Source organism: Kitasatospora sp. NPDC041917, from assembly GCF_055589745.1.
Genome location: NZ_JBVJBI010000017.1, coordinates 1 through 110882 on the forward strand (window position 1 = coordinate 1; position 110882 = coordinate 110882).

General features: G+C 73.2%; 105 protein-coding genes and 1 tRNA gene (1 of these 106 running past the window's edge). 40 read left to right on the forward strand and 66 right to left on the reverse strand.

Translation table 11 applies throughout. From position 1 onward, the window contains the following. On the forward strand, nucleotides 1-336 hold a 336-nt coding region (locus tag ACZ6EM_RS21335), incomplete at its 5' end, for an ABC transporter permease (protein ID WP_465773008.1). Nucleotides 337-346: 10 nt separating this feature from the next. Beyond that, nucleotides 347-1084 carry a sirohydrochlorin chelatase gene (locus ACZ6EM_RS21340; RefSeq protein ID WP_465773009.1) on the forward strand — a complete coding sequence of 246 codons (738 nt, stop codon included), beginning with the start codon at nucleotides 347-349 and terminating at the stop codon, nucleotides 1082-1084. Between the two features lie 3 nt (nucleotides 1085-1087). Here ACZ6EM_RS21340 and ACZ6EM_RS21345 read toward each other — a convergent pair whose 3' ends face one another. Continuing rightward, nucleotides 1088-1399: a hypothetical protein gene (locus ACZ6EM_RS21345; protein WP_387693326.1), complete on the reverse strand. Its 312-nt coding sequence runs from the start codon at nucleotides 1397-1399 to the stop codon at nucleotides 1088-1090. Between the two features lie 412 nt (nucleotides 1400-1811). Next, nucleotides 1812-2828 carry a hypothetical protein gene (locus ACZ6EM_RS21350; RefSeq protein ID WP_452178610.1) on the reverse strand — a complete coding sequence of 339 codons (1017 nt, stop codon included), beginning with the start codon at nucleotides 2826-2828 and terminating at the stop codon, nucleotides 1812-1814. 116 nt (nucleotides 2829-2944) lie between these two features. On the opposite strand from ACZ6EM_RS21350, the gene ACZ6EM_RS21355 reads away from it, so the two are divergent. After that, complete coding sequence (locus tag ACZ6EM_RS21355; protein WP_465773010.1) at nucleotides 2945-3868, forward strand: helix-turn-helix transcriptional regulator; 924 nt, start codon at nucleotides 2945-2947, stop codon at nucleotides 3866-3868. 72 nt (nucleotides 3869-3940) lie between these two features. Here ACZ6EM_RS21355 and ACZ6EM_RS21360 read toward each other — a convergent pair whose 3' ends face one another. The 4 genes from ACZ6EM_RS21360 to ACZ6EM_RS21375 all read right to left on the reverse strand — a co-directional run bounded on the left by ACZ6EM_RS21360 (nucleotide 3941) and on the right by ACZ6EM_RS21375 (nucleotide 9533). Continuing rightward, the gene (locus ACZ6EM_RS21360; RefSeq protein WP_359909667.1) at nucleotides 3941-4654 is read right to left on the reverse strand and encodes a ricin-type beta-trefoil lectin domain protein; all 714 of its coding nucleotides are present in this window, start codon (nucleotides 4652-4654) and stop codon (nucleotides 3941-3943) included. A gap of 331 nt (nucleotides 4655-4985) precedes the next feature. After that, on the reverse strand, nucleotides 4986-6752 hold the full coding sequence (locus ACZ6EM_RS21365; RefSeq protein ID WP_401054274.1) for a DEAD/DEAH box helicase: 1767 nt from the start codon (nucleotides 6750-6752) through the stop codon (nucleotides 4986-4988). A 70-nt stretch (nucleotides 6753-6822) separates the two neighbouring features. After that, the gene (locus ACZ6EM_RS21370; RefSeq protein WP_030060364.1) at nucleotides 6823-7029 is read right to left on the reverse strand and encodes a cold-shock protein; all 207 of its coding nucleotides are present in this window, start codon (nucleotides 7027-7029) and stop codon (nucleotides 6823-6825) included. Nucleotides 7030-7343: 314 nt separating this feature from the next. Beyond that, complete coding sequence (locus ACZ6EM_RS21375) at nucleotides 7344-9533, reverse strand: MMPL family transporter (RefSeq protein WP_401054892.1); 2190 nt, start codon at nucleotides 9531-9533, stop codon at nucleotides 7344-7346. Nucleotides 9534-10104: 571 nt separating this feature from the next. Here ACZ6EM_RS21375 and ACZ6EM_RS21380 point away from each other — a divergent pair. From ACZ6EM_RS21380 to ACZ6EM_RS21390, 3 genes are all read left to right on the forward strand, one after another. Further along, nucleotides 10105-12342, forward strand: a complete 2238-nt coding sequence (locus ACZ6EM_RS21380) for an MMPL family transporter (protein ID WP_452178637.1) — start codon at nucleotides 10105-10107, stop codon at nucleotides 12340-12342. Nucleotides 12343-12528: 186 nt separating this feature from the next. Next, the gene (locus ACZ6EM_RS21385; protein ID WP_452178614.1) at nucleotides 12529-13422 is read left to right on the forward strand and encodes a phosphotransferase enzyme family protein; all 894 of its coding nucleotides are present in this window, start codon (nucleotides 12529-12531) and stop codon (nucleotides 13420-13422) included. Nucleotides 13423-13595: 173 nt separating this feature from the next. Beyond that, nucleotides 13596-14654, forward strand: coding sequence for a polysaccharide deacetylase family protein (locus tag ACZ6EM_RS21390; RefSeq protein ID WP_465773011.1), 1059 nt, complete (start codon nucleotides 13596-13598; stop codon nucleotides 14652-14654). 108 nt (nucleotides 14655-14762) lie between these two features. Here the strand turns inward: ACZ6EM_RS21390 and ACZ6EM_RS21395 are convergent, their stop codons facing one another. The 6 genes from ACZ6EM_RS21395 to ACZ6EM_RS21420 form a co-directional block, all read right to left on the reverse strand. Then, nucleotides 14763-15230, reverse strand: coding sequence for a GNAT family N-acetyltransferase (locus ACZ6EM_RS21395; protein WP_465773012.1), 468 nt, complete (start codon nucleotides 15228-15230; stop codon nucleotides 14763-14765). Continuing rightward, nucleotides 15227-15928, reverse strand: a complete 702-nt coding sequence (locus ACZ6EM_RS21400; protein WP_452178616.1) for an exonuclease domain-containing protein — start codon at nucleotides 15926-15928, stop codon at nucleotides 15227-15229. Before ACZ6EM_RS21400 ends, ACZ6EM_RS21395 begins: the two co-directional genes overlap by 4 nt. Before the next feature lie 356 nt (nucleotides 15929-16284). Beyond that, nucleotides 16285-18225, reverse strand: a complete 1941-nt coding sequence (locus ACZ6EM_RS21405; protein WP_465773013.1) for an FtsX-like permease family protein — start codon at nucleotides 18223-18225, stop codon at nucleotides 16285-16287. Continuing rightward, nucleotides 18222-18971, reverse strand: coding sequence for an ABC transporter ATP-binding protein (locus ACZ6EM_RS21410; protein WP_401046922.1), 750 nt, complete (start codon nucleotides 18969-18971; stop codon nucleotides 18222-18224). Before ACZ6EM_RS21410 ends, ACZ6EM_RS21405 begins: the two co-directional genes overlap by 4 nt. A gap of 56 nt (nucleotides 18972-19027) precedes the next feature. Continuing rightward, on the reverse strand, nucleotides 19028-19531 hold the full coding sequence (locus tag ACZ6EM_RS21415; RefSeq protein ID WP_452178618.1) for a GNAT family N-acetyltransferase: 504 nt from the start codon (nucleotides 19529-19531) through the stop codon (nucleotides 19028-19030). Between the two features lie 47 nt (nucleotides 19532-19578). Next, nucleotides 19579-20853, reverse strand: coding sequence for an SAV2148 family HEPN domain-containing protein (locus ACZ6EM_RS21420; protein WP_401046911.1), 1275 nt, complete (start codon nucleotides 20851-20853; stop codon nucleotides 19579-19581). A gap of 406 nt (nucleotides 20854-21259) precedes the next feature. Here ACZ6EM_RS21420 and glgX point away from each other — a divergent pair, with 406 nt between their 5' ends. The 3 genes from glgX (at nucleotide 21260) to treZ (ending at nucleotide 27822) form a co-directional block, all read left to right on the forward strand. Beyond that, on the forward strand, nucleotides 21260-23383 hold the full coding sequence (glgX, locus tag ACZ6EM_RS21425; RefSeq protein ID WP_401046914.1) for a glycogen debranching protein GlgX: 2124 nt from the start codon (nucleotides 21260-21262) through the stop codon (nucleotides 23381-23383). Nucleotides 23384-23563: 180 nt separating this feature from the next. Next, on the forward strand, nucleotides 23564-26050 hold the full coding sequence (treY, locus tag ACZ6EM_RS21430) for a malto-oligosyltrehalose synthase (protein ID WP_465773014.1): 2487 nt from the start codon (nucleotides 23564-23566) through the stop codon (nucleotides 26048-26050). Beyond that, nucleotides 26050-27822: a malto-oligosyltrehalose trehalohydrolase gene (gene treZ, locus ACZ6EM_RS21435; protein ID WP_465773015.1), complete on the forward strand. Its 1773-nt coding sequence runs from the start codon at nucleotides 26050-26052 to the stop codon at nucleotides 27820-27822. Before treY ends, treZ begins: the two co-directional genes overlap by 1 nt. A gap of 9 nt (nucleotides 27823-27831) precedes the next feature. Here the strand turns inward: treZ and ACZ6EM_RS21440 are convergent, their stop codons facing one another. Continuing rightward, nucleotides 27832-28725: a transketolase family protein gene (locus ACZ6EM_RS21440; RefSeq protein WP_452178621.1), complete on the reverse strand. Its 894-nt coding sequence runs from the start codon at nucleotides 28723-28725 to the stop codon at nucleotides 27832-27834. Between the two features lie 137 nt (nucleotides 28726-28862). Then, complete coding sequence (locus tag ACZ6EM_RS21445) at nucleotides 28863-29594, reverse strand: thiamine pyrophosphate-dependent enzyme (protein ID WP_401047604.1); 732 nt, start codon at nucleotides 29592-29594, stop codon at nucleotides 28863-28865. A 57-nt stretch (nucleotides 29595-29651) separates the two neighbouring features. Here ACZ6EM_RS21445 and soxR point away from each other — a divergent pair, with 57 nt between their 5' ends. Both soxR and ACZ6EM_RS21455 read left to right on the forward strand, forming a co-directional pair. Beyond that, nucleotides 29652-30200, forward strand: coding sequence for a redox-sensitive transcriptional activator SoxR (gene soxR / locus ACZ6EM_RS21450; protein ID WP_359909625.1), 549 nt, complete (start codon nucleotides 29652-29654; stop codon nucleotides 30198-30200). A 43-nt stretch (nucleotides 30201-30243) separates the two neighbouring features. Beyond that, a complete protein-coding gene (locus ACZ6EM_RS21455; RefSeq protein ID WP_465773016.1) occupies nucleotides 30244-31167 on the forward strand; it encodes a phosphotransferase family protein in 924 nt (307 codons plus the stop codon). Nucleotides 31168-31174: 7 nt separating this feature from the next. On the opposite strand, the gene ACZ6EM_RS21460 is transcribed toward ACZ6EM_RS21455, so the two are convergent. Both ACZ6EM_RS21460 and ACZ6EM_RS21465 read right to left on the reverse strand, forming a co-directional pair. Then, nucleotides 31175-31696: a GNAT family N-acetyltransferase gene (locus ACZ6EM_RS21460; RefSeq protein ID WP_401047601.1), complete on the reverse strand. Its 522-nt coding sequence runs from the start codon at nucleotides 31694-31696 to the stop codon at nucleotides 31175-31177. Between the two features lie 35 nt (nucleotides 31697-31731). Then, on the reverse strand, nucleotides 31732-32385 hold the full coding sequence (locus tag ACZ6EM_RS21465; protein WP_401047598.1) for a formylglycine-generating enzyme family protein: 654 nt from the start codon (nucleotides 32383-32385) through the stop codon (nucleotides 31732-31734). A gap of 164 nt (nucleotides 32386-32549) precedes the next feature. Between ACZ6EM_RS21465 and ACZ6EM_RS21470 the strand changes: the two genes are divergently transcribed. Continuing rightward, nucleotides 32550-33125, forward strand: coding sequence for a helix-turn-helix domain-containing protein (locus ACZ6EM_RS21470; RefSeq protein ID WP_452178624.1), 576 nt, complete (start codon nucleotides 32550-32552; stop codon nucleotides 33123-33125). A gap of 70 nt (nucleotides 33126-33195) precedes the next feature. Here ACZ6EM_RS21470 and ACZ6EM_RS21475 read toward each other — a convergent pair whose 3' ends face one another. The 3 genes from ACZ6EM_RS21475 to ACZ6EM_RS21485 all read right to left on the reverse strand — a co-directional run bounded on the left by ACZ6EM_RS21475 (nucleotide 33196) and on the right by ACZ6EM_RS21485 (nucleotide 37262). Beyond that, complete coding sequence (locus ACZ6EM_RS21475; protein WP_401047592.1) at nucleotides 33196-34116, reverse strand: dihydrodipicolinate synthase family protein; 921 nt, start codon at nucleotides 34114-34116, stop codon at nucleotides 33196-33198. Nucleotide 34117: 1 nt separating this feature from the next. Next, nucleotides 34118-34918, reverse strand: coding sequence for an aldolase (locus ACZ6EM_RS21480; RefSeq protein WP_401047589.1), 801 nt, complete (start codon nucleotides 34916-34918; stop codon nucleotides 34118-34120). Between the two features lie 253 nt (nucleotides 34919-35171). Beyond that, nucleotides 35172-37262: a HelD family protein gene (locus ACZ6EM_RS21485; RefSeq protein WP_465773017.1), complete on the reverse strand. Its 2091-nt coding sequence runs from the start codon at nucleotides 37260-37262 to the stop codon at nucleotides 35172-35174. Nucleotides 37263-37577: 315 nt separating this feature from the next. Here ACZ6EM_RS21485 and ACZ6EM_RS21490 point away from each other — a divergent pair, with 315 nt between their 5' ends. Next, nucleotides 37578-38291: a class I SAM-dependent methyltransferase gene (locus ACZ6EM_RS21490; protein WP_465773018.1), complete on the forward strand. Its 714-nt coding sequence runs from the start codon at nucleotides 37578-37580 to the stop codon at nucleotides 38289-38291. A 30-nt stretch (nucleotides 38292-38321) separates the two neighbouring features. On the opposite strand, the gene ACZ6EM_RS21495 is transcribed toward ACZ6EM_RS21490, so the two are convergent. Beyond that, nucleotides 38322-38813 (reverse strand): MarR family transcriptional regulator, encoded by a 492-nt coding sequence (locus ACZ6EM_RS21495; RefSeq protein ID WP_401054702.1) that lies wholly within the window; start codon nucleotides 38811-38813, stop codon nucleotides 38322-38324. A gap of 99 nt (nucleotides 38814-38912) precedes the next feature. Between ACZ6EM_RS21495 and ACZ6EM_RS21500 the strand changes: the two genes are divergently transcribed. Further along, nucleotides 38913-39296 (forward strand): tautomerase family protein, encoded by a 384-nt coding sequence (locus ACZ6EM_RS21500; RefSeq protein ID WP_452178630.1) that lies wholly within the window; start codon nucleotides 38913-38915, stop codon nucleotides 39294-39296. 467 nt (nucleotides 39297-39763) lie between these two features. Next, entirely contained in the window at nucleotides 39764-40531 is a 768-nt protein-coding gene (locus ACZ6EM_RS21505) for a hypothetical protein (RefSeq protein ID WP_401054705.1), read from the forward strand. Between the two features lie 158 nt (nucleotides 40532-40689). Here ACZ6EM_RS21505 and ACZ6EM_RS21510 read toward each other — a convergent pair whose 3' ends face one another. Then, complete coding sequence (locus ACZ6EM_RS21510; protein ID WP_465773019.1) at nucleotides 40690-41253, reverse strand: GNAT family N-acetyltransferase; 564 nt, start codon at nucleotides 41251-41253, stop codon at nucleotides 40690-40692. Between the two features lie 64 nt (nucleotides 41254-41317). Continuing rightward, nucleotides 41318-42208, reverse strand: coding sequence for a LysR family transcriptional regulator (locus ACZ6EM_RS21515; RefSeq protein ID WP_401055162.1), 891 nt, complete (start codon nucleotides 42206-42208; stop codon nucleotides 41318-41320). A gap of 79 nt (nucleotides 42209-42287) precedes the next feature. On the opposite strand from ACZ6EM_RS21515, the gene ACZ6EM_RS21520 reads away from it, so the two are divergent. Beyond that, nucleotides 42288-43019, forward strand: coding sequence for a CTP synthase C-terminal region-related (seleno)protein (locus ACZ6EM_RS21520; RefSeq protein WP_465773020.1), 732 nt, complete (start codon nucleotides 42288-42290; stop codon nucleotides 43017-43019). Between the two features lie 111 nt (nucleotides 43020-43130). On the opposite strand, the gene ACZ6EM_RS21525 is transcribed toward ACZ6EM_RS21520, so the two are convergent. After that, complete coding sequence (locus ACZ6EM_RS21525) at nucleotides 43131-43685, reverse strand: GNAT family N-acetyltransferase (RefSeq protein ID WP_452178632.1); 555 nt, start codon at nucleotides 43683-43685, stop codon at nucleotides 43131-43133. 102 nt (nucleotides 43686-43787) lie between these two features. Between ACZ6EM_RS21525 and ACZ6EM_RS21530 the strand changes: the two genes are divergently transcribed. Beyond that, nucleotides 43788-45005: a sensor histidine kinase gene (locus ACZ6EM_RS21530; RefSeq protein ID WP_465773021.1), complete on the forward strand. Its 1218-nt coding sequence runs from the start codon at nucleotides 43788-43790 to the stop codon at nucleotides 45003-45005. Between the two features lie 79 nt (nucleotides 45006-45084). On the opposite strand, the gene coaE is transcribed toward ACZ6EM_RS21530, so the two are convergent. Both coaE and ACZ6EM_RS21540 read right to left on the reverse strand, forming a co-directional pair. Beyond that, nucleotides 45085-45684: a dephospho-CoA kinase gene (coaE, locus tag ACZ6EM_RS21535; RefSeq protein WP_401046817.1), complete on the reverse strand. Its 600-nt coding sequence runs from the start codon at nucleotides 45682-45684 to the stop codon at nucleotides 45085-45087. Nucleotides 45685-45803: 119 nt separating this feature from the next. Beyond that, nucleotides 45804-46445 (reverse strand): MBL fold metallo-hydrolase, encoded by a 642-nt coding sequence (locus tag ACZ6EM_RS21540; RefSeq protein ID WP_380545528.1) that lies wholly within the window; start codon nucleotides 46443-46445, stop codon nucleotides 45804-45806. A gap of 62 nt (nucleotides 46446-46507) precedes the next feature. Here ACZ6EM_RS21540 and ACZ6EM_RS21545 point away from each other — a divergent pair, with 62 nt between their 5' ends. Beyond that, nucleotides 46508-46939: a MarR family winged helix-turn-helix transcriptional regulator gene (locus ACZ6EM_RS21545; RefSeq protein WP_401046821.1), complete on the forward strand. Its 432-nt coding sequence runs from the start codon at nucleotides 46508-46510 to the stop codon at nucleotides 46937-46939. Here the strand turns inward: ACZ6EM_RS21545 and ACZ6EM_RS21550 are convergent. After that, on the reverse strand, nucleotides 46922-49276 hold the full coding sequence (locus ACZ6EM_RS21550) for an MMPL family transporter (RefSeq protein WP_465773022.1): 2355 nt from the start codon (nucleotides 49274-49276) through the stop codon (nucleotides 46922-46924). The genes ACZ6EM_RS21545 and ACZ6EM_RS21550 overlap by 18 nt on opposite strands. A 209-nt stretch (nucleotides 49277-49485) precedes the next feature. Further along, complete coding sequence (gene rpsA / locus ACZ6EM_RS21555; RefSeq protein WP_049653883.1) at nucleotides 49486-50976, reverse strand: 30S ribosomal protein S1; 1491 nt, start codon at nucleotides 50974-50976, stop codon at nucleotides 49486-49488. Between the two features lie 413 nt (nucleotides 50977-51389). On the opposite strand from rpsA, the gene ACZ6EM_RS21560 reads away from it, so the two are divergent. Both ACZ6EM_RS21560 and hrpB read left to right on the forward strand, forming a co-directional pair. Next, complete coding sequence (locus tag ACZ6EM_RS21560; protein WP_380545534.1) at nucleotides 51390-52268, forward strand: class I SAM-dependent methyltransferase; 879 nt, start codon at nucleotides 51390-51392, stop codon at nucleotides 52266-52268. An 8-nt stretch (nucleotides 52269-52276) separates the two neighbouring features. Further along, a complete protein-coding gene (hrpB, locus tag ACZ6EM_RS21565; protein WP_465773023.1) occupies nucleotides 52277-54787 on the forward strand; it encodes an ATP-dependent helicase HrpB in 2511 nt (836 codons plus the stop codon). A gap of 154 nt (nucleotides 54788-54941) precedes the next feature. On the opposite strand, the gene ACZ6EM_RS21570 is transcribed toward hrpB, so the two are convergent. From ACZ6EM_RS21570 to ACZ6EM_RS21590, 5 genes are all read right to left on the reverse strand, one after another. Continuing rightward, nucleotides 54942-55070, reverse strand: coding sequence for a DUF397 domain-containing protein (locus ACZ6EM_RS21570; protein WP_401054921.1), 129 nt, complete (start codon nucleotides 55068-55070; stop codon nucleotides 54942-54944). Nucleotides 55071-55171: 101 nt separating this feature from the next. Next, on the reverse strand, nucleotides 55172-55600 hold the full coding sequence (locus ACZ6EM_RS21575; protein ID WP_465773024.1) for a DoxX family protein: 429 nt from the start codon (nucleotides 55598-55600) through the stop codon (nucleotides 55172-55174). 62 nt (nucleotides 55601-55662) lie between these two features. Further along, a complete protein-coding gene (locus ACZ6EM_RS21580; RefSeq protein ID WP_401054923.1) occupies nucleotides 55663-55812 on the reverse strand; it encodes a hypothetical protein in 150 nt (49 codons plus the stop codon). Between the two features lie 68 nt (nucleotides 55813-55880). Further along, on the reverse strand, nucleotides 55881-56348 hold the full coding sequence (locus tag ACZ6EM_RS21585; protein ID WP_401054924.1) for an NUDIX domain-containing protein: 468 nt from the start codon (nucleotides 56346-56348) through the stop codon (nucleotides 55881-55883). Further along, on the reverse strand, nucleotides 56335-57066 hold the full coding sequence (locus ACZ6EM_RS21590) for an XRE family transcriptional regulator (protein WP_401054925.1): 732 nt from the start codon (nucleotides 57064-57066) through the stop codon (nucleotides 56335-56337). Before ACZ6EM_RS21590 ends, ACZ6EM_RS21585 begins: the two co-directional genes overlap by 14 nt. A gap of 663 nt (nucleotides 57067-57729) precedes the next feature. Here ACZ6EM_RS21590 and ACZ6EM_RS21595 point away from each other — a divergent pair. From ACZ6EM_RS21595 to ACZ6EM_RS21610, 4 genes are all read left to right on the forward strand, one after another. Continuing rightward, entirely contained in the window at nucleotides 57730-58146 is a 417-nt protein-coding gene (locus ACZ6EM_RS21595) for an ATP-binding protein (protein ID WP_465773025.1), read from the forward strand. A gap of 15 nt (nucleotides 58147-58161) precedes the next feature. Further along, nucleotides 58162-58713, forward strand: a complete 552-nt coding sequence (locus ACZ6EM_RS21600) for a hypothetical protein (protein ID WP_465773026.1) — start codon at nucleotides 58162-58164, stop codon at nucleotides 58711-58713. 437 nt (nucleotides 58714-59150) lie between these two features. Then, complete coding sequence (locus ACZ6EM_RS21605; protein ID WP_401051926.1) at nucleotides 59151-60245, forward strand: HEAT repeat domain-containing protein; 1095 nt, start codon at nucleotides 59151-59153, stop codon at nucleotides 60243-60245. Between the two features lie 99 nt (nucleotides 60246-60344). Then, nucleotides 60345-60953: a signal protein gene (locus ACZ6EM_RS21610; protein ID WP_465773027.1), complete on the forward strand. Its 609-nt coding sequence runs from the start codon at nucleotides 60345-60347 to the stop codon at nucleotides 60951-60953. 59 nt (nucleotides 60954-61012) lie between these two features. Here ACZ6EM_RS21610 and ACZ6EM_RS21615 read toward each other — a convergent pair whose 3' ends face one another. Continuing rightward, nucleotides 61013-61198: a hypothetical protein gene (locus ACZ6EM_RS21615; protein ID WP_465773028.1), complete on the reverse strand. Its 186-nt coding sequence runs from the start codon at nucleotides 61196-61198 to the stop codon at nucleotides 61013-61015. 84 nt (nucleotides 61199-61282) lie between these two features. Beyond that, nucleotides 61283-63970 (reverse strand): DNA polymerase I, encoded by a 2688-nt coding sequence (gene polA / locus ACZ6EM_RS21620; RefSeq protein ID WP_465773065.1) that lies wholly within the window; start codon nucleotides 63968-63970, stop codon nucleotides 61283-61285. Between the two features lie 235 nt (nucleotides 63971-64205). On the opposite strand from polA, the gene ACZ6EM_RS21625 reads away from it, so the two are divergent. The 6 genes from ACZ6EM_RS21625 to ACZ6EM_RS21650 all read left to right on the forward strand — a co-directional run bounded on the left by ACZ6EM_RS21625 (nucleotide 64206) and on the right by ACZ6EM_RS21650 (nucleotide 71098). Beyond that, nucleotides 64206-64718 carry a PaaI family thioesterase gene (locus ACZ6EM_RS21625; RefSeq protein WP_452178428.1) on the forward strand — a complete coding sequence of 171 codons (513 nt, stop codon included), beginning with the start codon at nucleotides 64206-64208 and terminating at the stop codon, nucleotides 64716-64718. A gap of 612 nt (nucleotides 64719-65330) precedes the next feature. Then, entirely contained in the window at nucleotides 65331-66557 is a 1227-nt protein-coding gene (locus tag ACZ6EM_RS21630) for a branched-chain amino acid ABC transporter substrate-binding protein (protein ID WP_465773029.1), read from the forward strand. A gap of 131 nt (nucleotides 66558-66688) precedes the next feature. Next, a complete protein-coding gene (locus tag ACZ6EM_RS21635) occupies nucleotides 66689-67618 on the forward strand; it encodes a branched-chain amino acid ABC transporter permease (RefSeq protein WP_359819021.1) in 930 nt (309 codons plus the stop codon). Nucleotides 67619-67623: 5 nt separating this feature from the next. Further along, nucleotides 67624-69555: a branched-chain amino acid ABC transporter permease gene (locus tag ACZ6EM_RS21640; RefSeq protein ID WP_401048623.1), complete on the forward strand. Its 1932-nt coding sequence runs from the start codon at nucleotides 67624-67626 to the stop codon at nucleotides 69553-69555. 8 nt (nucleotides 69556-69563) lie between these two features. After that, nucleotides 69564-70385, forward strand: a complete 822-nt coding sequence (locus ACZ6EM_RS21645; protein WP_380546903.1) for an ABC transporter ATP-binding protein — start codon at nucleotides 69564-69566, stop codon at nucleotides 70383-70385. Further along, on the forward strand, nucleotides 70382-71098 hold the full coding sequence (locus ACZ6EM_RS21650; RefSeq protein WP_359914214.1) for an ABC transporter ATP-binding protein: 717 nt from the start codon (nucleotides 70382-70384) through the stop codon (nucleotides 71096-71098). Before ACZ6EM_RS21645 ends, ACZ6EM_RS21650 begins: the two co-directional genes overlap by 4 nt. Nucleotides 71099-71157: 59 nt before the next feature. On the opposite strand, the gene ACZ6EM_RS21655 is transcribed toward ACZ6EM_RS21650, so the two are convergent. Beyond that, nucleotides 71158-71844 carry an ANTAR domain-containing response regulator gene (locus tag ACZ6EM_RS21655; protein ID WP_401048619.1) on the reverse strand — a complete coding sequence of 229 codons (687 nt, stop codon included), beginning with the start codon at nucleotides 71842-71844 and terminating at the stop codon, nucleotides 71158-71160. A 62-nt stretch (nucleotides 71845-71906) separates the two neighbouring features. Here ACZ6EM_RS21655 and ACZ6EM_RS21660 point away from each other — a divergent pair. Next, nucleotides 71907-71992, forward strand: a tRNA-Leu gene (locus tag ACZ6EM_RS21660). Nucleotides 71993-72092: 100 nt separating this feature from the next. Beyond that, on the forward strand, nucleotides 72093-72881 hold the full coding sequence (locus tag ACZ6EM_RS21665) for a helix-turn-helix domain-containing protein (RefSeq protein ID WP_465773030.1): 789 nt from the start codon (nucleotides 72093-72095) through the stop codon (nucleotides 72879-72881). 42 nt (nucleotides 72882-72923) lie between these two features. Here the strand turns inward: ACZ6EM_RS21665 and pyk are convergent, their stop codons facing one another. Further along, nucleotides 72924-74354, reverse strand: a complete 1431-nt coding sequence (gene pyk / locus ACZ6EM_RS21670; protein WP_380632655.1) for a pyruvate kinase — start codon at nucleotides 74352-74354, stop codon at nucleotides 72924-72926. A 333-nt stretch (nucleotides 74355-74687) separates the two neighbouring features. Here pyk and ACZ6EM_RS21675 point away from each other — a divergent pair, with 333 nt between their 5' ends. The 5 genes from ACZ6EM_RS21675 to ACZ6EM_RS21695 all read left to right on the forward strand — a co-directional run bounded on the left by ACZ6EM_RS21675 (nucleotide 74688) and on the right by ACZ6EM_RS21695 (nucleotide 80823). Then, on the forward strand, nucleotides 74688-75782 hold the full coding sequence (locus tag ACZ6EM_RS21675) for a hypothetical protein (protein WP_465773031.1): 1095 nt from the start codon (nucleotides 74688-74690) through the stop codon (nucleotides 75780-75782). Then, the gene (locus tag ACZ6EM_RS21680) at nucleotides 75779-77437 is read left to right on the forward strand and encodes a vWA domain-containing protein (protein WP_465773032.1); all 1659 of its coding nucleotides are present in this window, start codon (nucleotides 75779-75781) and stop codon (nucleotides 77435-77437) included. Before ACZ6EM_RS21675 ends, ACZ6EM_RS21680 begins: the two co-directional genes overlap by 4 nt. Beyond that, nucleotides 77424-78056 (forward strand): hypothetical protein, encoded by a 633-nt coding sequence (locus tag ACZ6EM_RS21685; RefSeq protein ID WP_465773033.1) that lies wholly within the window; start codon nucleotides 77424-77426, stop codon nucleotides 78054-78056. Before ACZ6EM_RS21680 ends, ACZ6EM_RS21685 begins: the two co-directional genes overlap by 14 nt. 288 nt (nucleotides 78057-78344) lie before the next feature. Beyond that, nucleotides 78345-80180 carry a bifunctional metallophosphatase/5'-nucleotidase gene (locus ACZ6EM_RS21690; protein ID WP_401045315.1) on the forward strand — a complete coding sequence of 612 codons (1836 nt, stop codon included), beginning with the start codon at nucleotides 78345-78347 and terminating at the stop codon, nucleotides 80178-80180. 73 nt (nucleotides 80181-80253) lie between these two features. Further along, nucleotides 80254-80823, forward strand: a complete 570-nt coding sequence (locus ACZ6EM_RS21695; protein WP_465773034.1) for a Uma2 family endonuclease — start codon at nucleotides 80254-80256, stop codon at nucleotides 80821-80823. A gap of 55 nt (nucleotides 80824-80878) precedes the next feature. On the opposite strand, the gene ACZ6EM_RS21700 is transcribed toward ACZ6EM_RS21695, so the two are convergent. The 22 genes from ACZ6EM_RS21700 to ACZ6EM_RS21805 form a co-directional block, all read right to left on the reverse strand. Next, nucleotides 80879-82336, reverse strand: coding sequence for an aldehyde dehydrogenase family protein (locus ACZ6EM_RS21700; RefSeq protein ID WP_359910239.1), 1458 nt, complete (start codon nucleotides 82334-82336; stop codon nucleotides 80879-80881). A 49-nt stretch (nucleotides 82337-82385) separates the two neighbouring features. Next, a complete protein-coding gene (locus ACZ6EM_RS21705; protein ID WP_380546868.1) occupies nucleotides 82386-83252 on the reverse strand; it encodes a helix-turn-helix domain-containing protein in 867 nt (288 codons plus the stop codon). 370 nt (nucleotides 83253-83622) lie between these two features. Continuing rightward, nucleotides 83623-85083, reverse strand: a complete 1461-nt coding sequence (locus ACZ6EM_RS21710; RefSeq protein ID WP_401045320.1) for a glutamate synthase subunit beta — start codon at nucleotides 85081-85083, stop codon at nucleotides 83623-83625. Further along, nucleotides 85076-89677: a glutamate synthase large subunit gene (gene gltB / locus ACZ6EM_RS21715; protein WP_401045326.1), complete on the reverse strand. Its 4602-nt coding sequence runs from the start codon at nucleotides 89675-89677 to the stop codon at nucleotides 85076-85078. The genes ACZ6EM_RS21710 and gltB overlap by 8 nt, the downstream gene beginning before the upstream one ends. 417 nt (nucleotides 89678-90094) lie before the next feature. After that, the gene (locus ACZ6EM_RS21720; protein ID WP_359910245.1) at nucleotides 90095-90817 is read right to left on the reverse strand and encodes a VIT1/CCC1 transporter family protein; all 723 of its coding nucleotides are present in this window, start codon (nucleotides 90815-90817) and stop codon (nucleotides 90095-90097) included. Between the two features lie 162 nt (nucleotides 90818-90979). Then, the gene (lgt, locus tag ACZ6EM_RS21725) at nucleotides 90980-92008 is read right to left on the reverse strand and encodes a prolipoprotein diacylglyceryl transferase (protein WP_465773035.1); all 1029 of its coding nucleotides are present in this window, start codon (nucleotides 92006-92008) and stop codon (nucleotides 90980-90982) included. A gap of 119 nt (nucleotides 92009-92127) precedes the next feature. Continuing rightward, the gene (locus ACZ6EM_RS21730) at nucleotides 92128-92991 is read right to left on the reverse strand and encodes a DsbA family protein (protein ID WP_401055630.1); all 864 of its coding nucleotides are present in this window, start codon (nucleotides 92989-92991) and stop codon (nucleotides 92128-92130) included. An 80-nt stretch (nucleotides 92992-93071) separates the two neighbouring features. After that, nucleotides 93072-93581 carry a MauE/DoxX family redox-associated membrane protein gene (locus tag ACZ6EM_RS21735; RefSeq protein ID WP_401055632.1) on the reverse strand — a complete coding sequence of 170 codons (510 nt, stop codon included), beginning with the start codon at nucleotides 93579-93581 and terminating at the stop codon, nucleotides 93072-93074. Between the two features lie 128 nt (nucleotides 93582-93709). Continuing rightward, nucleotides 93710-93913, reverse strand: a complete 204-nt coding sequence (locus tag ACZ6EM_RS21740; RefSeq protein ID WP_359910185.1) for a hypothetical protein — start codon at nucleotides 93911-93913, stop codon at nucleotides 93710-93712. 229 nt (nucleotides 93914-94142) lie between these two features. Further along, nucleotides 94143-94967 (reverse strand): tryptophan synthase subunit alpha, encoded by an 825-nt coding sequence (gene trpA, locus ACZ6EM_RS21745; protein ID WP_452178436.1) that lies wholly within the window; start codon nucleotides 94965-94967, stop codon nucleotides 94143-94145. A gap of 2 nt (nucleotides 94968-94969) precedes the next feature. Next, nucleotides 94970-96232 (reverse strand): tryptophan synthase subunit beta, encoded by a 1263-nt coding sequence (trpB, locus tag ACZ6EM_RS21750; protein ID WP_380546877.1) that lies wholly within the window; start codon nucleotides 96230-96232, stop codon nucleotides 94970-94972. A 68-nt stretch (nucleotides 96233-96300) separates the two neighbouring features. After that, a complete protein-coding gene (gene trpM / locus ACZ6EM_RS21755) occupies nucleotides 96301-96450 on the reverse strand; it encodes a tryptophan biosynthesis modulator TrpM (protein ID WP_188296911.1) in 150 nt (49 codons plus the stop codon). A 10-nt stretch (nucleotides 96451-96460) separates the two neighbouring features. Next, a complete protein-coding gene (trpC, locus tag ACZ6EM_RS21760; protein WP_359910194.1) occupies nucleotides 96461-97267 on the reverse strand; it encodes an indole-3-glycerol phosphate synthase TrpC in 807 nt (268 codons plus the stop codon). A 289-nt stretch (nucleotides 97268-97556) separates the two neighbouring features. Beyond that, nucleotides 97557-97997, reverse strand: a complete 441-nt coding sequence (locus ACZ6EM_RS21765) for a DUF2752 domain-containing protein (protein ID WP_401052831.1) — start codon at nucleotides 97995-97997, stop codon at nucleotides 97557-97559. Between the two features lie 102 nt (nucleotides 97998-98099). Beyond that, nucleotides 98100-98363, reverse strand: a complete 264-nt coding sequence (locus ACZ6EM_RS21770; RefSeq protein WP_380546879.1) for an HGxxPAAW family protein — start codon at nucleotides 98361-98363, stop codon at nucleotides 98100-98102. A gap of 136 nt (nucleotides 98364-98499) precedes the next feature. Next, on the reverse strand, nucleotides 98500-99084 hold the full coding sequence (locus tag ACZ6EM_RS21775) for a TIGR02234 family membrane protein (RefSeq protein WP_380354812.1): 585 nt from the start codon (nucleotides 99082-99084) through the stop codon (nucleotides 98500-98502). An 82-nt stretch (nucleotides 99085-99166) separates the two neighbouring features. After that, nucleotides 99167-99706, reverse strand: coding sequence for a Uma2 family endonuclease (locus tag ACZ6EM_RS21780; RefSeq protein WP_465773036.1), 540 nt, complete (start codon nucleotides 99704-99706; stop codon nucleotides 99167-99169). A 20-nt stretch (nucleotides 99707-99726) separates the two neighbouring features. Next, the gene (locus ACZ6EM_RS21785; protein ID WP_465773037.1) at nucleotides 99727-101250 is read right to left on the reverse strand and encodes an anthranilate synthase component I; all 1524 of its coding nucleotides are present in this window, start codon (nucleotides 101248-101250) and stop codon (nucleotides 99727-99729) included. Nucleotides 101251-101288: 38 nt separating this feature from the next. After that, nucleotides 101289-101660 (reverse strand): phosphoribosyl-AMP cyclohydrolase, encoded by a 372-nt coding sequence (gene hisI / locus ACZ6EM_RS21790; protein ID WP_359910212.1) that lies wholly within the window; start codon nucleotides 101658-101660, stop codon nucleotides 101289-101291. An 80-nt stretch (nucleotides 101661-101740) separates the two neighbouring features. After that, nucleotides 101741-102310: a hypothetical protein gene (locus ACZ6EM_RS21795; RefSeq protein ID WP_401052904.1), complete on the reverse strand. Its 570-nt coding sequence runs from the start codon at nucleotides 102308-102310 to the stop codon at nucleotides 101741-101743. A gap of 142 nt (nucleotides 102311-102452) precedes the next feature. Next, complete coding sequence (locus ACZ6EM_RS21800) at nucleotides 102453-103067, reverse strand: GNAT family N-acetyltransferase (RefSeq protein ID WP_465773038.1); 615 nt, start codon at nucleotides 103065-103067, stop codon at nucleotides 102453-102455. 204 nt (nucleotides 103068-103271) lie between these two features. Next, nucleotides 103272-103940: a hypothetical protein gene (locus tag ACZ6EM_RS21805; protein ID WP_465773039.1), complete on the reverse strand. Its 669-nt coding sequence runs from the start codon at nucleotides 103938-103940 to the stop codon at nucleotides 103272-103274. 111 nt (nucleotides 103941-104051) lie between these two features. On the opposite strand from ACZ6EM_RS21805, the gene ACZ6EM_RS21810 reads away from it, so the two are divergent. Together ACZ6EM_RS21810 and ACZ6EM_RS21815 are read left to right on the forward strand one after the other, a co-directional pair. After that, the gene (locus ACZ6EM_RS21810) at nucleotides 104052-104678 is read left to right on the forward strand and encodes a TetR/AcrR family transcriptional regulator (protein ID WP_465773040.1); all 627 of its coding nucleotides are present in this window, start codon (nucleotides 104052-104054) and stop codon (nucleotides 104676-104678) included. A gap of 9 nt (nucleotides 104679-104687) precedes the next feature. Further along, the gene (locus tag ACZ6EM_RS21815; protein ID WP_465773041.1) at nucleotides 104688-105332 is read left to right on the forward strand and encodes a TIGR03085 family metal-binding protein; all 645 of its coding nucleotides are present in this window, start codon (nucleotides 104688-104690) and stop codon (nucleotides 105330-105332) included. A 44-nt stretch (nucleotides 105333-105376) separates the two neighbouring features. Here the strand turns inward: ACZ6EM_RS21815 and ACZ6EM_RS21820 are convergent, their stop codons facing one another. Further along, nucleotides 105377-106015 (reverse strand): PASTA domain-containing protein, encoded by a 639-nt coding sequence (locus ACZ6EM_RS21820; RefSeq protein ID WP_465773042.1) that lies wholly within the window; start codon nucleotides 106013-106015, stop codon nucleotides 105377-105379. Then, nucleotides 106015-106560, reverse strand: a complete 546-nt coding sequence (locus tag ACZ6EM_RS21825; RefSeq protein WP_401050665.1) for a SigE family RNA polymerase sigma factor — start codon at nucleotides 106558-106560, stop codon at nucleotides 106015-106017. Before ACZ6EM_RS21825 ends, ACZ6EM_RS21820 begins: the two co-directional genes overlap by 1 nt. Before the next feature lie 269 nt (nucleotides 106561-106829). Here ACZ6EM_RS21825 and ACZ6EM_RS21830 point away from each other — a divergent pair, with 269 nt between their 5' ends. Continuing rightward, on the forward strand, nucleotides 106830-107609 hold the full coding sequence (locus ACZ6EM_RS21830; RefSeq protein WP_401050667.1) for a VOC family protein: 780 nt from the start codon (nucleotides 106830-106832) through the stop codon (nucleotides 107607-107609). A gap of 143 nt (nucleotides 107610-107752) precedes the next feature. Here the strand turns inward: ACZ6EM_RS21830 and hisF are convergent, their stop codons facing one another. The 6 genes in view from hisF to hisB are tightly spaced (at most 51 nt apart) and all read right to left on the reverse strand, a layout consistent with a single transcriptional unit that may run on beyond the window. Then, on the reverse strand, nucleotides 107753-108523 hold the full coding sequence (gene hisF, locus ACZ6EM_RS21835; protein WP_359908289.1) for an imidazole glycerol phosphate synthase subunit HisF: 771 nt from the start codon (nucleotides 108521-108523) through the stop codon (nucleotides 107753-107755). Further along, nucleotides 108520-109038 (reverse strand): RidA family protein, encoded by a 519-nt coding sequence (locus tag ACZ6EM_RS21840; RefSeq protein WP_452178447.1) that lies wholly within the window; start codon nucleotides 109036-109038, stop codon nucleotides 108520-108522. Before ACZ6EM_RS21840 ends, hisF begins: the two co-directional genes overlap by 4 nt. Next, on the reverse strand, nucleotides 109035-109757 hold the full coding sequence (gene priA, locus ACZ6EM_RS21845; protein ID WP_401050672.1) for a bifunctional 1-(5-phosphoribosyl)-5-((5-phosphoribosylamino)methylideneamino)imidazole-4-carboxamide isomerase/phosphoribosylanthranilate isomerase PriA: 723 nt from the start codon (nucleotides 109755-109757) through the stop codon (nucleotides 109035-109037). The genes ACZ6EM_RS21840 and priA overlap by 4 nt, the downstream gene beginning before the upstream one ends. Before the next feature lie 20 nt (nucleotides 109758-109777). Further along, nucleotides 109778-110413, reverse strand: a complete 636-nt coding sequence (gene hisH / locus ACZ6EM_RS21850) for an imidazole glycerol phosphate synthase subunit HisH (protein WP_359908295.1) — start codon at nucleotides 110411-110413, stop codon at nucleotides 109778-109780. A gap of 51 nt (nucleotides 110414-110464) precedes the next feature. Next, on the reverse strand, nucleotides 110465-110617 hold the full coding sequence (locus ACZ6EM_RS21855; RefSeq protein WP_359908297.1) for a hypothetical protein: 153 nt from the start codon (nucleotides 110615-110617) through the stop codon (nucleotides 110465-110467). Beyond that, on the reverse strand, nucleotides 110614-110882 hold the 3' end of the coding sequence (gene hisB, locus ACZ6EM_RS21860) for an imidazoleglycerol-phosphate dehydratase HisB (RefSeq protein ID WP_049650368.1). The gene runs 325 nt beyond the window's last position; 269 of the gene's 594 nt are visible here — the last part of the coding sequence; the start codon falls outside the window, past its right edge; the stop codon is at nucleotides 110614-110616. The genes ACZ6EM_RS21855 and hisB overlap by 4 nt, the downstream gene beginning before the upstream one ends.

The following is a 110882-nucleotide window of genomic DNA, read 5'->3' on the forward strand; positions in this document are numbered from 1 at the left end:
CTGCGCGCCGGACGCACCCTCGGCGCCACCGGCCTCAACGGCGCCCGCCACGTCCTGGTCCCCGCCGCCCTGCCCGGCTACCTCGCCGGCCTCAAACAGGGCTGGGCCTTCTCCTGGCGCTCCCTGATGGCCGCCGAACTCGTCGCCTCCTCCCCCGACCTCGGCCGCGGCCTCGGCCGCTACCTGGAGGACCAACGCGAATTCTCCGACATGTCCGGCGTCCTCCTCGGCATCATCCTCATCCTCTTCGTCGGCATCACCATCGAACTCCTCGTCTTCACCCCCGTCGAACGCCGCGCCCTGCGCAACCGCGGCCTCCTCACCACGAGCAAGTGAGGCACCGCTGATGCCCGCCCTCCTCCTGATCGCCCACGGCAGCCGCGACCCGCGCCACGCCGCGACGGTGGCCGCGCTCGTGGAGGAGGTGCGGGCGCAGCGGGCCGGCATCGAGGTCGCCACCGCCTATCTGGACCACTGCGCGCCGCGGATCCCGCAGGTGGTCGGGCTGCTGGCGGACGCGGTGGCGGTGCCGCTGCTGCTCAACCGGGCGTTCCACGCCAAGCACGACATCCCGGCCGCGCTGCGCGCCGCCGGCTCCCGGCTGCCGGTCGCGGACGTGCTGGGCCCCTCGCCCCTGCTGCTCGCCGCCCTGGACCGCCGCCTCGCCGAGGCCGCTCCGGCGCTCGGCTCGCCCGCCGTCCGGGCCCGTACCGGCGTCGTGCTGGCGGCGGCCGGCTCCTCGGACCCGGCCGCCGACGCCGCGACCCGCGCGGTCGCCGCCGAGTGGCGCCGCACCCGGGGCTGGGCCGCCGTCGAGGTCGCGTACGCCTCCGCCGCGGGCCCGCGTGTCCCCGACGCCCTCGCCGCCCTGCGCGCCGCGGGCTCCGAGCACACCGCCGTCGCCCCCTACCTGCTGGCTCCGGGCCTGCTCCCCGACCGCATCGCGGCCGCCGCCGAGGAGGCCGGGGCGGATGTGCTGGCCCCGGTCCTCGGCCCGTCCCCCGAGGTGGCGGCCCTCCTCCTGCAGCGCCACGACGAGGCCCTGCGGGCCGCCGAAGCGGCGGCCCCGGCCCTCACCGCCTGAGCCTCACGAGGCCTTGCGGTGCTGGTACTCGGCGACCGCGGCGGTGATCACGCTGAGCGGCACCGGCTCGTCGACGTCGGCGATGGCGGCCTCGATCCACTCCCGCATGATCGCCGTCGGCTTCAGCCCCCGCTCCCGCGCACGGCGCCGAACCTCGTCCATCACCGGTTTGGGCAGCCGCAGCGAGGTCGTGATCATCACCGACTCGGCCGCCACCGGCTCTCCCGGCTCGGCACTCATGATCTCGTCCTCGCTCAGCTCGTGCGTCTCGTAGTACTCGGCGATCGCTTCGAGGTCCGCACCGTTGTCAGTCATCCGTCACCTTCAACTCGTCCGTTTGAGGAACAAGCGCCTCTCGGCGGCTGTCATGTCGCGGGCCGTGGCGCAGTACCACGCCGACGGCACCGCCGCGCTCCGCGCCAACACCACCAACAGGTACCGCACGGACCGCGTCACGCCGTGGCACAGGGTCGTCCCTGACGGCCGCCCGAGAACCAGTGAGGGCGGCAGAACACGACGTCCTCGACCTCCTCCGGATCCACTCCGTGCCTGGCGATGTGCTCCTCGGAGCGCTCGGTCCAGTAGATCTCACTATGCGCGAGCAGCAGCGTGTTGCAAACGCATTGCACGGCTCAAGCCGCCGTCACTCGGGCGAGTGACGGCGGCCGGGAGCAGTGACGGCGCGCGCCGCGCGGGCCGCACGCCGTCGCGGCCGCCGGCACCCGGGTCACACCCGGCGCAGGGTGAAGGTGTCCGTCGGGTGCCCGGCGTTGGCCTCGGCGAGGCCGCCGGCGAGCCGGTAGAGGCTGCCGGCCGGGCCGCCGACCACCGCGGTGGGGGTGGGGTCGGCCGAGGGGCGGACGGCGGTGAGGCGGGCGGTGCGCCAGTGGTCCTCGGAGCGCAACTCGACCTCGGCGTCCCGTCCCGCGCCGAAGAAGGCGTTGGTGACGCCCGCGATCGAGCCGTCCGGGCGGCCGAGCAGGCCGTCCAGGTGGAGCAGCGCCTGCCCGCCGGCCACCTCGACGCGCCGCAGCGCGGCCGGGTTCCCCAGCGGGACCTGCCACAGGGTGCCGTCGTCCCACTTGCCGAGGATCAGCCGGCCGTCCCGGTGGACGATGCCGTTGAGGCCGTACGCGCCGGGGGCGGGGGCCAGTCGCGGGTCGCGCAGCAGGACGGCGGCGCTGCCGTCCGGGGCGACCCGGTAGACGACGGGGGCGAAGGAGTCGGTGACGTACGCGGTGCCGTCGGGGCCGATCGCGATGTCGTTGGCCAGGTGGTCGGCGCCGTCGGCGGCGACCGCCGCGAGGTCGGTGTAGAAGAGGCGTCGGCCGGTGTCCAGGTCGTAGGCGCCGATCCCGGCGACCTTGCCCAGGGTGGCGGGGGTGCTGCGCTCGCCGATGCCGTTGTCGAGGTTGGTGACCAGGACGCGGCGGTGGACCGGGTCGATCCGCAGGCCGGCGGTCTCGATCAGGGTGCCGGGGTCGTCCACCAGGGTGCGCACGCCGGCGTCGGTGCCGACGGCGGAGACGGTGCCGTGCCGCAGCGAGCCGAGCAGGAAGCGGTGGTGGGCGGCGTCCCAGTCGCCCGACTCGGGGACGAGGCCGGGCGCGCGGCCCTGGATCACGGCGGGTGCCGGGCAGGCGGCGGCCGCGGCGGGCAGCGCCCCGGCCGTGCCGAGGAGGGCGGCCGCGGCGGCGACGGCGGCCAGGGCCCGGCGGGCAGTACGGTTCTGACGGTGGCTCATCGGCGTTCCCTCGCATGTGCGGTCCGTTGACACGGTCAAGCCTCGCCCGATCGGCCGGCCCGCAGCAGTGCGTGGGAATACTGGTAGTCGGACTACCGGGAAGAACGGGGGACGGGGTGGACGTGAGGGACGTGGACGACACCGGGGAGCGCCGCTCGGCACTGTCGAGCTTTCTGCGCAGTCGTCGCGCGCGGCTGACGCCGCAGGACGTCGGGCTGGCGCCCGGGGTTCGGCGGCGCACCCCGGGGCTGCGCCGCGAGGAGCTGGCGCTGCTCGCCGGGGTGGGGGTGACCTGGTACACGTGGCTGGAGCAGGGGCGGGACATCCACCCGTCGCCGGAGGTGCTGGCGAGCCTCGCCCGTACGCTGCGGCTGGACCGGGCGGAGACGGCGTACCTGTTCCGGCTGGCCGGCGGGCATCCGCTGGACGGCGAGGTGGCCGCGCCCGGGGACGTGCCGGCCCCGCTGCTGCGGCTGATGCGCGCGCAGTGGCCGGCGCCGTCCTTCGTGATGGACGCCAACTGGGACATCCGGGCCTGGAACCCGGGCGCGGACGCGCTGTTCGGCCTGACCGGCCGCCCGCCGCAGGAGTGCAACCTGGCCTGGGTGGTGTTCGGCAACCCGGTGCACCGGGCCCGGGTGGAGCACTGGGAGGAGCACGCCCGGCGCTTCCTGGCCCAGCTGCGCTCCGCCTATGCCGAGCGCGGCGGCGAGGCGACGGCCGTGGGGCGCCGGCTGGCCCGGATGATCCGGCAGGTCCGCGGCGAGTACCCGGAGGCGGACCGATGGCTGGACGAGCACCAGGTCGCGGAGCGCTCCGGCACCGAGAAGGTGATCCGGCACGAGCGGGTGGGCGTGCTGCGGATCGACCAGCACGTGCTGCTGGCCGCCGAGGGCCTGCAACTGATCGTGATGTCGCCGCGCGACGCCGGCACCGAGGAGCGGCTGCGCGCGCTGGCGCCGGCCCCGGAAACGGCAACGGCAACGGCAACGGCAACGGCAACGGCAACGGCAACGACGGTGGCCCCGGCCCCGGTGTAGCGCGGACAGCGGTCCGCCGCCCCCGCACGGCGCAGGGGCGGCGGACCGGGAGCGGCGGACCGGGGACGGCCGTCAGACCGGGAGGTTCCACTTCTGGTTGGCGGCGCCGTTGCAGTCCCAGATGCCGAGCTGGTTGCCGTTCTCGGTGGCGAAGCCGAGGTCGTCCAGGCAGCGGCCGGACTGCGGGTTGAGCAGCGAGCCGTCGGCCCGGGCCTGCCACTGCTGGGCGCCGCTGCCGTTGCAGTCCCAGATCTGCACCTTGGTGCCGTTGCCGGTGTTGCCGCCCGACACGTCCAGGCACTTGCCGAGCGCGCGGATCGTGCCGTCGACGCCGATCCGCCACTTCTGCGCGACCGAGCCGTTGCAGTCGTAGATCTGGACGGCGGTGCCGTTGCCGAGGTTGGCGCCCCGCACGTCGACGCACTTGTTGACGTAGCCGGTGATCTGGCCGGTCGGGCCGGCCGGCGGCGCGGCGCCGAGGACGACGCGCGGGAACATCACGGAGTCGCCGATCATGCAGGAGGCGGACACGGTGCCGTCGCCCATCCCCAGGCCTCCGATGGCGGGGCGGGAGAACTGCACGGTGTGGGTGGAGTTCCAGTAGAGGCAGTTGGCGGTCACGGTCCAGGTCTGCATCGGGTCGAGGCCGCTACAGCTGCCGATGGCGTTCCAGGCGGAGGTGTAGGCGGCGCAGGCGGGGGCGGCCTGGGCGGCGGTGGCCGGTGCCACCACGGCGGCGGCCCCGGCGAGCAGGGCGGTGGTCAGCAGGGCGGAGGTTCGGCGCATGGGAGGGTCGTCCTTCCGAATCGGGGAATCACGTCGACTCACCGTCCACGCCCCGTCGGTGACGGTGCGTCGGATGTGTGGGCCGCGTGAAAGACTCGGGGGTGCGCGGTCGGCCGTCAACCGGCAGGTCACCGGCAGCTGCCGGGTGCGGCGGGGCTGAACAGGGACGTTGTCCCGGGCGGCAGTTTCGCCGGGTCCGCACGGCCGGGCCGTCGAGGGGCCGGGCCGCGGAAGCGGGGACGTCACGGGCGGGCCGCCGGGCCGGCCGGACAGCGCACGGCCCGGCTCCCCCCTGCCGGGGGAACCGGGCCGTCGTCGGAACGGAAGGGCGTCAGTCCGTCTTGCGGCGCTGGCGGCCGGTGCCGTAGTTGGAGCCGGACTTGGAGCCGCTGCCGGGCTTGGCGCGGCCCGAGGAGCGGCCGATGAAGCCGGCCGCCTGCGGGCGGTCGCCCTGGGCGGCGGCGCCCATGCGCTGCTTGGGGCGGGGGCGGCGCGGGTTGCCGTTCATGTCGACGTCGGCGGGCAGCGCGGAGCGCTTGCCGGACCGGCGGCGCGGGGCACCGGACTTGGCCCCGGCGGGCTTGTCGGCGCCGTCCTTGGCCGAGGCGCCGGCCCCGGCCTGGGCCGCGACGACCGGTACGGCCAGCGTCACCGCGACGCCGCTGGGCGTGCGGGCGCCGGTGATCCGGGCCAGGTCGGCGTCGCCCGGGCGGATCTTGGTGACGGTCGGGCGGATGCCGGCGACCGTCATCAGCCGGTTGACCTCGCGGCGCTGCTCGGGCAGCACCAGGGTGACGACCGTCCCGGACTCGCCGGCCCGGGCGGTGCGGCCGCCGCGGTGCAGGTAGTCCTTGTGGTCGACCGGCGGGTCCACGTTGACGACCAGGTCCAGGCCGTCGATGTGGATGCCGCGGGCGGCGACGTTGGTGGCGATCAGCGCGGTGACGTGGCCGTCCCGGAACTGGTCCAGGACCCGGTTGCGCTGCGGCTGGGACTTGCCGCCGTGCAGGGCGGCGGCCTTCACGCCGTTGGCGAGCAGCTGCTTGGCCAGCCGGTCGGCGCCGTGCTTGGTGTGCACGAACATGATCACGCGGCCGTCGCGGGAGGCGATGTGCGCGGTGGCGGAGACCTTGTCGGTCTGCTCCAGCTGGAGGACGTGGTGGTCCATGGTGCTGACCGCGCCGGCCGAGGGGTCGACCGAGTGGGTCACCGGGTCGGCGAGGAAGCGCTTGACCAGCCGGTCGACGTTGCGGTCCAGGGTGGCGGAGAACAGCATCCGCTGCCCGCCCTCGGCGACCTGCTCCAGCAGCTTGCTGACCTGCGGCAGGAAGCCCATGTCGGCCATCTGGTCGGCCTCGTCGAGGACCGTGATCGCGACGTCGGAGAGATTGACGTCACCGCGCCCGATCAGGTCGTCCAGCCGGCCCGGGGTGGCCACCAGCACCTCGGTGCCGCGGCGCACCGCGTTGGCCTGCCGGTTGATCGACATGCCGCCGACGACGGTGGTGATCCGCAGGTTGACGGCGGTGGCGTACGGGGTGAGCGCCTCGGTGACCTGCTGCGCCAGCTCGCGGGTGGGCACCAGCACGAGCGCCAGCGGGTGCCGGGCGTCGGCACGGCGCCCGGCGGTGCGGGCGAGCAGCGGCAGGCCGAAGGCCAGGGTCTTGCCGGAGCCGGTGCGGCCGCGGCCGAGCACGTCGCGCCCGGCGATCGAGTCGGGCAGCGTGGCGGCCTGGATCGGGAAGGGCTCGGTGACGCCCTGGCGGGTGAGCGCGGAGAGGATCGCCCTGGGCAGTTCCAGCTCGGCGAAGGAGGCCGCCGGGGGCCGGGGCGGGGTGCCCTGGACCACGGTGAACTCGGTGGCCTCGGGCACGGCGGCGGGGCGGCCCTGCTTGGGGGCGCCGCCGCGGTTGCGCGGCTTGCGCGGGCGGTCGCCGCCGGCGGTGCGGCGGGCCTGGTCGGTGGTGCGGGGGCCGCGGTCGCGCGGCGGGCGGGCAGGGGTGGTCACGGGAGCTCCGTCGGTCGGTCGGCAGCCCGGGCTGCGGGCTGGTCGGCCGTCGGAGGATTTGCGTGTGCCGCCCCGGCCGTACGGCGGCATGAGCGGGGGCCCGCACCGTGCGGTGCGGGCCCCCGCTTCGCGATGATCGCGAGTCAGCGTGGAGCTGACGTCAGCCGATGATCTGGATGTTCTCGGCCTGCGGGCCCTTCTGGCCCTGGGTGACGTCGAACTCGACCTTCTGGCCCTCGAACAGCTCACGGAAGCCCTGAGCCTGGATGTTCGAGTAGTGGGCGAACACGTCGGCGCCGCCGCCATCCTGCTCGATGAAGCCGAAGCCCTTTTCGCTGTTGAACCACTTCACGGTGCCGGTAGCCATAACCGTCTCCTCTAACTGGGGCATCAGGGACCCACACCTCGTGGATCCCCAAGTAGCCGCGATCCCCATCCGGAGACTGAAACACCGGACAAAACAAATGCGCCTGTCGGTTGGAACCAGCAGGCGCACACCACGTTCATGGGAACCAAAACTGCAACTGCATCGACTGTAGCACGGTGGAACCGGGCGTGACCGGGGATTTTCCGCCTCGGAGATCACGTTTGGCGGCTCCGGCAAAGGGGCAGCGGCGCCCCGCCGAAGCGGGACGCCGCCTGTCCTCGCGGACCCGGTCGGACCAGGGCCGACCGGTCGGGTCAGCGCCGGCCGGCCGGCTCCGGCATGCCGTGCGCGCCGGGCAGCGGGGCCGGGCCCTCGCCGTGGCCGTGACCGTGGCCGGGGTCGGCGCCGTGGCCGGGCCACCACGCCTTGTTGCCGATCAGCGCGGTGAGCGCCGGGGTGAAGAACATCGCCATCACGAAGGCGGCCAGGATGATGCCGAAGGCCATCGCGAAGCCGAACTCCAGCATGAAGATGTTGCCCGCGAGCATGAAGGTCGCGAAGGACGCCGCCAGGATGAAGCCGGCCGCCGCGACGGTCGGGCCGCCGTGGCGCAGCGCCTCGCGCGCGGCCTCACGCGGGTTGCGGCCCTCGCGGGCCTCCTCGCGGAGGCGGGCGATGATCAGGATGTTGTAGTCGGTGCCGATCGCCACCACGAAGAGGTAGATGAGGATCGGCAGCATGAACATCAGGCCGGCCTCGCCGCCGAGGTTCTGGAAGAGCAGCGTGGTGGCGCCGAGGGTGGCGGTGAAGCCCAGGCCGACCGAGGCCATCAGGTACCAGGGGGCGACGACGCTGCGCAGTTGCAGGCCGAGGATGAGCAGGATCAGCAGACCCGCGATCGGGAAGACCAGCTTGTAGTCGTGGGTCATCGCGAGGTTGATGTCCTTGTAGATGGCGGTCAGGCCGCCGACCTTCGCCTCGGTGCCGGCCGGTACCTGGCCGTGCGCGGCCTCCCGGAGCCGGGTGAGGGTCGCGATCGCCTCGTTGCTGTCCGGCTTGTCCTTCAGCATGACGGTGAAGTCGGCCGTCACGCCGTCCGCGCTGAGCTGGGGCTTCGGCGCGGCCTGGGCCACTCCGGAGACCTCGCCGAGCTTGGCGGCGTAGGAGTCGAACGCGCCCGGGTCGAGCTTGGCGCCGCTGGTGCTGGTGAGGAAGACGTGGGTCGGGTCGGCCGCACCGGCGGAGAAGCCGTTGATCATCTTGTCCTGAACGACCATCGACTCCTTCTCCTTCGGCATGGAACTGCCCGCGAGGTCGAAGGTGCCGTTGTAGCCCAGGGCGCCGACGGACAGCGCCAGCAGGACGCCGCCGGAGGCGAGCGCGACCACCGCCGGGCGCTTCTGCATCATCCGGCCGAGCGCGGCGAAGCGAGCGTCGTTCGGCTCCCGCATCCACTTCTTGCCCGGCCAGAACACGGCACGGGCCGGGATGACCGCGAGCAGGGCCGGGGCCAGGGTGAGCGAGGCGAAGGCGGTGACCACGACGGCGATGGCCAGGGCGGGGCCGAGGGCCTTGAACATGCCCAGGCTGGAGAGGATCAGCACGGCGAAGGCGACGGTGACCGCGCCGGCGGCGGAGGCGATCGCCTCGCCGACCCGCCCGACCGCGTTGGCCACGGCCTCCTTGCGGTCGTCACCGGCCCGCAGCCGCTCGCGGTAGCGGAACGCCAGGAAGAGGAAGTAGTCGGTGCCGACGCCGAGCACGACGACGATCAGGATCGCCGAGAGTATCGGGGTGGTTTCGAGGCCGAAGGCCTTGGTGGCGTAGTTGATCAGGCCGTTGGAGGTCGGCATGGCGACCACGAGCGAGACCAGGAGCGGCAGCAGGCCGGCCAGGATGCTGCGGAAGATGATCCCGACGATGATCGCGACCAGGACGATCGTCGCCAGTCCGATGAGGGCGTCGGCCGAGCCGGAGGCGTCCTGCTGGTCCAGCGACTGGGCGGCGGCGCCACCGAGCTGGAACTTGACGTCGGTCCCCGCGCTGAGTGCCTTGCCCTCCTCACGGAGGTGCTTGGCGACGTCGCCGAACGCCTTGGGGTCCTGCTGCTTGGTCTTGTCGATGGCTATCGGCGCGAGCGCGTACTTGCCGTCCTTGGACGTGGTCTGCTCGCCGACCGGGATGATCTTCTCGACCGCCTCGATCTTCTTGTCCGTGAGGCCTTGGACGATCTTGGCCATCGCGGCCTTGTCGCCCTCGTTCAGCGCACCGCCGTCGTTGCGCTCGAAGAGTGCCAGCGCGGACGGCGTGAAGCTGGCCGGGAACGCCTGTTCCTGGAGCGCGGCGGCCTGGATCGACTCGTAGTGCTTGGGGAGGAACGACGCCTCGTCCGTCTGTGCGGTGATCTTCGGCGCCGTCGCGACGATGGCGACCATCGCGACGACCCATGCGGCGATCACCCACCACGCACGGCGAACGACGAATTGTCCTAGTCGGTGGAACATGCTCGTGATGCCTCCTGGGCATGGTTCACCGCAGCCCTTGGGGGACGGGACGCTGGGCGACGGCAGGACCGGCTCGGGGAATGCCCGGCGGGCACTCCCTTGCCGGTCGGCAGGTAAGTGGATCTGGGGCATCATCCTACGAGCACTTGCTTGCCGCCCGGCAAGGAGCCCCCGTGTGCTTCAACCCCCGTAGGCCGCCCCGAAGCGGCCCCGCCCAGTTTCCCCCGCCCACAGCCCTCGTGACCTCGTGCTCCGGGTGGATCCATCTCCCCCTCAGGGTGGAGGCGCATCCCCTACCCCCCAGGAGGAGGTCTAGGGGTCCGGGGGTAGGGAAAACCCCACCCAGGCCCCGAGGACAACACCAGGAGAGGGCCACCCGCCAGCCGGATTACCCGTCAACCCCCGCTTCCCTACTGTCGATCGGGACGCCGGACCGCAGCCGGCGCACCGCGACCGGCGGCTCCCCCGACCCAGGGCCGCCGCCGCTCCCGTCCGGCGACCACCGCCGCTCTCCCAGGGGGGAAGACCCACCGTGAAGCCCGTGAAGTCCAGACTCGGCCCGGCGGCCGCCATGGGTGCCTGGAGCGCCCGGCACCGCAAGACCGCCGTGTTCGGCTGGCTGCTCTTCGTCGTCCTGGCCGCCGCGCTCGGCACCGCGCACGGCAGCACCAAGGTGACCGAGGCCGAGTCGATCCCCGGACAGGTCTCCCGGGCCGCGCGGATCCTCGACGAGGCCGGGCTGCAGAGCCCGGCGGGTGAGACCGTCCTGGTCCAGAGCACCACCCGCAGCGCCGACGACCCGGAGTTCCGCGCCGCCGTCGGCCAGGTGGTCGCCGCGGTGAACGGCACCGGAAAGGCCGCCGAGGTCCGCTCGCCGTACGACACCCGGGCGGTCTCCGCGGACGGCCACTCCGCGCTCGTGACGCTGACGCTCAAGGGCGACCGCGAGCAGGCGCCGGACCACGTCCAGCCGGTGCTGGACGCGGTGGCCGGCGTGCAGCGGCAGCACCCCGACCTCACCGTGGTCCAGCTCGGCGACGCCAGCTCCGGCAAGTGGATGCAGGACCAGCTCACGAACGACTTCGCCCGCGCCGAGTGGACGGCCGTGCCGCTCGCCCTCGGCATCCTGCTGGTCGCCTTCGGCGCGCTGGTCGCCGCCGTGCTGCCGGTGGTGCTCGCGCTCACCGCCTTCGTCGCCGCCGCCGGGCTGGTCGCCCTCAGCAGCGGGTTCCTGCACACCAGCGGCGACGCCTCCTCGGTGATGCTGCTGGTCGGCCTCGCCGTCGGCGTCGACTACTGCCTCTTCTACCTGCGCCGCGAGCGCGAGGAGCGGGCCGCCGGGCGCGACGCCGCCACCGCGCTGGCCGTGGCCGCCGCCACCAGCGGCCGGGCCGTACTGGTCTCCGGCGTCACCGTGGTGGTCGCCATGGCCGGCATGTTCCTCACCGGGATCGCCACCTTCAAGGCGATGGCCTTCGCCACCATCGTGGTCGTGATCACCGCCGTGCTCGGCTCGCTCACCGTGCTGCCCGCACTGCTGTCGATGCTCGGCGACCGGGTCGAGAAGGGCCGGGTGCCGTTCCTCGCCCGGCCGCGCCGCCCGGCCGCCGGGGACCGGAGCGGCGGACGGTTCTGGAACGCGGTGCTGACCCCGGTGCTGCGCCACCCGCTGGCCGCCACCGTCCTCGCCGGCGCCTTCCTGCTGGCCGTGGCCGCACCGCTGCTCACCATGCACACCGCCAAGCTGACCTTCCAGCAGCAGCTGCCCGCGGGCAACGCCCTGGTCGCCGCCTCGCAGAAGATCGAGGCCGCCTTCCCGGGCAGCCCCGCCCCCGCCACCGTGGTGATCAGGGCCGCCGACATCGACTCCCCCGCGATGACCGCCGCGATCGCCGAGCTCAGGGCCAGGGCGCTGGCCGGCGGACGGATGCACGGCCCGGTGGAGGTCACCGTGCACCCCGACAAGAACGTGGCCACCGTCGACATCCCGCTCAACGGCACCGGCAACGACGCCACCAGCAACGAAGCCCTGCGGAGCCTGCGCGAGGACCTGGTGCCCGCCACCGTGCTCGCGGTGCCCGGCACCGAGGCCCCGGTCACCGGCCAGACCGCCGGCTCGTACGACTTCAACCGGAAGATGACCGGCTCGATGCCGCTGGTCCTCGGCTTCGTGGTGGTCTTCGCCTTCCTGCTGATGCTCACCTCGTTCCGCTCCCCGGTCGTCGCCGTCACCGCCGTGGTGCTCAACCTGCTCTCGGTGGGCGCCGCGTACGGGGTGCTGACGCTGGTGTTCCAGCACGGCACGGGCGCCTCGCTGCTGGGCACCGCCGGGGTCGGCGCGGTGGAGTCCTGGGTGCCGCTGTTCCTCTTCGTGATCCTCTTCGGGCTCTCGATGGACTACCACGTCTTCGTGGTCTCCCGGATCAAGGAGGGCCACGACCGCGGCCTGCCGACCCGGGACGCGATCGCCCACGGCATCCGCTCCACGGCCGGGGTGGTCACCAGCGCCGCGGTGATCATGGTGGCGGTGTTCTCGGTCTTCGGCTCGCTGTCCATGCAGGTGATGAAGCAGATGGGCGTGGGCCTGGCGGTCGCGGTGCTGATCGACGCCACGGTGATCCGCGCGGTGCTGCTGCCCTCGGTGATGACCCTGCTCGGCGAGCGCAACTGGTACCTGCCGCGCTGGCTGAACTGGCTGCCGGACCTCTCGCACGGCGAGTCCGTCCCGCCGCCCGGCGCCGACCGGGCCCCGCACGGGCCGCCGGCCGCCCCGGCGCAGGGGGCGCGCCACCGCCGGGCCGAGGTCTGAGCCTCCCCCGGCACCCCCGGAGCCCCGGCGTCCCCGACCCGTCCGAGACCCCTCCGAGACCCGTCCGAGCCCCCTCCGACCCGCCCGACGCCGGGCTCCGCAGCGCGCGGGGCCCGGCGTCCTTGCGTCATGATGATCACCGTCCGGGGTTCCCCGGATGAACGTCGGCGGAACGGAAACCCAGTCATGATCCCCTTCGACGAGGGCCGCGCCCGGCTGCTGCTCGCCCGGGCCTGCGAGTCGGCCGGGCTGGCCGCCCCCGACGGGGCCACGCTGCTCGCGCTCGGCGAGAACGCCGTCTTCGACCTCGGCGACCCGGCCGTGGTCGCCAAGGTCGGCCGCGGCCCCGAGCTGTACGACCGGGCCCACCGCGAACTGGCCCTGGCCCACTGGCTGGCCGGCCAGGACGTCCCGGTGGTCCACCCGTACGACGCGGTGGCGCCCGAGCCGCAGCTGGCCGACGGCCACCCGGTCACCTTCTGGCACCGGCTCGCGCCCGCCGTCCGGCCCGCCCGCCCGGTCGACCTCGCCCCGCTGCTGCACGCCCTGCACCAGCTGCCGCTGCCGCCCTTCACCCTCGGCCGGCGCGACCTGCTGGCCCCGGTCGAGCGCTGGCTGGCCTCCGCCGAGGGCCACGTGGACCCGGTGGACGTCGCCTTCCTGCGCCACCGCCGGGACGCCTTCGCGGCCGCCCTGCCCGACCTCGTCCCGCAGCTGCACCCCGGGGTGATCCACGGCGACGCGCTGCCGCGCAACCTCCACATCGGCCCGGACGGGCCGGTGCTGCTCGACCTGGAGTTCATGGCGAACGACCTGCGCGAGCACGACCTGGTGGTCCTCGCCCTCAGCCAGGACCGCTACGGCGTGCCCGTCGAGGAGTACCGCGCGTTCACCGGGGCGTACGGCTGGGACGTGCGCGAGTGGCCCGGCTTCACGGTGCTGCGCGGCGCCCGGGAGACCGCCAGCGCCTCCTGGGTGGCGCAGCAGGCGGCCAGCAACCCGGCCGCGCTGAAGGAGTTCCGGCGCCGGGTCGACTCGCTGCGGGACGGGGCCACCGAGGTGCGCTGGTACCCCTTCTGACGGCCCTCCCCGTTACCCGTGGAGCGGCGGGGCCGCCAGCGGGGCGAGTGTGAGAAGACTCTTACGGCGGGTCGGTCCGGTCCGCAACCGCGGAACGTACGATCGGCGTCCTGTCGGACAGTCGTCCTGACCCGAGAGATCGGCACCGCACTCGCACCTCAGGAGCCGCCGCCATGCACCGGACCGCCCGCCGCCCCTCCGCCCCGACCCGACCGTCCCGATCCGGGCGCCGGCTGCTCGCGGGCTGCGTCGCGGTGGCCGCCGCCCTGGGGCTGGCCGCGTGCGGGACCGCCAGCGGGGCACTCCGGCCGCCGAGCGCGGCGGCGCCGTCCGGGACGCAGACGCCGGCCGCCACCGAACCGGGCGGGACGGCGGCGACCACCCTCGCGCCGGCGCCCGGATCGGACGCCGTGCCACCGGGCGCGGGCTCCCCGGCCGCCCCCGCACCGGCCGCCCCCGCACCGGCGGTGCCGGCGAAGCCGAGGCCGACCGCGGCCACGGGCTCCCCCGTCTCCACCGCGCCGACCACTCCCACCACGCCCACCACACCCACCGCTCCGGCCACCCAGACCCCACCGGTCACCCCGACCGCCGCGCCGTCCTCGCCCGCCGTGCCGCCCCCGCACACCGGCGCGGGCACCGTGATCGGCTCCACCGCCTCCGGCGGCCGCACCGTGGCGCTCACCTTCGACGACGGCCCCGGCCCGGCCACCGGCCAGATCCTCGACCTGCTGGCCCAGTACCACGTCAAGGCCACCTTCTGCCAGATCGGCCAGAACGCCGCCGCCAACCCCGCCATGGTCAAGCGCGTCCTGGCCGCCGGGCACCGGCTCTGCGACCACAGCGTCCACCACCCGCAGCCGTTCGCCAAGCTCCCGCACGACAAGGCCGTGGCCGAGATCACCGACGCCCGGAACATGATCGTCCAGGCCGGCGGCCCCGGCACCGGGGTCGGCTGGTTCCGCGCCCCGGGCGGCGGCTTCAACGCCGACAACGAGCACATCACCGCGAGCCTCGGGATGTCCTCCCTCGGCTGGTCCGTCGACCCGCGCGACTGGGCGCGTCCGGGCACGCCGGCCATCGTCTCGGCCGTGCAGAAGCAGCTCAGGCCCGGCGGCGTGATCCTGATGCACGACGGCGGCGGCGACCGCAGCCAGACCGTGGCCGCGCTCAAGCAGCTGCTGCCCTGGCTGGTCGCCCAGGGCTACACCTTCGACTTCCCGGCCGCGTAGGCCAGGGCCGTCGGGGCCTCGGCTCCGCCCGGAACGCTCCGGGCGTTCCCCCCGTTCTCCCCCACCTCCCCGGCCCCCGTACCGCGGACGGCTCCCGTACGGCGGCCGTCAGGGCACGCGCAGCCGGTAGACCTGCCGGGAGCCGCCCTCCGGGCCCGGGGCGGCGGCCTCGGCCGGGGTGAAACCCAGCCGCTCGTAGAAGACCCGGGCGCCGCTCGCCACCGCGCCCGGGTGGTCCGGGCCGAAGGTCACCACCTCGACGGTGGCCGGGCCCCGGACATGACGGCGCAGCACGTCCTCGACCAGCTCCCGGCCGACACCGGTGCCCCGGGCGCGCCCGGCCACCACCAGCCAGTGCAGGTGGTACGGCCCCGGGCCCGCGGCGCCGAGCAGCAGGCCGCCGAGCAGCCCCTCGCCGTCCTCGGCGACGGTCGCCAGGCCCCCGTCGATGCTGCCGCGCACCGCACGGTGGAACCCCGGCTCGGCGACCATCGGGCCGAACCAGTGCTCGACCTCGGCGGCGAGGGCGAGGAAGCCGGGCAGGTCCGCGGGGCGCGCGGGCCGCACGGCCGTCACCGGGCGGGCCAGCGCGGGTCGACCACCGCCTGCGGGTCCTTGCCGCGGCGCAGCCAGGCCTGGAGGCCCTCGGCCCACTGCCGGTACCAGTCGATCTGCCGGCGGTGCAGCTCGGCGGGCTCCAGCGCCCCCACCTCGGCCGGGTAGCGCCCGGCCAGCGCGACGGCGACCCGCACGGCGGCGAGCGCGTCGCTGCCCGCCTCGTGGGCGTCCGTCAACTCCACCCCGTACAGCTCGCAGACCCGCTGCAGGGTGCGCGAGCCCTTGCGGTACTTGTCCACGGCCCGGTCGATCACCAGCGCGTCCAGCACCGGCCCGACCGGCCTGCCCAGGCGCTCGGCGAGCGTCGCCAGCCCGTGCCGGCGCAGCTCGGCGTCGAGCAGCGACAGGTCGAACGGCGCGTTGAACGCCACCACCGGCCGCCCGGCGGCGATCCGCTCGCACAGCGCGGCGGCTATCTCCTCCACCGCCTCCTTCGCGGGCCTGCCCTTGCTCCGCGCCACCTCGTCCCCGATCCCGTGGATCGCCGCCGCCTCGGCGGGTATCGGCACCCCGGGGTCGAGCAGCCAGTGCGCGGCGCCCACCCGGGCGGCCCCGACGGTGTCCACGAGCGCGGCCGTGACGATGCGGTCCACGGCCGGGTCGGTGCCCGTGGTCTCCAGGTCGAAGCCGACCAGTGGCTGCTGCCACCAGCTCATCAGGTGTGTCCTTCCGTCCTGCCTCTCGAAACAGCCCCTATCATCACCCGGCCCACCGACAACCCGGCCCGCGGGGAGCCCGGTCACGGGCCCGCCCGGGCCCCGGGCGCGGACGAAGGGGCCGCCCCCGAGCGGCGCCCCGGTCCTGCCGGCGCCCCCTCGTCGGCCCGATGCCGCACCGTTCGCGGCCGGCGCGACGAGCGCCGGGCCGGGCGTCCGGCGGTGACGTCGAGCCGCCCGGCGCGGCCGTGCCGAACCCGTGGGAGTGCTGAGAGCCCGTCATGCCGACCGCCCCGGTCGCGGGGTGCGACCGGGGCGGGCGGGGCGGCCGGCGTGGGCCAGCGGGCCGGCGTGGGCTAGCGGGGCGGGGTGGCGAGGGCGAGGCGGCTGGGGAGGACGCTGGAGGCGACGGCGAGCAGCAGGCACAGGGCGGTGCCGGCGCCGAGCGGTGCCCAGGGCAGTCGCAGGGCGACGGTGGCCCGGCCGGCCAGGATGCGGTGGTTGAGCAGGGCGGTGGTGCCGTACTGGGTGAGCGCGGTGACGGCCAGGGCGAGCAGCGCGGCGGTGGCGACGACCAGGACGGCCTCCAGCGCGACCATCGACGTGACCTGGCGGCGCACCGTCCCGGCCAGCCGCAGCACGCCGAAGTCGCGCCGGCGGTCGGCGGTGCTCATCACCATGGTGTTGACGATCGCGATCAGCGCGTAGAGCAGGGCGGGCCCGAGGATCGTGGTGGTGGCGATCCAGGCGTAGTGGGCGCCGGGGTCGGGCCCGGGGTCGTGGGCGTCGGTGAGGGTGCCGCCGAGCCGGTCGGCCGGTTCGGCGTCGAGGTGGACGGCGGCGGGACGGGCGCCCGCCAGGTGGCCGGCGACGGCGTCGCCGCTGAGCAGGACCTCGTCCAGGCCGAGCTGGGTGCGGTAGACGAGGGCGAGCCGCAGGCTGGTGACGGTGCCGTCGGCGAGGCGCAGGTTGACCTGGTCGCCGAGTTTCCAGCCGTGGCCGCGGACCTGGTCGGTGGAGGCGGCGAGGGTGGCGCCGCGCAGGTCGGCGGCGCTGCCGTCGACGGCGGGCAGTGTCCAGGCGGTGGCGAGGTCGCCGTCGACGACGGTGGCGGCGGACGGCGCGCTCGCGGGCGAGTCCTCGCCGTGGTCGTCGAAGGCGGGGGCGGCGGCGCCGAGGCCGGTGACCACGGTGGCGGTGGTGGCGGTGGCGTGCAGTCCGGGGCGGGCGGCGGTGAGCCGGTGGGCGGCGTCGGCGGGCAGCGGGGCGCCGCCGGGGCGCAGCACGTACGCGGCGGCGGCGAGGGCCCGGTTCTGGGCGGTCATGGCGTCGGCGAAGGCGGCGGTGGAGCCGACCACGGTGCCGGTGAGCGCGATGGCGAGGAAGGCCGGGGTGGCGGTGGAGACGGTGCGGCGCACGGCGGTGAGGGCGTTCTGCCGGGCGAGCAGCGGGGCGGCGGCGACGGCCCGGGCGAGCGGGGCGCTGAGCAGTCGCAGCAGCGGCGGTACGACGGCCGGTGCGAACAGGGCGAGCGCGGTGATGGCGAGCAGGTCGGCGCCGAGCACCCACTGGGAGGCGAGTTGCGGGTCGTCGGGCTGGTCGCCGGGGGCGGGGGTCATGGTGGGCGCGGCCAGGTAGTAGCCGACGGTGCCGGCCAGGGCGGTGAGGCCGAGCAGCGCGCAGGTCCAGCGCAGCGGGGTCATGGCCGCGCGGTCGGCAGCGGCGTCGCCGAGCGCCTCGACGGCGCGCACCCGGCCGGCCCGCAGGGCGGCGGTGACGGCGCCGAGCAGGGCGACGAGGAGGCCGACGGCGGCGGCGAGCAGCATCGGCCCGGCGGCGGGGTGCGCGGTGAATCCGTCGGGGGCGGCCCCGCGGGCGACCAGCCAGGCGGCGAGCGCCGGTGCGCCGGGCAGCGAGAGCAGGCAGCCGCTGACGGCGGCGGCGAGGGCGACGACGGCGGCCTCGCCGGTGATCAGCCAGACGATCTGCCGGGGCGTGGCGCCGACGGCGCGCAGCATCGCGATCTCCTGGCGGCGCTGGGCGACGGCGAAGGCGAAGGTCCCGGCGACGACGAAGACGGCGACGAAGGCGGCCATCGCGGCGGTGAACTGGAGCACCTTGTGCAGGGAGGGCGCGCCGAGCGGGGAGTCGTCGCCGGCGGTGTCGTGGAGCAGGCTGCCGGTGGTGGCGACGAGCAGGACGCCGAGGGTGAGGGCGACGTAGGAGCCGGCGAAGGCGGACTTGCGCCGCCGCAGGCTCGCGGTGGCGACCGGCAGCAGGGTGGTGATCGAGGTCATGCCGCCGTCTCCAGGGCGGTCATCCGCTCGGCGACGTGCTGGGCGGTGGGGTGGGGCAGGTCGTCGACGATCCGGCCGTCGGCGAGGAAGAGCACGCGGTCGGCGTAGGCGGCGGCGACCGGGTCGTGGGTGACCATGACGGTGCTCTGGCCCTCCTGGTCGACGAGGTCGCGCAGCAGGGCGAGGACGTCGCGGCTGCTGGCGGAGTCCAGGGCGCCGGTCGGTTCGTCGGCGAACAGCATGCGCGGCCGGGTGATCAGCGCGCGGGCGATCGCGACGCGCTGCTGCTGGCCGCCGGAGAGCTGGGAGGGCAGGTGTCCGGCGCGCTCGCCGAGGCCGACCTGGGCGAGCGCCCCGCGCACCTGCGCGGGGTCGGGGCGGCGGCCGGCCAGCCGTAGCGGCAGCCCGACGTTCTGTTCGGCGGTGAGCGAGCCGACCAGGTTGAAGGCCTGGAAGACGAAGCCGATCCGCTGGCGGCGCAGCACGGTGAGCTCGGTCTCGCCCAGTGCGCCGAGGTCGGCCCCGTCCAGGGTGACCCGGCCGCTGTCGGGCCGGTCGAGGCCGGCGCAGCACTGGAGCAGGGTGCTCTTGCCGGAGCCGGAGGGGCCCATGACGGCGGTGAAGCCGCCGCGGGCGAACTCGACGTCCACCCCCCTGAGCGCCCGTACGGCCTCCGGGCCGGTTCCGTAGGTGCGGTGTACGTCGTCGAGCCGCAGGACGGCCCCGTTCTCCCCCGTGATCTTCACAGCAGCCACACCTACCACGGTGGCCACGGCCCTGACCAGGTGGTTTGGGGGAATCGTTATGCCGTCAGCCGCCGTGCCCCGCCGAGGACTTCGGCGCGGACCTCGGTCCCGCCGACGGGGCGGTGCAGGAAGACGTCGACCGGATCCTCGTGGACGACGGTGAAGCCGTGGCGTTCGTACAGTCGCTGGGCGGCGCTGCCGCGGAGGACGACGAGGCGGAACGGTTCTCCGGCGGCGTCGGCCTCGGCGAGGAGGTGGCGCAGCACGGCGGTGCCCAGGCCCCGCCCCTGGAGGTGCGGGGCCAGGTAGAACAGCTCCAGGTGGCGTCCGCCCCGCTCGTCGGGGCGGACGGTGACACAGCCGGCGAAGGCCCGGTCCACCAGGATGACGGAGGTGTACCTGGTCGAGAAGGACGCCCTCACCCGCTCCCGGGAGCGGGCCGGGTCCCAGCGGCCGAGGCGTTCCAGGTCGGCGCGCATGACCTGGGCCTTGAGGTCCGTGACGGGTTCGAGGTCCTCGGGCGCGGCGGGGCGCAGGCTCCAGTCGGGGGCGATGTTCACGGCCCGCAGTCTGGCAGCCGCGTCACCGCTCCGACCAGCCGTTTTCGTCAGGACACCGGCCGGGAGTCGGCCCAGGCGCCCTCGAACTCCTCGCGGTAGACCTCCAGCAGTCCGGCCTCGGTGCCGCCGGGCTGCTGGCCGGCGCCGCCGCGCAGCACCAGGGCCGGGGACTCCATGCCGCGGGCGCGGCGCAGGTAGGGCTGGATGACGCCGAGGTCGCGGCCCTGCCGGCGGCCGCCCGCCTGGCCGGCCGTGCGGGGGCCCTCGACCAGGTAGGCGGTGAAGCGCGGGGTCTCGTCGAAGACCCGGATCTCGAAGCCGCCCTGGTCCCGCAGCCGGGCCCGCACCCGCCGCACGTGCATGATGTTCATTTCGATGGAGCGCGACAACTCGCTGCGGCCGAGGCCGAGTTCGCGTTCGCGGCGGCGCACCGCGCTGCTCGCCGGGTTGAGGAAGAGCAGCCGCACCCGACAGCCTTCGCCGGCCAGGCGCACCAGGCGCTTGCCGGTGTAGTTCTGGCAGAGCATGCCGAGGCCGATGCCGAGGGCGTCGAGGCGCCGGGCGCCGTCCAGCAGGTCCTCGACGGGGAGGTCGCGCTGGAGCCGGACCCGGTCGGCGTGCACGGCGACGACGTCCGCGTACCGGCCGGCCACCAGGGACTCGACCACGTCGGCGGGCACCCCGCCGGCGCCCCCGTCCAGGACGGCCAGCAGCCGGGCGGCGGCCCGCTCGGTCTGGGCCAGCACGGTCTGGGTGAGCACCCGGTTGCGGGAGACCACGTGCCGGGCCACCTCCAGCTCGTCCAGCGCCAGCTCGATCTCGCGCCGGTCGGCCAGGTACGGCTCGAAGCAGGGCCAGTGCTGCACCATCAGTTCGCGCAGCTGGGGCAGGGTGAGGAAGACCAGCGGGTCGTCGTCGGCCGGGTCGAGGAGGTAGCCCTTGCGGCGGCTGACCTCGCGCACGGCCCCGGCGCGGTGCGCCCACTCCTCGCCGGCCGGCCCGGCGGCGGCGGTGACCCAGTCCTCGCCGTGGGCGGGGGCGTAGATCGGGTGCAGCACCTCGTCGACCAGGGCGCGCAGCCGCTGTTCGACCAGGTTGAGCCAGACGTAGGCGCGGCCGGACAGCCGGACCCGCTGGTAGGCGTCCTCCCATTCGCCGGCCGACCAGGCCAGTGCGGGTATCTCGACCGGGCCGCCCTGGGCGGGCACCAGGGCCCGGCCGGTCAGGGTGGGACGCATGACCACCGTGGGCGCCTCGCTGCGGGTCGCGCCCCGGTCGGGGCCGCCGGGCCCGGAACCGCGGCCGCCGGCGGGGAACACCATGCGCCACCTCATCTGGTTGCTGCGGCCGGCCCCCGCGGGCGCGGGGACCGTCGAAAGCCCGTCGGCCCGCCCCGGGCGGCCGGACGATCAAGGGTACTGCCCGCCGCGAGCCGATCGCAGCCGGATGCCCGGGGCCCCTCCCGCACCACCGGAGCACTCTTCACACGAATGCCCGACGGGCGCTCGTTCGGCCCAACCCGGGCCGGATGTCCCGGCCCGCGGGGAGGGGCTCGGGGAGTATGCCCTGTGCCGCGCGTCACGGCGGCTGTGCCGTGCGTCACGGCGCACGGTCACGCACATGCCCGGCCGCCCGGCCGGGAAGAGAGCGTCCGGGCCCCGGCAGGCGGCCGGTCCCGTTGTCGGAGCACACGTCAGTTTCCGTCGGCAGCAAGGAAGTTGAGAAGTCATGCAGGTCTGGCCCGGTACGCCCTACCCGCTCGGCGCCACCTACGACGGGGCCGGCACCAACTTCGCCGTGTTCTCCGAGAGCGCCGACCGGATCGAGCTGTGCCTGATCGCCGAGGACGGCTCCGAGACGGCCGTCGAGCTGCGCGAGACGGACGCCTTCGTCCGGCACGCCTACCTCCCGGGCGTCCAGCCCGGCCAGCGCTACGGCTTCCGCGTGCACGGCCCGTACAACCCGGGCCTGGGCCAGCGGCACAACAGCGCCAAGCTGCTGCTGGACCCGTACGCCAAAGCGATGAGCGGGCACATCGACTGGGACGAGTCGGTCTACGGCTACCACTTCGGCGCCCCCGAGCGCCGCAACGACCTGGACTCCGCCCCGCACACCATGCACTCGGTGGTGATCAACCCGTACTTCGACTGGGGCACCGACCGGCCGCCGCGCACCGACTACCACCGCACCGTCATCTACGAGGCCCACGTCAAGGGCCTGACCCGGCTGCACCCGGGCATCCCCGAGGAGATCCGCGGAACGTACGCGGGCCTGGCCCACCCGGCGGTGATCGAGCACCTGGCCAAGCTCGGCGTCACCGCGATCGAGCTGATGCCGGTGCACCAGTTCGTCCGCGACCACCGGCTGCGGGACCTCGGCCTCGCCAACTACTGGGGCTACAACACCGTCGGCTTCTTCGCCCCGCACTCCTCCTACTCCTCCACCGGCGACCGCGGCCAGCAGGTGCAGGAGTTCAAGTCCATGGTCAAGGCGCTGCACGCGGCCGGGATCGAGGTGATCCTGGACGTCGTCTACAACCACACCGCCGAGGGCAACCACCTGGGGCCGACGCTGTCGCTGCGCGGCCTGGACAACGTCTCCTACTACCGCCTCGCCCGCGACCAGCGCTTCTACGAGGACACCACCGGCACCGGCAACAGTCTGCTGATGCGCAGCCCGCACGTGCTCCAGCTGATCATGGACTCGCTGCGCTACTGGGTCACCGAGATGCACGTGGACGGCTTCCGCTTCGACCTCGCCGCCACCCTCGCCCGGCAGTTCCACGAGGTGGACCGGCTGTCCTCCTTCTTCGACCTGGTCCAGCAGGACCCGGTGGTCTCCCAGGCCAAGCTGATCGCCGAACCCTGGGACCTCGGCGAGGGCGGCTACCAGGTGGGCAACTTCCCCCCGCTGTGGACGGAGTGGAACGGCATGTACCGGGACACCGTGCGGGACCTGTGGCGCGGCGAGAACGCCACCCTCGCCGAGTTCGGCTCCCGGCTCACCGGCTCCGCCGACCTCTACCAGGACGACGGCCGCCGCCCGATCGCCTCGATCAACTTCGTGACCTGCCACGACGGTTTCACCCTGCGCGACCTGGTCTCGTACAACGAGAAGCACAACGACGCCAACGGCGAGGACAACCGGGACGGCGAGTCCTTCAACCGCTCCTGGAACTGCGGCGTCGAGGGCCCCGCCGCCGACCCGGCCGTCGAGGAGCTGCGGGAGCGCCAGCAGCGCAACTTCATCGCCACCCTGATGCTCTCCCAGGGCGTGCCGATGCTCTCGCACGGCGACGAGCTCTGCCGCACCCAGCTGGGCAACAACAACGCCTACTGCCAGGACAACGAACTCACCTGGGTGCACTGGCCCGAGGGCGACGGGCCGCAGGCGCGGCTGCTGGAGTTCACCCAGGGGATGATCTGGCTGCGCCGCGACCACCCGGTGTTCCGGCGGCGGCGGTTCTTCCACGGGCGGCCGGTGTCCGCCTCCGGCGGCTTCGACGACCTCACCGACATCGCCTGGTTCACCCCGACCGGGGAGGAGATGACCAAGCGCAACTGGGGCGCCAGCTACGCCAAGTCGCTGACCGTCTTCCTCAACGGCTACGCGATCTCCGAACCGGACCGGCGCGGCGGCCGGATCGTCGACGACTCCTTCCTGCTGCTGTTCAACGCCCACTCCGAACCGCTGGAGTTCACCGTGCCCGCCGACCACGGGCAGGAGTGGCAGGTCGTGGTCGACACCGCCCGGCCCCGGCTGCCCGCCCCCGGCACCGGCGCCCGGGTCAAGGCCGGGGACGCCCTCTGGCTCACCGACCGCTCGCTGATGGTGCTGCAGCGGCCCGCCTAGGTGCTCCGGTCCGTGCCGGCGGTGCCGCGGCGCCCCGCCTGGGGCGTGCCGGCGGTGCCGCGGCGCCCGGCCGGGCCGGTCACCGAACGCGGCGCGGGCCCTTCGGACGGCCGGGGGCGGTCACCTGTTCGGGCCAGCAGCGGGTCTTGGCGGCGGCCTCCCCCGGGTACCTATGGAGCTATGACCCCCGCCGCCGAGCCCGCGCAGCCCCGCCCGGCCGCCACCGTCCCCTCGTCGTCGTACCGCCTCCAGCTCCAGCCCGGCTTCACCCTCCACGACGCCACCGGCGCCGTCCCCTACCTGGCCGCCCTCGGCGTCTCCCACCTGCACCTGTCCCCGCTGCTGGAGGCCGTCCCCGGCTCCACCCACGGCTACGACACCGTCGACCACACCCGGATCAGCGAGCAGCTCGGCGGCGAGCCGGCGCTGCGCGAACTGGCCGCCGCCGCGCACCGCCACGGCCTGCGGCTGATCGCCGACGTGGTGCCCAACCACATGGCCGTGCCCGCCCCCGAACGGCTCAACCGGCCGCTGTGGCAGGTGCTGCGCGACGGTCCCGACTCGCCGTACGCGCGCTGGTTCGACATCGACTGGACCGCCCAGGCCGGCCCCGCCGACGCCCCCGGGCGCGGCCGGGTGCTGCTGCCGCTGCTCGGCGACCGGCTCGGCGCCGTCCTGGACCAGCTCACCGTGGACGCCGTGGGGGCGCCTCCCGGCCGCCCGGCGGGGGGAGTGCTGCGCTACCACGAGCACGAGCTGCCGCTGCGCCCCGGCACCGAGGAGCTGCCGCTGTCCGAGCTGCTCGGCCGCCAGTGGTACCGGCTCGCCTGGTGGCGCCTGGCCCGCACCGAGCTCAACTACCGGCGCTTCTTCACCGTCAACGAGCTGATCGCGCTGCGGGCCGAGGACCCGGAGGTGTTCGCCGCCACCCACGCCGTCCTGCTCGGACTGCACGCGGACGGCGTCCTGGACGGCTTCCGGATCGACCACCCGGACGGGCTCGCCGACCCGCGCGGCTACCTGCGGCGCCTGGCAGCGGCCACCGGCGGGGCGTCGGGGACCACCGGCGGGGCGTACGTCGTGGTCGAGAAGATCCTCACCGGCGAGGAGCGGCTGCCCGAGGACTGGCCGGTGGCCGGCACCACCGGCTACGACGCGCTGCGCCGGATCGACGGCGTGCTCACCGACCACGCGGGCGCCTGCCGGCTGGCCGGTGCGTACGAGTCCTTCCGGCACGGCGGCCCGGTCCGGGACCTCTGCGCGGACCCGCACCCCGCCGTCGCCGAGGCCCGGCGCGGGCGGGCCGACATGGCTGGGCCGGACGGCGAACTCGCCGCCGAGGTCGACCGGCTGGTGCGGATCGCGCTGCGGATCGGCGCCGCCGAGCCCGCGCACGCCGACCACTCGCCGGGGCAGCTGCGCGCCGCGCTCGGCCGGCTGCTCACCGGCTACCCGGCGTACCGGCCGTACGCCCGGCCCGGCGAGGCGGTCCCGGCCGCCTCGGCGCAGCAGCTGCGGGCCGCCCTGGAGGGCTCCGCCGACCCGACCGACCGGCTGGTGGCCGCGCTCGCCCTCGGCGAGCTGGGCCGGGGCGCCGACAAGGACGAGTTCTGCACCCGCTTCGCCCAGACCGCCGCCGCGGTGGCCGCCAAGGGCGTCGAGGACACCGCCTTCTACCGCTGGAACGCCCTGCCCGGCCTCAACGAGGTCGGCGGCGAGCCCGCCCGGCCCGGACTGCGCCCCGCGGACTTCCACGACTGGTGCCGCTACCTGGAACGCACCTGGCCGCACAGCATGACGGTGCTGTCCACCCACGACACCAAGCGCAGCGCCGACGCCCGGGCCCGGCTCGCCGTGCTCGCCGAGCGGCCGGACGCCTGGGCCGCCGAGGCCGCCGCCTGGTCCACCGCCGCCGGCCCCGGCTTCGACCCGGACGCCGACTGGCTGCTGTGGCACACCCTGGTCGCCGCCTGGCCGATCGGCCCGGACCGGCTGGTCGCCGCCCTGCTCAAATCCGCCCGCGAGGCCAAGCTCCACACCTCCTGGACCACCCCCGACCCCCGCTACGAGCGGGCCCTGGAGCAGCGCGCCCGCGCGGTCCACGCCAACCCCGGGCTGCTCCCCCGGATCGAGGGCACCGTCCACGCCCTCGCCCCGTACGCCCGCGCCAACACCCTGGCCGCCGCGCTGCTGCACCTCACCGTGCCGGGCGTGCCGGACCTCTACCAGGGCAGCGAGGAGCCGCTGTACACCCTGGTCGACCCGGACAACCGGGGCGTGGTGGACTTCGGCGCGCTCGCCGTGCGGCTCACCGACGCGGCCGCGCCGCGCCCCGGCGACCTCGCCCGGGAGAAGCTGCACCTCACCACCACCGCGCTGCACCTGCGCCGCGCCCGCCCGCTCGGCCCGTACCGGCCGCTGCACGCCGCGGGCCCCGCCGGTGACCACCTGCTGGCCTTCGCCCGGGGCGAGGACGTGGTCACCGCCGTCACCCGGCTGCCGTACGGGCTGGAGCGGGCGGGCGGCTGGCGCGACACCGTGCTGGAGCTGCCGGCCGGCGGGCCCTGGACGGACGAGCTGACCGGGCGCGACCTCCCGGCGGGCACGGTGCCGGTGGCGGAGCTGCTGGCGGCCCTGCCGGTGGCCCTGCTGACGAGGAGGCACTGATGCCGCGCTACCAGGTGTGGGCGCCCAACGCCGCGTCCCGCGTGCGGGTCGACGTCAACGGCTTCGCCTACGACTTGGCCCGCTGCCCGGACCGGGACGGCTGGTGGTCCGGCGAGGCCCCGGCGGGCGACTACGCCTTCCGGCTGGACGACGGCCCGCCGCTGCCCGACCCGCGCTCGGCCCGGCAGCCGCACGGCCCGGAGGGGCCCAGCCGCGCGGTGGACCACGCCGCGTTCCGCTGGTCGCGGCCCGGCCGGCGCGGCCGGGCGCTGCCCGGCGCGGTGCTGTACGAGCTGCACGTGGGCACCTTCACCGCCCGCGGCACCTTCGACGCCGCCGCCGAACGCCTGGACCACCTGGTCGAGTTGGGCGTGGACTTCGTCGAGCTGATGCCGGTCTGCCCGTTCCCCGGCCGGCACGGCTGGGGCTACGACGGGGTCTCGCTCTGGGCCGTCCACGAGCCCTACGGCGGGCCCGAGGGGCTCAAGCGCTTCGTGGACGCCGCCCACCGCAAGGGCCTCGGGGTGGTGCTCGACGTGGTGCACAACCACCTCGGCCCGTCCGGCAACCACCTTCCCGCGTACGGCCCGTACTTCACCGACCGGCACCACACCCCGTGGGGCTCGGCGGTCAACCTGGACGCGCCCGGCTCGGACGAGGTACGCGCCTACCTGATCGGCAGCGCGCTGGCCTGGCTGCGCGACTACCGGATCGACGGGCTGCGGCTGGACGCCGTGCACGCCCTCGCGGACGACCGGGCCGTCCACTTCCTGGAGGAACTCTCCGCCGAGGTGGGGAGGTTGGCGGTCGCCACCAACCGGCCGCTGTTCCTGATCGCCGAGTCCGACCTCAACACCCCGGCCACCACCGCCCCGCCCGAGGCGGGCGGACAGGGCCTCACCGCGCAGTGGAGCGACGACTTCCACCACGCCCTGCACTGCGCGCTCACCGGCGAGTCCCAGGGCTACTACGGGGACTTCGCGCACGCGCCGCTCGCCGCCCTCGCCAAGACGCTCACCCGGGGGTTCTTCCACGACGGCACCTGGTCCTCGTTCCGCGGCCGCCGGCACGGACGCCCGTTCACCCCGCCCGGCAACGGCCACCGGCTGCTCGGCTACCTCCAGACCCACGACCAGGTCGGCAACCGGGCGCTGGGGGACCGCGTCTCCACCAGCCTCTCCCCCGGCCGGCTCGCCTGCGGCGCGGCGCTGGTGCTCACCTCACCGTTCACCCCGATGCTCTTCATGGGCGAGGAGTGGGGCGCCGCCACCCCCTGGCAGTACTTCACCGACCACACCGACCCGGACCTCGCCGAGGCCGTCCGGCAGGGCCGGCGCCGGGAGTTCACCGGGCACGGCTGGGCCGCCGAGGCCGTCCCCGACCCCCAGGAGCCGGCCACCGTGCTGCGCTCGGTCCTCGACTGGACCGAGCTCCGGCGCGCCCCCCACGCCGAACTGCTCACGTGGTACCGGACGTTGATCCGGCTGCGGCGCGAGCGCCCGGAGCTGTCCGACCCCGACCTCGGCGCGGTGCGCGCGGACTTCGACGAGGCGGCGGGCCGGCTGGTGGTGCACCGGGGGCCGTACCGGATCGCCGTCAACCTCGGGCCGGACGGGGCCGCGCTGCCGCTCGGGGCCACCGGGCGCGAGGTGGTGGCGGCCTTCGGGGCGGCGGAGCTGGAGGGGACGGCGGTGCGGCTGGCGGCGGACGCGGTGGCGGTCGTCGCCGTGCAGCCCGGCCGGACGTTCACCGGCACGACGGGCCCACCGTAGCGGCCGGGCTCACCGGAGGAAGGTGCCGATCCGCTCCCGGAGCGCCGGGGCGTCCAGGCCGTAGGCGGCCAGGTGCTCCGCGATCGAGCCGTAGTGCCGGTGCTCCTCGCGCGGCACCCCCAGGCCCAGCACCCGGTGCGGGCGGTCGGCGAGCGCCGCGTGCGCCTCGTTCGCGGAGGTGCCCGCCAGGTACGGCTCGACCAGCACCACGTCCGCCCGGTCGCCGAGCGCCGCGCGCAGCCCGGCGGCGTCGAAGGGGCGCACCGTCGCCGCGTACAGCACGGCGACGTCCAGGCCCTCGGTGGCCGCGAGCACCGCGTCCAGCATCGGCCCGACGGCGAGCACGGCTCCGCGCGAGCCGGACCGGACGGTGGTGAAGCGGCCCGGCTCGACCGGCACCGCGGCCGCGTTCCGGTGCTCCGAGAGCCGGACGTACACATTGCGGTCGCCGTCCGCGTAGGCGTGGCGCAGCAGTCGCTCGGCCTCGTCCGGGTGGCCGGGGACGTGGACCGTCCAGTCCGGCAGGGTGTCCAGCAGGGCGACGTCGCCCGGGGACATGTGGGTGCGGCCGCCGGCCGGCCAGTCGTACGAGCCCGCCGCGCTCACCAGCACGGCGCCGACGCCCTGGTGGACGAGGTCCAGCTTGACCTGTTCGAAGGGCCGCTCGATCAGGAAGCTGGCGAAGGTGTGGGCGATCGGACGCATCCCGGTGAGCGCCAGGCCGCCCGTCGCGCCGATCAGCAGCTGCTCGCGGATGCCGACGTTGACCACCCGGTCGGGGTGGCGCTGCTGTGCCGGGGCGAAGGCGGCCGCGGTGATGTCGGCGAGCACCACGGCCAGCCGGGGGTCCTCGTCCAGCAGGCGGGTGGTCACGTCCACGAAGCGCTCGCGCATGGTGTCCATCGGTGAAGTTCCTCTCGGGGGCTCGGTCGTGGCCTGATCGGTCGTGGCCTGATCGGTCGTGGCCTGATCGGTCGTGGCCTGATCGGTCGTGGCGGGGCGGGTCGTGGTGTCGGCGGGCCGGGGCTGCCGCCGGGTGCTCAGTGCTGCTCCTTGGGCTCGACCCGGGCGACCACCACGTGCGGGCGGCCCGGGTGCTCCGCGGTGTACGCGCGGTGCAGCGCCTCGTGGTCGCGCCCGTCCACCGTGGCGGTCGACCAGCCCTCGGCCGCGAAGCGCTGGGCGATGCCGCCCTGCCAGCCGTGCGTGGCCGAGGAGTTGTCGATCACCACCACGTGCAGCCGCTCCAGCCCGTAGGCCCCGGCGAAGGCCACCGCCTCGGCGTTGGAGCCCTCGTCGAACTCCGCGTCGCCGACCAGCACCCACACCGCCGGGTCGGTCAGGCCCTGCGCCCGCAGCCCGAGCGCGGTGCCGACGGCCAGCGGCAGGCCGTGTCCCAGCGAGCCGGAGGCGATCTCGACGCCCGCGAGCAGGGTGCGGTCCGGGTGGTGGCCGAGCGGCGAGTCGTAGCCGCCGAAGCTCGGCAGCACGGCCGGGTCGAGGAAGCCCTTGGCCGCCAGTACGGCGTAGTACGCCATCGGGCCGTGGCCCTTGGAGAGCAGGAAGCGGTCGCGGTCCTGGGCCTCTGCGGTCTCCGGGGCCACCCGCAGCACCCGGTCGTACAGCACCCAGAGCGCGTCCAGGGTGGAGGTGGCGGCCGGGCCGTGCTTCTCGGCGCCGGTCATCAGCGCCATCAGGGCGGGCAGGTCCTCGAATCGGGTGCCGGTCGCGTTCGTGCCGGTCGCGTTCGTGGCGGTCGCGTTCGTCGTCATGACCACGATGCTGCACCTTAAAGCCGACTTGAGGTCAAGCGGCTACAGTGGGTTCCCATGACCGCCCACTCCGACGGCCGCCGGGCCCCCGGCCCGCACCACGGCGACCTGCTCACCATCGGCCAACTCGCCCGCCGCAGTGGCCTCGCCGCCTCCGCGCTGCGCTACTACGAGAGCCTCGACCTGATCCAGGCCACCCGCACCTCCGGCGGCCAGCGCCGCTACACCCGCGGCACGCTGCGCCGGATCGCCTTCATCCGCGCCGCCCAGCGGGTGGGCCTCTCCCTGGACGAGGCGAAGGTCGCCCTCGACCGCCTCCCCGAGCGCCCGGCCCCCAGCGGCACCGAGTGGGACCGGGTCGCCGCGTCCTGGCAGAGCCGGATCGACGAGCAGATCGCCGAACTCCAACGGCTCAAGGCCAAGCTCACCGGCTGCATCGGCTGCGGCTGCCTGTCCCTCTCCCGCTGCGCCCTCTACAACGCCGCCGACCGCGCCGGCGAGGCCGGCCCCGGCGCCCGCTACCTGCTCACCCGCGACCCGGACGGCGGACCCGAACCGGTCCCGTCGGGCATGGAGACCTGCGGCACCCGCCCGGAGGGGCACTGAAAACCCTTTGCGCCGGGGCCGTTCACCTGCCTACGGTACGCCCGTGCTGCCCTTGGTGCTGACGGACGAGGAGTGGGACGCGGTCGTCCCCGACGAGACGGTGATGCGCCCCGGCGCCGAGGCGCTCTGCGCCCGGCTGGGCGTCGGAGGCCTGCCCCTGGAGCGCTTCCCCGAGGGCTCCGTGCCGGTCTACGCGGTCGGCGACGCGCTGGTGCTCAAGCTGTTCCCGGCCGCCTCCGCCCGGGACGGCATCGTCGAGGAGCGCGTGCTCACCCGCCTGGACGGCGCACTGCCGATCCCCACCCCGACCGTCCACGAGGCCGGCGAGTACGTCAACGGCTGGCGCCACGTCCTGATGTCCCGTCTGCCCGGCGAGGGCCTCGCCCCGGCCTGGCCGCGCATCCCGCCGCCCGACCGCGAGCGGATCGCCCGCCGCTGCGGCGAGGCGCTCGCCGCCCTGCACGCCCTCGACCCCGAGCCGCTCGCCGACGTCCTCGGCCCCGGCGACTGGCCGGCCTTCCTGGCCCGCCGGGCCACGGGCGCGGTGGCCCGCCAGCGCGAACGCGGGCTGGCGCGGGAGTGGCTGGAGCAGATCCCGGACTTCCTCGCCGCCGCCCCGCTCCCCGCCGCGCCCGGGCGCTCCCTGCTGCACACCGAGTTCATGCGCGAGCACCTGCTCACCGACCCGGCCGACGGCTGGCGCCTCACCGGCCTGATCGACTTCGAGCCCGCGATGATCGGCGACCCGGCCTACGACCTGGTCGCCGTCGGACTCTTCACCACCCGGGGGGACCCGCACCTGCTCGGCCACCTGCTGAACGCCTACGGCCGCCGCTTCGAGCCCCGGCTGCTGATGGCGTGCACCCTGCTCCACGTGTACAGCAACCTGCCGTGGTACCTGCGGGAGTTGAAGCCCTCGGCACGGACGCTGGACGCCCTCGCCGAGGAGTGGTTCGGGATCGCCTAGGCACGCCCTACGGACGCGGGTCGGTGCGCAGCAGGCTGTACCGGACGACATCGCGCCACGCGCCGGCCCGGAAGGTCACCGCGCGCTGCACGCCCTCCCGGGTGAAGCCGAGCTTCTCCAGGACGCGCTGCTCGGCCAGGTTGCCCGCCTCGGTGTCCGCCTCCAGCCGCATCACCGGGGAGTGCGCGAACAGGTGGTCCACCAGCAGCCGTTGGGCCCGGGTGCCGATCCCGCGCCCGCGCACGTGCGGCAGCAGCTGCACGCCGATGCTCCAGTACGGGGCGGACGGCCGCACCCCGCTGCGGTTGGCGGCGACGAAACCGCCGAACCTGCCCCCGACCTCGACCGCGAGCATCCACTGCCCCTCCTCCAGCAGCCCGCTCTCCAGCCACCGGCGGCGGTACCGCTGCGGATCGCGCCAGCCGTACCACTGGAACTCCCCCAGCATCTCCGGGTCGTTCACCAGCCCCTCGACCACGGGGAGGTCGGCCTCGGCTATCGGGCGCAGGGACACTGATTCATCACTCATGCAGGCGCCAACGCCCGAGCGGACTCGACGGTTCCTCAACCGAGCGGCGGCCGGGGACCGGTGCGCGGCAGGCTGTGGATGGAGCGGGCGAGCCGGAATCCCACGTCGTCGATCCGCAGCGTCGGGTGGCTCCGGCGGCGGACGGAGGCGCGGCAGCTCCAGTGCTCGTCGAACCAGCCGCCGCCGCGCAGGACGCGGTACTCGCCGTACACCTCGGGGTCGTACCGGTCCCAGCACCACTCCCAGACGTTGCCGAGCAGGTCGTACAGCCCGTGGGCGTTCGGGCGCAGCCCGCCCACCTCGTGCGGGCGCTCGCCCGAGTTGCCGCGGTACCAGGCGATGTCGTCCAGCGGGCCGTAGCGCGGGCCGTCCGTGCCGGCGCGGCAGGCGTGTTCCCATTCGGCCTCGGTGGGCAGCCGGTAGCCGTCGGTGGCGCGGTCCCAGGAGACGTCCTCGCCGTCCACCTCGTAGGCGGGCGCGAGGCCTTCGCGCCGGGACAGCTCGTTGCAGTGGCGGACGGCGTCCAGCCAGGAGACGCTGTGCGCGGGGCGGCGGTCGCCGGTCGCGCCCTCGTACTGCTCGCGGGTCACCGGACAGGCCGCCAGCCGGAACGGGGCGACGTCGACGGCCCAACTGCGCCGGGTGCGACGGTCGGAGAGGGTGACCCGGCCGGACGGTACGGTGATCATCCGCCGATCCTAGGGCGTTTCCTGCGGGTCCGGTCGGACGGGCCGCAGGAACGCCCCGACCCCCGGCCCGGCCGGCCACCGGGCACCGACCGGCACCGCGACCGCGCTTCCCCGCACGCCGGACCGATAATGGACGGGACGATTCCGTGGGTGAGAGGTGGCGCATGGCCGGCAGGTTGCGGGTGCTGAGGAAGCAGAACCGGCTCAGCCTGGAGGCACTCGCCGAGCAGGTCGGCGTCACCAAGAGCTACCTCTCCAAGGTCGAGCGCGGTATCAGCGACCCGTCGATCTCGACGGCGCTCAAGCTGGCCCACGCCCTCAAGGTCGACGTCGGCCGGCTCTTCTCGGACGAGGTGGAGCCCGAGCTCGTCACCGTCGTCCGGGCCGGTGAGCGCACTCCCGTCGGCACCGGGGCGGGCTCCGGCGTCTCCCGTTACGAGGGCATCGCGACCGGGCTCAGCGGCAAGCGGATGGTGCCGTTCATGATGTACCCGCCGACCGAACCGGCGGACCCGCCGTTCAAGTCGCACACGGGCGAGGAGTTCTTCTTCGTCCACGCGGGCACCGCCGTGCTGGAGTTCCCCGAGCGGAGCGTCGAACTCGGCCCCGGGGACAGCGTGTACTTCAACTCGGCGCTGCCCCACCGCTGCCGGAGCACCGGGCCGGAGCCGGCCGAGATCCTCGTGGTCATCCACGACGACCCGGACGGCCCCGCGGACCGGGTTCCCGCGCTGCCCTGACGGACCCGGCGGGCCCGGGGCCGCCCTGAAGCCGTCCCGAGCCCGACTTCAGGGCGGCCCCACGCCGCTGTCAGGCCTTCGGCCCGGCGCCGTCCGCCAGGGCGACTCCCGCCGCGGACAGCAGCGCGGACAGCTGCGCCGTCCGCGCCCCGTCCAGCGGCAGCAAGGGGTGCCGGGGCTCGCCGACGTCCAGGCCGCACAGGGCCAGGCCCGCCTTCACCGTGGTCGGCAGACCCCCGCCGAGCAGGAACTGCAGCACCGGCAGCTGCCGGTAGAACACCCGGCGGGCCGTTTCCGGGTCACCGGCGCGCACCGCCCGGTACAGGTCGAGGGTGAGCTCGGGGATGAGGCAGGGTGCGGCCGTGCACCAGCCGGCCGCGCCGGCCGCGAACGCCTCCAGGGCCAGCGGGTTGGAGCCGTTGTAGAACGGCAGGGCGCCGTCGGAGAGCTGGGTGAGCCGGTGCATCCGCTGGATGTCGCCGCTGCTCTCCTTGACCATGGTGATGTTCTCCACCTGGTCGACCAGCCGGTGCATGAGTTCCGGGCGGAGGTCGACCCCGGCGGTGGCGGGGTTGTTGTAGATCATCAGGGGGATGCCGATCGCGTCGGCGATCTCGGTGTAGTGCCGGGTGATCTCGCGTTCGTCCAGCCGCCAGTAGGAGAGCGGCAGCACCATCACCACGTCGGCACCGGCCCGTTCGGCGAACCGGGCGCGGCGGACGGCGCTGCGGGTGGTGAGGTCGGCGATGCCGACGACGGTGGGCACCCGGCCGGCGACGGCCGCCACCGACGCCTCGGCGGCGGTGTACCACTCCTGGTCGTCGAGGTAGGCGCTCTCGCCGGTGGAGCCGAGCGGGGCGACGGCGTGGCAGCCGGAGCGGACCAGCCGGTCGATCAGCTCGGTGAGCCGGTCGAGGTCCGGGCCGCCGTCGGCCGCGGAGAACGGGGTCACCGGGTAGGCGATGATCCCTTCCAGGGTGGTCGCGGGCATCTCAGGAGTCCTTCCGGGTGACGAGCGCGTCGCCGTGGCCGGCCCGCAGGGCGCGGCGGGCGTAGTAGGCGAAGTTCGCCTGGCCGCGCTTGGGGGTGGAGATCCAGTCGTGCGCCTCCTTGGCGAGCGGTTCGGGGATCTCCTGGATCTTCCCGGCGGCCCCGGCGAGGAGCTGCAGCTCGGCGGCCCGCTCGAAGAGCAGGGCCAGGGTGCACGCCTCCTCGACGGTTCCGGTGGCGACCAGCTGGCCGTGGTGGGCGAGCAGGAGGGCGCGCTTGTCGCCGAGGGCGGCGGAGATGATCTCGCCCTCCTCGTTGCCGACCGGGATGCCGGGCCACTTCTCCAGGAAGGCGCAGTCGTCGTAGAGCGGGCACAGGTCCATGTGCGAGACGACCAGCGGGGTCTCCAGCATCGAGAGCGCGGAGACGTGCAGCGGGTGGGTGTGGATGATGCAGTTGACGTCCGGGCGGGCCCGGTAGACCCAGCTGTGGAACCGGTTGGCCGGGTTGGCCATCCCGTCGCCCTCCAGGACGTGCAGGTCCTCGTCGACGAGGAGGAGGTTGTCCTCGGTGATCTCGTCGAAGCCCAGGCCCAGGCGCTGGGTGTAGTAGGTGCCCGGGCGTTCGGCCCGGGCGGTGATCTGGCCGGCCAGCCCGGAGTCGTGGCCGGCGTCGAACAGGATGCGGCAGGTCAGGGCCAGCTTCTGGCGCACCGTCCAGTCGTTGTCGGGGATCGCGGTCCGCATCCGCTGGTGGGCCAGGTCCACCAGGTCGGTCTTGCCCGTCTCGAACGTGTCGGCCATCGCCGTGGTTCTCCTTCGCTCGTCGGTCGGAGCGGTCCGCCGGGGCGCGGGGTGCGGCCCGCACCGGCGGGCCGCGGGCAGCGGCGACCCGCCCGGCGTCGCCGCGGAGCCCCGGGAAGACACGTCATTCACTTTAGGACACCTTGTGTCCTCGCGTCGACGGGTCACCCACCACCAGGACCCCGGATCCCGGCCCCGACCCCGGCCGCACGGGAAGCCGGCCGGGCCGACTTCCCGTGCGGGAGGCACCCCGCTACGCCCCGGCCTCCCGAAGGGTCACCGTGCACAGCCGCTTGGTGGCGCGGGTCAGGGCGACGTACAGGTCCCGTTCGCCCGCGGGCCGGGCGGCGACGATCCCGTCCGGGTCGACCACGACGGCCTCGTCGAACTCCAGGCCGCGCGCCTCCGACGCCGGGACCAGCCGGGCGTACCGCTCGACCCCGGCGGCCGCCAGTTCCGCCGTCCGGCCGTCCGCGCAGACCACGCCGAGCAGCTCGCCCGGATGCGCGGCGGCCTGCGCCCGCAGCTCGCGCACCAGCTCACCGGCGAGCCGCTCCGGCGCCACCGCGACGGACCGGGGCTCCTCACCGTGCCGGATCGACCGGACCGGCGGCTGCCCCGGGGCGATCCGGCCGAGCAACTCCCCGGTGGTGGCCAGGATCTCCCGCGTGGTCCGGTAGCTGACGGTCAGCGTCCGCAGGTCGAAGCGGCGGCCGACGTGCGGGGCGAGTGCCTCGTGCCAGTCCCGTGCGGTCGCCGCCGGGCCCGCCTGCGCGAAGTCGCCGACCAGTGTCATCGACCGGCCCGGGCACCGGCGCAGAATCATCCGCCACTGCATCGCCGTCAGCTCCTGCGCCTCGTCGACGACGACGTGCCCGAAGGCCTGCTCGGGCGGCCCGTCGACCAGGCTCGCCGCCTCGTCGAGGAGCGGCACGTCGGCGTCGGCCCACGGCGCGCCGGGCGTGCGCAGCAGCGACGCCCGCTCGTCGTCGCCGAGGTGCGGCAGGCGCGCGGCCAGTGCGTCGGCGTCGGCCAGCAGGGCGTCGACGACCTCGCCCGGCACGAGCCGCGGCCAGAGCTCCTCGACGGCCCGGTCCACGTACGCGTCGTCCAGGAGCGCGGCCCGGACGGCGTCGGCGTCGAACTCGTCGGCCCCCGTGGCGGGTTCGTCGTCGACGCCGAGCCTGCGCAGGTCCCGGGCCGCCATCCGGTCGAGGTCGATGCCGGTGAGCAGCGCGACCTCGGCGTCGATGCGCTCCAGCGCCTCGACCGTGCCGCGGGCCAGCGCGCCGGTCAGGGAGTCCACCAGCAGCTCCAGGAACAGCCGGCGCGCCCGGTTGTGGGCGAGGCCGCTCGCCTGCGCCGCCGCCCGCGCCCCGGCGACCTCCGCCTCCTCCAGGCGGACCCACTCCCGCCCGACCCGGACGGTGAAGTCCCCGCCCGGGGCCTGCCGCGAGCGGACCGACCCGGCCAGCGCGTCGGCCAGTTCGACGCAGCCCTTGAGGCGCGCCGCCCCGAACCCGTCCACGGCGCCCGGCGCGACGCCGGCCAGCTCCTCGCACGTCGCCAGGACGACGTCGTTCTCCCCGAGCGAGGGCAGCACCTGGGAGATGTAGTCGAGGAACCGCGCGTTCGGACCCAGCACCAGCACACCGCGCTCGGCCGCCTTCGGGAACGCGTACAGCACGTACGCGGCGCGGTGCAGCGCCACCACCGTCTTTCCGGTGCCCGGGCCGCCCTGCACCACCGTCACCCCGCGGTGCGGCGAGCGGACGATCGCGTCCTGCTCGGTCTGGAGCGTGGCGACCGCCGTCCCCATCCGTCCGGTCCGCCGCTCCCGCAGCGCCGCCGCCAACGGGCCGTCCCCCACGACGTCCCCGGCGGCCGGCTCCGAACCGTCCAGCAGTTCGTCGCTCACCCCGACCACCGTGCGGCCCGTCAGGCTCAGATGGCGGCGCCGCCGCAGCCCCAGGGGGTGGACCGGCGTCGCCTCGTAGAAGGCCCGTGCCGCCTCCGCCCGCCAGTCCACCAGCAACGGCAGCTCGTCCTCGTCCCGTTGCAGCCCCAGCCGCCCGATCCGCAGCACCGTCCCGTCCGCCAGGTCGATCCGGCCGAAGACCAGCCCGCCCTCGGCGCCCTGCAGCCGGCGCACCTCGCCCGCCAGCCGCCCGGCCGCCACCTCCCGCTCGTACACCTCGCCCGCGCCGTCCGCCGCCGACGCGAGCACCCGCCCCAGCTGCTCCCGCGCCCCGGCGAGCCGCTCGTCGAACAGCTCGCCGATGACGGACACCTGCACCCGCTCCAGCTCCACCTGCTGTGCGGCGTTGTCGTGGATCTGCGACAAGGAAGAGCCCCCTCTCGATTCGACCCGCCACTATGCAGAGGAAATCCGGGGAAGTAAATGTTGACTTGTCCGGTTCGCATGTGGCCCTCGAATCCCGTACGGCACTTTTCCCGGCGGAATTCCGGCACGCCCCCCAGGCGCCTCTCCCCACCCCGCGAAAACGCCCTTTCCCGGCCCGGGGCGGGGGTGGCGCCACGCGGCCGCCCGGGCCCGGAACACCTCTGTCGCACCGTGCCCCGGCGGCCCCAACAGCCCACCGCACAGCGGCTTTCGCGCCCGGGGCGCCCGCCCGCCGGACGGCCTACGCTCGGCGGAATGAACCGTACGATCCGCACCACCGAAGACGTCCTCGCCCTCCTCGACGGCCTTTTCCCGCCGGCCGAACCGTTCTGGGACCGGTTCTACGCGGACCGGTCCGCCGAGCGCCCGTTCTTCACGCCGAAACCGGACGAGAACCTGGCCTCCTACCTGGACCGCGGCCTGCTCGCCCCCGGCCGGGCGCTCGACCTCGGCTGCGGCGCCGGCCGCAACGCCGTCCACCTGGCCTCGCTCGGCTTCGAGGTGGACGCCGTCGACCTCTCCGCCACCGCCGTGACCTGGGCCGAGGAGCGCGCCCGCGAGGCCGGCGCGGGCACCGGCCTGCGGTTCCACCGGGCGAGCATCTTCGAGGCCCGGCTCCCCCACGCCCACTACGACCTGGTCTACGACTCCGGCTGCCTGCACCACCTCCCGCCGCACCGCCGGGTCAGCTACCTGGCCCTGCTCGACCGGGTGCTGGCACCGGGCGGGCACTTCGCCGTCACCGCCTTCGCGGCCGGCGCGACGGGCTCCGAGCGGACCGACGAGGAGCTCTACCGGCTCGGCGCCCTGGAGGGCGGCCTGGCGCACTCGCCGGACGAACTCCGCTCGCTGTTCCGCGAGTTCACCCCGCTGGAGATCCGCCCGATGGCCGCCCAGGGCCCCGGTTCGACGCTGTTCGGCGTCCCCTTCCTCCTCACCGCGCTCTTCCGCCGGGCCCCCGGCCGCTGACCGGCCTCCCGCCCGGCGCACCGGCCGCCGTCAGTCCCGCTCCCGCCCCACCGCCGCCTCGTACGCCAGCAGCGTGTCCACCACCAGGCGCCGCTGCGCCGCGTCGAGCGGCCCGAGGGCCGTGCGCCAGGCGACGGCCCCCGGGGCGAGCCAGGCCTCGATGGCGGGCAGCCGGGCGGGGGCGATCGCGACGATGCGGCGCCGGCGGTCGGCCTCGTCCTCGCGCCGTTCGAGGATGCCCTGCCGGCCGAGGTCGCCGACCATCAGGCTGACCGTGGTGGGGGCGACCTCCAGCCGGGCGGCGAGGTCGTTCACGCCCATCGGTCCGTCCAGCAGCAGGCAGGCCAGCAGCGACAGGTGGCGGGGCGCCAGTGCGAGGCCGCGCAGCGGCTCGGGGACGGGGATCCGCTTGGCCCGCCCGACCAGCCGGGGCATCAGCAGCAGCATCGACCGCACCGCGTCGTCGAGCCCCGCCCCGGTCGACGACGGCGTGTTCCGCGATTCCCCTTCGGCCGTTGACATCGCACACCCCTCCTCAGTTACCTTTGACATCAAAGCTGTTTTACATGCAAAGCGAACCCGTCAGCCCATGGTACGAACCGAGCCGAACGGAGCTCCACCATGCCGCACCTGAGCCTGCACATCCGCGAGGAGTCCCTCGACCCCGAGGTCGAGCGGGCCCTCATCGCCGGCCTCACCGAGGCCGTCACCTCCGTCTTCGGCGAACGGGTCCGCCCGCTGGTCGCGGTCGAGCTGATCGGGGTCCCCCAGCGCCGCCGGGGCATCGGCGGACTGCCGACCGAGGAGGTCGCACCGGTGGTCCTGCTGAGCCTGCGGGAGGCGGCCTACCACCTGCCGCAGGTGCCCGACGCGCCCGCCCGTCTGGTCGCGGCGGCCACCGCGGCGATCACCGGCGCGCTCGGCGAGGCCGTCGGACGGCAGACCGTGGTCACCCTCGACGGCGTCCCGGCGGGCCGCTCCGGGATCGGCGGCCGGGTCGCCTGACCGGGGTCGCCCGCGGATCCGTCGCACGGCACCGCGCACCCGCCCCCACCAGCCCGGATGCGCCGCCCCGGCCCGCGCACGGAGGCGGTCGCGCGCCCCTGGAACCCTCCTCGCCCCGCCCACCGCACCCCTTCGAGCCCGGTCACATTCACCCCATGAGCCCCACCAGTCCCAAAGGGAATCCGGGCCTCCGGCCGGAACCCGGCTTTGCGACCGGCGGTCCGGTGGCATAGGTTTCGACCGCCGTCGACACACCATCGACCCTGACCGGCCATCAGTCACGGGACGGACAGCGGGGCGAGGGGCCAGGCGGCCGCATGCACAGGGGAGGAGCTGCCATGCCGCAAGCCCGCGACCACGGGTCGACCGGGCGGCGGGGACGGACGGACGGCGCCGCGCACCAGCGGCCCACGGCCGGTGCGCGCCCGACCCCCGCCCACGCCACCGGACATCCGAGGAACCGTCAGTTGCGCACCACCAGAGTCGTCACCGCCACCGCCGCAGCCCTCGTCTGCCTGGGCGCCCTCAGCGCCTGCGGGCCGGACAACGGCAGCCAGGACGCCAACCCCGCCCTCCCCGCCGCCACCACCGGGCCCAGCGTCAACCCCAACAAGCCCAGCGGGTCCGACAAGGGCATCCCGGACAAGGCCTGGATGGACACCAAGAGCATCCCGATGGACGAGAGTTACCACTACACGCCGCTGGCGGCCAACGCCAAGCAGCTCTCCGGCCAGGTCCAGTTCAAGGGCATGGAGCTGTGCCGCGCCGCGGTCGCGAAGGACGACGAGCCGCTGTTCACCGGCACCGCCTCCGCCCGGGCCTCGGTCGGCTTCGGCGGGGACCGCTGGACGGCCGAGCAGACCCTGCTGTTCCACGGCGACCCGACCCGCAGCAGCGGCGCCAAGCAGAGCACCAACCTGGCCGAGGGGCGTCTGACGGAGGCGCTCAAGTCCTGCGCCAAGACCGCGCCCGGCGCCACCGTGAAGGTCGACAGCGCCCCGGACGCGCCCTACTTCGCCGCCGTCCTGACCGTCCCGCAGGCCGACGGCAGCACCGTCACCCTGCACGAGTACGTGGTCAGCGACGGCGGTGCGGTCAGCGAACTGGCGGTCTGGGCCACCACCAAGGCCGGCGCCCAGCCCAAGGACGCCTGGAAGGCCCCCGAGGACAAGTACGTCGGCACCGGCATGACCGCGCCGATGTGCGAGGCCCTCCCGGGCTGCGACGGGCACTGACGCCCGACGGGCCCTGACAGGCCGCGGACGGCCGGCGCCGGCGGCGCCCGCGGCGCCCCGCAGACGGCCGCCCGGCCCGTCCGGAACAGGGGACCGGACGGACCGGGCGGCTCCTTCGGGTCCGCTCCCGGGGCCCGGCCCGCGGGCCGGGCGGCCGGTCAGCCCCGCAGGACCGCCAGTTCGACCTCCCGGCCGGTCCCGCCGCCGGGCACCGGCAGCGCCACCCCGGACGGCTCGAAGCCGGCCTTGCGGTACATCGCCTCGGCCCGGGGGTTGTCCTCGTGGACGAACAGCCGCACCCGCTCCACCCGGGGCTCGGTGAGCGACCACGCCCACTCCTGGACGGTCCGGATCAGGTCGAGCGCCAGCCCGGTGCCGCGCGCCCGCGGCCGGACGTAGACGCCGACCACGTGCACCTGGTCGACCTCGACGACGTCGCCCTCCAGGGCCCCGTCCCCGCCGGACCGCTCGACCACTCCGGTCATGGAGCCGAGCCAGGTCCCGTCCTCGGCCTGCGCGACGAACTGCGCCACGTGCGGGTCCGTCGCCGCCCGGGTCGTGCGGTCCTGCCAGAACTCGTCCGGCTTGGCGACGGCCTGCTCGTGGGTCTCCAGGAAGGCCACGGCCGCGACCGGGTCCAGCAGCGCGTCCAGGCGGGTGTCCCTGAGCTGCTGCCACTCGTCGGCCCGCACTCGTCTGATGATCGTCGTACTGGTATTCATCGCGTGATGATGTCATCGGCACCGGCGGCCCGCGCAACCGAATTCGGCGCCTCCGACGGGCCGCTCAGGCCCGGGACCGCGCCAGCAGCCGCGCCAGCAGGGCCGCCGGCCCCTCCGGCAGGCTGCCGTGGACGAGTTCGGTGCGGTGCACCAGCCGGGGCGCGGCGATCGGCGCGTACCCGACCCCGGGTGCCGCCGCGAGCACCGGTTCGGGCAGCAGGGTGAGCCCGTGCCCGGCCGCGACCAGCGCGAGCAGTCCGTGCAGGTCGGTGCCCTGGTAGCGGGTGGCGGGCCGGAAGCCGTCGACGCCCGTGGCCGCGCGCAGCCGGGCCGCCGTCGGGGTGAGGTCGGGGGCGTCCAGCCAGCGGGCGGCGGAGAGGTCGGCGAGCGCGAGGCCGCCGCGGCCGGCCAGCGGGTGGCCGAGGGGCAGCGCGACGGCGACCGGCCGCTCGGCCACCGCGACGGTGCGCAGCGGGCCGACGTCGGGCAGCGGCAGCGGGTCGCTGGGCGCGGCCAGCCCGTCGATCAGGGCGAGGTCGACCTCGCCGGTGGCGACCTGGGCGGGCAGCACGTCCTGGGCGAGGACCCGGACCACCGGCTCCGTCAGCGGATGGGCCCGGCGCACCTCGCCGAGCGCACGCCCCAGGGTCGCCCCGACCGCCAGCGGGGTGGCCCCGAGCACCAGCCGGGCGCTCGGGGCGCCGGCCAGGCGCGCGACGTCGGCGCGCGCCGCCTCCAGCCGGACCAGCAGCGGTGCGGCGTGCTCCAGCAGCCGCCGCCCGGCCGCGGTCGGGCCGACCGGCCGACGGGACAGCAGTGTCGTGCCGAGGTCCGCCTCCAGCGCGGCGATCTGCTGGGAGACCGCGGACTGGGTGTAGCCGAGCTCCCGCGCCGCCTCCGAGAAGGAGGCGAGGCGGGCGACGGTGACGAAGGTGCGCAGCTGCTGCGGGTCCACGGCGGTCATCAACCGATCTGATCGATACTTAAGGAATCATCGTTGGCGCTGATCTCGGGTGCGGGGTCAGGATAGCCGCATGACCTACCTGACCCCGCGGATCGCCCTGGTCGGCGACCGCTCCCCCGCCGTCCGCTCGCACGCCCGGATCCCGGGCCTGCTGGCCGCCCTCGCCGAGCACGACCACCTCGTCCTGGACGCCTACTGGATCCCGACCGGGGACGCCGCCGCACCCGGCGCCCTGGACGGCTTCGACGCGGTCTGGCTGCTGCCCGGCAGCCCCTACCGCAGCGAGGCCGGCGCGCTGGCCGCCGTCCGGGCCGCCCGCGAACGCGGCATCCCCTTCCTGGGCACCTGCGCCGGGTTCCAGCACGCGGTGCTGGAGTACGCCCGGAACGTCTGCGGCCTGGCCGGGGCCGTCCACGGCGAGGAGCACCCGGAGGCGGAGCAGCAGGTGATCGCCCCGCTGGCCTGCTCACTGGTCGGCCACGAGGGGGCCGTCGCGATCACCCCCGGGAGCCTCGCCGAGCAGGTCCTCGGCGCCACCCGCACCCAGGAGCGCTACCACTGCGCGTACGGCCTCAACTCCGCCTACCTGGACCGGCTGACCGCGCACGGCCTGCGGTTCAGCGGCGCGGACGCCTCGGGCGAGGTGCGGGTCCTGGAGCTGCCCGGACACCCGTTCTTCCTGGCCTCGCTGTTCCAGCCCGAGCTGTCCGGCGACGGCACCCGGGCACACCCCATGGTCCGCGCCCTGGCCCGCGCCGCCGTGGCGCACGCGGACTCCACGGCGGCGGTGACGAGCGCCTGACCCGACGCCGCGGCGGTGTCGACCACCCGGCCGGACCCCACGGGGGCGGCGACGAGCGCCCGGCCCGGCGGCGCACCGGCGGCGCACCGGCCGGGGCGCCCCGAGCCCGCCTCACATCGGCAGCGACCGCAGCCGCACCGGCCCCTCCGGCCACCCGGCCCCCGGCGCCAGCGGCGCCCACATGGTGCGCAGCGGCATCTCCGCCAGCCGTCCCTCCGGCTGCTCCACCGTCACCCCCTCCGCCACCTCCCGGAACCCGAGCCCCCGGTAGAACGCGGCCAGCGGCGGTCGGCAGAACAGCAGCGCGTACCGGTGGCCGAACGTGCGCGCGTGGTCGAGGGCGGCCCCGACCACGGCCCGCGCGAGGCCGCTGTGGCGCCGGTCGGGCGCGACGCAGACCCCGCCGACGCCCATGGCGGTCAGGTCGGTGCCGCCCACGGTGAGCGGCAGCGGCAACAGCCCGGTGTGGGCGACCAGTCGGCCGTCGGCGGCCCGGACACCGAAGTGGATCTCCTTGGGCAGGAAGGTCAGCCCGGTGTGGGCGACGCCGTACGGGTCCTCCCCGGGGCCGAGGATCTCCTCCTGCTCGGCGCGGCCGTACTGCGCGAGCCGTTCGACCACCGGCGGCCCGGCGGGGTGCGGCCCGGGCGAGAAACGATCATCCATCCCGCCATGCTCTCCTCCTGCCAGGGCCTTTAACCAGTCCCTTCCCAGCCACTCGGTCCGACGGCCGTCCCGGTGCCGCGCCGCTGTGGCAGCATGCCCCTCATGCAGCAGCCCACCGACCAGGCGGCCGCCGACCTCGCCGCACCGCTGCCCGGCCCGCCGCTGCACCTGCCCCGCCCGGTCCGCGCCCTCGCGCCGACCGCCCTGGTGCTGCTGGTCCTCGTCCCGCTCGCCGCCAACGACCCGGACGTCGGCCCGACCGCCTCGCCGGGGACCAACGCGGGCCTGATGGCGCTCGGCGCGCTCGCCCTGGCCCTGCGGCGCCGGCACCCGGCCGCGGTCGCCGCGGTCACCCTGCTGAGCGGCCAACTCCCGCTGGCCGTCGCCCTCTACGGGCTGGCCGCGCGGCGCGGCCGGACCGCGCCGGTGTACGTCCTGGCGGCGCTGGCCGGACTGCGGCTGCTCGTCCCGTTCGACCTCGGGGACGTCGACGCCCCGTCCGAGCTCGCCAACCTGATCGAGGACCCGCTGGTCTTCGGCGCCGTGCCGCTCGCCCTCGGGCTGACCTCCCACCAGCGCGCCCGCACCGTCGCCGTGCTGGCCGAACGCAACCGGCTGCTCGGCGAGCGCAACCGGCTGCTGGAGGAGGCCCGCCGGCACGCCGAGGAGCGCGCGGTGGCCGCCGAACGCGCCCGGCTCGCCCGGGAGATGCACGACGTGGTGTCCAACCGGGTCTCGCTGATCACCCTGCACGCGGGCGCCGGGCAGGTCGCCCGGGCCGAGGACCCGGCCGCCGTCCGGGAGACCCTCGGCCTGATCCGCGCCCTCGGCCTCCAGGCGCTCACCGAACTGCGTGACCTGCTGGGCGTGCTGACCACCTCCGCCGAACAGGCGCCCTCGCTGCGCGGGCTGCCCGCCCTGGTCGAGGAGTCCCGGCTGGCCGGACTGGCGGTCGGGCTGACCGTCAGCGGACCGGACGAGGGGCTGCCCGACCCGGTGCCCGCCGTGCAGTACGCGGCCTACCGGATCGTCCAGGAGGCGCTGACCAACGCGCACAAGCACGCCCCGGCCGCCGAGGTGGCCGTCACCGTCGAGGTCGCACCGGACGGGCTGCGCCTGACGGTGGTCAACTCCCCCGCCGCCGACGGGGACGCCGAAGCCGCCGGCGGGCGGGCCGATCACCCGGAACTGCCCTCCGGCGGCCACGGCCTGCACGGCATGCACACCCGGGCCGGCGACCTCGGCGGCACCCTGCACGCCGGGCCGACGCCCGAGGGCGGCTTCGCCGTCCGGGCCCGGCTGCCGCTCGGCGCCGCCTGAACGGAGAGGCCCTGCCCGAACGGAGAAGTGCCGCCCGATCGGAGAGGTGCCGCCCGGGCCGGGCCTGCCCGGTCCGGCGTCAGACCGTCGCGCGCCGCGCCAGCTCCGCCCAGACCTCGTCCACCCGCGCCTCCAGCTCCGCCAGGCCGCCGCTGTTGTCGATCACCAGGTCCGCGATCGCCAGCCGGTCCTCCCGCGAGGCCTGCGCGGCCATCCGGGCCCGGGCCTCCTCCTCGGCCATCCCGCGCAACCGCACCAGCCGGTCCAGCCGCACCTCGTCGGCCGCGTCCACCACCACGACCAGGTCGTACAGCGGCGCCAGGCCGTTCTCGGCCAGCAGCGGCACGTCGTGCACCACGACCGCGTCCGGCGCGGCCGCCGCCTCCAGCTCGGCGGAGCGGGCCCGCACCAGCGGGTGGACGATCGCGTTCAGCGCCTTCAGCCGCTCCGGGTCGGCGAACACGACCGCCCCGAGCGCCGGACGGTCCAGCGCGCCGTCCTCCCGCAGCACCTGCGGTCCGAACTCGGCGACCACGGCCGCCAGACCGTCCGTTCCGGGGGCGACCACCTCGCGGGCGATCACGTCCGAGTCCACGATCACCGCGTCGCGCGCGGCGAACAGCCGGGACACCTCGCTCTTGCCCGCGCCGATGCCACCCGTCAGTCCGATCTTCAGCATGGCGTCAGGCTACCGGCGCGGCACCGGGCCCGTCAGTACGGGCCACGGACGAGGAGCACCGTCGGCACGGGCCACCGACGAGGAACACCGTCGACGCGGGCCACCGGCGGGCAAGGCCGTCAGCCCAGCTCCAGGCTCTCGCCCTCCCCCAGCACCGTCAGCTCCGCGCCCGTGCCCGGCCCCTGCGGCCCGACCAGCCGGGTCTGTACCGCGAACCCGATCGGGCTGAGCACCGCCTCGTGCACCGGCACCGCCTGGCGCGGCCCGGCCTCCCGGACGTAGTCGATCACCTCGGAGGCCTTGCTCCAGGGCGCCGCGAGCGGCAGCAGCAGGGTGTCCACGGCGTGCGGCGGCACGGTGAACGCGTCACCGGGGTGGAACAGCCGACCGTCGAAGAGGAAGCCGATGTTCTGCACCCGCGGGATGTCCGGGTGGATCTCCGCGTGCCACTCGCCGTGCACCGAGACGCCCAGCCCGCCGATCTCGAAGGCGTCGCCCTCGCCGACCGCCTCGATCCGCTGCGCCACGCCGTCCAGCTGGGCGGCGACGGCCCGGTTGGTCCACACCCGCAGGGCCGGGTCGGCCTCCAGCGCGGCGCGCAGCCGGGACTCCTCGAAGTGGTCCATGTGCTCGTGGGTGATCAGGACGGCGTCCGCCCCGGCCAGTGCGGCGGGGTCGGTGAACGATCCCGGATCGACGACGACGGTGGTGCCGCCGTGCTCGACGCGTACGCAGGCGTGTCCGAACTTGGTGATTCGCATGGCAAAAACCATACAGCAATGCTGTACAGCCTTGCTGCATGAATTGCCGATAGACTTCTCCCATGCCCAGCGAAGCCCCGCACCCGGACACCCTGGAACTCGCCGCCGACCTGCGCGCCGCCCTCGGCACCCTGGTCCGCTCCCTGCGCACCGACGACGAACTGCCGCAGAACCAGGCCGCCGTCCTCGGCCTGCTGGTCCGCGACGAGCTCTCCTGCACCGTCGCCGAACTCGCCGCGCTCCAGCGGGTCCGCCACCAGTCGATGGCCCGCACCGTCGCACTGATGACCGAGGCCGGGCTGGTCACCCAGCAGCCCCACCCCACCGACGGCCGCAAACTGCTGGTCGCCGCCACCGAGGCCGGCCGCGACGCGCTGCTCGACCAGCGCGCGCGCCGCGAACACCTGATCGCCACCGCGATCGAGTCCCGCCTCGACCCCGCCGAACAGGACCGGCTCCGCTCGGCGGTCGACCTGCTACGCCGGCTGGGCTGAACCCACCAGGCCCTTGGGCACACCGCCCCCGGACCCGACAACCTCGGATCCGGCACTCTCGGACCCGACGCCGTCCGACCCGACGGCCTCGACCCCGACGCCGTCCGACCCGGCACTCTCCGACCCGGTCCCGGCGCGCGGCACCGGGAGCACCGCCGGCTCGATCTCCGGCAGGTCGACGTGCTCGCTCAGCCCGAACCGCCGGTGCAGTCGCCGCAGCGGGCCGGGCGCCCACCAGTTGAACTCGCCGAACAGGCTCATCGCGGCGGGCACCAGCAGGCAGCGCACCAGGGTGGCGTCCACCGCGACGGCGACGGCCAGCGCGATGCCCATCTGCTTGACCATCAGCATGTCCCCGAGCGCGAACCCGGCGAAGACGATCACCATCAGCAGCGCCGCCGAGGTGATGATCCGACCGCTGCGCTGCACGCCCAGCTCCACCGCCCGGACGCAGTCGTGCCCGCGCAGGGTCAGCTCCCTGATCCGGGAGAGCAGGAACACCTCGTAGTCCATCGACAGCCCGAAGGCGAAGGCGAAGACCAGCACCGGGATGAAGGTCTCCAGCCCGCCGGTCGGGCTGAACCCGAGCAGCCCGCTGAACCAGCCGTCCTGGAACACCAGGGTGAGCGCGCCGAGCGAGGCGCCCAGCGAGAGCAGGTTCATCAGCAGCGCCTTAACCGGCATCACCACCGAGCCGGTCATCAGGAAGAGCAGCACCAGGGTGCCGACCGCGACCAGCCCGAGCGCCCACGGTCCGCGCGAGAGCAGCTCGTCCTGGAAGTCCACCACCGAGGCCGCGCCGCCGGTGACGTAGGTGGTCAGCCCGCCGCGGTCGGCCCGCAGCTCCTCCACCACCTGCTTGGCCTGCCCGCCCTGCGGGTCCCCGTGCACCAGCACGTCGATCGTGGAGACCGCGTCGCCCACCGGCGACACCGCCCGCACCCCGCTCACCCCGGGCAGCTTGGCGACCACGTCGTCCGCGTACGCCTGCGCCACCGACGCCCCGCCCTCGACCACCACGGTGATCGGTGCGGCCGAGGCCTGCGGGAAGCGCTGGTCGATCGTCTCGGCGACCTGCCGCCCGGCCGAGGAGGCGGGCAGCACCGCGGCGCCGGAGTTGCGCATGTCGGCGTGGAGGAACGGCGCGCCGGCCGCCATCAGCAGCGCCACCGAGGCGAGGGTGACCGCCACCGCCCGCTTGCGCACCCGGCGCACGGTCCGGCTGAAGAACCCCTCGTCCGCCACGGGCGCGGCGGGTGTCCTGATCCGCGCGCCGGCGAAGCCGAGCAGTGCGGGGATCAGGGTCAGCGCGGCGGCGACGGCGATCACCACCACGCTCACCCCGGCGGCCGCCACCGCGCCGAGCACCGGGCTGGTGAAGACGAACAGTCCGGAGAGCGCGACGGCGACGGTCAGCCCGGAGAAGGCCACGGTGCGTCCGGCGGTCGCCGCGGTCCGTTCGACGGCGGCGGCGATGTCCGCGCCGTGGCCGCGTTCCTCGCGGAAACGATTCACCATGAGCAGCGCGTAGTCGATCGAGAGCCCGAGCCCCAGCACCGTGGCGATCGGCAGCACGCTGGTGTCGATGTCCATGATCCGGCTGAAACCGAACATGGCCAGCAGCGCGCCGCCCACCGAGGCGACCGCCCCGATCACCGGCAGCGAGGCCGCCGCCAGCCCGCCGAAGACCAGCACCATGACGATCAGCGTGAGCGGCAGCGTCACGATCTCGCCGAACCGGGTGTCCTTCTCGGTCTGCTGCTTGACCTCCTGCTGGAGCACCAGGTCCCCGCCGACCGTGACATGGGCGCCGCCCGCCCCGTTCAGCGCGCCGAGCCGCTCGGTGACGGCGTCGGTCTGGGCGGTGCTCGCGGTGTCGGCCATCCGCACGGTGACCAGGCTCGCCGTCCCGTCGGCGGAGCGCAGCGCGGCCGGCGCCGGGCCGGAGCCGTACGCGTCGAGCGCGGAGGAGACCCCCGGCAGGGCGGCGATCTCGGCGGTGGCCTTCTCGACGGCGGCCTTCACCGCCGGATCGTCCACCGGCCTGCCGTCCACCACGGCGGTCACGGTGCCCTTGGCCGGGTCGGCCGCGGCGACCACCGCACTGCCCCGGTCGGCCTCGGCGCTGGCGGAGGAGGCCCCGGCCACCGAGCCCTCGAAGACGCGTCCCCCGATCAGGACCCCGACCACCAGGACGACGGCCCACAGGCCGAGCACCCAGCGACGGTGGCGGAAGCAGAACCGGCCGAGGGCCGCGAGCCGGCCGCCGACCACGGCGGTGGGGGCGGAGGCAGAGGCGGAGGTGGGGGCGGGGGTGGCGAAAAAGGGGTTTCGCATGAAGGAGCCTTTCGGGCAGCTCCCCTCAATCTAGGTGCAACCCGAACTCCGGCCTATAGATGGGCAATGAGCCTCATCTCACACTTTCCTTCACATAAACCACACATAAGTCAAAGCGTGATAAGTCATGGCGAAAAACGAAATGGGCCCCACCCGGAAATCCGGGTGGGGCCCACCGTCTAGCTATCGGCTAGCGGGAAGCGAGAGCCTCAGCTCTGGCCACCGGCCAGCTTCTCGCGCAGAGCGGCCAGGGCCTCGTCGGAGGCCAGGGCGCCCGAGCCCTCGTCGCTGCTGGACGAGTAGGAACCACCGGCGGCAGCGGCGACGGCGTCGCCACCCTCCTCCGCGGCCTGGGCGTCGGCCTCGCGGCTCTTGATGACCTGGGCCTGGTGCTGCTCGAAGCGGGACTGCGCCTCGGCGTACTGGCGCTCCCACTCCTCGCGCTGCTTCTCGAAGCCGGGCAGCCAGTCGTTCGCCTCGGGGTCGAAGCCCTCCGGGTAGATGTAGTTGCCCTGGTCGTCGTACGAGGCGGCCATGCCGTACAGGGTCGGGTCGAACTCGACCTCGGCCGGGTTGGCACCCAGGGCCTCGTTGGCCTGCTTCAGCGACAGGCTGATGCGACGACGCTCGAGGTCGATGTCGATGACCTTGACGAAGATCTCGTCGCCGACCTGGACGACCTGCTCCGGGATCTCGACGTGGCGCTCGGCCAGCTCGGAGATGTGGACCAGACCCTCGATGCCCTCGTCCACGCGGACGAACGCACCGAACGGAACCAGCTTGGTGACCTTACCCGGGACGACCTGACCGATCTGGTGGGTCCGGGCGAACTGCTGCCACGGGTCCTCCTGGGTCGCCTTCAGCGACAGGGAGACGCGCTCGCGGTCCATGTCGACGTCGAGAACCTCGACGGTGACCTCCTGGCCGACCTCGACAACCTCGGACGGGTGGTCGATGTGCTTCCAGGACAGCTCGGAGACGTGCACGAGGCCGTCGACGCCACCCAGGTCCACGAAGGCACCGAAGTTGACGATCGAGGAGACGACGCCGGAGCGCACCTGGCCCTTCTGCAGGGTGGTGAGGAAGGTCTGGCGGACCTCGCTCTGGGTCTGCTCCAGCCAGGCACGGCGGGACAGGACCACGTTGTTGCGGTTCTTGTCCAGCTCGATGATCTTGGCCTCGAGCTCCTTGCCCACGTAGGGCTGGAGGTCGCGGACGCGACGCATCTCGACCAGCGAGGCGGGGAGGAAGCCCCGGAGGCCGATGTCGAGGATGAGACCACCCTTGACGACCTCGATGACGGTACCGGTGACGATGCCGTCCTCTTCCTTGATCTTCTCGATCGTGCCCCAGGCACGCTCGTACTGAGCGCGCTTCTTGGACAGGATGAGACGACCCTCCTTGTCCTCCTTCTGGAGAACCAGGGCCTCGATGTTGTCACCGACGGCGACGACCTCGTGCGGGTCAACGTCGTGCTTGATCGAGAGCTCGCGGGACGGGATGACGCCCTCGGTCTTGTAACCGATGTCGAGGAGAACCTCGTCACGGTCGACCTTCACGATGACGCCCTCGACGATGTCGCCATCGTTGAAGTACTTGATGGTCTCGTCGATGGCGGCGAGGAAGGCCTCCGCGTCGCCGATGTCGTTGACCGCGACCTGCGGGGTGGTGCTGAGGGAGGAGTCGGTGGGGCTCGTCATTAGGAAAAGGGCTCCGGTACGGACATGAAAGTCGTAGGTAATGCCACGCGGAGGGCCCGTATCGCTCCCACCGAAAGCCGGACAGCCAAGAACACGGCACACCGGGATTCCCGTACAACGAGAACCGGCGTCCGTCTTGCGACCGTGGGGTCTTCGACAGATGCGAGCGCGACCTGCTCCGTCCGAGGCGCGCAGGCCCGCAGCGCAACTTGTAGCATACGGGGACGGCCAGGCACGGTCAATGCCGAAGGACGGCAAGACGGTGGAGCCCGGTACGGATCAGGCCATATCCTCCGAATGCGCGCCTTGCGGCGACACCCGAAGGGGCCACGTCCCCGGATGCCACCGCCAGGATCCGGACCCTGACGGGCCGGTTCGCGGCAGCGGCGCTTCCGCATTCCATACCCTACGCGATGGGCATTGTCACCGTGGCCACCACCCCCCAGTCGGACCTGCACGATCTTGACACCTCCCCCGCGCGGGCCGAGGAGGAGGACGGCGACGACGCGATCCGCCGCGAGGCCGGCACCGGGGAGAGCAGCCGCGCCAGCCGGCACTGGTGGGACCGCAACGCCGACGAGTACCAGGACGAACACGGCGAGTTCCTCGGCGACGACCGCTTCACCTGGTGCCCCGAAGGCCTGGACGAGGCCGACGCCCGCCTGCTCGGCGAGGTGGCCGGCCGGGACGTCCTGGAGATCGGCGCCGGCGCCGCCCAGTGCTCCCGCTGGCTCGCCGCCCGGGGCGCCCGGCCGGTCGCCCTGGACATCTCCTACCGCCAGCTCCAGCACTCCCGCCGGATCGACCTCGGCCGCGGCACCGACCCCGTCGCCGTCGTCCAGGCCGACGCCGCCGTCCTGCCCTTCGCCGACGCCTCCTTCGACCTCGCCTGCTCCGCCTACGGCGCCGTCCCGTTCAGCGCCGACACCACCGCGCTGATGCGCGAGGTCCACCGGGTGCTGCGGCCCGGCGGGCGCTGGGTGTTCTCGGTGACCCACCCGATCCGCTGGGCCTTCCCGGACGAGCCCGGCGTCGAGGGCCTCACCGCGGTGTCCTCCTACTTCGACCGCACCCCCTACGTCGAGCAGGACGAACAGGGCCGCGCCACCTACGTCGAACACCACCGCACCCTCGGCGACCGGGTCCGCGAACTCGTCACCGCCGGCTTCCGGCTGGTGGACCTGGTCGAGCCCGAGTGGCCGGCCGGACTGGAACAGGAGTGGGGCGGCTGGTCCCCGCTGCGCGGGCGGCTGATCCCCGGCACGGCGATCTTCGTCACCGAGCGGGGCTGAGCCCCTCCATGAACCCGGCCTGGCGCGAACTGCCCGTCCGCACCGCCCTGCCCGCCCTGCACCGCGCGTTGGACGAACACGGCACCGCCGTCCTCGCCGCACCGCCCGGCACCGGCAAGACCACCCTGGTGCCGCTCGCCCTGGCCGGACTGCTCGATCCGGGCGGTCCGGTGCGCCGGGTGCTGGTCGCCGAGCCCCGCCGGCTCGCGGTACGGGCGGCCGCCCGGCGGATGGCCTGGCTGCTCGGCGAACCGGTCGGCGGCCGGATCGGCCACACCGTGCGCGGCGAGCGCACGGCGGGCCCGGACACCGTGGTCGAGGTGGTCACCACCGGCGTGCTGCTGCAACGGCTCCAGCGCGACCAGGAACTGCCCGGCGTGGACGTGGTGGTGCTCGACGAATGCCACGAACGGCACCTGGACGCCGACACCGCGCTCGCCTTCCTGCTCGACGTCCGGGCGGCACTGCGGCCCGAACTGCGGCTGGTCTGCGCCTCGGCCACCTCCGACACCGAGGCCTGGGCCGAACTGCTCGGCGGCGCGCCCGTGGTGGAGGCGCACGGGACGTCCCACCCGGTCGAGGCGGTCTGGGCGCCGCCGCCCCGCGCCGTCCGGCCCGCCCACGGCACCCGGGTGGACCAGGCCCTGCTCGACCACGTCGCCTCGACCGTCCGGCGGGCCCTGAACGAGCGCGACGGCGACGTGCTCTGCTTCCTGCCCGGCGTCGGCGAGATCGCCCGGGTCGCCGGGCAACTGGGCGGCGTCACGGCCGAGGTGCTGCAACTGCACGGCCGCGCCCCGCAGGCCGTCCAGGACGCCGCCCTCACCCCGTCCCCTTCACGGCGGGTCGTCCTCACCACCGCCGTCGCCGAGTCCAGCCTCACCGTGCCGGGCGTACGGGTCGTGGTCGACGCCGGACTGGCCCGCGAACCCCGCACCGACCACGCCCGCGGACTGGCCGGGCTGGTCACCGTCCGGGCCTCCCTCGCCGCCGCCCGCCAACGCGCCGGCCGCGCCGGACGCGAAGCCCCCGGCACCGTCTACCGCTGCTGGAACGAGGCCGAGGACGCCCTCGCCGCCCGCTTCCCCACCCCCGAGATCGCGCTCGCCGACCTCACCCCCTTCGCTCTCCAGGCCGCCTGCTGGGGCGACCCGGACGCCACCGGCCTCGCCCTGCCCGACGCCCCGCCCGCCGGGGCGATGGCCGCCGCCCGACAGACCCTCCAAGCCCTCGGCGCCGTGGACGCGGACGGGCGGGCCACGGCCCGCGGCGTCCGGCTCGCCCGCACCGGGCTGCACCCCCGGCTCGGCCGCGCCCTGGTCGACGGCGCGGCGGCAGTCGGTGCGCGGCGGGCCGCCGAGGTGGTCGCGCTGCTCTCCGAGGAACCGCCGCGCGCGCTCGGCGACGACCTCGGCGCGGTCTGGCGGACTGTCCGCTCCTCCCGGGACCCCTACGCGGGCCGCTGGCGCGACGAGGTCCGCCGCCTCCTGCGCGGCGCCGGCTCCGAACCCGCCACCCAGCTCTCCGACGGCGCCGCCGCCGGCCTCGTCGTCGCCCTCGCCTTCCCCGAACGCATCGCCCGCGCCCGGGTCGACAAGCCCGCCCCCGGCGAGCGCAGCCCGTACCTGATGGCCTCCGGGACGGCCGCCGAACTCGCCCCCGGCACCACGCTCGGCGCCGTGCCCTGGCTCGCCGTCGCGGTCGCCGACCGCCCGGCGGGGTCGCACTCGGCCCGGGTACTGCACGCCGCGGCGCTGGACGAGGACACTGCTCTGGTCGCGGGTGCGGCGCTGCTCACCAACCGGGCCGAAGTCCACTGGGACACCCGGCGCGGCGAGGTCGTCTCCCGCCGGGTGGAGTCCCTGGGCGCGATCGAGCTCGCCGAGAAGCCCCTCGACCGCCCCGACCGGGCGCTCGTCCGGTCAGCCCTCCTCGAAGGCCTCACCCGCGAGGGCATCAGCACCCTGCTGACGTTCCCCTCTGGCCTTCGCGAACGCCTCGCCTTCCTCCACACCGCCCTCGGCACCCCCTGGCCCGACGTCAGCGACGAGGCTCTGCTTGAGCGCGCCGACGAGTGGCTGGAGCCCGAACTCTCCCGCGCCCGCCGCCGCTCCGACCTCGCCCGGATTGATACGACGGCCGCCCTCCAGAGGCTCCTCCCCTGGGCCACCGGCGAGGCAGGCCGACTGGACGACCTCGCCCCCGAACGCATCACCGTGCCGTCAGGATCGAAGATACGAGTCGACTACACCACCGAACGCCCGGTGCTAGCGGTCAAGTTGCAAGAACTCTTCGGCTGGACCAAGACTCCCATCCTGGCCGGAGGACGCGTTCCGCTGACCATCCACCTGCTCTCCCCCGCCGGCCGCCCCGCCGCCGTCACCGGTGATTTGGAGAGCTTCTGGCGCGAGGGCTACCGCGCCGTCCGCGCTGATCTCAGGGGTCGTTACCCCCGCCACCCCTGGCCCGAAGACCCGACCACAGCCGAACCCACCCGCCGCACCAACACCCGGAAATAGCGACGGAAGACCCCACTACCCATCTGGGTAGTGGGGTCTCGGGCAGCTCGCACGGTGCGCCAGACGTCGCCGAACTCGCCGTCTCGAACGGCTGCAACGAACGACCGCCATACATCGGCGCGGAAGGCCAGGGCAGGACCTCGGGGCCTTGGAGTCACAGACGGGGACGATGCCGGGCCATCCTGTCGGATGCCTCGATGCACTGTCCGCCGTTGCTGCTGTAGCTGGACTTGAAGTGCAGGGCGACCTCCAGGCCGCCGTCGCCTCCTTCGTAGGCAGCCATACCAATCGAGGACACGGCCCCTCCGTCTCCCGTATGACCCGGCTCAAGCCCAGGGCGCCGCGACGCCGGCCCTCTGCTGACGGACCCCTCCAAGCACCAGGTCAGCGCGAGCGGCCGAGCAGCGCGCCCGTCTCCGCGCGCCGGTTCCAGGCGATGACGGCCAGCGGCACCATGAAGAGGAACGGGGTCCCGGCGTTCTCGCCGTGCATCGCGGTGAGCTGGGTAACGAACGCGAACGACAGGAAGACGATCAGCGCCGTCGCGGCCGGCCCGGCCAGCCGGCGGACCAGCAGGCCGACCGCTCCGGCCAGCTCCACCAGTCCGGTCAGGTACATGAACCAGTGGCCTGCACCGATGGCGTCGAAAATGGTCGTGGCGGCGGGGAGCGCGAGCAGCTTGGGCAGCGCGCTGGCCAGGGCGAAGAAGAGCGCGAGCAGGATCCGCAGCGTCCAGACCACCCGGACCACGGCCTTGCTGGACCTCGCGGCGGTGGCGGTGGTCGTGGTGGCGGCGGTGGCGGTGCTGGACATTTCAGGTCTCCCTGGTCGGCTGTCGTTGCTTTCCCAGGTTTGACCGCCGCCACCGCCTGAACTCATCGGTCCCGGGAGAAGAAGTCTTCCGGCAGCCCCACTCCCAGCGCCAGCAGCTCGCCGACGGTCTGCCGCCCACGGATCAGCCCGGCCCGATCGCCCTCGACCGTGACCTCCGGGATCAGCGGTCTGGAGTTGCAGTTCGACGACATGCTCGCCCCACATGCGCCGGTGTCGTGGAAGACCACCAGGGTTTGCGTAGCCGAACAGCGAGCGGTGGCTAGCGCACCACGGGGATCATCCCGGAGCGCCAGTCGGCCAGCCGCTTGCGGATGCTCGGCAGCATCGGCAGCCCGTCCGTTTCGGCCGGGGTGAACCACGCCACCTCGTGGGACTCGTCGGACACCCGCAGCTCCCCGCCGAGCGGGCGTCCGAGGAGGCAGATGGAGAACTCCTGGCGGACCTCGCCGTCGTCGTAGGCGAAGACGTGGCCGGGGTCGGTGTAGGTGCCGACGATCCCGGTGATCTCGACCTCGATGCCGGTCTCCTCGCGGGTCTCGCGGACACCGCACCCGGCGAGCGACTCCCCGATGTCCATCCTGCCGCCGGGCAGGGCCCACATCCCGTTGTCGGTACGTCGCTGGAGCAGAACGCGGCCCGTATCGTCGACCACGACCACGGACGCGGCCGGGACCAACGAGTTCGCCTCGGGGGCGTTCGGGTCGTCCTGGTAGTCACGCCTGGACATGATCCGCCACCTCCGTTGCCGGGATCGCCCATACATCACGCCCGTTCGCCCACAAGTCTTCGACGTGACCAGCGAAGCGATCGAACACACCATCGTCCTGGGCTCGCCTGAAATGCATCATCGGAGCGTCGTGGCCGATCCTACCGGGCAGCAGTGGTGTGACGATCATGTCGTCGTCGAAGCGGAAGACGCTGAGTGAGACGTGTGCGGTCTCATATCGCGCGTCAATCGACGTGTCCCGCAGCTTTGCCAGTTCAGACAGGGTGACCTCAATCCGGGTCGACAGACTCAGTGGGACGTCCTCCTCCAGCTCACGCCGACAGGTGACCGGGTGTCCGGGCTCGCCAAGGATGAAGCGGATGCGAACTCCAGCCGCCGCCTTCTGCCGAAGCAAACTGCCGAAGTTCGCGTGCTCAAGCCACAGGAAGTAGTTGGTGTACCCAGCGAACGTCAGTTCCCGGGTTGCCCCCTTCATCAGCTGACGCCACAGCATGGCCGGCGCCGCCGACCGGTACGGATACATCTGCACCAGCTCCCGATCCGGCCCCGACTTCACCAGCTGCTGTACGGACGGCCAGAGCACGGTTTCCTCCTCACCGAGGGCCCGGCTGGCCGCTGAGCGGTGTCGGGCATGCGGCTCGCGCGAGGGGTTCGCGAGCCACCGGTCGACGGTCTTGGGGTCGACACCGCACACACGCGCGAGCTTGGACGAGGTCATGTTGGCACGGGCCATTGCGTCACGGAGTGGGCTGTTCACCGACTGGCCTTCCACATTAGGGACGTTTCAAGGTCTATCAGTCAGACATCCCAAATGTCCCGCAAACGCGGTATGACGTCCCGTCAGGCTGCCCGACGATTCGAGCGTGACAGATGCCGCGCCGCCCACCCGCACCCAGCGTGTCCCTTCCGCGCTACCCGACCATGACCAGTACGGCCGTGTGCAGGGCGTCATTGACAGCCTCCTCCACATGGACTTGACCGGGCTGGGTCGTCTGTCAGAACACGGGCGGTCGGGCCCAGCTTCGCCACCATCCCACACCGTCCGCTCCTGCTGGTACCCAAAGGCTCCTGGCTTCGCCCATAGGGAGGCTGTCGGCTCCATTCACGGCGGACCTGCACGTCGCCGGGGCCTCACTCCTGATACAGCGCCCCGTCCGCATCCGCGGCATCGGCCCTGACCGCGCCCAGTCCCTCACCACTGCGGTGGCCCGCCACGACTGCCGACGCCGACATGACGGCCGCCCTCTCCCCTTCCAGGGCGTCCCGGTCCCGGGAGGCTGATCAAGGCCCCGGCCAGAGGCAGATCCGCACTCCATTCGCATGCCCCCTCTCCGTCCCTTCGAGGTACTCCCCCATGCTCAAAACCCACCGTCGCCCCCGCATGTTCGTCGCGCGCCTCGACTCCCGTACCGAGTCCACGCCCCTGGCCCGCTACCTCCTCCGCGCGTACCTCTCCGCCCTCCCCGCCGGCGACCGCTACGCCGATACCGCCGAACTGTTGCTCGGCGAACTGTTCGCCAACGCCGTCCAGCACTCCGACGCCCCCGACGACTGCCACATCGAGGTCCGCTTCACCGTCACCGGCTCCCGCCTGCGCCTGGAAGTCCACGACGCCGGCACCGACCACCCCACCCCCCGAACCCCGACCCCCAACGACGAACACGGGCGTGGCCTGCTCCTCGTCAACGAACTCGCCGAACGCTGGGGCAGCGCCAACCGCCCCGGCGGCATCGGCAAGTACGCCTGGGCCCTCGTCGCGCCCGCCCCCGGCCCCACCATCTCGCTCGTCACCGCCTGAAAGACCGACCCCCCCATGCACCTCACCACCCTCGCCGGCCACGCCCTCTCCCGCGGCCGCACCCCCGCCGACACCTACGCCCTCCTCGCCCGCCGCACCCACAAGCCCCTCCCCTCCGCCCGCGCCGTCTGCCTCGCCCTCACCATCCCCCTCGCCGAAACCACCCGCCGCCTGGCCGACTGCCACGACGCCCTCCTCGCCAACCCCCGCCCCGGCACCGAGACCGACACCGGCGAACTCCTCGAAGCCCTCGGCGTCTTCGACGTCCCCGCCTCCCTCACCGACACCGAACTCACCGTCGTCGACCACTTCCTCACCGCCATCGACGCCATGGGCGGCATCCGCCCCGGCCACCACCACGGACTCACCCGCTGGTTCACCACCGGCAACCTCACCGCCGCCTACCTCTCCCTCACCGCCGCCCGACCCCTCCCCCGCACCGGCAACCCCACCCGCTACTGGACCACCCTCGTCACCGCCGGCGAACTCCTCACCACCACCCCCAACCCCGACACCCGCCTCACCTACGCCCTCACCCACTGCCGCACCCAAGCCACCCGCACCTGACCAACACCCCTTGCTGCGCAGGAAGTCGGCCCCACCGACTTCCTGCGCACCCCCACCGCCCCGCCGCGCGGAAGACCGGCGAGCTTCGACGTCCTGCCGCTTCAACCATGCGCCCCTGGACGAGTGGCTCGACCTGCCGATGTTCTTCGCCGGCTGCACCATGGACGCCAACTCGGCGTACCTCGCCTCGGCCGGTTCCACCCCGATCGTCGACGGGCTCGTGAACCAGCCCTCGGGCGAGCGCCGGCACCGGATCCTGGCTGCCACCGCGCCGGGCGCAGCGAAGAAGTTGCGCTCGATCCCCTTGACCTGTGGGCAAGTCGGGCTCTCGGTCGGGTCCGATCTCGTCCGGGGTTGTCGACGCGCGCGTGGACCGGGGGCGCGGTCGGGCCGACAATTCCCGCGCGCACTCGCGGTGGGTGCACCAGAATGCCCGCATGGAAACGGACACCGTGGCGGAGTTGGTCACGCGGGCACTGGTGGCGGCGCGCGCCATCGCCGCTTCGGACGACCCGGACGACCATGACGGCTGGGCCGAGTACGTATCGCTGCTGTGGCAGGCGGCCGCCGACAGGGCGGCGCTGCCGCTCGGCCTGGAGCTGATCGGTTCGGCCGATCCGATCGAGCGCGGGGCGGGCTGCGACCTGCTGCGCGACGCCTGCTATCACCACGAGGCGGTCCGCGTCGGGACGGCCACCGCGCTGGTCGCCCTCGCGCAGCGGGAGACCGAGGCCGACGTACTGCGGTCCCTGGCGCGCGCGATCGAGCAGACGCACGACCCGCGCGCCGTCCCCGTCCTCGTCACCCTCGCCGGGCATCCCGACGCCGAGGTCCGCGAGGGGGTGGCCCGCTCGTTCGCGGAGGTCCTCACCGGCCTACCGGACGGGCCGGACATCCGCACCCTCATCGGGCTGAGCCAGGACCCGGACCCGGAGGTCCGCAACTGGGCGACGTTCACCCTCGGCGTCCAGTCCGAGGTGGACAGCCCCGCGATCCGGGCCGCGCTCTGGGAGCGGACGGCCGACGAGCACGCCGACGCCCGTACGGAGGCGATCCGCGGACTGGCCAGTCGGCACGACCCCCGCGCCGTCCCGCTCCTGGCCGAACTGCTCGGCAACCCCGAGGACGCGCACCTCCTCACGTTCAGCGCGGCGCCGATCGCGGACGTCCTCGAACCGCTGCCGGCCCTCCCGGAGTACGAGCCCGGCGAGGACTGGGTCACCGATGCCGTGAACGCCTGCAACCCGGCTCGGCGGGCCCGCCTGGACGCCTTCGCCTGGGAGCTGGTCTGCACGCTCGACCGGCTCCGCCCCGACCTGGGCGCCGCCGTCTCCATGGAACGCTTCGGCTGGGGCCGCTCCCTCGGCCTCGACGCCGCCTTCGGGTCGTCGAGCTACGACATCGAGGCGCTGCTCGCCCGCGCGGACGGCGACCCCGCGCGCGCTGCCGAGCTGGTCACGGCCGACCTGCCGAGCACCCTGCCCGGTTCCCCTCCCGGCCCTCGGTGTGGATCCAGGCCACTTTGTCGATGACGGCTGCCACGCCTCTGCCCCGTACGCAGTGCGGTGGTACCGGAAGCGCCGAGTGCCTGCCCGGCGCCAGGAGGAGTCACGGCCCCCTACTCTTCGCCCATGCATCTCAGAAGATCCACAACCTTGCTGATCGGAGCACTGGCTCTGGTCAGCGCGTGCTCCAGCACGCCTGTCCCGCTCGCGGCGCACGGGAGTGGCGCGCGGGCCAAGCTGAACGCCGCCGAGCTCCAAGGTCGCTGGTGGAGCTGGGCGGCTTCGAGCAGCAGCGACTCGAACCCGGTCTCGGATCCGGACGGCCACCTGTGCGCCCGGGGACAGAAGGGCGGCGTCTGGTTCCTGGCCGGCACCTTCGGCGGGGCCGTGACGCGTTCGTGCACAGTGCCCGCGGCACGGCCGGTGGCTTTCCCCCTGGTGAACCTCTTCGGCGAAACGGACGACTGCAACGCCTTCATGGCCACGGCACAGGGGAGCGCCGTCCTCGACGGCCAAGCGCTGGAACCCGATCGGTACGAGGCCACAGCCGTGCAGATCAGTGCGGTGGCCGGCAATCCGCTCACCCGGGACGGGGGGCGGTTCCGTACCCAGGCCTGCGGACTCTGGGTGCAAGTGGAACCGCTGGCCCTGGGCAACCACACACTGAGCATCAGAGGCTCGTCGGGATCCTTTGCCGTCTCCGTGGACTACAAGCTCCAGGTCTCGGCGGGCTGAAGAACGGCCCGGTTCGATCAGTGACGTGTCGGAACAGCCGAGCGGTCGGCTGCTTCGCGTCAGTGGGTGTGGTTCGGCCGGCCCGGGGTGGGGGTGTCCATCGTCTGCCCCGGGCGCAGGATCGGGATACCGGTCTGGACGGGCCCGCAGGTGATGATCCGGCCGGCCGAGTCGTGGAAGCACTTGCCCTGCGGGTCCGATTCCTCGGCGGTCGCCGTCGCGCCCACCGCGCCCACTGCGCCCACTGCGCCCACTGCGCGCCGGACCGGCAGGATCGTAGCGGCGGGCCCGGACACTCGCGTGCCCGGGCCCGTGCGGCAGCGGTGCCGTCAGTGCGCGGCGGCCTCCCAGTTGGGGCCGACGCCGACCGAGACGTCCAGCGGGGCACGCAGCGGGTAGGCGCCCGCCATCTGCTCGCGGACGACGGCCTCGACCTGCTCGCGCTCGCCCGGGGCCAGCTCCAGCACGATTTCGTCGTGCACCTGGAGCAGCATCCGGGAGGTGAGGCCGGCCGTACGCAGCGCTTCGTCCACCCGGAGCATGGCGATCTTGACGATGTCGGCGGCCGAGCCCTGGATCGGGGCGTTGAGGGCCATCCGCTCGGCCATCTCGCGGCGCTGGCGGTTGTCGCTGTTGAGGTCCGGCAGGTAGCGGCGGCGGCCGAGCAGGGTCTCGGTGTAGCCCGTCGCCCGGGCCTCGTCGACGACCCGGCGCAGGTAGTCCCGCACGCCGCCGAAGCGCTCGAAGTAGGTGTCCATCAGGCCCTGGGCCTCGGCGGGCTTGATGCCGAGCTGCTGCGAGAGCCCGTACGCGGAGAGTCCGTACGCCAGGCCGTAGGACATGGCCTTGATCTTGCGGCGCATCTCGGCGTCCACCGCGGCGCGCGGCACCTCGAAGACCTGGGAGGCGACGGTGGTGTGGAGGTCCTCGCCGGAGGCGAAGGCCTCCAGCAGCGCCTCGTCCTCGGACAGGTGGGCCATGATCCGCAGTTCGATCTGGGAGTAGTCGGCGGTGAGCAGCGACTCGTAGCCCTCGCCGACGACGAAGGCGCGGCGGATCGCCCGGCCCTCCTCGGTGCGGACCGGGATGTTCTGCAGGTTCGGGTCCTGCGAGGAGAGTCGGCCGGTGGCGGCGACCATCTGGTTGAAGGTGGTGTGGATCCGGCCCTTGGGCGAGACGGTCTTGAGCAGGCCCTCGACGGTGGTGCGCAGCTTGGCCTGGTCGCGGTGGCGCAGCAGGACGACCGGCAGTTCGTTGTCGGTCTGGGTGGCCAGCCAGGTGAGCGCGTCGGCGTCGGTGGTGTAGCCGGTCTTGATCTTCTTGGTCTTGGGGAGTGCGAGCTCGCCGAAGAGGATCTCCTGGAGCTGCTTGGGCGAGCCGAGGTTGAACTCGTGCCCGGCGGCGGCGTGCGCCTCCTCCACCACGCGCTGGATCTCGGCGGCGAACTGGGCCTCCAGGCCGGTGAGCCACTCGCGGTCGGCGGCGATGCCGTAGCGCTCCATCCGGGCCAGCAGGGCGGCGATGGGCAGTTCCATGTCGTGCATCAGCTCGGCGGCGCCGACCTCGCCGAGGCGGGTGTCGAAGAGCGCGGCGAGGTCGAGTACGGCGCGGGCCTGGAGCATCAGCGACCGGGCGGCGGCCGTCTCGTCCTCCTCCGGTGCATCGAAGGAGAGTTGGCCGCTCTCGGTGGCGGGGGCCGGGGTGAGCGAGCGCGCCAGGTACTCCTCGGCGAGCACCTCCAGGGTGAAGGTGCGGCGGCCGGGCTTCTCCAGGTAGGCGGCGAGCGCGGTGTCGGCGACGACGCCCTCGATGGTCCAGCCGCGCTCGGCGAAGGCGCGCATGACCTGCTTGGCGATGTGCAGGGCCTTGGGGGCGCCGGCGTCGGCGAGCCAGGCGGCGAAGGCCCGCTCGTCCTCCTCGGCGAGCAGCGCCGGGTCGAACCAGGCGGCCGTCTCCCCGGCGGCGAGCGCCACTTCGGTGACCTCGCCGGCGCCGAGCGCCCACTGGTAGACGGCGGCGAGCGCGACGGTGGTCTTGCCGTCGGAGGCGTGCTCGGCGAGCCAGGCGGCCAGGGTGCCGGGGTCGGTGAGGAGTTCGCCGTCCACCTCGACGCCGGGGGCGAGCTCGGCTTCGGCGGTGTCCGAGCCGGTGGTCGGGTCGATGCCGAAGACGCGGTCGCGGAAGTTGGCGTTGCGGAACTCCAGCGACTCCATCAGGGTGCCGACGGCGTCCTTGTCGAAGGGCTTGCGGTCCAGGTCGGTGACGCCGAGCGGGAGTTCGACGTCGCGGACCAGCTCGGTGAGCACCCGGTTGCGCTTGACCGAGTCGAGGTGGTCGCGCAGCTTCTCGCCGATCTTGCCCTTGACCTCGTCGGCGCGGGCGACGAGTTCGTCGAAGGAGCCGAACTGGTTGACCCACTTGGCGGCGGTCTTCTCGCCGACGCCGGGGATGCCGGGGAGGTTGTCGGACGGGTCGCCGCGCAGCGCGGCGAGGTCCGGGTACTGGCGCGGGGTGACGCCGTACTTCTCGGCGACCTTCTCCGGGGTGTAGCGGGTGAGCTCGGAGACGCCCTTGGTCGGGTAGAGCACGGTGACGTGGTCGGTGACCAGCTGGAGCGAGTCGCGGTCGCCGGTGACGATGTCGACGTCGTAGCCGGCCGCCTCGGCGGCGGTGGCCAGGGTGGCGATGATGTCGTCGGCCTCGAAGCCCTCGGCCGTCAGCCGGGGGACGTGCATGGCGTCGAGCAGTTCGCCGATCAGGCCGACCTGGCTGCGGAACTCGTCCGGCGTCTTGGCGCGGTTGGCCTTGTAGTCGGGGAACTCGACGGAGCGGAAGGTCTGCCGGGAGAGGTCGAAGGCGACGGCGAGGTGGGTGGGCTGCTCGTCCCGGACGGTGTTGGCGAGCATCGAGGCGAAGCCGTAGACCGCGTTGGTGGGCTGGCCGGTGGAGGTGTTGAAGTTCTCCACGGGCAGGGCGTAGAAGGCCCGGTAGGCCATCGAGTGCCCGTCGAGCAGCATCAGCCGGGGCCGCGGGCCGGCCCCGCCGCCACCCGTCGCGCCCTTGTCCGTACTCTGCGTAGCCACGTCAACGTCCGTTCCTGCCGATTCCACTACCGGCCACCGATCCTATGGCCCGGCACCGACAAAAAGGACGCCGCGCCGGTTCGGCCGCGGCTGCTACCTATGAGTAGGACGGTCGTACGATCACAGGCGGCACATCCCCCCAGCAGATCCCAGCGGCAGGAGTTCCCCCATGACCGATGCGGCCCCCGGCACCGCCCCCCTCGACGTCCCCGGCAGCGCCCCCGACACCACTCCCGACACCGCCCCCGTCCTGAACGTCCCGCAGGACGTGCTGGACCACTTCGCCAAGCTCGGCGTGAACCCGGAGACCTTCTCGGGCGGCCACCTCGGCGAGAAGCTCGGCATCCGGATCGTCGAGGCCTCCGGCGACCGCGTGGTCGGCACCATGCCGGTGGAGGGCAACCAGCAGCCGTACGGGCTGCTGCACGGCGGCGCGTCGGCGGCGCTGGCCGAGACGCTGGGCTCGATCGGGGCGATGCTGCACGCCGGTCCCGGCCGGTACGCGGTCGGTGTGGACCTCAACGCGACCCACCACCGCTCGGCCACCTCCGGGCTGGTGACCGGGGTGGCGACGGCCGTGTTCAAGGGCCGCACCGCGGCCACCTACGAGATCGCGATCACCGACGACACCGGCCGGCGGATCACCAGCTGCCGGCTGACCTGCATGCTGCGCGACCTCTGACGGCGGCTCCGACCGCGCCCTCCCGCCCGACAACGTCCCCACCGGAACCGCGAGTTCACTCCGGACAACATCAAGTCCCTTTTCCGCCCCCTTGTTTGACCTTCCGCCACCCTGGGCAGGCGTTGGTCTGGACAAGGGGGCCTTCACATGTCCGGGCGCGGTCGGTGCAAACCCGCCCCTGTAACGCTGCGTAACAAGTAGGAAATCCGATCAATTGCCGGTTCCGAGGCCCGCGGGCGCCCCGGGATCATCCGGTCGCACCCTCCTTGTCCGAAATCCGGACGCTCAAGGCCGAAAGCAGGGCATCGGACACAGGTGTCCGATTATCGGTGCTGCCAGCTGCAACCCTCATTTCTGGGCCTTACATCGCCCTACCAGCGCGTAAACGCCTGGCATCGCGGGGTCGATCGAGCCAGAACGACCACATCGTGAGACAAATGCTCCGTGTGCTCATAACAAGAGAATCACAGCCTGCTCCCAGCACTGCCCGAGCCGCCCAACGGCATCTAGAGTCACGGCCAGTCACCGCGCCATTCGATTGGGCCAGGCCCTCCGCGCACTCCGGCTCCCGCCATTCAGGCGCGGGCGCCTCCTGAACCGAAGGGGACCCTCGTGCGTCATCGTTCAGCAGTTGTCGTGAGCATTGCCGTGATCGGCGCCCTCAGCCTCAGCGCCTGCGGCTCCCGCGGAGAGAAGAAGGCCGACGGCGGCACCTCCAACTCCGGCTCCACCACCGTCGTCATCGGCGTCGACGCCCCGCTCACCGGCGACCTCTCCGCCCTCGGCCTCGGCATCCGCAACTCCGTCGACCTCGCGATCAAGAAGGCCAACGAGACCAACGAGGTCCCCGGCGTCAAGTTCGAGATCAAGGCCCTGGACGACACCGGCAAGCCCGCCCCCGGCCAGCAGAACGCCACCCAGCTCGTCGGCGACTCCAAGGTCCTCGGCGTCGTCGGCCCGCTCAACTCCAGCGTGGCCCAGTCGATGCAGCAGATCTTCGACGACGCCGGCCTGGCCGAGGTCTCCCCCGCCAACACCGGCGTCGCCCTCAGCCAGGGCGAGAAGTGGGCCAGCGGCGAGAAGAAGCGCCCGTTCACGTCCTACTTCCGCACCGCCACCACCGACGCCGTCCAGGGCCCCTTCGCCGCCCAGTTCCTCTACAACGACGCCAAGAAGACCAAGGTCTTCCTGATCGACGACCAGAAGACCTACGGCGCGGGCCTGGCCGGCACCTTCAAGGGCGAGTTCACCAAGCTCGGCGGCCAGCTCGTCGGCGAGGAGCACGTCAACCCCGACGACCGCGACTTCGCCGCCATCGTCACCAAGGTCAGGAGCTCCGGCGCCGAGGCCGTCTACTACGGCGGCGAGTACCCCGCGGCCGGCCCGCTCTCCCTCCAGCTCAAGGAGGCCGGCGTCAACATCCCGCTGATGGGCGGCGACGGCATCCAGAGCGGCGACTTCATCAAGCTCAACCCCAAGAGCCAGGGCGACTACGCCACCGCCGTCGGCCTGCCCGTCGAATCCCTCGACACCGCCAAGAAGTTCATCGCCGACTACAAGACCGCCGGCTACAAGGACGCCTACGAGACCTACGGCGGCTACTCCTACGACAGCGCCTGGGCCATCATCCAGGGCGTCAAGCAGGCCGTGAAGGACAACAACGGCAAGGTCCCCGACCGCAAGGCCGTCCGCGACGCCGTCCAGAAGGTCAGCTTCGACGGCGTGACCGGCAAGGTCTCCTTCGACGAGTTCGGCGACACCACCAACAAGCAGCTCACCGTCTACACCGTCAAGGACGGCAAGTGGGCCGTGGAGAAGTCCGGCACCTTCAAGGGCTGACGCCCAGTCACCACCAGCACCACCAGCGCCACTTCACCACCACCGCGCGCGGGGGCGCCACGAGTGCCCCCGCGCGCACCCACATCCACCACCCACGCGGACACCCCCGAACGCACTACGGAGGCCCAGCGGTGCACGACCTACCGCAGCAGCTGGCCAACGGCCTGATCCTCGGCGCCCTCTACGGACTCGTCGCGATCGGCTACACGATGGTCTACGGCATCGTCCAGCTCATCAACTTCGCCCACGGCGAGATCGTCATGGTCGGCGGCTTCGGCGCCCTGACCGCCTACCTCGCCCTCCCCGGCGGCACCACCCTGTGGCTGGCCCTGCCGCTCATGCTGATCGCCGGCATCCTGGTCTCCACCCTCACCGCCGTCGCCGCCGAACGCTTCGCCTACCGCCCCCTGCGCAACGCCCCCCGACTGGCCCCGCTGATCACCGCGATCGGGCTGTCCATCTTCCTCCAGCAACTCGTCTTCTCCTTCTACCCGGACGCCAAGAAGGCCCGGGTCTTCCCCAAGCTCCCCGGCGACCCGTTCAGCCTCGGCTCCGTCACCATCCAGCGCAGCGACCTCTTCCTGATCATCGCCGCCCCGCTGTGCATGCTCGCCCTCGGCTGGTTCGTCACCCGCACCCGCTCCGGACGCGCCATGCAGGCCACCAGCCAGGACCCGGACACCGCCAAGCTGATGGGCATCGACACCGACCGCATCATCGTCATGGCCTTCGCCATCGGCGCCGCGTTCGCCGCCGTCGCCGCCGTCGCCTACGGGCTGCGCAGCGGCCAGGTCGACTTCCGGATGGGCTTCATCCTCGGCCTCAAGGCCTTCACCGCCGCCGTCCTCGGCGGCATCGGCAACATCTACGGCGCCATGCTCGGCGGCCTCGCCCTCGGCCTCGCCGAAGCCCTCGCCACCGGGTACATCCAGCACCTGCCCGGCATGCACCTCTTCGGAGGCGGCGCCTGGAAGGACGTCTGGGCGTTCGTACTCCTCATCCTCGTGCTCCTGATCCGGCCCCAGGGCCTACTCGGCGAGCGCGTCGCGGACAGGGCGTGACCACCATGACCACCACCCGCACCGAAACCACCCCGGTCATCCCGCTGCCGGCCCGCGCCGCCGCCGCCGTCACCGCACTCGGCGCCCTCGCCACCGCCGCCTCCGCCGCCATGTCCTGGACCTGGACCTCCGACTTCCCCGGCGACCTCACGTACTACGGCTCCCCGGCCGGCCTCCAGTGGCTCGCCCTCGCCGCCGGGCTGCTCACCCTCGTCCTGCTGCTCGCCGCCCAGGGCGTCCCCGGACTGCGCTGGGCCGCCCCCACCCGCAGCAACAACGCCGTCCTGTTCGCCGCCACCGGCGCCCTCGCCGTCGCCGTCTACGCGGTCGCCGCCGTCTCCGCCGAACTCGGCGGCCTCGCCAACCTCGAACCCGGCGGCTGGGTGCTCGCCGCGGGCGGCCTGATCTCCGTCCTCGGCGCCCTCGCCCTGCCGCTCGACCGCCGCACCGCCGTCCCGCTGCGGATCCTCGACAAGCGTCTCTTCCTGCTCGTCCCGGTCGCCCCCGCCGCCTGGTTCGGCGCCCACGCCGTCCCCACGGACAAGCCGGTCGCCCCGGTCCTGACCGCCCTCGCCGGCGGCCTCGCCATCGCCGCCGGCGCCGTCCTGCTGCTCCAGCTCGGCCACCTCGCCAACAGCGCACTGCGGCTGGGCCGGATCGACCGCCCGCTGGCCGCAGCGCGGGCGCTCCCCTCCTGGGTCGAGGTGCTGCTGATCGTCCTCGCCTTCGGCACCGGACTGTTCGCGATCACCTTCGGCATCGACACCGAGTACGGCGAACTCTTCACCGGCTACCTGCTGTTCGTCGCCCTCGCCGTCCCCGCCCTGGCCAAGTCCGGCCTGCTCGCCCGGCTGCGCGCGCTGACCGTCAAGCACCGCCCGGTCACCACCGGCGCCGCCTTCGCCGCCGCCGCCGGCTTCCCGTTCACCCAGACCAGCGACCAGTACACCTCGGTCGCCACCAACATCCTGATCTTCGCCACCGTCGCCCTCGGCCTCAACATCGTCGTCGGCCTGGCCGGCCTGCTCGACCTCGGGTACGTCGCCTTCCTCGGCGTCGGCGCCTACGCCGCCGCCCTGGTCTCCGGCTCCCCCGCCTCGCCCATCCACGTCCAGTTCCCGTTCTGGGCCGCGATGCTCACCGGCGCCGTCGTCTCGATGATCTTCGGCGTCCTGATCGGCGCCCCCACCCTGCGGCTGCGCGGCGACTACCTCGCCATCGTCACCCTCGGGTTCGGCGAGATCTTCCGCATCACCATGCTCAACCTCAACGGCACCACCGGCCCCAAGGTCACCAACGGCTCCAACGGCATCCCGCGCATCCCCGACCTGGAGATCCTCGGCTTCGACCTCGGCAAGCCACACACCGTCCTCGGCGTCGAACTCGGCCGCTTCTCCAACTACTACCTGCTGATGCTGCTCGTCACCGCCGTCGTCGTGCTGGTCTTCGCCCGGGTCGGCGACTCCCGCATCGGCCGCGCCTGGGTCGCCATCCGCGAGGACGAGACCGCCGCCGAGGCCATGGGCATCAACGGCTTCCGGCTCAAGCTGCTCGCCTTCGCCCTCGGCGCCCTGCTGGCCGGCCTGGCCGGCACCGTCCAGGCCCACGTCAGCTACACCGTCACCCCCGACCAGTACACCTTCGCCGAAGCCCTCCCGCCGAACTCCGCCTTCCTGCTCGCCGCGGTCATCCTCGGCGGCATGGGCACCATCAGCGGCCCGCTGGCCGGCGCCACCCTGCTCTTCCTCATCCCCAAGAAGCTCGAATTCCTCGCCGACTACCAGCTCCTCGCCTTCGGCGCCGCCCTCATCGTCCTGATGCGGGTGCGTCCCGAAGGCCTCATCCCCAACCGGCGCCGGCAGCTGGAGTTCCACGAGGCCGCCCTCCCGGCCCAGGCCACCGGCGAGCCGACCGCACTCACCAAGGCAGGGGCGTGACCGACCCGATGACCACCACCGCCGCACCCCTGCTCGAAGTCACCGGCGTCACCATGCGCTTCGGCGGCCTCACCGCCGTCAACGACGTCTCCCTGACCGTCGGCGAAGGCGAGATCATCGGTCTCATCGGCCCCAACGGCGCCGGCAAGACCACCTTCTTCAACTGCCTCACCGGCCTGTACGTCCCCACCGAGGGCGCCGTCCGCTTCCGCGACACCCTGCTGCCGCCCAAGCCCCACCTGGTCACCCAGGCCGGCATCGCCCGCACCTTCCAGAACATCCGGCTGTTCGCCAACATGACCGTCCTGGAGAACGTCCTGGTCGGCCGGCACACCCGCACCAGGGAAGGCATCTTCTCCGCCATCCTGCGCGGCCCCGGCTACCACCGTGCCGAGGCCGAGAGCCGCGAGAAGGCCATGGAACTCCTGCAGTTCACCGGCCTCGCCGAGAAGGCCGACCACCTCGCCCGCAACCTCCCCTACGGCGAGCAGCGCAAGCTGGAGATCGCCCGCGCCCTCGCCTCCGAACCCGGCCTGCTGCTGCTCGACGAACCCACCGCCGGCATGAACCCCCAGGAGACCCGGGCCGCCGAGGAACTCGTCTTCGCGATCCGCGACAAGGGCGTCTCCGTCCTCGTCATCGAGCACGACATGCGCTTCATCTTCAACCTCTGCGACCGCACCGCGGTACTCGTCCAGGGCCAGAAGATCGTCGAGGGCGACCGCGAGACCGTCCAGAACGACGAACGCGTCATCACCGCCTACCTGGGCGCCCCGCTCGAAGGCACCACCCCGGCTGTTCCGGAGAACGTTACGGAGACCGACCAGTGACCGCACTCCTCGAGGTCGAGGACCTCCGCGTCGCCTACGGCAAGATCGAGGCCGTCAAGGGCATCGGCTTCACCGTCGAACAGGGCGAGGTCACCACCCTCATCGGCACCAACGGCGCGGGCAAGACCACCACCCTGCGCACCCTGTCCGGCCTGCTCAAGCCCACCGCCGGACGGATCACCTTCGACGGCCAGGACCTCTCGACCGTCCCCGCGCACAAGATCGTCGCCCTCGGCCTCGCCCACTCCCCCGAGGGACGGCACATCTTCCCCCGGATGACCATCGAGGAGAACCTCCTCCTCGGCGCCTTCCTGCGCACCGACGCCGCCGGCATCACCGCCGACGTCGAACGGGCCTACGGCCTGTTCCCGATCCTCGGCGAACGCCGGCGCCAGGCCGCCGGCACGCTCTCCGGCGGCGAACAGCAGATGCTCGCGATGGGACGGGCGCTGATGTCCCGGCCCAAGCTGCTGATGCTGGACGAACCCTCGATGGGGCTCTCGCCGCTGATGATGCAGAAGATCATGTCCACCATCGTGGAGCTGAAGTCCTCCGGCACGACCATCCTCCTGGTCGAGCAGAACGCCCAGGCGGCGCTCTCGCTCTCCGACCGGGGGTACGTCATGGAGACCGGCCGCATCGTCCTATCCGGGACCGGGCCCGACCTCCTGCACGACGAGTCCGTCCGCAAGGCCTACCTCGGCGAGGACTGAGCCCGTACACACGTCGAAGGGCCCGGCAGAAACGGTCTGCCGGGCCCTTTCCGTACCTGTTACTCGCCCTTGGCCTCGTCCGCCTTCTTGCGGTCCTGGGCCTCGCCCTCCTCGATGACCGCCTCGGCCACCGCGGCCATCGTCATCCGGCGGTCCATCGAGGTCTTCTGGATCCACCGGAAGGCGGCCGGCTCGTTCAGCCCGAACTTGGTCTGCAGCACGCCCTTCGCCCGGTCCACCAGCTTCCGGGTCTCCAGCCGCTGGCTGAGGTCCCCGATCTCCTTCTCCAGCGCCCGCATCTCGGCGTACCGGGAGACCGCCATCTCGATCGCCGGCACCAGGTCCGACTTCGAGAACGGCTTGACGATGTACGCCATCGCCCCGGCGTCCCGCGCCCGGTCCACCAGCTCCCGCTGCGAGAACGCCGTCAGCATCAGGACCGGCGCCAGGTGCTTGTCGTGGATCTGCTCGGCCGCGGAGAGCCCGTCCAGCACCGGCATCTTCACGTCGAAGATCGCCAGGTCCGGCTTCAGCTCCTCCACCAGCCGCACCGCCGTCTCCCCGTCACCGGCCTCACCGACGACGGTGTACCCCTCCTCCTCGAGCATCTCCTTGAGGTCGAGGCGGATCAGCGCCTCGTCCTCGGCGATCACAATCCGGGTGATCTGGGGCGTATCGGTCTCAAGCGGCTGCGCCTGCTCGTCGGCGGTGCTCACGGGGCTCCTAGTTCCGGCGGGGTACTGCATGCACGAGGGTACCTAGCTGCGCCCGACAGCGCTCACAGGGTATCCTTCACGGGCGCGAACCAGCCGGGTTGGTGGAAGGGCAGACACGATCGCCTCAAAAGCGATTGCCTGAAAGGGCGTGTGGGTTCGAATCCCACACTCGGCACCAGATTTTCCTTATATTCCCAGGCCTCGGGGATTTCACTCTATCCAGTGGACTGCTTCCAAAGCATCCGCCATCCGGCCTGTCACACCCCACTCTGGCGCACATGACCACTCTCTCTGTGCGCGAACAAGCCGTCCACCTCCTCCGCCGAGGCCTCAGCAACGCCGAGGTGGCCCGCCGACTCCACGTTCCGCAGGGCACGGTCTCCTGGTGGAAGCATCGAGACCTCGCCATACGAGACGAGCTTCCCGGCCGTAAGCGCTCGACGTGCATCCACTGCTACGGCGACGAACTGGACCGCCCCGCCTACTCCTGCCTACTGGGCTTGTACCTCGGCGACGGCCACATCCTGCTGCCCAACGAATACCGCAGGACTCAGAGCCTCCAGATAACCTGCGACGACACCTGGCCGGCCATCATGGATTCCGTCGAACAGGCCATGCGCCAGGTCCTCCCCAACAACAAGCCCTGCCGGGTGCGGCGCACCGGGTGCCACGACGTCAAGATCTATTCGAACCACCTCACCTGCCTCTTCCCCCAGCACGGCCCCGGCAAGAAGCACGAACGCACCATAACCCTGGAAACGTGGCAGCAGGCGATCGTGGACGCCCACCCGTGGGAGTTCCTGCGGGGCCTGATCCACTCCGACGGCTGCCGCATCACCAACTGGACGACCCGCACGGTCGGTGGCGTCACAAAGCGCTACGAGTACCCCCGGTACTTCTTCACCAACACGTCGACCGACATCATCGGCCTCTTCACCGCCACCCTCGACGCCGTCGGCGTCCAGTGGAAGGCCTCGATCCCCCGCCCCACCGGCCAGGTCAACATCTCCGTCGCCCGCAAGGACTCCGTCGCCCTCATGGACGCCCACATCGGCCCCAAGCACTGACAGCGGCGCGGCCCCGGGAGGGCCGCGCCGCCGGGCAGTCGCTCAGGCGTCCAGCGTCCCCACGTGGTGGACGCGGACGAGGTTGGTGGAGCCGGCCAGGCCGGGAGGCGAACCCGCCGTGATGACGACGATGTCGCCCTTCTGGCAGCGGCCGAGCGACAGGAGTGCCGCGTCGACCTGTTCGACCATCTGGTCGGTGGTCGGGGCGAACGGGCCGAGGAAGGTCTCCACGCCCCAGGTGAGGGCGAGTTGGCTGCGTACGGCCGGTTCGTAGGTGAAGGCGAGCACCGGGATGGGCGAGCGGTAGCGGGTGAGCCGGCGGGCGGTGTCGCCGGACTGGGTGAAGGCGATCAGGTACTTGGCGTGCAGGAAGTCGCCGATCTCGGCGGCCGCGCGGGCGACGGCGCCGCCCTGGGTCCGCGGCTTGCTGCCGGTGGTGAGCGGCGGGAGGCCCGCGGCCAGGATGTCGTTCTCGGCGGCCTCGACGATCCGGGCCATGGTCTTGACGGTCTCGACCGGATACTTGCCGACCGAGGTCTCCCCGGAGAGCATCACCGCGTCCGTCCCGTCCAGGACGGCGTTGGCGACGTCGGAGGCCTCGGCGCGGGTCGGCCGGGAGGTGTTGATCATCGAGTCGAGCATCTGGGTCGCGACGATGACCGGCTTGGCGTTGCGGCGGGCGAGCTTGATGGCGCGCTTCTGGACCAGCGGGACCTGTTCGAGGGGCATCTCCACGCCCAGGTCGCCGCGGGCCACCATGATCCCGTCGAAGGCGTCGACGACGGACTCCAGGTTCTCCACCGCCTGCGGCTTCTCGATCTTGGCGATGACCGGGACCCGGCGTCCCTCCTCCGCCATGATCCGGTGGACGTCCTCGACGTCCCGCCCGCTGCGGACGAAGGAGAGCGCGATGAGGTCGGCCCCGGTGCGCAGCGCCCACCGCAGGTCGGCGACGTCCTTGTCGCTGAGTGCGGGGACGGAGACGGCGACGCCGGGGAGGTTGAGGCCCTTGTGGTCGGAGACCAGGCCGCCTTCGATGACCAGGCAGCGCACGTGCGGCCCGTCGACGGCGACGACCTCCAGGGTGACCCGGCCGTCGTCGACCAGGATGCGCTCGCCGCGGCTGACGTCCCCGGCGAGCCCGGAGTAGGTGGTTCCGCAGCGGTCCTTGTCCCCCACGACGCCGTTGTCGGTGGAGATGGTGAACTCGTCGCCGCGTTCGAGAAGTACGGGTCCGTGGGCGAAGGTGTCGAGCCGGATCTTCGGGCCTTGAAGGTCGACGAGGATGCCGACGCTGCGGCCGGTCTCGTCGGCGGCCTTGCGGACGCGGCGGTAGCGTTCCTCGTGCTCGGTGTGCGAGCCGTGACTGAGGTTCAGTCGGGCGATGTCCATCCCGGCGTCGACCAGGGACTTGATCTGGTCGTACGAGTCGGTGGCGGGCCCGAGGGTACAGACGATTTTTGCTCGGCGCATAGTGCTGAGACTAGGCATTACCGGCGCGTAACCACGACGCGGGTCCGGACTGCGGGATGACCTTTGCGGTAAGGCGAGTTGAACAATCTGACACATCCTCGGACCGCTGTGCGAGCGCCCCGCTCCACGTCGCTGCCGCGCGCCGCCCGTACGCCTCCCGCGCCGCCCGCGCCGCCTGCCGATGCGATTCCGTGAAGGGGTGTTCACCTCTGGTTCACCGCCGCTTCCGCCGCCGCTCCCCGCCCGGCGGGACGCTCGTCACCCCCGGGTGGATGCCGGGGCGCCCCGGGTCACCACCCGGACGAAGGAGCGGACGAGGGGGAGGCGTTCGGCATGCGACGCGCACTGGGGGTGGTTGCGGCCCTGGCCCTGCTGGGCGGGGTCGCCTTCGCGCTGATCCCCGACGACCCGAAGAAGGACACCGCCAGGACGGTCACCGTCACCGGCCTGATCGGCTCGGAGAAGCGCGCCTTCTTCGAGAACGACGATGTCAAGGCCGAGTTGGCGAAGCAGGGCCTGGTGGTCCGGACGGACTCCACCGGCTCCTGGACGATGAGCGACCAGGCGGGCAGGACGCCGGGGCTGGACTTCGCCTTCCCGGCGAGCTCGGCACCGGCACGGGAGATCCAGCGCATCTGGAAGCTGCAGGACTCCCCGATGGTCCCGTTCTACTCGCCGCTGGTGATCGTGGCGCACGAGCCGGTGGCCAGGGTCCTGAAGGAGAACAAGCTGGCCGACCTGGACGCCGTCACCGGCGTCTGGACGTTCCGGATGGACGAGTACGTCAACGCGCTGAAGGGCAACCGCAGATGGGAGGAGCTGACCGGCGCGGGCGCCCATCCCGAGCTGTCCGGTCAGCTCTTCGTGACCACCACCGACCCGGAGAGCTCGTCCTCGGGCGCGATGTACCTCGCGCTGCTCTCCTACATCGCCAACAACCACCAGGTGGTGTCGGACGACGCCGGCGTCGCCACCGTCAAGGACGTCCTGTACAAGGCGAACGCGCTGCAGGGCATCCAGAAGAGCAGCAGCGACGAGCCGTTCCGGGACTTCGGCGCGGGGATCGGCAGCCCGCTGATCTTCGCGTACGAGTCGCAGGCCGCCGCCCTGTCGCTGCAGGGCAAGCCCACCGGGGACATGGTGGTGCTGTACCCGGACACCACGGTCTACTCGGACCACACCGTCGTGGCCCACACCGACAACGGCCGCAAGCTCGCCGACGCCCTCCAGAACGACGAGGTGCTCCGCGGTCTGGAGGCCGGGTTCGGGCTCCGGCCGCAGGCCGAACCGGAGGCCTTCGCGAACCTGATGCGGGAGAAGAAGCCGACTTTCGCACCCGATCTGACCGCGGCCAAGGTCAAGCAGGCGACCCTGCCCTCGCTGGACAACCTGCTCAAGCTGACCACCGCGGCGAAGGGGACCAAGTGACCATCCCGATGAAGCGCCGCGGCTGGCTCACGGCCGCGCTGGCCGCCGTGCTGGCCGCGGCCACCGCCTGCACCTCCTCCGGTGGCGGCGACAACGCCGCCCCGAAGCCCACCGATCCGCCCGCCGAGACCGCCCGCCCCGGCGTGCTGCGCGTCCTGGCGGGCAGTGAACTCCAGGACCTGGCACCGGTCCTGGAGGATGCCCGGAAGGCCACCGGGGTGACCGTGCAGTTCTCCTGGACGGGCACCCTGGACGGCGCCGACGCCGTCTCCTCGGGCCGGGCCGACGGCAAGTACGACGCCGTGTGGTTCCCGTCGAACCAGTACCTGCGGCTCGATCCGGCCGGCAAGTCCAAGGTGGTCTCCGAGACCCCGGTGATGGTGTCGCCGGTGGCGATCGGGGTGCGTTCCTCGGCGCTCGGCGAACTCGGCTGGGGCGACGGTTCCAAGGTCACCTGGGCGCAGGTCGGCGCGGCGGCGGCGGCCGGAAAGCTACCGTACGGGATGGCCGACCCGTCCCGCTCCAACTCGGGCTTCTCCACCCTCGTCGCGGTGGCCTCGGCCTTCTCCGGCGCGGGCGCGGCGCTGACCGACGCGGACGTGCAGAAGGCGGGTCCGCAGCTGAAGGAGTTCTTCAAGGGCCAGAAGCTGACCTCGGGCTCCTCCGGCTGGCTGGCACAGGCGTACGCCCGGGCCGAGTCGGGCACGGTGAGCGCGCTGGTGAACTACGAGTCGGTGCTGCTGTCGCTGAACAGGACGCTGCCGCCGCAGCAGCAGCTGACGGTGGTGCGGCCGGCGGACGGCGTGGTGTCGGCGGACTACCCGCTCTCGCTGATGTCCTCCGCCGCGCAGGAGCAGCGCGACTCCTTCCAGCGGCTGTCCGCGTACCTGCTCAAGGAGGACGTGCAGAAACGGATCTCCGAGACGACGCTGCGCCGACCGGTGACGGCGGGCGCGGCCCCGGCCGCCGGGCTGCCCGCGGACCGCCGCCGGGAGCTGCCGTTCCCGGGCACCCGGGCGGTCGCGGACGGCCTGCTGGCCTCGTACCAGAACGAGCTGCGCCGCCCGTCCAGGACGGTGTACGTGCTGGACACCTCGGGCTCGATGGAGGGCCCGCGGATCGCCGCGCTGAAGAGCGCGCTGGGCCGGCTGACCGGGGCGGACGACACCCGCGGGACGCGCCGTTTCCGGGACCGCGAGGAGATCACGCTGCTCTCCTTCGCCTCCGCGGTGAAGTGGACCAAGACCCACGTGGTGCCGGCCACCGGCAGCCGGCCGGGCCCGGAGACGGAGCTGGCGTCGATCGACGCGGACGTGCAGTCGCTGGCCGCCTCGGGCGGGACGGCGGTGTACTCCTCGCTGGAGGAGGCGTACCGGGTGATCGAGCGTCAGCAGGCGGCGGCCGGCGACGACCGGTTCACCTCGATCGTGCTGATGACGGACGGGGAGAGCAACGCCGGTGCGACGGACGGCGACTTCAAGCGCTTCCACGACGCGCTGCCGGCCGGGGAGAAGTCGATCCCGGTGTTCCCGATCAAGTTCGGGGAGGCGGCGGTGGGCCAGCTCCAGGGGATCGCGGACCTGAGCGGCGGCAAGCTGTTCGACGGTACGGGCTCGCTGGACGGGGTGTTCGAGGAGATCCGTGGCTACCAGTGACGGGTTCGGCCCCCGGGTGCTGCGCTACCTGGAGTCGGCCCGGAACCTGGTCGGCTGTGCCGGCGGCGCGGTCGGTCTGGGGCTGCACTTCGCCGGACTGGGCGGGGTCTGGTGGCCGGGGGTCGTGGTCGGGCTGTACGGGGTGGGCGCGCTGCTGACGCCCGCCCCGAGGCCCCGCGAGGGGGCCGGGATCGGACCGGGGACCGGGGCGGGCACGGGGATCGACACCGGAACGGGGACGGGGACGGGGGCGAGAGCAGGGACGGCCCTCGGCGAGACCGAGGCCTCCGGGGCACACGTCCTGGACGTGGCACACGTCCTGGAGGGGGCGCAGGTACTGGAGGGGGCGCCCGTGCCCGATCCGGAGCTGGTGGCGCTGGCCGCCTACCTGGACAGCGTGCCGCTGCCGCCCTCCGCCGGGGTGGACGGCCTGCTGGCGGCGCTGCGGGCGGCCGGCCGGGGCCCGGTGGCGGAGCGGATCGTCCGGCACCGGCTGCCGGTCGCGGTGGCCGGTTACCTGCGGGCGCGGACCTGGCAGCCGTGGGCGGGGCCGGACGATCCGGACCCGGCGCTCCGACTGGGCCACGAGGTCGACCGGCTCATGGGCGAATTGTCCTGACCCCGCCGTCCTGACCCGCCGTCCGCCGTCCTGACCCGCCGCCTGCCGCCCGCCATCCGCCATCCGCCATCCGCCGGCCCTACCACCCCGGACCTCCCCCGTTCCCGTCACGAACGAGTCGCCAAGATCTCACCTCTTGGACAGGTCCGGGGGCTATCCACCACCCCGGGCCGCACGGCACACTTCTACGCGCGTCCTTCTACGCGCGTCGACGCGTACACGCGCACTTGCCAACGAATGCCAGTTGACGGTCCATCCGCCGTCGTTCCCCACTCGGGAGAGTCGTCCATGCCCCTGAACCGCCGTGACTTCGTCACCCGGTCCGCCGCCACCGCCGCCGGCGCCGCCCTGGCCGGTGGCGCCACCCTGGCCGCCGCCCCCTCCGCCGCGGCCGCCCAGCCGGACACGGCGGCCGCCAAGGGCCAGCAGCGCCAGCCGAACAAGCAGGCCTTCACCGTCATGGGCACCACCGATCTGCACGGCCGGGTGCTCAACTGGGACTACTTCACCGACGCCGAGTACAGCGACAAGGCCCACAACGCGGTCGGCCTCGCCAAGATCTCCACGCTGGCCAACCAGGTGCGCGAGGAGAAGGGCTGGAACCGCTGCCTGCTGATCGACTCGGGCGACACCATCCAGGGCACCCAGCTGTCCTACTACTACGCCCGGATCGAGTCGATCGACACCGAGGCCGACACCGTGCCGGACCACCCGATGGCCGTCGCCATGAACCTCATGGAGTACGACGCCGCCGCGCTCGGCAACCACGAGTTCAACTACGGCATCCCGCTCCTGAAGGCCTACCAGGACCAGCTGGAGTTCCCGCTGCTCGGCGCCAACGCGCTGAACGCGAAGAACGAGAAGCCGGCCTTCAAGCCGTACGTGATCAAGGAGCTGCGGCTGGGCGGCGGCCGCCCGGTGAAGGTCGGCATCCTCGGCCTCACCAACCCGGGCATCGCGATCTGGGACAAGGCCAACGTCAGCGGCAAGATGGTCTTCCCGGGCATCGTCGAGACCGCCGCCGCCTGGGTGCCGAAGATGAAGGCGGCCGGCGCGGACGTCATCGTGGTCTCCTCGCACTCCGGCTGCGACGAGGCGACCACCTGGGGCGACCAGCTGCCCTGGGCCGAGAACGCCTCGGTGGCCCTGGCGGAGACCGTCCCCGACATCGACGCGGTGCTGGTGGGCCACGCCCACAAGGAGATCGCGCAGCGCCTGGTCGTCAACAAGAAGACCGGCCGGACGGTCGTGCTCTCCGAGCCGCTCTGCTACGGCCAGCGGCTGACCTGCTTCGACTTCGAGGTCGAGTTCGCGGCCGGCGCCTGGAAGGTCTCCTCGGTCTCCGCGCGACTGCTGAACTCCAACACCGTGCCGGAGAACCCGGAGATCACCGACGCGATCGCCGGGCAGCACAAGAAGGTCGTCGCGTACGTCAACCAGAACATCGGCACCAGCAAGATCGAGCTGTCGATCGCCGACGCCCGTTTCAAGGCCACCCCGATCATCGACCTGATCGGCAAGGTCCAGGCCGACGCCGTCAAGGCCGCGCTGGCGGGCGGGCAGTACGCCAAGCTCCCGGTGCTGGCCCAGGCCGCCCCGTTCAACCGCACCGCGCTGATCCCGTCCGGCCAGGTCAAGCTGCGCGACGCCGCGGGCCTCTACATCTACGAGAACACCCTGGAGGCCCGCGTCCTGACGGGCGCCCAGCTCAAGGACTACCTGGAGTACTCGGTCAAGTACTACAACCAGCTCGCCCCGGGCGCCCCGGTCGACAAGGAGGCCCTGACCGGCGCCGAGGCCACCCCGGACTACAACTACGACTCGGTCTACGGCCTGAGCTACGACATCGACATCGCCCAGCCGAAGGGCTCGCGGATCGTCAACCTGTCCTTCCAGGGCAAGCCGATCGACCCGGCCGCCGAGTTCGTCCTCGCCGTCAACAACTACCGGGCCAACGGCGGCGGCAACTTCCCGCACGTCGCCAAGGCCAAGATGGTCTGGTCGAACTCCGACGAGATCCGCAACACCATGATCGCCTGGGTGAAGGCCAAGGGCACCATCGACCCCGCCGAGTTCTTCACCGACTCCTGGCGCCTCGTCCGTGCCGGCCAGCCGGTCTTCTGACCGACGCCCCCGCCGAAAGGCCGTCGCCCCGCCGGCGACGGCCTTTCGGCCTGCCCGGGGGAAGAATGGCGCCATGAGCGAGTTCCAGATCCCAGACCGCCACGCCCGGCTGCTGGCCTACGCGCAGAGTCTGACGCCTCCCACCGGGTGGAAGATCGAGATCTCCGGTGACGAGATCATCATGCTGGCCGGCCCCTCGGTGATCCACCAGCGCAACCTGCTGCTCATCCGCAGGCAGTTCGAGGCCCACGAACCCGCCGACCTGATGCCGAGCGAGAACACCGACCTCGCCTCCCCGAACGTCGGCAAGTTGCGCAACCCCGACCTGACCTACATCCCCCTCTCGGCACTGGAGGAGGGCGGCAACCAGGTCCCCGCCGAGCAGGCGGCCATCGCCGTGGAGATCGTCTCCCCGTCGAACCCGGAGAACGACCTGGTCGGCAAGGTCCGCGACTACCCGCTGATGGCCATCCCGCTGTACCTGGTGATCGATCCGCGCGAGGGCGACCTGACGCTCTACTCCGAGCCCTCCGGCAGCGGCTACCACCAGCGGTGGAACGGCACGTTCGGTGACCGCGTCCCGCTCCCGGCCCCCTTCGGCTTCGAGCTCGCCACCGACGCCCTGCTCCGCTACCCCGCCTGAGACCACGGGCCTCCCGGCGGCTGCCGCCGGGAGGCCCGCGTGTCCGCCCGCTCGGTCAGAACGGGAAGACCGCGCGCTCGTGCTGGACGGAGATCCACTTCAGCGTGGTGAAGGCGTCCACCGTGGACTCGCCGTTGAGGCGGCCGACGCCGGAGTTCTTCTCGCCGCCGAAGGGCACGCCCGGCTCGTCGGCGATGGTGCCGCCGTTGACGTGGATCATGCCGGTCTCGATCCGCTGGGCGAGCTTCACGCCGCGCTCGACGTTCGCGGTGTGCACCGCGCCGCTGAGTCCGAACGGCGTGTTGTTGGCGAGCCGCACGGCCTCGTCCTCGCCGTCGAAGGGCACCAGCAGCACGACCGGGCCGAAGAGTTCGTTCCGCAGGATCGGCGCGTCCTCGGCGAGGCCGGTGAGCACGGTCGGCGCCATCAGGCTGCCGACCGTGGTGCCGCGCAGCAGCGCGGTGGCGCCGGCCGCGAGCGCCTGGTCGACCTGGGCGTCGAGGGCGCCGGCCTGGACGGGGTTGATCAGCGGGCCGATGTGGGTGGCCGGGTCCCTCGGGTCGCCGACGGTGAGCGAGGCGACCTTGGCGACGAACTTCTCGGTGAACTCGGCCTCGACGCGGCGGTCCACCAGCACCCGGTTGGCGGCCATGCAGACCTGCCCCTGGTGGACGAAGCGGCTGAACACCGCGGCGTCCACGGCGTGGTCCACGTCGGCGTCGTCGAGCACGATCAGCGCGCTGTTGCCGCCGAGCTCCAGGACCGTCCGCTTGAAGTGCGCGGCGGCGACGGTGGCGACGTGCCGGCCGATCTTGTCGGAGCCGGTGAAGGAGATCACCTTGGGCACCGGGTGCTCCAGGAAGCTGTCGCCGATCTCGGCGATGTCGGTGATCACCACGTTCAGCAGGCCGGGCGGCAGCCCCGCGTCCTCGAAGAGCTTCGCGATCAGTCCGCCGCCGACGACCGGGGTCTCCTGGTGCGGCTTGAGGACGACGCCGTTGCCGAGCGCGAGGGCCGGGGCGACGGCCTTGAGCGCCAGGAAGAGCGGGAAGTTGAAGGGGCTGATCACGCCGACGACGCCGACCGGCAGCCGGTAGAGCCGGTTCTCCCGGCCCGGGGCGGGCGAGGCCAGCAGCCGGCCCTCGGAGGCCACCGACAGGTGCAGGCACTCCCGCAGCACGTCCTTGACGAGCGACAGCTCGAAGCCCGCCTTCAGCGCGGTGCCGCCGAGTTCCGCCATGATCGCCGGGACGATCTCCGGCTCGCGCTCCTCCAGCAGCCGCAGCGCGCGCTCGAAGACCAGCCGCCGCTGGTACGGGTTGGCGGCGGCCCATGCCTTCTGGGCGCGCTCGGCGGCGCGGTAGGCCCGGTCGACCTCGGCGCCGGTGGCGACGGTGATGGTGGCGAGCTTGTCGCCGGTGTAGGGGTCGACGTCGACGATGTCCCAGGAGCCGCTGCCGCTGCACCACTCGCCGTCGATGTACTGCAGCGCCAACTCGGAGAAGTACGACATCTGTTCCCTCTCATGCACCGACCTGATGGGAAGTCATCGTACTGACGTCTTACAACTCCTGGCGCATCGCGTACAGCAGGTTCCGGGTCGGTTCCGGGCTCAGGCTGTCCGCGACCAGGTCGTCCATGGCGTGCCGGTACTCGGCCACCTCGGCGGGCTTGTCGAGGTAGAGCGCGGTGGTGAACTGCTCCAGGTACACCACGTCGGCCAGCTCGGCCTCGGCGAAGCCCAGGACGGTGAAGGCGCCGCTCTCCGCGCTCAGCCCGGCGTTGCCCAGCGGCAGCACCTGGAGCCGGACGTTGGGCAGCTCGCCGAGCTCCAGCAGCCGGTCCAGCTGGCCGCGCATCAGCTCCGGCCCACCCCAGGGCCGGCGCAGCGCGGCCTCGTCCAGTACGGCGACCAGCTGCGGCGCCCGCTCGGCGGTCAGCACCGCCTGCCGCTTGAGCCGTACGTCGACCCGGCGCTCGATCTCCTCCGGCCCGTGGACGTGGCCGCCGGCGGTGACCACGGCCCGGGCGTAGTCGGCGGTCTGGAGCAGCCCGTGGACGAACTGGACCTCGTAGCTGCGGATCTCGGCCGCGGCCTCCTCCAGCCCCAGGTAGTTCTGGAACCAGCCGGGCAGCACGTCCCCGTACTCGTGCCACCAGGAGCTGACGTTGGCCTCGCGCAGCAGTCCGAGGACGGTGGCCCGCTCCTGATCGGCCTCGACCCCGTACAGGGTCAGCAGGTCGGCCACGTCGCGTTCCTTGAAGCCGACCCGGCCGAGCTCCATCCGGCTGATCTTGGACTCGGAGGCGCGGATCGAGTACCCGGCCTCCTCCCGACTGACGCCTCTGGCCTCGCGGAGCTTGCGCAGCTGGGTGCCGAGCAGCAGACGCCGTACGGTGGCGCCCCCGCCTGCCTGAGTCGTGCCCATCGAAGTCGTCCTCCGCACTCGCCCAGCCCCCCGGCCGTCGGCCGCAGTCTGCCACTTGGCACCGACGAACAACAGCCCACTGTGCGGGATCCCGCCGGACGGATCACGGCTCCGGACGTTTGTCCGGGTGTCGCCGCAGCCCGGGCGGTGTCCGGGTCGTCCCCGGCCCGGAGTTCCGGGCCCCGAGCTGCTGCTCCCGGCGCCGGACGGCCGTCGGGGAACGCGACGGCGCCCGCCCTCCAACTGGTCGGGGAAGAGGGCAGGCGCCAGGAGACCGCGTTGGCCCGGCGACGCTGGCGGGGGCAGCGGGTTGAGCTCCCGGCGATGCGGCGCCGGGCGTTCGGTGGAGGCCGGTCGGACCGTCCGTCCGTCAGACCACCAGGGGGCGGTCCGTGGGCCGGATCGGGGCGGGAAGCGGGGTCTTGCCGCCCAGGTACCTGTCCACCGCGGCGGCGGCCGAACGGCCTTCCGCGATGGCCCAGACGATCAGCGACTGGCCACGGCCGGCGTCTCCGCAGACGTACACGCCATCGACATTGGTGGCGAACCGGCCATCGCGGGCAATGTTACCGCGCGCGTCGAGGTCCGCTCCCAGCTGCTCGACCAGCCCGTTCCGCACGTCCGTCCCGGTGAAGCCCATGGCCAGGGTGACCAGCTGTGCCGGGACGGCCCGCTCGGTGCCGGGCACCGGCTCGAACCGGCCGTCCTTGAACTCCACCTCGACGAGGTGCAGTTCCTGGACGTTGCCGTCCTCGTCGCCGGTGAAGCGGGTGGTGTTGACGGAGTAGATCCGCTCGCCGCCCTCCTCGTGCGCGGAGGTGACCTTGTAGGTCATCGGCATGGTCGGCCACGGCTGGTGCCCGGGCCGCTCCTCGCCGGGCCGCGGCATGATCTCCAGCTGGGTGACGGAGGCCGCCCCCTGCCGGTGCGCGGTGCCGACGCAGTCCGCGCCGGTGTCGCCGCCGCCGATCACGACCACGTGCTTGCCCTTGGCGCTGATCGGCGCCTCGACGAAGTCGCCCTCCTGCACCTTGTTGGCCAGCGGCAGGTACTCCATGGCCTGGTGGATGCCCTTGAGCTCGCGTCCGGGCACCGGCAGGTCGCGGGCGGTGGTGGCGCCGGCCGCGACGACCACGGCGTCGAAGCGCTCGCGCAGCTGCTGGCCGGTGATGTCCTCGCCGACGTGCACGCCGGTGCGGAACCGGGTGCCCTCCGCCCGCATCTGCTCGATGCGGCGGTTGATGTGGCGCTTCTCCATCTTGAACTCGGGGATGCCGTAGCGCAGCAGTCCGCCGATCCGGTCGGCCCGCTCGTACACTACGACGGTGTGCCCGGCCCGGGTGAGCTGCTGGGCGGCGGCGAGGCCGGCCGGGCCGGAGCCCACCACGGCGACGGTCTTGCCGGAGAGGCGCTCGGGCACCTGCGGGGTGACCCCGCCCCGGTCCCAGGCCTTGTCGATGATGGTGACCTCGACGTTCTTGATGGTCACCGCGTCCTGGTTGATGCCGAGGACGCACGCGGACTCGCACGGAGCCGGGCAGAGCCGGCCGGTGAACTCCGGGAAGTTGTTGGTGGCGTGCAGCCGCTCGATCGCGCCGACGAAGTCGTCCCGGTAGGCCAGGTCGTTCCACTCGGGGATGAGGTTCCCGAGCGGGCAGCCGTTGTGGCAGAACGGGATGCCGCAGTCCATGCAGCGGCCGGCCTGCTCGGTGATGATCGGCAGGAGGCTGCGCTCGACGTAGACCTCGTTCCAGTCCTTGAGGCGGACGTCGACCGGGCGGCGCTCGGCCAGCTGCTTGGGCGTGGTCAGGAAGCCCTTGGGGTCAGCCATTAGCCGCCTCCATCATCTTCGCGGTGGTCTCGGCCTCGGAGAGGCCATCGCGCTCAGCGGCGTCCTTGGCGGCGAGCACTGCCTTGTAGTCGGTCGGCATGATCTTGGAGAAGCGGGAGACCCCGCTGCCCCAGTCCGCCAGGAGTTCGGCGGCGACGGTGGAGCCGGTCTCCTCGTAGTGCTGCTGCACGGTGTCGCGCAGCCAGTCGCGGTCGGCGGCGGTGGGGGCCTCGATGCCCACCATGCCGTCGTTGACGTTGGCGGGGCGCAGGTCCAGGACGTACGCGATGCCGCCGGACATGCCCGCCGCGAGGTTGCGTCCGGTCTCGCCGAGGACGACGACCCGGCCGCCGGTCATGTACTCCAGGCCGTGGTCGCCCACGCCCTCGACCACCAGGGTGGCCCCGGAGTTGCGGACGGCGAAGCGCTCGCCGGCCTTGCCGCGCAGGTGGACGCGGCCCGAGGTGGCGCCGTAGCCGATGGTGTTGCCGGCGATGACGTGGTTCTGGGCGTCGTTGCCGATGGCCGCCGCCTCGCGGGCCGGGCGGACGACGACGACGCCGCCCGAGAGGCCCTTGCCGACGTAGTCGTTGGCGTCGCCCTCCAGGCGCAGGGTCACGCCGCGCGGCAGGAACGCGCCGAAGGACTGCCCGGCGGAGCCGGTGAAGGTGACGTCGATGGTCCCCTCCGGCAGGCCCTCGCCGCGGTACCGCTTGGTCACCTCGTGGCCGAGCATGGTGCCGACGGTGCGGTTGACGTTGCGGATCGGCAGCTGGATGCGGACGGCGTCGCCGCGCTCCAGCGCGTCCTCGGCGAGCGTGATCAGCTGGTTGTCCAGGGCCTTGTCGAGCGCGTGGTCCTGGGTGGTGGTGCGGTGCCGGGCGGCCCCTTCGGGCAGTGCGGGCACGTGGAACAGCGGGGCGAGGTCCAGCCCGGCGGCCTTCCAGTGGTCGATCGCGGCCCGGGCGTCGATGTGCTCGGCGTGGCCGATGGCCTCCTCGATCGAGCGCAGGCCCAGCGAGGCCAGGATCTCCCGGACCTCCTCGGCGATGAACTCGAAGAAGTTGACCACGAATTCGGGCTTGCCGGAGAACCGCTCGCGCAGCACCGGGTTCTGGGTGGCGACGCCGACCGGGCAGGTGTCCAGGTGGCAGACGCGCATCATGATGCAGCCGGAGACCACCAGCGGGGCGGTCGCGAAGCCGAACTCCTCGGCGCCGAGCAGCGCGGCGATCACCACGTCGCGGCCGGTCTTCAGCTGGCCGTCGGTCTGGACGACGATGCGCTCGCGCAGCCCGTTGAGCAGCAGCGTCTGCTGGGTCTCGGCGAGTCCGAGCTCCCAGGGCCCGCCGGCGTGCTTCAGGGAGGTGAGCGGCGAGGCGCCCGTCCCGCCGTCGTGCCCGGACACCAGCACGACGTCCGCGTGCGCCTTGGAGACGCCCGCCGCGACCGTCCCGACGCCGACCTCGGAGACCAGCTTCACGTGGATGCGGGCCGCCGGGTTGGCGTTCTTGAGGTCGTGGATCAGCTGCGCCAGGTCCTCGATCGAGTAGATGTCGTGGTGCGGCGGCGGCGAGATCAGGCCGACGCCCGGGGTGGAGTGCCGGGTCCTGGCGACCCAGGGGTACACCTTGTGGCCGGGCAGCTGGCCGCCCTCGCCGGGCTTGGCGCCCTGGGCCATCTTGATCTGGATGTCGTCGGCGTTGACCAGGTACTCGGAGGTGACGCCGAACCGGCCGGAGGCGACCTGCTTGATCGCCGAGCGGCGCTCCGGGTCGTACAGCCGGTCCGGGTCCTCGCCGCCCTCGCCGGTGTTGGACTTGCCGCCGAGGCGGTTCATCGCGATGGCCAGGGTCTCGTGCGCCTCGCGCGAGATCGAGCCGTACGACATGGCGCCGGTGGAGAAGCGCCTGACGATCTCGGAGACCGGCTCGACCTCCTCGACCGGGATCGGCTCCCGGCCGAGGCCGTCCAGCTGGAACAGGCCGCGCAGCGTCATGAGCCGCTCGGACTGCTCGTTCACCCGGTCCGTGTACTGCTTGAAGATGTCGTAGCGGCGGTTGCGGGTGGCGTGCTGGAGCCGGAAGACGGTGTCCGGGTCGAACAGGTGCGGCTCGCCCTCGCGGCGCCACTGGTACTCGCCGCCGATCTCCAGGGCGCGGTGCGCGGCCGGGATGCCGGAGGCCGGGTACGCCTTGGCGTGCCGGGCGGCCGTCTCGCGGGCGATCTCCTCCAGGCCGATGCCGCCGAGCTTGGTGGTGGTGCCGGCGAAGTAGCCGTCGACCAGGTCGTGGGAGAGGCCGATGGCCTCGAAGACCTGGGCGCCGCGGTAGGAGGCCACGGTCGAGATGCCCATCTTGGACATGACCTTGAGCACGCCCTTGCCGAGTGCCTTGATCAGGTTCCGGATGGCCTTCTCGGGCTCGACGCCCGCGATGAACACGCCCTGGGCGACCAGGTCCTCGACCGTCTCCATCGCCAGGTACGGGTTGACCGCCCCGGCGCCGTAGCCGATCAGCAGGGCGACGTGGTGCACCTCGCGGACGTCGCCCGCCTCGACCAGCAGCGACACCCGGGTGCGCTGCTTGGTGCGGATCAGGTGGTGGTGGACGGCCGAGGTGAGCAGCAGCGAGGGGATCGGCGCGTGCTCGGCGTCGGAGTGCCGGTCGGAGAGCACGATGATCCGGGCGCCGTCGGCGATCGCCGCGTCGGCCTCGGCGGCGATCTCGGCGAGCCGGGAGGCCAGGCCCTGGCCGCCGGTGGCGACCTTGTAGAGGCCGGAGAGCGTGACGGCCTTGAGGCCGGGCTGGTCGCCGTCGGCGTTGATGTGGACGAGCTTGGCCAGCTCGTCGTTGTCGATCACCGGGAAGGTGATGCCGACCGAGCGGCAGGCGGCGGCCTCGGCGGCCAGCAGGTTGCCCTCGGGGCCGAGGTTGGACAGCAGCGAGGTGACGAGCTCCTCGCGGATGGCGTCCAGCGGCGGGTTGGTGACCTGCGCGAAGAGCTGCACGAAGTAGTCGAACAGCAGGCGGGGCTTCTCGCTCAGTGCGGCGATCGGCGAGTCGGTGCCCATCGAGCCGAGCGCCTCGGCGCCGGTGCGCGCCATCGGCGCGAGGACGACCCGCAGCTCCTCCTCGGTGTAGCCGAAGGTCTGCTGGCGGCGGGTGACGGAGGCGTGGGTGTGGGCGATGTGCTCGCGCTCGGGCAGCTTGGCGAGCTGGATCTGTCCGCCGTCCACCCACTCCTGGTAGGGGTGCTCGGCGGCGAGGGCGGACTTGACCTCCTCGTCCGGGACGATCCGGCCCTCGGCGGTGTCCACCAGGAACATCCGGCCGGGCTGGAGGCGGCCCTTCCTGGTGACCTTCTCCTGGTCGATGTCGAGCACGCCGACCTCGGAGGAGAGGACGACCAGGCCGTCCTCGGTGATCCAGTACCGGGCCGGGCGCAGCCCGTTGCGGTCGAGCACGGCGCCGATCTGGTTGCCGTCGGTGAAGGTGACGCAGGCCGGGCCGTCCCAGGGCTCCATCAGGTTGGAGTGGTACTGGTAGAAGGCGCGGCGGGCGGGGCTCATGGTGGCGTGGTTCTCCCACGCCTCCGGGATCATCATCAGCACCGAGTGCGGCAGCGAGCGGCCGCCGAGGTGGAGCAGCTCCAGGACCTCGTCGAAGGAGGCCGAGTCGGAGTGGTCCGGGGTGCAGATCGGGAAGATCCGCTCCAGGCCCTGCCCGTTGCTGTTGGCGGGGATGAGGTCGGTGGCGAGCTGCGACTCCCGGGCGTGCATCCAGTTGCGGTTGCCCTTGACCGTGTTGATCTCGCCGTTGTGGGCGACGAAGCGGTACGGGTGGGCGAGCGGCCAGCTCGGGAAGGTGTTGGTGGAGAACCGCGAGTGCACCAGGCCGATCGCGGACGCGTAGCTGCGGTCCGACAGGTCGGGGAAGAAGGGCTCCAGCTGGCCGGTGGTCAGCATGCCCTTGTAGACGATGGTGCGCGCGGACAGCGACGGGAAGTACACCCCGGCCTCGCGCTCGGCCCGCTTGCGGACCACGAAGGCGATCCGGTCCAGCTCGATGCCGGCCCGGTCGGCGCCGGCCAGGAAGACCTGCCGGAAGCGCGGCATCACACTGCGGGCGGCGGCGCCGAGCAGGTCGGGGGCGACCGGGACGTCGCGCCAGCCGAGGACGGTCAGGCCCTCCTCGGCGGCGATGCCCTCGATCCGGGCGACGGCCGCGGCGTCCTTCTCGTCGTCCTGCGGCAGGAAGGCGATGCCGACGGCGTAGGAGCCGGCCGCCGGGAGCTCGAAGGAGACCTTCCCGCGCAGGAAGGCGTCGGGGATCTGGGTCAGGATGCCCGCGCCGTCGCCGGAGTCGGGGTCGGCGCCGGTGGCGCCGCGGTGCTCCAGGTTGCGCAGGACGTTCAGCGCCTGCTCGACGATGGTGTGGTCGGCGATGCCGGTCAGCGTGGCGACGAAACCGACGCCACAGGCGTCGTGCTCGTTCCGCGGGTCGTACAGGCCCTGAGCAGCAGGTCGCGCATCCGGCACGAGCGCGTACGGCTGGCGGGCGGCGCCGGCCTGGGGCTCGTTGGCGGAGTGCATGGATGCAGACAGCATCGGCTCTCCCGTCGTCGTCTTTCGGCAAGTTGGTGCAAGTAGGGACGACGTTGGCCCTGATGCGATGGTGCGGTGTCGTGCAAGTTACATGATGCCCATGATCCCGAGAAGCGGAATATCCCGTCCACATGGCGGGACGACCCGCAGGTCAGGGGGTGTGTGGGAGGACGCGCCACAGTGCACGTCCCGACGATTGTGCCCAACCGTCCACCGCCCGAAACAGGGGCGAAACCGGATCGCCACAGAAGCCGATCATGAACGCCTGCGATTCCATCCCGGGAGCCCGTCCGCGGATGCGAATCCGCGGCTCGGGGGCCCGAATGGTGAGACAGTGCCAGGCGTCGCCGGGCGCCCATGTGTGAAACGTCACGCACTGCTCAGCATAGTCATGCACGACTCCGGTCAGCCCACATGGCCGCCGATCAGCCACCCGAGCAGGTAGGTCACCCCGGCCGCCGCACCGCCCAGCACCAGCTGCCGCAGCCCGCTGAACCACCAGCTGCGCGCCGTCACCCGGGCCACCACCGCGCCGCACAGGAACAGCCCGGCCCCGGCCAGCAGCATCGCGGGCAGCAGCGCGGTCGCCCCCAGCAGGTACGGCAGCAGCGGCAGCAGCGCGCCGAGCGCGAAGCACAGGAACGACGAACCGGCCGCCACCAGCGGCGAGGGCAGGTCGGTCGGGTCGACGCCCAGCTCCTCGCGGGCGTGCACCTCCAGGGCCAGCTCCGGGTCGGCGGACAGCTGCCGGGCCACCTCGTGCGCCAGCTCCGGGTCCACCCCGCGCGACACGTACAGCTGGGCCAGCTCGGCCAGCTCCCCGTGCGGGTTGCGGCTCAGCTCCAGCCGCTCGACCTCGATCTCGGCCTGCACCAGCTCCCGCTGCGAGGCCACCGAGGTGTACTCCCCCGCCGCCATCGAGCAGGCGCCGGCCGCCAGGCCCGCCAGCCCGGTCAGGATCACCGTCCCGTTGGACGCCGCACCGCCGACCACGCCGGTCATCAGCGCGAAGTTGGACACCAGCCCGTCCACCGCGCCGAACACGGCCGGCCGCAGCCAGCCCCCGTTGACGTCCCGGTGGTGGTCGGCCGCGGGTATCCGGGGCTGGTGTCCGGCGTCGGCCTCCATGGTGATCGTGCTCATCGTCGTTCCCCTCCGTCGTGGTTCGTCAGCCCTGAACGTAGCCCGCCTGACCTGGGCATTTCCAGCAAAGTAAGGCTGTCCGAACACCACTGAGGCCACCCTTCGCAAACCTCGCGAAGGGTGGCCTCGGCCGGGGGAAGCCCCAGGTCAGATGGGGTTCTTGACGTCCTCGCCGACCGTCTCGGCGGCCGCTCCGCCGGCCGCGGGCCCGGCCGGCTCGCGCAGCACCGGCTTCCCGTCGGCCTTCTCCGGGGCCTTCCCGTCGGCCTTCTCCTCGGCCTTCTTCCCGCTCTTCCCGCTCGTGTCGCTCTTCTCGCCGGACCCGGCCTCCTCCACCGCCAGGTGCGCGGCCGGATCGATGCTCGCCGGGTCCTCCCGCCCGGGCCGCGTCCTGCCCACGATCACGAAGTACGCCACCGCGGCGACGAACACCCCGATGGACACCCAGTCGTTCAGCCGCAGGCCGAAGTAGACGTGCGCCTCGTCGATCCGCAGCCACTCGGTCCAGAACCGGCCCACCGTGTACGCGGCCACGTACAGCGCGAACGCCCGGCCGTGGCCCAGCGTGAACCGGCGGTCCGCCCAGATCACCAGCACCGCGACGCCGACGCACCACAGCGACTCGTACAGGAAGGTCGGGTGGTAGACGCCCTTCACGACCTCGCCGTTGGCCAGCGTCTTGTCGATCTCCAGGCCCCACGGCAGGGTGGTCGACCGGCCGTACAGCTCCTGGTTGAAGTAGTTGCCCCAGCGGCCCAGCGCCTGCGCGAGCGCGATGCCCGGTGCGATGGCGTCGGCGTACGCGGGCAGCGGCACGCCCCGGCGGCGGGCACCGATCCAGGCGCCGACCGCGCCCAGCGCGACGGCGCCCCAGATGCCGAGGCCGCCCTCCCAGATCTTGAGGGCGTCCCAGGGGTTCTTCCCCTCGGCGAAGTACAGCCGGCCACCGTCGGTGATCACGTGGTAGAGGCGGCCGCCGACCAGGCCGAACGGCACGGCCCACACGGCGATGTCGCCGACGGTGTGCTTGGCACCGCCCCGGGCGACCCAGCGCTTGCTGCCGAGCCAGACGGCAACGACGACACCGAGGATGATGCAGAAGGCGTAGGCGCGCAGCGGGATCGGTCCCAGGTACAGGACGCCCCGCGACGGGCTGGGAATGTAGGCGATATCCATGGCAGTTCCGACGCTACAGGGTCCGACGGCCCGTTCGGGGCGCCTTGTGGTCACAGAAACCGAACAACGGGCGGCGCCGCCCCCTCCGGACGGGGAGGGGGCGGCGTGGCGGAGCGGGCTCAGCCGGCCGTCGGCGACGGGTTGTTGGCCTCCGAGGCGGTGCTGGTCGGCGCCGGGGTCTGCCCGTGCGAACCCGCCGTACCCGGCTGCTTGCCCTGGTTCGCGGCGTCCACCCAGGCCACCAGGTTGGCCGGGGTGATCTCCTCGCTGCCGTTCTTCGGGTAGATCGGCTGGCCGTTGAGCAGCACCGTCGGGGTGGACTTGAAGCTGGACTTGTCGAAGTCCTGCTGCACCGCGGACACCCACCCGCCGAACTTGTTGTCGTTGACGCAGGACTGGAACTCGGGCGTGTCCAGGCCGTTGACCTGCTTGGCCAGGCTGAGCAGCACGGCCTTGTCGCCGAAGGCGTCGTTGGTCTCGTCCGGCTGGTTGCGGTACAGCACGTCGTGGAAGTCCCGGAAGTGCCCGGCGTCCTGGGCGCAGCCCAGGGCGTTGGCGGCGGTCTTGGAGCCCTTGCCCCCCACGGCCCGGTCGATGAACGACACGATGTGGTAGTTCGTGTAGATCTTCCCGGCGTCCTCCAGCTGGTCGATGGTGGACGAGAACTCGCGCTCGAAGGTGCCGCAGGCGGGGCAGCGCGGGTCCTCGTAGACCGTGAGGACGGAGGGCGCGTTGCCCGCGCCGACCGGGACGACCAGGTTCTTGTCGCCGATCGTCCCGGCCGGGACGGCGGTCGGCGTCTCCGGCTTGGAGCGCTGGTTCTGCACCACGACGCCGACGATCACCGCGGCGGCGATCACCGCGAGCACGGAACCGCCCACGATCAGCTTCTTCTTGCGCCGGGAGGAGACCTCCTCGGCCGCCCGCTGTTCCAGCATCCGCTCGCGGGCGGTGCGCTTGCCTTCTCGGTTCTTCTCGCTCATTGCCTTGACATCCACGGTCGGGGGCCTTCGTCGGGTGCAGGGGTGTGGGGGTCAGCTCGCCGGTGCGGGGGTGCGGGGGGTCAGTTCGCCAGCCAGGCGTCCACCGACAGCCGGGTGCGGGGCCGCCACAGCAGCCACCCGGCCAGCAGCAGGAACCCGGTGTCGCGCAGGATCTCCTGGAGGTACTCGGTCCGGGACTCGTCGACGTGCCCGCCGCCGCCGAAGCAGCCGCAGTCGATCGAGATGCCGCGCGCCCAGGCGGAGGCGATCCCGGCGATGAAGACCAGCAGCAGCACCGCGGAGACCCCGGCCACCAGCCGGACGCCGAGGCCCACCACCAGCAGCACGGCCAGGGCCAGCTCCAGGAACGGCAGGCCGTAGCCGATCGGCTTGACCAGGCCCTCGGGCAGGATCTCGTAGGCCCGGACGGCCTGGGCGGCCTCCGCCGGGTCGGAGACCTTCGCCAGTCCGGCCCATCCCCAGACCACCGCGAGGCCGAGCCGCACGACCGTGCCGAGCCACTCGCTCCAGGCCGGCACCGGCCTCGCCGCCCGCGGCGCGGGCGCGGAGCCACCGGGCTGCGCGGTCATCAGGGAACCCCCCTCGGGAAACTCGTTCACTCCCTGATGAACCGCAAGGAATGAAGGGTGGTTCCTCCGCATTCAGGAATGAAGCCGGACGGGTGACGTTCTGTCCGAATGGACCGAACACCTGCGCGTCAGCGGCACCCCGCCGGCCATCCCGCTTCGAACAGATCGGGATGCCGGGCCGCCTCCGCGCACGCCACCGCCTCCCGCTCCGCGCGCTCGGCCCCGCGCCTGGCCAGCGCGTGCCCCACTTCCACGTGCACCCCGACCGCGGCGCCGAGCGCCAGCACGGCTGCCGCCGCCCGCAGCAGAACGGCCCGTTGGAGACCCCGCACCGGCTCACCCCTTCCGCTCGTCACCGCAACCGTTCGTGCACTCCTCCCTCCACTCAACGTCCGTCAACCCCGGCTGATGCGTGTCCCCACCCCTTGTTCACCCGTTCGGGTCCGCAGGCCGGCCGGAGCGCGGGGTGGAGGCGCGCGCCCGTGCCCACGCCCCGCGAAAAGCCGACGGCCCTCCACTCCCCGGGGAGTGGAGGGCCGTCGGCCGGATGTTCCTACCGCGTCAGCTCCTGCGGACGCCCTGCGCCAGCTCTCCGGCGAGGGCCCGCACCGCGTCCAGCGCCGCCGCCTCGTCCTCGCCCGCGGCCAGGATCCGCTTCACGAACGCCGACCCGACGATCACGCCGTCCGCGAACCGGGCGACCTCGGCCGCCTGCACCGCGTCCGACACCCCGAGCCCGACGCAGACCGGCAGGTCCGTCGTCGCCCGGGTCCGGGCGACCAGGTCCTCGGCCATCGACCCGACGGCCGACCGCGTCCCGGTCACGCCCATCACCGCGGCCGCGTACACGAACCCGCTCCCGGCCGCCGTGACCTCCGCCAGCCGCGCGTCCTTGCTGCTGGGGGCGACCACGAACACGGTGTCCAGCCCGTGCTCGTCCGCCGCCTTGCGCCACTCCTCGGACTCCTCCACCGGCAGGTCCGGCAGGATGCACCCGGCGCCGCCGGCGGCCGCCAGGTCCGCCGCGAACCGCGCCACGCCGTAGCGGTCGACCGGGTTCCAGTACGTCATCACGAGCACCGCGGCCTCGGGGTGCGCCGAGGCGACCTCCTGGACGGTCCGCAGCACGTCCTTGATCCGCACGCCGCCCCGCAGCGCGATGTCGTCGGCGGTCTGGATGACCGCGCCGTCCAGCACCGGGTCGGAGTGCGGCAGCCCGACCTCGACCACGTCGCAGCCGCCCTCGATGAGCGCGTTGACCGCCCGGATGCCGCCGTCCACGGTCGGGAACCCGGCCGGCAGGTACCCGATCAGCGCGGCCCGGTCCTCGGCCTTGGCGGCCGCCAGGACACCGCTCAGCTTGCCGGCGCTCAGCTTGGAAGTCATGATCACTTACCCCCCTCGGCGGCGCCGTCGCCCGCGCCGCCGGCCTGCTCGTCGTACAGGCCGAAGTACTCGGCCGCGGTGTGCATGTCCTTGTCCCCGCGCCCCGACAGCGAGACCAGGATGGTCGCCTCCGGCCCGAGCTCGCGCCCCAGCTCCAGCGCCCCGGCGAGCGCGTGGGCGCTCTCGATGGCCGGGATGATCCCCTCGGTGCGGGACAGCAGCCGCAGCGCCTGCATCGCGGCGTCGTCCGTGACCGGCCGGTACTCCGCCCGCCCGGTGTCCTTCAGCCAGGCGTGCTCCGGCCCGACCCCCGGGTAGTCCAGCCCCGCCGAGATCGAGTGCGACTCGACGGTCTGCCCGTCCTCGTCCTGGAGGACGTACGTCCGGGAGCCGTGCAGCACCCCCGGGTCGCCCTTGGTGAGGGTGGCCGCGTGCCGGGGCGTCTCGGCGCCCTCGCCCGCCGCCTCGCAGCCGATCAGGCGCACCCCGGCGTCCGGGATGAACTCGTGGAAGATCCCCATCGCGTTGGAGCCGCCGCCGACGCAGGCCACGACCGCGTCCGGCAGCCGGCCGGTCCGGTCGAGCACCTGCTGCCGCGCCTCGACGCCGATGATCCGGTGGAAGTCCCGGACCATCATCGGGAACGGGTGCGGCCCGGCGACGGTGCCGAACAGGTAGTGGGTGGAGTCGACGTTGGCGACCCAGTCCCGGAACGCCTCGTTGATGGCGTCCTTGAGCGTGCGGCTGCCGGACTTGACGGCCACCACCTCGGCGCCGAGCATCCGCATCCGGGCGACGTTGAGCGCCTGGCGCTCGGTGTCCACCTCGCCCATGTAGATGGTGCAGTCGAAGCCGAACAGGGCGCAGGCGGTCGCGGTGGCCACGCCGTGCTGGCCGGCGCCGGTCTCGGCGATGATCCGGGTCTTGCCCATCCGCCTGGTGAGCAGCGCCTGGCCCAGCACATTGTTGATCTTGTGCGAGCCGGTGTGGTTGAGGTCCTCGCGCTTGAGCAGGACGCGCGCGCCGCCCGCCTCGGCGGAGAAGCGGTGCACGTCGGTCAGCGGGCTCGGGCGCCCGGTGTAGTCCTTGAGCAGCGCGTCGAGCTCGGCGGCGAAGGCCGGGTCGGCCTTGGCCTTCTCGTACTCCTCGGCGACCTGCTCGACCGCGGCGACCAGCGCCTCGGGGATGAAGCGGCCGCCGTACGCGCCGAAGTAGCCGCGCGCGTCCGGCACCTGGGCGCCGGGCAGGTAGTCCTTTTCGGACATGGTGGTTTCCCTTGAACGGAGATGGACGACGATGACGTCTTCCCGGCCGGAGGTCGGCCGGACCGGATTCAGCCGGACGTCACGCGCCATCGCCGCCCCGGCACCTGCCCGGGCTCGCACCCGATGACGTACCGCACCCGACGCCCCAGCACCCGGCGTGCGGGTGCGCGGCAGCCGCGCGGGCGGCAACCGGGGGCGAGTCGGGCGGCGATCTTCATGGGATGGGTGTCAGTCCTTGTGCCGGACGGCGGGGTGGGCCCCGGCGGCGACCAGGTCGGCGACCGCGGCACGCGGGTCCTTGCCGGTCACCAGGGTTTCGCCGACGAGTACCGCGTCGGCGCCGAGGTTGGCGTAGTTGATCACGTCCAGCGGGCCGCGCACGCCGGACTCGGCGATCTTGACGATACCGTCCGGGATGGCGTGGGCGACGTTCTCGAAGGTGTTGCGGTCCACTTCGAGCGTCTTGAGGTTGCGGGCGTTGACGCCGATGATCCGGGCGCCGGCGTCCACCGCGCGCTTGATCTCCTCCTCGTCGTGCACCTCGACCAGCGGGGTGAGGCCGATCGACTCGGCGCGCTCGATCAGCGACACCAGGGCCGGCTGGTCGAGGGCCGCGACGATCAGCAGCGCGAGGTCGGCGCCGTGCGCACGGGCCTCCCACAGCTGGTAGGCGGTGACGATGAAGTCCTTGCGCAGCAGCGGGGTCTCCACCGCGGCGCGGACGGCGTCCAGGTCGGCCAGCGACCCGCCGAAGCGGCGCTGCTCGGTCAGCACGCTGATCGCGGCGGCACCGCCGGCCGCGTAGTCGACCGCCAGGGCGGCCGGATCGGCGATCGAGGCCAGGGCGCCCTTGGACGGGCTGGAGCGCTTCACCTCGCAGATCACCCGGACCCCGTCGCCCCTGAGGGCGGCGACGCCGTCCTTGGCCTCCGGTGCCCTGGCGGCGAGCTCCTTGAGCTCGTCCAGGGAGACCCGGGCCTGTCGCTCGGCGAGGTCCTCGCGGACCCCTTCGATGATCGAGTCGAGCACACTCACTCAGGAGCCCCCATCTTTTCTGCCAGTTGGTCGGCGCGAGTCGGCGGGCGACGGCCCACCGGCACTTCGATGGTATCGGCACCCGGGGGCGGGGGGCGCATCGGTTCGAACCACGTCTCGCGGACCGGACGCCCGCAACGGCGGTCCCCAGCTGCGGCTTCACCGGCCCCACACCGGTTTTCGGACGGACTTCGCACCGGTTTAGGACGCTCTTCCGGCCGGAGCCGGCCGGTGGCCGGGAACGCCGGTTGACGGGCCGGCTCTACGGCTCGACGGCTCGACGGCTCGATCACACCAGCGGCGGTGCCAGCCCGGCGCCGACCGACGAGTTCCGCACCACGGTGAACACCAGCACCAGCAGCGCGATCAGCACCCAGCGCCGGGCCCCGACGGTGGTCCTGGGCGGCGGCCCGCCGGTCAGCGCGGCCCAGCCCCAGCGCAGCCAGAGCACCGCCAGCACCCCGAACAGCAGGACGGCGACGGCGTTGTCGTGCAGGGCGCCGGTGAGGTCCCCGTGGGTCAGCGCGTGGACGCAGCGCAGCCCCCCGCAGCCGGGGCACCACCAGCCGGTGGCGGTCAGGAAAGGGCAGTCGGGGTAGTGCCCGGGGGTGTTCGGGTCCACCACGGCGACGTAGGCGGTGGGGACGGCCACCGCCGCCAGCGCGGTCAGCGGCGGGCTCAGCCGGCGCAGCACGGGCGGCGGGGCGGAAGCGGTGGGGGCGGAGGTCACGCCCCGATTCTGCCCGGGTCGGGCCCGGACGCGACGAAACGGCGGGCGTGGCGCGCCCGCCGTTCCGATGTACGACAAACGTGTGGTGCGACGAACCCGTCGTCAGGCGGCGACGGCGGCGCGGGCCTCGCGGGCCGCGACCTGCTCCTCGGCCGACTTGTAGACGTTGGTGCTGGCCTGCTGGCCCATGCCCGCGATGGACATGGCCTTGCCGACCACGCCGCCGGCCAGGACGACCGCCAGGCCGACCCAGACGAGCAGCACCGACGGCAGGATCATCGCGACGCCCGCGACGCCGAAGCCGACGAAGGAGATGACGACGCCGGTCCAGGCGGCGGGGGTGTGGCCGTGTGCTGCTGCTGCCATCTGAGTGGTGCTCCTTGGCTCTCGGGGCCCGGCCGGGCCTGCGGGGCCGCCGGCGGGTTGACGGGTTCCATTGTGCCGGGCCACACACCGGTGGCCCAAAGCGGGTGGCGGGTCTATCGCGTCACATGCGCGCAGCTCACACCGCGGTCGGGTCCTCGCCCCGGTCCAGGGCCTTCCACAGGTCCCCCGGCGTGTCGGTCTTCGCCGGGGCCTTGCGGGTCGGCGCCTCGTAGCGGCTGCCCATCGCGGGCCAGCCCCGGCCGTAGCGCAGGGTGAGCAGTCCGGCCAGGACGAGCAGCAGCCCGCCCACCAGCGCGACCCAGGGCCAGGCGGTGTGCGAGACCTCGGTGGCCGCCGAGCCGGTCAGCGCCAGCTTGCGGGCGGCCTCGGTGTCCAGCGCGGCGGTGTCACCCGCACCGGCCACCGAGGCGGCGGCCACGCCCAGCCCGGCCAGCAGCGTCAGCGCGCCGACCGCCAGCCGTCCGACGCCGCGCACCGCGAACACCGCGACGGCCGCGGCGAGGCCCACCAGGGCCAGCCCGCCGGGCAGTTCGGAGATCTTTCCGCCGCTGACGGACACGTCCAGGGTGCCGGCCCGGCCCTCGGCCCAGGTCCGCCCGACCGCGGTCAGCACCAGCACGGCACTCAGCACGGTCAGCAGCAGCATCACGCCGAGGGTGCGGCGGCCGGGCTTGGCGGGGGCGGGGGTCTGCTCAGTCACCCGTCCACTATCCCCCGGCCGACGCCCTGGTCCGTACCCGGGGTGGGGAACGGGCCGGGGAACGGGGCGGGAACGGGGTGGGTCACGGCGTCGCGGACGGCGTGGGGAAGTCGTCCGTCCGCAGCACCACCGTCCGGCCGCCGAGCGGCAGGAACAGGTCGTTGCCGAACGGCACCCGCTCCGCCTCCCGGTACACCCCCTCGGGGGACGGCGCGGTGTGCACGGTGCAGACCGCCGCCACCGGATCGACCACCACGTACAACGGCACGCCGCTGCGCGCGTACGCCCTCGCCGCCTCCGCCAGGCCCGGCCGGGCCACCTCCAGCACCGCCTCGACCCCGGCCGCGGCGAACCGGCCCCGCCCGCCCCGCACCGCGTCCCGGGCGAGCACGGCCAGGTCCGGGGCGAGCACCGTGCCGGGTTCGGGTACGGAACCCGACCCCGGAGCGGGTGCGGAACCGGACCCCGGAGCGGGTGCGGGAGCGGGAGCGCCGGGTGCCCCCGGGAAGTCGACCGCCACCCCGGAGAGCACCCGCCCGTGGCCCGCCGGCTGCTCGCCGAGCTGTCCGGCGGCACCGAGCACGACCGCCCAGCGCAGCTCGTCGTACGGCACCTCGGGCATCCCGGCCGCCTCCTCGCACCTCAGGACAGTTCCGGCCTCCGCAGCGTATTGGCGGTGGCGACGGCCCGCAGCACGGCGGCCGCCTTGTTCCGGCACTCGGTGTCCTCGCCGTGCGGGTCGGAGTCGGCGACCACGCCCGCGCCGGCCTGCACGTACGCGGTGCCGCCGCGCAGCACGGCGGTGCGGATCGCGATCGCGGTGTCCGAGTCCCCGGCGAAGTCCAGGTAGCCGACGCAGCCGCCGTACAGGCCGCGGCGGGTGGGCTCCAGCTCCTCGATGATCCGCATCGCCCGGGGCTTGGGCGCGCCGGAGAGGGTGCCGGCCGGGAAGCAGGCGGTCAGCACGTCGAAGGCGGTGCGCCCCGGGGCGACCTTGCCGGTCACCGTCGAGACGATGTGCATCACGTGGCTGTAGCGCTCGATGTGCATGAAGTCGACCACCTCGACGCTGCCCGGCTCGCAGACCCGGCCGAGGTCGTTGCGGCCGAGGTCCACCAGCATCAGGTGCTCGGCCCGCTCCTTGGGGTCGGCGAGCAGCTCGGCGGCCAGCTCCGCGTCCTCGTGCGGGGTGGCGCCGCGGTGCCGGGTGCCGGCGATCGGGTGCAGCATCGCCTCGCCGTCGCTGACCTTGACCAGCGCCTCCGGGCTGGAGCCGACCACGTCGAAGCCGCCCTCGGTCCCGCCGTCCGGGCCGGGGAAGCGGAACAGGTACATGTACGGGCTGGGGTTGGTGGTGCGCAGCACGCGGTAGACGTCCAGCGCGGAGGCCGGGCAGGGCGCCTCGAAGCGCTGCGAGGGCACCACCTGGAAGGCCTCGCCGGCCCGGATCCGCTCCTTGATCTCCTCCACCGCGGCCCGGTACGGCTCGCCGCCGAACGGCGAGTGCACCTCGCCGGGGCCGGCCGGGGTGAAGGTGGCCAGGCCCGGGTCGACCGGCTTGAGCAGCTCGGCCTCCATCGCGTCCAGCCGGGCCACCGCGTCCGCCCAGGCCTCGTCCACGCCGCTGGCCAGGTCGTTGTGGTTGACGGCGTTGGCGATCAGCAGCACCGTGCCGTCGACGTGGTCGAGCACCGCGAGGTCGGTGGCGAGCAGCATGGTCAGCTCGGGCAGGCCCAGGTCGTCCGGGTTGAGGTCGGGCAGCTTCTCCAGCCGGCGGACGATGTCGTAGCCGAGGTAGCCGACCAGGCCGCCGGTGAGCGGGGGCAGGCCGTCGTCCTGCCGGCGCGGGGTGTGCAGGGCCTGCAGGGTGGCGCGCAGCACCTCCAGCGGGTCGCCGGCGGTGGGGATGCCGACCGGCGGGCTGCCGAGCCAGCGCGCCCCGCCGTCCGGGCCGACGGTGAGCGCGGCGGCGCTGCGCACCCCCACGAAGGAGTAGCGCGACCAGCTGCGGCCCTGCTCGGCGGACTCCAGCAGGAAGGTGCCGGGGCGCTCCTCGGCGAGGCTGCGGTAGAGGCCGATCGGGGTGAGGCCGTCCGCGAGGAGCCTGCGGGTGACCGGGATGACCCGGGTGTCGACGGCGAGCTTGCGGAAGGCTTCGAGATCCATGACGGGCGGCACCTTCTGGAGTTGTGGACGGGGTGGGGTCAGGACAGCGGGAGCACGTCGGCGTCGAAGCAGGTGCGGTCGCCGGTGTGGCAGGCCGCACCGGTCTGGTCGACCTTCACCAGCAGGGTGTCGCCGTCGCAGTCCAGGGCCACCGACTTGACCGCCTGGACGTGGCCCGAGGTGTCGCCCTTCACCCAGTACTCACGGCGGCTGCGGCTCCAGTAGGTGCAGCGGCCCGTGGTGAGGGTGCGGTGCAGCGCCTCGTCGTCCATCCAGCCGAGCATCAGCACCTCGCCGGTGTCGTACTGCTGGGCGATGGCCGGGACCAGCCCGTCCTCGGAGCGCTTGAGCCGCGCGGCGATCTCGGGTGCGAGGGCGGTGCTGCCGGGGGCGGCGGGTGTGGTGGACATGAGCACCATTGTGTCAGCCCGCCCCGGCTCCCCCGCGGGGCGGCGCTCCCTGCGCCGGAGCGCCGCCGGCGACGGGGCCGTTACGGGTGCAACTGCCCGGTGAGCTTGGGGCCGCCCTGCTTGTTGCTCGCGGTCAGGGTGCAGGTGTAGTCGCGCCAGCCCTGCTGGTAGTTGGCGGTCGCCGGGCCGAACTGGCGGCCGTAGTAGGTCTTCCCGTCGCCCTGCCGGGCCTTGGCGGCGGCTTCGGCCTCCTTGCAGCCGTCCCGCATGGCGAGCGCGAGCGGAATGTCGCCGGTGATGCCGTCCGCGAGCTTGAGGTCGGCGATCACCTCGCCGTCGTGGTCGCCGGCGCAGGGGCGTTCCTCGGGCTTGGTGATCACCGGGCTCAGCTGCGGGTGGTCGAAGCAGGCGCCGACCGGGAAGAACGCGTACGGCGGCTGCGGCGTGGGCGTAGGGGTGGGTGTCGGCGTCTGGGTGGCCGTGGGAGTCGGCGTGGGCGGCGGCGGCGCGGCGGCCGGCTTCTTGTCGTCCGGCCACAGCACCGCGGTGGCCACCACCGCGAGCAGGACGACCAGCACGGCGGCAACGGTGAGGACCAGGCCGCGGGACGGGCGGGCGCCGGCTGCGGGCGACGGCTGCTCGGAGGTCATGGCCACGAGGATGGCCCACCCACCCCCTCCCCTGCAGCCGGTTCGCCGAACTCACCCCCTCCGGGCTCCCGAACCCTGGGGCAACACGCAGGACCTCGGAAAAAGCCGAAGGAAATGTAAACACTCAAAGCCGCGTCCGGCTTCACCGTCGCCTCACGGCCTCGCCGCCGGGCGCCGCATCCGGACTGCGGGTGACGCTCGCCGTGTCGAGGCCGTCGATCGGCGTCCACTCGTGTTCCAGGATCGAGTAGGTGATGGAGTCGCGCCAGGCGCCGTGGACGAAGATGTGGTCGCGGATCCGGCCGTCCTCGGTCATGCCGGCCCGGAGCAGGGTCCGGGCCGACGCCTCGTTGAGCGGGGCGCGGGCGGCCCAGATACGGTGCAGGCCGAGGCCGTTGAAGCCGAGGTCGCACAGCAGGTGGACGGTCTCCGTGCCGAGTCCCTTGCCCCACTCGGCCGGGTGGAGGGCGAAGCCGATGGTGGCCGCCTGCTGGGGCTCGGTGGCCAGGCGCGCGTAGCCGATCAACGGGTGATCGCCGCGCCGGGTGACGGCGAGGCAGTACTCGGTGCGCGGGGTGGCGTGCGCGGAGTCGATGGAGCGGGTGGTGATCGCTTCGACCTGCTCGCGGGTCCGGGGTTCGAAGCTGAGGTGCCGGGTGGCCTCGGGGTCGCCGTAGATCGCCAGGAGGGCGTCGGTGTCCTCGGGTTCGATCTCACGCAGCGCCAGGCGGGGGCCGGCCAGATGGGCTGGGGTCATGGCCCGGGAGCCTATCCATCGGGTCGCCCCGATATTCCTCGACCGGAAAGTCCGGCAAGGGCGGACCGCCTCGACCGCTCCCTGTTCCCGCCTGCTCCACGTCTGCCCACCGTCCGTCCACCAGCGCGGACGACGGCCCCGACCGAACCGGTCGGGGCCGTCGTCGCTCCGTGTCGAGGTCGCTGCCGCCGCCGGGTCGCGGGGTCAGGCCGTCCGGCCGGGGGCCGGGCGGGGCAGGCGGCGGCGGACGGCCCAGACGGCCGCCGCGAGGGCGAAGCCGTAGACGGACACCAGCCCGTGGCCGTTCTCCTGGGCGAGCCACATCGCGAGGCCGAGCGCGGGGACTCCGGCGGCCAGGGCGATCTCCTTGGGGAGGCGGGTGCGGGTGAGGAAGGCGAGGGCGAGGGTGGCGCCGAGGAAGTAGGTGGCGCCGGAGCTGCCGGCGAAATTGCGCGGGTCGGCGCTGGGGCCGCCGCCGAGGCCGAGCAGGGTGTCGATGCGGCCGGGCAGCAGGATGCCGGCGAGGAAGAAGCCGAGGGTGAGCGGACCGCCCCAGTACCACTGGGCGAGCGCGGCGACGGCGGCGAGGGTGACGAGGTTCCACAGGCCGCCGAACAGGCCGCCGTTCTGCAGGAACACCGAGGTGAGCTCGCGCCACCAGCCGGACTTGGCGGGGTCCGCGTCCAGCGCGTCCATCGCGCCGGACCAGAGGAGTTGGAGCAGCACGCCCGCGACGGCGACCGCGGCCAGGGCGATCGCGGCCCACGGCAGCGGGCGTCCGCGCAGGGTCTCGCGGCCCACCACGCCGAGCCCGCAGTTGACCATCATGACCATCAGTGCGGCCGTGGTCACGTTGAAGACGATCGCCCCCATGTCCGGCTCCTCCCCCTGGCTCCGGCGTTTTCCAACACCGTTCGAAAACTTGATGGGGCAAAGCTAGCACAGTTTTCGAACAGTGTTGGAAAACGCTGTACGGTGAGGGGCATGAAGCTCACCAAGGACCGCATCGTCGACGCGGGCATGGCCGTCTTCGCCGAGGTCGGCTACCAGAACCTGTCCATGCGCCAGGTCGCCGACCGGCTCGACGCCCACGCGGGCAGCCTCTACTACCACGTACGCGGCAAGGACGAACTGCTCGCCCTGATGGCCGACCGGGTCTGCCGCCGGGCCTACGACGCCGGCACCCGAGCCCTCACCGCCCTCCCGCCCACCGCCACCTGGCAGGACCGCACACAGGCCCAGGCCATCGCCCTGCGCCTGAGCATCAAACAGCACCCCGGCGGCGCCCAACTCCTCGCCGAGAGCCCCGGCATGCTCAGCACCGGCGCCCTCTCCCTGATGGAACGCCTCCTGCGCACCCTCCTCGACGCCGGTCTGCCCGCCGAGCACTGCGCCATCGCCGCCGACACCCTGCTCAGTCACGTCACCGGCTTCGTCCTCCAGGAACAGAACCAGCCCGCGACACCCCCACCCGTCACCGCCGAGCTCTACACCGAACTGCGCGAACGGTTCCCCCTCCTCATGGACCCGTCCACACCCCGCCACAGCCAGGACGAGAAGTTCGCGCGAAGCGTCCGCCTGCTCTGCGCCGGCATCGCGACGCTCCCCTAGGCTGACGGCATGTCGAACCACGCCCTCGCCGAACGCCACCGGCTCGCCCAACTCCTCACCGCCGCCGGGCCGGACGCGCCCACGCTCTGCGCCGGGTGGACCACCCGGGACCTCGCCGCCCACCTGGTGGTCCGGGAGCGCCGGCCCGACGCGGCGGCCGGCATCCGGGTCGGGGTGCTGGCCGGGTGGACGCGGCGGGTGCAGGACGGGTACGCCGAGCGGCCGTACGAGGAACTGGTGCGGCTGTTCCGGGCCGGGCCTCCGGTCTACTCCCCGTTCGCCCTGCCCGGCGCGGACGAGGCGGCGAACACCGTGGAGTACTTCGTCCACGCCGAGGACGTCGTACGGGCGGCCGAGGACTGGACCGCTCAGCCCGTACCGCCCGGGCGCGCCGAGGCCCTCTGGCGCCGCCTCCCGCTCATCGCCCGCCTGGAGGCGGGCCGCCGCTCCCCCGTCCGCCTGGCACTCACCCACCCGGACGGCCGTTCCCTCACCGTCGGCCCGGCCGGAGCCGCCACCGTCCGCGTCACCGGCGAACCCGGCGAGCTGGTGCTCTTCACGTACGGCCGCGGGGCCCTGACCGCCCTCACCGTCGACGGCGCCTCCGACGCCGTCGAGGCCCTGCGCCACGTCCTTCCGCTGCCCCCGAAGTAGCGGCGGCAGAGGGTGGGTGCGGCCTCTCGGCAGAGGGTGGGCGGTCAGCTTCCGGGGCGGCCCTTGGAGACGAACAGCTGGACGACGCTGTTCGCCGCCGCGGTGCGCCCGACCTGCGGCTCGGAGTTGACGACCGACCCGGCGGGCACCTTCCAGTCGGTGAGTTCGTGGACCTCGTAGCGCAGCCCGGCCGCGTCCAACAGCCGGGTGGCGGCGTCCCGGGACAGGCCGGCGACCGCGGGGACGGTCACGGTCGCGGTGCCGGGCGCGGGCGGGGCGGCGGGGGAAGGGGCGCCTTCGGTCGCCGACGGCGCGGGAGCGGACGCCGACACCGGAGCGGAAGGAGCGGAAGGAGCGGAAGAAGCGGCAGGGGAGGCGGGCGAGGCAGGGGCCGGTGGCGCGGACTGGACGGCCGGGCCCGGCGCGGTCCCCGCCGGGCCGCCGCCGCCCGGCGATCCGGGCAGGAGCAGGGCCGCGCCCGTCGCGATGGCGGCCACCGCCGCCACCGCCGCGACCCCGGTGAGAGCGGTGCGACGGCGCATCGCGCGCCGGATTCCGGCGGCGTCGATCACGGGGGTGGGGGTGTTGTCGGCGAAAGCGGTCATGGCGGCGAGGAGTTCCTTGTCGAAGCCGGGGTCGGGGGCGGGGGCGGAAGCGGGGTCCTGGGGCGGGAAGCGGATCATCACGCACCTTCACGCGAGGTCGACGACGCGGACGGGACGTCCTGCCGGGGCAGCGCGGCCCGCAGTTTCGCGAGCCCGCGGGCGAGTTGCGAGCGCACGGCGCCGGGGGAGATGTCGAGGGTCTGCGCGATCTCCCGGTCCCCCAGGTCGTGGAGGTAGTACAGGACGACCACGGTGCGCATCCCCATCGGCAGGGTGTGCAGCGCCGCGACGAGCTCGGCGCGCAGTTCCACCGACCGGTAGGCATCGCGGGGGTCGGGGTGCTCGATGACGGGCTCCGGCGCGGGGCGCTCACCCGAGCGGTGCAGGCGCCGCCAGCGGTCGTTGGCCAGGTTCACCAGGATCCGGCGCACGTACGCCTCGGGCACCTCCGCGCGCGCGACCCGCCGCCAGTGTCGGCAGGCCCGTTCCAGGGCCTCCTGCACGAGGTCCTCCGCGGTGTGCGCGTCCCCGGTGAGCACGTACGCCGTGCGGAACAGCGCGCCCGCACGCTGTTCCACGAACTCGACGAAGTCGATCCCGGGACTGGCCCTGCGCAGCCTCACCCGTGGCCTCACTTTCTCTCCCGCCGTCTCTTCCACCCCCCTGACGGCGCCCGTCCGCCCGCTGCTGCACCGCGGGCGGGGAAGTGACGCGGCTCACAGCGGGCCCCGGCCGTCTCCCAGGCCGTCCCAGGCCGTCCCCGGCCGTCTCCCCGGCAGCTTCCCTGGCGGCTTCCCCGGCTGCGGATGTCAGTGCCCGGGTGCAGACTCGCAGGTGGCCGGGGTCCGCCCCGGGCCGCCCGGCCGTCCCATCCGTCGAAGGGCACACCGCCATGCTCACCACCGACTTCCCCATCGGCTCGCCCTGCTGGATCGACCTGGGCAGCCCGGACATCCCCGCCACGGCCGCGTTCTACAACACGGTCTTCGGCTGGACCTTCCTGGAGATCCCCGACACCGGTGGCTACGGCTTCGTCCAGCTGAACGGGAAGACCGTCGGCGCGATCGGCTCGCTCAACGAGGGTGACCCGTCCACCTGGACGACGTACTTCCGCAGCTCCGACGCGGACGCCACCGCCAATGCCGTCCGGCAGGCCGGCGGCAAGGTCCTGGTCGAGCCGATGGACGTGATGCAGGAGGGCCGGCTGGCACAGTTCTCGGACCCGCAGGGTGCCCGGTTCGCCGTCTGGCAGGCCGGCAACACCAAGGGCCTGGACGCCGTGTCGGAGGAGGGCGCCCTGGTCTGGGCCGAACTGCACACCTCCGACCAGGACGGCGCCTTCGCCTTCTACCGGCAGCTGTTCGGCTGGCGGGTGGAGAACTTCGAGCCGTCGCCGGGCATGACCTACCGGGTGCTCTCCACCGCCGAGGGCGACCAGCGGGACACCAGCTTCGGCGGCATCGCCCCGACGATGTCCCCGGAGCAGCCCTCCGCCTGGACGCCGTACTTCGCCGCCGAGGACGTGGACGCGGTGATCGCCAGGGCGACGGCGGCCGGCGGCTCGGTGCTGATGCCGGCCTCGGACGTGGAGAACGTCGGCCGGCTGGCCTGGCTGGCGGACCCGAACGGCGCCCCCTTCGCGCTGATCAAGGGCGAGCCCCAGGAGTCCTGAGCGTGCGGCGAGGGCCCGCGGTTCCGGGAACCGCGGGCCCTCCTCACGCACGGAACGCGCACGGAACGCGCACGGAACGCACGCGCCGAGCGCCAGCGCACACGCCGAACACCAGGCGCACACGCAAACGAACGCGCCGAACGTCAGCGCACCGGGTGCCCGGCCTCGCGCAGCGCGCCCTTGACGTCGCCGATCCGCAGGTCCCCGAAGTGGAACACGCTGGCGGCCAGCACCGCGTCCGCGCCCGCCTCGACGGCCGGCGCGAAGTCGGCGAGCCTGCCCGCCCCGCCGGAGGCGATCACCGGCACCGAGACGGCCTTGCGCACGGCCCGGATCATCTCCAGGTCGTAGCCGTCCTTGGTGCCGTCCGCGTCCATCGAGTTGAGCAGGATCTCGCCCGCGCCCAACTCGGCGGCGCGGCCCGCCCATTCGACGGCGTCCAGGCCGGTGCCCTGCCGCCCGCCGTGCGTGGTGACCTCGTAGCCCGACTCGGTCTCCGTCCCGGGCGGGCAGCGCCGGGCGTCCACCGAGAGCACCAGGACCTGCCGGCCGAAGCGCTTGGCGATCTCGCGGATCAGCTCGGGCCGGGCGATGGCCGCGGTGTTGACGCCGACCTTGTCGGCGCCGGCCCGCAGCAGTTTGTCGACGTCCTCGACGGCACGGATGCCGCCGCCCACCGTCAGCGGGATGAAGACCTGCTCGGCGGTGCGGCGGACCACGTCGTAGGTGGTCTCCCGGTCGCCGGAGGAGGCGGTGATGTCGAGGAAGGTGAGCTCGTCGGCGCCTTCGGCGTCGTAGAGCTTGGCCATCTCGACCGGGTCGCCGGCGTCGCGCAGGTTCTGGAAGTTGACGCCCTTGACCACCCGCCCGGCGTCGACGTCCAGGCAGGGGATGACACGTACTGCGAGGGTCACGGCTGTTCGCCTTCCAGGGCTTCCAGGGTTTCCAGTGCTTCCAGGGTCTTCGCCAGCCCGGACCGGTAGGCGTCGAGCTCGATCTCGACCATCATCCGGGAGTCGATGAGTCCCTCGACCACCACCATGGTGGCCGCCGGGCGTGCGGCGTCGAAGAGTTCGCGGTGGGCGCGGCCCACCTCCTCGGCGTCGCGGACGTGGGTGATGTACATCCGGGTGCGGACCACGTCGTCGATGGTCAGACCGTACGCGGCCAGGGCCTTGAGCCCGACGCCGAACGCGGCGAGGGTCTGCCGGTACGGGTCGCCCTCGTGCTCGATCCGGCCGTCCACCCAGGCGGTGGAGCCGGCCACGTGCACGTGGTCCCCCGCGGCGACCGCCCGGGAGTAACCGAACTCGTCCTCCCAGGGGGAGAATCCGCCGACCCGGCCGCGCACGACCGCGCCGTGCCCGACCGCGCCGTGCCCGACCGCGCCGTGTTCGACCTCGCCGCGTACGATCCGACCATCCGTCATCCTGAAACCGCCTCCAGGGCCTCTTCGAGGGTGAACTTCTGCTCGTAGAGTGCCTTGCCCACGATGGCTCCCTCGACACCCTCGCGGACGAGCGAGGCGATGGCGCGCAGGTCGTCGAGCGAGGAGACGCCGCCGGAGGCGACCACGGGCTTGGCGGTCGCGGCGCAGACATCGCGCAGCAGCTGGAGGTTGGGACCGGTCAGGGTGCCGTCCCGGTTGACGTCGGTGACGACGTAGCGGGCGCAGCCCTCCTGGTCGAGGCGCTCCAGCACCTCGAAGAGCTGGCCGCCGTCGCGGGTCCAGCCGCGGCCGCGCAGGGTGGTGCCGACGACGTCCAGGCCGACGGCGATCTTGTCGCCGTGTTCGGCGATGGCCTTGGCGACCCACTCCGGGGCTTCCAGGGCGGCGGTGCCGAGGTTGACCCGGGTGCAGCCGGTGGCGAGCGCGCGGGCGAGCGACTCGTCGTCGCGGATGCCGCCGGACAGCTCGACCTTGATGTCCAGCCGGCCGGTGACGTCGCGCAGCAGCTCGTAGTTGGAGCCGGTGCCGAAGGCGGCGTCCAGGTCGACCAGGTGCAGCCACTCGGCGCCGGCGTTCTGCCAGGCGAGGGCGGCGGCGAGCGGCTCGCCGAAGGAGGTCTCGGTGCCGGAGGCGCCCTTGACCAGGCGGACGGCCTGACCGTCCCGGACGTCGACGGCGGGCAGCAGTTCGAGGCTCATCAGATCCAACTCTCAGACAGTCAGAGGGTGTTGACCCAGTTGGTCAGCAGGGCGGCGCCGGCGTCGCCGGACTTCTCGGGGTGGAACTGGGTGGCCCACAGCGGGCCGTTCTCGACGGCCGCGACGAACGGCTGCCCGTGGGTGGCCCAGGTGACCAGCGGCGGGTTGATCCGCGCGCTGTGGGCCTCCAGTTCCCAGTGCCGCACCCCGTAGGAGTGCACGAAGTAGAAGCGGGTCTGCGGGTCGAGGCCGGCGAACATCCGGCTCTCCGCGGGCGCGTCCACGGTGTTCCAGCCCATGTGCGGGACGACGGGGGCGTCCAGCGGCTCCACGGTGCCCGGCCACTCGTCGCAGCCGGCCGTCTCCACGCCGTGCTCGACCCCCTTCTCGAAGAGGATCTGCATGCCGACGCAGATGCCCATGACGGGTCGGCCGCCGGCGAGCCGGCGGCCCACGATCCAGTCCCCGCGGACGGACTTCAGTCCGCGCATGCAGGCCTCGAAGGCGCCCACGCCGGGGACGAGCAGACCGTCCGCGGCCATCGCGGTGTCGTAGTCGGAGCTGACGGTGACGTCCGCTCCGGTCCGCTCCAGGGCGCGCTGCGCCGAGCGGAGGTTGCCGGAGCCGTAGTCGAGGACGACGACGTTCTTGCCCATGTTCAGGTGTCCAGTCTCTGTGCGGCGGGCGGCGGGTCTCGGGCGGCGGGTCTACAGGCGCAGGAGGCCGGAGGCCAGGCACATCACGGAGCCGAAGGCGAGCACCAGGATGACGCTCTTCGAGTGCTTCTGCTTCCAGAAGGAGATGACTCCGCCGGCCAGGAAGAGGCCGACGAAGATGAGGATCATCGCGGTATTGCTCACAGCGCACCCTTGGTCGACGGGAGGATTCCGGCCGCGCGCGGGTCGCGCTCGGCGGCGTAGCGCAGCGCCCGGGCCAGCGCCTTGAACTGGCACTCCACGATGTGGTGCGCGTTGCGCCCGTACGGCACGTGGACGTGCAGCGCGATCTGCGCCTGGGCCACGAAGGACTCCAGGATGTGCCGGGTCATCGTGGTGTCGTACGAGCCGATCATCGGCGCGATGCCCTCGGGCTCGGTGTGCACCAGGTACGGCCGGCCGGAGAGGT

What these genes read in the sequence shown, in the direction of transcription:
- ACZ6EM_RS21340 (WP_465773009.1), top strand. Translation starts at nt 347, where the DNA reads ATGCCCGCCCTCCTCCTGATCGCCCACGGCAGCCGCGACCCGCGCCAC.
- ACZ6EM_RS21345 (WP_387693326.1), bottom strand. Translation starts at nt 1,399, where the DNA reads ATGACTGACAACGGTGCGGACCTCGAAGCGATCGCCGAGTACTACGAG.
- ACZ6EM_RS21350 (WP_452178610.1), bottom strand. Translation starts at nt 2,828, where the DNA reads ATGAGCCACCGTCAGAACCGTACTGCCCGCCGGGCCCTGGCCGCCGTC.
- ACZ6EM_RS21360 (WP_359909667.1), bottom strand. Translation starts at nt 4,654, where the DNA reads ATGCGCCGAACCTCCGCCCTGCTGACCACCGCCCTGCTCGCCGGGGCC.
- ACZ6EM_RS21365 (WP_401054274.1), bottom strand. Translation starts at nt 6,752, where the DNA reads ATGCCGCCGTACGGCCGGGGCGGCACACGCAAATCCTCCGACGGCCGA.
- ACZ6EM_RS21370 (WP_030060364.1), bottom strand. Translation starts at nt 7,029, where the DNA reads ATGGCTACCGGCACCGTGAAGTGGTTCAACAGCGAAAAGGGCTTCGGC.
- ACZ6EM_RS21375 (WP_401054892.1), bottom strand. Translation starts at nt 9,533, where the DNA reads ATGTTCCACCGACTAGGACAATTCGTCGTTCGCCGTGCGTGGTGGGTG.
- ACZ6EM_RS21380 (WP_452178637.1), top strand. Translation starts at nt 10,105, where the DNA reads ATGGGTGCCTGGAGCGCCCGGCACCGCAAGACCGCCGTGTTCGGCTGG.
- ACZ6EM_RS21385 (WP_452178614.1), top strand. Translation starts at nt 12,529, where the DNA reads ATGATCCCCTTCGACGAGGGCCGCGCCCGGCTGCTGCTCGCCCGGGCC.
- ACZ6EM_RS21390 (WP_465773011.1), top strand. Translation starts at nt 13,596, where the DNA reads ATGCACCGGACCGCCCGCCGCCCCTCCGCCCCGACCCGACCGTCCCGA.
- ACZ6EM_RS21400 (WP_452178616.1), bottom strand. Translation starts at nt 15,928, where the DNA reads ATGAGCTGGTGGCAGCAGCCACTGGTCGGCTTCGACCTGGAGACCACG.
- ACZ6EM_RS21405 (WP_465773013.1), bottom strand. Translation starts at nt 18,225, where the DNA reads ATGACCTCGATCACCACCCTGCTGCCGGTCGCCACCGCGAGCCTGCGG.
- ACZ6EM_RS21420 (WP_401046911.1), bottom strand. Translation starts at nt 20,853, where the DNA reads ATGGTGTTCCCCGCCGGCGGCCGCGGTTCCGGGCCCGGCGGCCCCGAC.
- glgX (WP_401046914.1), top strand. Translation starts at nt 21,260, where the DNA reads ATGCAGGTCTGGCCCGGTACGCCCTACCCGCTCGGCGCCACCTACGAC.
- treY (WP_465773014.1), top strand. Translation starts at nt 23,564, where the DNA reads ATGACCCCCGCCGCCGAGCCCGCGCAGCCCCGCCCGGCCGCCACCGTC.
- treZ (WP_465773015.1), top strand. Translation starts at nt 26,050, where the DNA reads ATGCCGCGCTACCAGGTGTGGGCGCCCAACGCCGCGTCCCGCGTGCGG.
- ACZ6EM_RS21440 (WP_452178621.1), bottom strand. Translation starts at nt 28,725, where the DNA reads ATGGACACCATGCGCGAGCGCTTCGTGGACGTGACCACCCGCCTGCTG.
- ACZ6EM_RS21445 (WP_401047604.1), bottom strand. Translation starts at nt 29,594, where the DNA reads ATGACGACGAACGCGACCGCCACGAACGCGACCGGCACGAACGCGACC.
- soxR (WP_359909625.1), top strand. Translation starts at nt 29,652, where the DNA reads ATGACCGCCCACTCCGACGGCCGCCGGGCCCCCGGCCCGCACCACGGC.
- ACZ6EM_RS21460 (WP_401047601.1), bottom strand. Translation starts at nt 31,696, where the DNA reads ATGAGTGATGAATCAGTGTCCCTGCGCCCGATAGCCGAGGCCGACCTC.
- ACZ6EM_RS21465 (WP_401047598.1), bottom strand. Translation starts at nt 32,385, where the DNA reads ATGATCACCGTACCGTCCGGCCGGGTCACCCTCTCCGACCGTCGCACC.
- ACZ6EM_RS21470 (WP_452178624.1), top strand. Translation starts at nt 32,550, where the DNA reads ATGGCCGGCAGGTTGCGGGTGCTGAGGAAGCAGAACCGGCTCAGCCTG.
- ACZ6EM_RS21475 (WP_401047592.1), bottom strand. Translation starts at nt 34,116, where the DNA reads ATGCCCGCGACCACCCTGGAAGGGATCATCGCCTACCCGGTGACCCCG.
- ACZ6EM_RS21480 (WP_401047589.1), bottom strand. Translation starts at nt 34,918, where the DNA reads ATGGCCGACACGTTCGAGACGGGCAAGACCGACCTGGTGGACCTGGCC.
- ACZ6EM_RS21490 (WP_465773018.1), top strand. Translation starts at nt 37,578, where the DNA reads ATGAACCGTACGATCCGCACCACCGAAGACGTCCTCGCCCTCCTCGAC.
- ACZ6EM_RS21495 (WP_401054702.1), bottom strand. Translation starts at nt 38,813, where the DNA reads ATGTCAACGGCCGAAGGGGAATCGCGGAACACGCCGTCGTCGACCGGG.
- ACZ6EM_RS21500 (WP_452178630.1), top strand. Translation starts at nt 38,913, where the DNA reads ATGCCGCACCTGAGCCTGCACATCCGCGAGGAGTCCCTCGACCCCGAG.
- ACZ6EM_RS21510 (WP_465773019.1), bottom strand. Translation starts at nt 41,253, where the DNA reads ATGAATACCAGTACGACGATCATCAGACGAGTGCGGGCCGACGAGTGG.
- ACZ6EM_RS21520 (WP_465773020.1), top strand. Translation starts at nt 42,288, where the DNA reads ATGACCTACCTGACCCCGCGGATCGCCCTGGTCGGCGACCGCTCCCCC.
- ACZ6EM_RS21525 (WP_452178632.1), bottom strand. Translation starts at nt 43,685, where the DNA reads ATGGATGATCGTTTCTCGCCCGGGCCGCACCCCGCCGGGCCGCCGGTG.
- ACZ6EM_RS21530 (WP_465773021.1), top strand. Translation starts at nt 43,788, where the DNA reads ATGCAGCAGCCCACCGACCAGGCGGCCGCCGACCTCGCCGCACCGCTG.
- coaE (WP_401046817.1), bottom strand. Translation starts at nt 45,684, where the DNA reads ATGCTGAAGATCGGACTGACGGGTGGCATCGGCGCGGGCAAGAGCGAG.
- ACZ6EM_RS21540 (WP_380545528.1), bottom strand. Translation starts at nt 46,445, where the DNA reads ATGCGAATCACCAAGTTCGGACACGCCTGCGTACGCGTCGAGCACGGC.
- ACZ6EM_RS21545 (WP_401046821.1), top strand. Translation starts at nt 46,508, where the DNA reads ATGCCCAGCGAAGCCCCGCACCCGGACACCCTGGAACTCGCCGCCGAC.
- ACZ6EM_RS21550 (WP_465773022.1), bottom strand. Translation starts at nt 49,276, where the DNA reads ATGCGAAACCCCTTTTTCGCCACCCCCGCCCCCACCTCCGCCTCTGCC.
- rpsA (WP_049653883.1), bottom strand. Translation starts at nt 50,976, where the DNA reads ATGACGAGCCCCACCGACTCCTCCCTCAGCACCACCCCGCAGGTCGCG.
- ACZ6EM_RS21560 (WP_380545534.1), top strand. Translation starts at nt 51,390, where the DNA reads ATGGGCATTGTCACCGTGGCCACCACCCCCCAGTCGGACCTGCACGAT.
- hrpB (WP_465773023.1), top strand. Translation starts at nt 52,277, where the DNA reads ATGAACCCGGCCTGGCGCGAACTGCCCGTCCGCACCGCCCTGCCCGCC.
- ACZ6EM_RS21570 (WP_401054921.1), bottom strand. Translation starts at nt 55,070, where the DNA reads ATGGCTGCCTACGAAGGAGGCGACGGCGGCCTGGAGGTCGCCCTGCAC.
- ACZ6EM_RS21575 (WP_465773024.1), bottom strand. Translation starts at nt 55,600, where the DNA reads ATGTCCAGCACCGCCACCGCCGCCACCACGACCACCGCCACCGCCGCG.
- ACZ6EM_RS21580 (WP_401054923.1), bottom strand. Translation starts at nt 55,812, where the DNA reads ATGTCGTCGAACTGCAACTCCAGACCGCTGATCCCGGAGGTCACGGTC.
- ACZ6EM_RS21585 (WP_401054924.1), bottom strand. Translation starts at nt 56,348, where the DNA reads ATGTCCAGGCGTGACTACCAGGACGACCCGAACGCCCCCGAGGCGAAC.
- ACZ6EM_RS21590 (WP_401054925.1), bottom strand. Translation starts at nt 57,066, where the DNA reads ATGACCTCGTCCAAGCTCGCGCGTGTGTGCGGTGTCGACCCCAAGACC.
- ACZ6EM_RS21595 (WP_465773025.1), top strand. Translation starts at nt 57,730, where the DNA reads ATGTTCGTCGCGCGCCTCGACTCCCGTACCGAGTCCACGCCCCTGGCC.
- ACZ6EM_RS21600 (WP_465773026.1), top strand. Translation starts at nt 58,162, where the DNA reads ATGCACCTCACCACCCTCGCCGGCCACGCCCTCTCCCGCGGCCGCACC.
- ACZ6EM_RS21605 (WP_401051926.1), top strand. Translation starts at nt 59,151, where the DNA reads ATGGAAACGGACACCGTGGCGGAGTTGGTCACGCGGGCACTGGTGGCG.
- ACZ6EM_RS21610 (WP_465773027.1), top strand. Translation starts at nt 60,345, where the DNA reads ATGCATCTCAGAAGATCCACAACCTTGCTGATCGGAGCACTGGCTCTG.
- polA (WP_465773065.1), bottom strand. Translation starts at nt 63,970, where the DNA reads ATGCTGCTCGACGGGCACTCGATGGCCTACCGGGCCTTCTACGCCCTG.
- ACZ6EM_RS21625 (WP_452178428.1), top strand. Translation starts at nt 64,206, where the DNA reads ATGACCGATGCGGCCCCCGGCACCGCCCCCCTCGACGTCCCCGGCAGC.
- ACZ6EM_RS21640 (WP_401048623.1), top strand. Translation starts at nt 67,624, where the DNA reads ATGACCACCACCCGCACCGAAACCACCCCGGTCATCCCGCTGCCGGCC.
- ACZ6EM_RS21645 (WP_380546903.1), top strand. Translation starts at nt 69,564, where the DNA reads ATGACCACCACCGCCGCACCCCTGCTCGAAGTCACCGGCGTCACCATG.
- ACZ6EM_RS21655 (WP_401048619.1), bottom strand. Translation starts at nt 71,844, where the DNA reads ATGCAGTACCCCGCCGGAACTAGGAGCCCCGTGAGCACCGCCGACGAG.
- ACZ6EM_RS21665 (WP_465773030.1), top strand. Translation starts at nt 72,093, where the DNA reads ATGACCACTCTCTCTGTGCGCGAACAAGCCGTCCACCTCCTCCGCCGA.
- pyk (WP_380632655.1), bottom strand. Translation starts at nt 74,354, where the DNA reads ATGCGCCGAGCAAAAATCGTCTGTACCCTCGGGCCCGCCACCGACTCG.
- ACZ6EM_RS21675 (WP_465773031.1), top strand. Translation starts at nt 74,688, where the DNA reads ATGCGACGCGCACTGGGGGTGGTTGCGGCCCTGGCCCTGCTGGGCGGG.
- ACZ6EM_RS21690 (WP_401045315.1), top strand. Translation starts at nt 78,345, where the DNA reads ATGCCCCTGAACCGCCGTGACTTCGTCACCCGGTCCGCCGCCACCGCC.
- ACZ6EM_RS21695 (WP_465773034.1), top strand. Translation starts at nt 80,254, where the DNA reads ATGAGCGAGTTCCAGATCCCAGACCGCCACGCCCGGCTGCTGGCCTAC.
- ACZ6EM_RS21700 (WP_359910239.1), bottom strand. Translation starts at nt 82,336, where the DNA reads ATGTCGTACTTCTCCGAGTTGGCGCTGCAGTACATCGACGGCGAGTGG.
- ACZ6EM_RS21705 (WP_380546868.1), bottom strand. Translation starts at nt 83,252, where the DNA reads ATGGGCACGACTCAGGCAGGCGGGGGCGCCACCGTACGGCGTCTGCTG.
- ACZ6EM_RS21710 (WP_401045320.1), bottom strand. Translation starts at nt 85,083, where the DNA reads ATGGCTGACCCCAAGGGCTTCCTGACCACGCCCAAGCAGCTGGCCGAG.
- gltB (WP_401045326.1), bottom strand. Translation starts at nt 89,677, where the DNA reads ATGCACTCCGCCAACGAGCCCCAGGCCGGCGCCGCCCGCCAGCCGTAC.
- ACZ6EM_RS21720 (WP_359910245.1), bottom strand. Translation starts at nt 90,817, where the DNA reads ATGGAGGCCGACGCCGGACACCAGCCCCGGATACCCGCGGCCGACCAC.
- lgt (WP_465773035.1), bottom strand. Translation starts at nt 92,008, where the DNA reads ATGGATATCGCCTACATTCCCAGCCCGTCGCGGGGCGTCCTGTACCTG.
- ACZ6EM_RS21730 (WP_401055630.1), bottom strand. Translation starts at nt 92,991, where the DNA reads ATGAGCGAGAAGAACCGAGAAGGCAAGCGCACCGCCCGCGAGCGGATG.
- ACZ6EM_RS21735 (WP_401055632.1), bottom strand. Translation starts at nt 93,581, where the DNA reads ATGACCGCGCAGCCCGGTGGCTCCGCGCCCGCGCCGCGGGCGGCGAGG.
- trpA (WP_452178436.1), bottom strand. Translation starts at nt 94,967, where the DNA reads ATGACTTCCAAGCTGAGCGCCGGCAAGCTGAGCGGTGTCCTGGCGGCC.
- trpB (WP_380546877.1), bottom strand. Translation starts at nt 96,232, where the DNA reads ATGTCCGAAAAGGACTACCTGCCCGGCGCCCAGGTGCCGGACGCGCGC.
- trpM (WP_188296911.1), bottom strand. Translation starts at nt 96,450, where the DNA reads ATGAAGATCGCCGCCCGACTCGCCCCCGGTTGCCGCCCGCGCGGCTGC.
- ACZ6EM_RS21770 (WP_380546879.1), bottom strand. Translation starts at nt 98,363, where the DNA reads ATGGCAGCAGCAGCACACGGCCACACCCCCGCCGCCTGGACCGGCGTC.
- ACZ6EM_RS21780 (WP_465773036.1), bottom strand. Translation starts at nt 99,706, where the DNA reads ATGCCCGAGGTGCCGTACGACGAGCTGCGCTGGGCGGTCGTGCTCGGT.
- ACZ6EM_RS21785 (WP_465773037.1), bottom strand. Translation starts at nt 101,250, where the DNA reads ATGGATCTCGAAGCCTTCCGCAAGCTCGCCGTCGACACCCGGGTCATC.
- hisI (WP_359910212.1), bottom strand. Translation starts at nt 101,660, where the DNA reads ATGTCCACCACACCCGCCGCCCCCGGCAGCACCGCCCTCGCACCCGAG.
- ACZ6EM_RS21795 (WP_401052904.1), bottom strand. Translation starts at nt 102,310, where the DNA reads ATGACCTCCGAGCAGCCGTCGCCCGCAGCCGGCGCCCGCCCGTCCCGC.
- ACZ6EM_RS21800 (WP_465773038.1), bottom strand. Translation starts at nt 103,067, where the DNA reads ATGACCCCAGCCCATCTGGCCGGCCCCCGCCTGGCGCTGCGTGAGATC.
- ACZ6EM_RS21805 (WP_465773039.1), bottom strand. Translation starts at nt 103,940, where the DNA reads ATGGGGGCGATCGTCTTCAACGTGACCACGGCCGCACTGATGGTCATG.
- ACZ6EM_RS21810 (WP_465773040.1), top strand. Translation starts at nt 104,052, where the DNA reads ATGAAGCTCACCAAGGACCGCATCGTCGACGCGGGCATGGCCGTCTTC.
- ACZ6EM_RS21815 (WP_465773041.1), top strand. Translation starts at nt 104,688, where the DNA reads ATGTCGAACCACGCCCTCGCCGAACGCCACCGGCTCGCCCAACTCCTC.
- ACZ6EM_RS21820 (WP_465773042.1), bottom strand. Translation starts at nt 106,015, where the DNA reads ATGATCCGCTTCCCGCCCCAGGACCCCGCTTCCGCCCCCGCCCCCGAC.
- ACZ6EM_RS21830 (WP_401050667.1), top strand. Translation starts at nt 106,830, where the DNA reads ATGCTCACCACCGACTTCCCCATCGGCTCGCCCTGCTGGATCGACCTG.
- ACZ6EM_RS21840 (WP_452178447.1), bottom strand. Translation starts at nt 109,038, where the DNA reads ATGACGGATGGTCGGATCGTACGCGGCGAGGTCGAACACGGCGCGGTC.
- priA (WP_401050672.1), bottom strand. Translation starts at nt 109,757, where the DNA reads ATGAGCCTCGAACTGCTGCCCGCCGTCGACGTCCGGGACGGTCAGGCC.
- hisH (WP_359908295.1), bottom strand. Translation starts at nt 110,413, where the DNA reads ATGGGCAAGAACGTCGTCGTCCTCGACTACGGCTCCGGCAACCTCCGC.